Source organism: Clostridium beijerinckii HUN142 (assembly GCF_000621745.1).
In the GTDB taxonomy this organism is placed as follows: domain Bacteria; phylum Bacillota; class Clostridia; order Clostridiales; family Clostridiaceae; genus Clostridium; species Clostridium beijerinckii_A.
The window spans coordinates 1-97,763 of record NZ_KK211339.1; the positions used below are offsets into that span (position 1 = coordinate 1).

The following is a 97,763-nucleotide window of genomic DNA, read 5'->3' on the forward strand; positions in this document are numbered from 1 at the left end:
TCAAGTTGTAATACATTAAAGAAACTGTGTGCAATTTTCAAAGAATAAGATTTCTTTGAAAATCGATTAAGTTTGATTAGCAAAATCTTAAGTTTTGAATCTTACTTAAAATAGCGTTCCGCGATAGCTCAATGGTGGAGCACTCGGCTGTTAACCGATAGGTTGGAGGTTCGAGTCCTCTTCGCGGAGCCAAGATCTCGTGATGATGGCATAGAGGTAACACTCCTTCCCATTCCGAACAGGAAAGTTAAGGTCTATAGCGCCAATGGTACTGCATGGGAGACTGTGTGGCAGAGTAGGACGTTGCGAGGTAAGCTTAAAAGATAGTTATTATGACTATCTTTTTTTATTTTCTCAAATTTTGACTGAGTAATATATAAGCAATTAAGTTTGGTCTAAACTGACTAATTTAATTGGTTAGATTCATCAATATAAATTTATTATTCTATATGTGTATTGAAGATCTTGAATATTAATTAAGTTTATAGATTATCGGCAAAAAGAAAAATAAAAACTGTTTATTTTGAATCTATGAAGTTAACTAATTACTAAAGTAAGACTGCAATATACTGATGCCTGTGTGCTATAATAAATGCGTATTAATAACGATTTACAAGAAATATTATATTTATGATAAAAAGGAGTGCTTTAATTGTATATAAGTGAAACAAAGATTGTGGTAAGATATGCAGAAACAGATAAAATGGGCATTGTTCATCATTCTAACTACTTTATTTGGTTTGAGGCAGGAAGAACTGATTTCATAAAAGGAAGTCATATAAGCTATAGTGAAATGGAGGAAAATGGTATACTAATACCTTTGGCTGAAAGTAATTGCAAATATATCATAGGAGCAAAATATGAAGATGAATTGATAATAAAAACATGGGTTAAACAGCTAACACCGGTTAAGGTAGAGTTTAATTACTCTGTTATCAGAGAAAATGATCAAAGAGAAATTGCTAAAGGAAGTACATTACATATTTTTCTTAACAATGACTTTAGGATAATTAACTTAAAGAAGGTTAAGAAAGAAATATTTGATAAGTTAGAATCTTTAATATAAAACATCTCTGGCAAATATAGAAGATCATATATTAAATTAAGCATTTAATATATGATCTTTGTTTTGGGAAAGGATTATTCATTAACCAACACTTTTACTATTTCTCCAATATAGATAGTGTGATAATCTTTTTCAGGATATATTTTTTCATCGAAAGAAGAATTGTCAAAGTTTTCAGGTTTAATTTCTGTATGATACATTTTTTTGCATACAACCACCATTTTAGCTTCTTCAAAGTAAGTATTATTCTCATCAAAAATAGGAGTTAGATTTGCTTTTTCAATCTTGTTAGTATCTCTTCCAGAAAGACTTCCACAAATATTTAAAGATTTTCTATAATCTTCACTAAAGAATGATAATGTAAATGTATCATTTGAATCTACGAATTGTTTTGTGTAACGTCCAGGTCTAATGTATATAGTAGCTGAGTTTTTACCCCAAAATACACCTAGCCCACCCCAACTTGCAGTCATAGTATTAAACTTATTTTCAGTACCAGCTGTGATTAATAACCATTCATGTCCGATGAGAGTGAATGGATTTATATTTAGATTTTTAATTTCAATTTCTTTAAACGACATATGTTTGCCTCCCATAAATTTTTTATTTAATAATTTATATTTATTTTAAAGCTATTAAGATAAAAGTTCAATTACATAATTTTCAGGTTTATATAATTTATTAAATCATTTTTTTAAGAAATCAATAAGTGTCTTAGCCGCTATTGAAAGATTAGTTGAATTTTTATATATCACCCCTATATACCTTGGGGGAATTTTATCTTTTAGAGGAATTTCTAAAAGAATTTTATTTTCAAGTTCATCGTTTAAAAACTCTTTTATAACGGAAGTAATACCAAGACCTATTTTTGCACATTCAATTAAAAAATCCATATTGCTGGCCTCAATATCTGGAATAATCTTTATATCATGTCTATTAAAATATGTTTCTATATGCTCTCGTGTAGCATTAGGATTTTCAAGAAGCATAAAAGATCCATTGGCTAATGTATCATCAGCAGAATTCAAATTTAGTTTTTCTAAATAAGTACTACTTGCTACTAGGATATCTTGAATTTTACAAAGTCTTATAAAATCAAGATCAGCTTGGGTAGAAGTGGTACCAATAATGCCTAAATCTAATTTTTCTTCTTGAACTAATTTTATTGTATCTAATGTAGGTTTATTTATTATTTTAGTCTTAAAATAAGGATATTCTTTTATAAATTCACGAAACCTAGGTAAAAAATAGTTTTTTCCGATGGTTGTACTTACACCTAAATTAATTGTACCAGCTTCTTTATTTTTTAGCTTTTCCAAAATATTTTCGCCAAGCCTAAGATCTTCAAAAGCATCTTTTATGTGATCAAATAATATTTTTCCTTCTGGTGTTAATGCTACACCTTTTGAACTCCTTGAAAATAAGGTTACATTAAAAGAATTCTCTAATGTTTTAATTGATTTACTTACTGCAGGCTGTGAAACAAAAAGAATTTCAGCGGCACGAGATATATTATTACATTTAGCAACTGTAAAAAAGACTTTATAGAGATTTAAATCAAAAATCATAGTATAACTCCTAATTATAGTATTCATAACTAATATATATTTTTATTATACATTAAGACAAGCTAAAATAGTAATAAGCTAAGTAAAATATTTAATTTTATATTAAAAATATAAAAGGAAGGAAGAATAGATTATGAAGATTGGAATAATTGGAATGGGAGCGATAGGTGGATATATTGCTGCTATGCTTTGTAGAAGTAAGGAAAATGTTTATGTTGTAGCATATGGAAAAACATTAAGCAAAATAAAGACTGATGGAATATCACTAGAAAGTGAAATAAATGGGAAGTTTACTGTTTTTCCTACTCTTGTAACAGATAATTCAGAGGAAATTGGCATTGTGGACATTATCTTTGTTTGCGTAAAAGGATATTCTTTAAAGGCAGCTGCAAAAGCAATTTCACCTATGATTGATGAACATACTTTAATTATTCCTATAATTAATGGAGTGGATGCAGGAGGCAAGTTATATTCTTATCTAAGAAAAGGAAAAGTAACAGATGCTATTATGTCAATTAATTCTAAAATTGAAACTAATGGAGTTATTAAGCATACTAGTCAAAATACTAGAATATTTATATCATCTAATAAAAAACGTCCTATTTATAAGAGGCATTTGGAACGGATTTATAATGTTTTAACTAAATCAAACATTTTATGTGAAGTGAGAAAAGATGCAGAAATTTTTGCATGGAATAATTACGTATTTAATTGTGCGTTTAATGTAACTGATTCATATTATGATGTGAAAGTAAAGGGAATACTGGAAGATAAAATGAAGTTTGAAACTTTTTGTAATGTGGCAAAGGAATGTGAAGAAGTTGCTAGAACTAAGGGAATCAATCTTCCTCCTAATATTTATGATAATGCAATTAATACACTAAAAAGTTTATCCCAAAAAAGTATAAGTTCTATGCATAGAGACGTTGTGTCAGGGAAAAGATTTGAGCTTGAATTATTTTGCGGTGATTTATGTCGTATGGGAAAAGATCTAGGAGTTCCAACTCCTTATACTAAAAAGGCTTATGAAAAGCTAAGAATTTTACAACCTATGTAATAAGATATTTAGAGTAATATATAATTCCCATGCAGGCACGTTCTTAAATAATTCATTTATGAATTATAAAATATGATTATTTAGTAGCAAATAATATTGATCTTTAAATACTCACTAGTATGTTATAATATTAGCAGCTATAATATTATATTATTTTGAATTGTTTATGGAGGTGAATTTTTAGTGCAATTTAATTCTTGCACTAAGATGTATTATGGATTATAAAAATAAAGTATGCATAATTACTGGAGGAGCTTTAGGGATAGGAAGATGTTTGACAAGAGAATTTTCCAATGTTGGTGCGAAAGTTATGTTCATAGATAAAGATAAAGAGGCAGGGAACGAGAACTTAGAATATATAAAAAGTAAAGGTGGAGAAGTTGACTTTTTTCTAGGCGATATTGCAGAAGAGGATACTTTATATAAATTTGCAGACTTTATAATAAAAAAATATACACATATAGATTATCTCATTAATAATGCTTGTATTAATAAAAAAGGAATTATTTCTAAATGTTCGTATAAAGATTTTAATTATGTGCTTAAAGTTGGTGTAACTGCACCATATATATTAACACAATTACTTATGAATAATTTTAACAAAAATGGAGCAATTGTAAATATTTCATCTACTAGAGCTTATATGTCACAATCTGATACAGAGAGTTATACAGCAGCCAAAGGAGGGATTTTGGCATTAACCCATGGACTTTCAGTTAGTCTTTCTAATAAGATCAGAGTAAATTCAATTAGCCCAGGTTGGATTGATACAGGTGCTTATTATGATGAGGACTATATACCAAAGTATAGTGAAAATGACTTATTGCAACATCCATCAGGTAGAATAGGGAATCCCAAAGATATTGCGAGAGCAGCTATGTTTTTATGTAATGAGAATAACAGCTTTATTAATGGAGAAAATATTAATGTAGATGGTGGAATGACGAAACTTATGATATATAACGATGATAATGGGTGGAGATATGATAACACTAACTATTAATTAATATGTTATAAAAATATTTTAAATCTTATGTATATAGAGATTATTTCCTATATTCATAAGATTTTTTTTTCGGATTTACATATTTATAATTAGGTGCTGGAATAAACTTCAAATATAAAACATAGTATAAAGTAGAGTAACTAAAGGAGGAATAAGAGATGAATTTTTTACTTACTAAGCTAAATGATACTTTTAGGGATAAGAAAGCCTATTTTTTCATTGTACTGATAATGTTTTGTTTAGGAATATCTTTTGGGCTTTATACTGTTAAATATATGGGGGAATCAGATAAAACGGATTTAACAAATTATTTTTTTAGTTTTACTAATTCTATAGGTAGTCACCCTATTAATTATGGAAATTTATTATTCGAGGTTATAAAGAAAAATATACTAATTATTATACCTATATTTATATTAGGTTTAACTTTTTTTGGCGCTCCTGTAATATTAATTTTGGACTTGTTAAAAGGTTTTACATTAGGGTATACTTTTTCTTTTATGATAACTACTTTTCAAGGAAAAGGGATTGGACTAGCCTTAATATCTATTGTTCCTCAGAATTTAATATATATTCCATGTTTCATAGCATTAAGTGTTATTAGTTTATCTATGTCTACAGAAAGGTTTAAGGGAAGATTTTTCAAACATGGAAAGATAAAAGATCCTTTTTTAGATGGTGTATTAAATAAATTAATTGTCATCCTAATATTATTTACAATAGGTATATTAATTGAAACTTATATATCACCATCTTTGATAAGATTTGTGGCTAATAAATTCTATTTATAAAACAAAAGATGATTTTAGATAAGGAAAGAAAAATGACGATTTGGTCGAATGCTAATCATAATCAATGGTATAGGAGTTAATAATGATAAATAGTATAAATAATTATAAAAATTATTTGTTTGAGAGTGGTAAAAGTGAGAATACTATATATGCATATGTAACAGATGTTAGTCTCTATTTAAAATTCTTAAATAGAAAAAAGATAGACTTATATGAAAGTGATAAATCAACGGTTATGTCATATATACAAAATCTCACTAATCAAGGAAAATCAGAAAGATCTATAAATAGAATAGTTATAAGTCTAAGGAATTTCTATTCATATTTGAAAAGTGAAACTTTAATTAAGGAAGTTCCTAAAATTGAATATAAGAGTTCAAAAAATAATAGAAAATTGCCACAAATTTTGACCATTGAAGAAGTAGATAAGATAATTAGAATAGTGGAAAAAGACTGCTCAAAAGGAATTCGTGATAATGCATTGTTAGAGTTAATGTACGCTACTGGAATGAAAGTTTCAGAACTTATTGGATTAAATGTAGATGATATTAATCTTGATTTAAATTTTGTAAAATGTACAGATAACAAGCATTATGAAAGGCTTATTCCTATAGGAAGAAGCGCTTGTAAAGCATTAACAGAATATTTAAGCATAAGATATAAGATTGCACAATGTGGTGTGACTAATCTTTTTGTAAATCTAAATGGGAATAAGCTCACAAGACAGGGTATCTGGAGAATTGTTAAAGAATACTCTAGAAAAGCTGGTATAGATAAAGACGTTAATTTAAACACTTTCAGACATTCATTTGCTGTTCATCTTCTTCAAAATGGGGCGAATGTTAGGGCTGTTCAGAAGTTACTCGGTAATCAGGTATTAACATATATGGATACGTATTATGAGATAATCAATAATGACAAAATAAACTATATATACATGCATACTCATCCAAGAGCTTGATGAGAATAGTTATTTGTATAAGAAATTAATTAAAAATATTACGGGAGTTTCTACCCGTTTGCCACCACTTATCAAATTGGTGGCAAGTTTTATTTAAGACTGAATTTTTATATTTATAGATTAATACGTATTTATTAAAATTTTCAGGAGGAATATTCCAACTTTTGTATAATTAACTATATAAGAGGAGGCGATATTTATGGTCAAAAAGGAAAGGTGCATATGGATAGCGTAGCCTTTATAGACAATTAGCTGTATAAGAGGAGAAAGCTTTATATACAATTAGTTATATAAGAGGAGGAAGGGTAATGTTATTAAGTTCAATACAGAAATGCTCTAAGTGTGATATAAGTTTTGCGTGGGAATACACAACTCCAGAAACAGAAAGAGTATTGAATTTTGAAGGAGAGACTACATCAATAGCTAGCGCTAAACTGGTAAGTGCTGAAGAGGGAAAATATGATATTAAAGTGAAATGTCCTAAATGTAAAGCTTTAAATAAGTTTTATATTATTGTGCCAAGGTATAATGATAAGAAATGATATATAGATTATACTTAACTAAGAACTCTAGAAATAGGGTTCTTTTTGGTGTGATAAAAGTTGATAGCAAACTTAGAGTGATATAAGGAAATTATAAAAGGAACTTAATAATTAATATTATAGATCATTGTGATTATATGTAATTAGTGGTATAATCTCAAAAGTAATTCCAATTAATAAGAGATTGAGGTACTTTTCTGAAATTTAATTAAATTCACAATATATTAAGAAGCATGCACAATTACAAGCATAGCAATAGTTATTTCAAAATATATTTAGAGAAAGTATGAATTTTATTGTGAATATATATAAGCAGGTGGGATGATGGATGATAAAGAAATTGATGATATGTTTTTTCGAATTTACGATTACGAATGGCTGAATAATGAATATAAAGAAGCAGCTAGAAAGTCATCAGCGTATATTGGGTTTAGACTATATATAAAGCTTAAAACGTTTATTAATGCAGCATTAAATATAAAAAGATAGTATTTATTATATTTAAAGTTAAATTGGAATAATGTTAGAGAATTATTATCTAAAACTATAAAAAACAAAGAGCAACATACATAGGGGTAATATGAATGTTGCTCTTTGTTTTTATATTATAGGGTAAATATTTATGAAAAAAAGATTTTATTAACTTTATGTACTTATTTTAATATATCATTGTGTCAGTATGATGACAGACTTAATAAATTATTTTTGGTTATTTTAAAGTAATATGGAATTAAAATACTGATTGATAATTGTATGGTACATGCTAAATTAGTAGATACTATTAGTAACATATATTAAAGCTTGTAAATAGCTAAGTCAGTATAAGGAATGTCGTATATTGTAGTAAATTAGTTTTTGTAGAAAGACATACAATAAAACGACAAATAATGTATAGATTATTACAAAAAAATTACATATTTTTATTTAAGTCGAACTTCTATACAATAAGCAAAATAAATGTGATATACTGATACATGATATAAATTAATCTAGCTATAGGGGGAAATAAATATATGAGAAAAAATTATAGGTATAATAAAAGTAAAGATAATAATGTAAAAAAAGCTAGAATAATTATTTTATTTATTACTATAATTCTTTTAATAATTGGGGGTAGTTCTCTTATTACAGCAAAGCTTTCTGGAAATAGACAAGAAGTACAAGCACTTGATGATACTAAGCAAAGTGGAGATTCAAATTCAAACGACAAAAAAGATAACAACGATTCTTTAAATGTAGAGAGTAATTCAGAAGTAGAGGATTCGTCATTTATTGAAAAGTATTTGGATCAACAAATGAAGGGACAAAAGCCAGATGGAGCAGATGGTAAGAAAGTAGTATACTTAACTTTTGATGATGGTCCATCAGAAACAGTTACACCTCAAATACTAGATATTTTGAAGTCGGAGAATGTGCATGCAACATTTTTTGTTGTGGGAAAAGCACTAGATAAAGATGAGAATACTAAAAATATAGTTAAACGAGAATTATCTGAAGGAAATTCTATAGGTAATCATACTTATTCACATAATTATAATTATTTATATCCAAATGGAAAGATAAATTTATCGAATTGTATGTCTGATATTGAGAAAACAAACGAGTCTCTAAAAAAGGTTTTAGGAGAAGATTTTTCAACTAGAGCTATTAGATTTCCAGGTGGTCATATGACTTGGAAGAATAAAGATTCAGTTGGTATGGATGCTATGGACAAGGCTTTACATGAAAAAGATTATCACCAAATAGATTGGAATTCATTATCTCAGGATGCAGAAGGTGCACCTAAAAATGCGGAGCAACTAAAACAAGAAGTTATAAAAACTACAGCAGGTAGGGAAAAGGCAATAATTTTGATGCATGATACTTATGGCAAAGAAGAAACAGCAAAAGCATTACCAGGAATTATAGAATATTTAAAACAACAAGGCTATGAGTTCAAGGTTATTAAATAGTATTTATTAAGAAAAAAGATGAATTTAGAAATTATAATAAATTCATCTTTTTTCTATTTTTATAAGAACGATTGTTGCAGTATAGACTTGGAGTTTTATACAAATGTATAAAAGAGTCAACTTAAAGGTTTCTGACGCTTTCATTATATTGACATAAATTTTAAATTTGACTTTTTAATTATATATCATAGCAAATAGATTAATTCTAAAAATAAAATAGATGGTCATTTGGAAATGTGAGATATACATTAGTGTTTAGAGAGAAATTCATATTCTTTTTTTCTACTTTAAATTCAATCAATTTTGCATCCTTTTTAGTATTATTTTTCATATATATAGTGAATTCAAAGGGATTTTCTATAATAGTATCAATAGTATAAGGAAAAGTATTAATATTTTCATTATTGTTTATACATATTTCGATATCATGAGCTCTTATGCAGATATATTGGATATTGTCTGGAATCTCGTCATTAATAACATATTCATGCCCCCAATTTTCAGCATAAATGGTATTTTTCCCAGTCTTTTTAGCTTTAGATATGTTTTTACATCCTGTTAATGTAGCTTCTGTAAGATTTTTAGGATGTTTAAATAAGTCTTTCTTTTCTCGATTTTCTAAAGAAACTCCATTTTCATAAACAATTATATTGTCACAAACTCTATAAGCTTCAGCTATATCATGAGTAACAAAGATAACATTACCACTATAATCTTTTACTATAGACATTAGTTCTTTTTCTAAATCGTTTCTTAAATGTTGATCTAAAGCAGAGAAAGGCTCATCTAAAAGTAAAATATCAGGGGACGTTATAAGTGCTCTAGCTAAAGCTACTCTTTGCTGCTGCCCACCAGATAACTGCCAAGGATAGTGTTTTTCGAGTCCACCAAGATGCAATCTTTCTATATATTCTTTGATTAAGGATTCCTTTTGATCTTTTTTCATCTTAGAAACGCCTATTTCAATATTATCAATTATATTCATATTAGGAAACAAAGCATAATTTTGAAATAGATATCCGATTTTTCTTTTCTGTGGAGTTAAATTAATTTTATTTTCTGAATCAAAAAAAATCTTATCATTTACAATTATTTTTCCTCTAGAAGGAGTAACTAATCCAGATATGCATTTTAAACTCATACTTTTTCCAGATCCTGATGCACCTAAAAAACCTAGAACACCGCTTTTATGTTCAAAATTCACATTTAAATTAAAGGAGGAAAGATGTTTTTCTATATTAACATATAATGACATTATCTGGCACTCCTTCCCATAAGCTTTAACTGAACTTCTGACCAATAGTTTAATATTAGAATTAGAAATAATGATAAAGTAACAATGATAACAACCCAAAGAATTGCCTTGTGCATATCTCCACCTTCGGCTGCAAAGAATATTGCAAGTGGCATAGTTTGAGTTTTTCCAGGGATATTACCTGCTAGCATAAGTGTTGCGCCAAATTCGCCCATAGCTCTTGCAAAAGATAAAACTAGTCCACCTATAATACCTGGCATGGCTAATGGAATGGCGATTTTATAAAATATTTTAAATTCACTAAGGCCAAGAGTCCTGGCAGCAGAAAGAATATTAATATCTATTTGCTCAAAAGCAGAACGTGTAGTTCTATACATCATAGGAAATGAAACCACTATAGCCGCAATGACCGTAGCACTCCAGCTGAAAATTAAAGAAGTATTAAAAAGATCTAGTAGCTTTCCTATAGGTCCATTTTTACCACAAATAAGCAATAAAAAGAAGCCGACAACAGTGGGAGGAAGAATTAAAGGTAAGGTAAATAGTCCATCAATTATTCCTTTAGATTTTCCTTTAAAGTTTGACATCCAATAAGAAACTATAATTCCTAAAAAGAATGTTATTACTGTTGATAATGTAGCGGTTTTTATAGAAATCCATAAAGGTGAAAAATCCATATTAATTCCTCCTTCAAAGTTAGACAAACTAAAAAGTTGTCAAAAAATATAACATAATTCTGTTGCAGACAATCTAAAAAAATTAAATTATAGCATATTACTACTGTTAAAAATCAATGCAAAATAGAATAAATATATAATGCAATATTTAAATATGTTTTATATAGTCATGTTTGATAATGTTTAGTTTGGTTTTATTATGATTTTTATAATATTAGCATTAATTCTATAAAAATACAATAGTGTATTACATATGCTTAATTTTGTTTTCTGATAGTAAAAAAATAGTAGAAATATTATTAAAAAAGACAACTTGAAAATATTTACAATTTAATTAAGAAGATGTATGATATTACCATAAAAATAAATTTGGTATAAAAAATTTTTTTTAGGTAAAGAAATGGTTTGTAGAATATATAAGAGATTAATTTAATAATAATATTTTAGAAGTAGATTTTATAGGCTACTAAATATCATTACAAATAAAGTAGACAAGCATTTGTTTCCATTATAAATATGATTCCAAATAAAATATTAATTAAGATAGGGGAAGAGAATATGAATTTTGATCAAATTAAATCAAAGTCTGAAAACTATAAGGAGGATATGACAAAATTTCTTCGTGATTTAGTTGCAATACCTGGTGAAAGTGCAGAAGAAGAAGGGGTTATAAAAAGAATAGAACAAGAAATGAAAAGCGTTGGATTTGATAAAGTTGAAATAGATCCAATGGGTAATATTTTAGGATATATGGGTACAGGAGAAACTTTAATAGGCTTTGATGCTCATATTGACACAGTTGGTATAGGAAACATAGATAATTGGAACTTTGATCCATACGAAGGATATGAAACAGAAACTGAAATAGGCGGACGTGGTACTTCTGATCAATTAGGCGGAATCGTTTCATCTGTTTATGGTGCAAAAATAATGAAAGACTTAGGGCTTTTAAATGAAAAATACACAGTATTAGTTGTTGGTTCAGTTCAAGAAGAAGATTGTGATGGACTTTGTTGGGAATATATAATCAAAGAAAGTAAAATCAGACCTGAATTTGTAGTTTCTACAGAACCAACAGATGGTGGTATCTACAGAGGACAAAGAGGCCGTATGGAAATCCGTGTTGATGTTCAAGGTATTTCATGTCACGGTTCAGCTCCAGAAAGAGGAGACAATGCAATTTACAAAATGGCTGAAATATTAATGAACATTCGTGACCTTAACGAAAATGATGAGGCTGATAATAAAGAAATCAAAGGATTAGTAAAAATGTTAGATGAAAAATACAACCCAGAATTTAAAGAGGCTAACTTCTTAGGAAGAGGTACTGTTACAACTTCTCAAGTATTTTATACTTCACCAAGCCGTTGCGCAGTTGCTGACTCATGCTCAATTTCATTAGACCGTCGTATGACAGCAGGTGAAACTTGGGAAAGCTGTTTAGAAGAAATTCGTCAACTTCCAGCTGTTAAAAAATACAATGCAGCAGTAAGTATGTATAACTATGATAGACCAAGCTACACTGGTTTAGTATACCCAATTGAATGCTACTTCCCAACTTGGGTAATTCCAGAAGATCATATTGTAACAAAAGCATTAGAAGAGGCATATAAAGGTCTTTACGGCACAACAAGAATCGGTGCTGGTGAAAATGAAGCAATGAGAAAAGCTCGTCCACTTACTGACAAATGGACATTCTCTACAAACGGTGTTTCAATTATGGGACGTAACGGAATTCCTGTAATAGGATTTGGGCCTGGAGCAGAAGCTCAAGCACATGCTCCTAATGAAAAGACATGGAAAGAAGATTTAGTAAAATGTGCTGCAGTTTATGCTGCTGTTCCAACTATATATACTTCAAATAAATAAATATTGTTAGCGAAAATTAAGGGGGATATTAAAATTATGAGTATTGTAGATAAATATGTTAATGAATTAAAAAGCTTAAAAATTGATGAAATGTATAAAAATGACTTTTTTCTTACATGGGAAAAAACTACAGATGAGTTAAAGGCAGTTTATGAAGTGGCAGATGCATTAAGAGATTTACGTAAGAATAATAAATCAACAAGATTGTTTGATAGTGGACTTGGAATTTCATTATTCCGTGATAATTCAACACGTACTCGTTTTTCATATGCTAGTGCATGTAATCTTTTAGGCCTTGAAGTACAAGACCTAGATGAAGGAAAAAGTCAAGTCGCTCATGGTGAAACTGTAAGGGAAACAGCCAACATGATTTCATTTATGGCTGATGTCATCGGAATTCGTGATGATATGTATATTGGAAAAGGAAATAAATATATGCATACAGTTGCTGATGCAGTAAAGGAAGGTTATGAAGATGGAGTTCTTGAACAAAAACCAACATTAGTAAATCTACAATGTGATATTGATCATCCAACTCAAGTTATGGCAGATATGCTACATATCATACATGAGTTTGGTGGCATTGAAAATTTAAAGGGTAAAAAAATAGCTATGTCTTGGGCTTATTCACCATCTTACGGTAAACCATTATCGGTACCACAAGGGGTTATAGGATTAATGACACGTTTTGGTATGGACGTTTGCTTAGCACATCCAGAAGGCTATGAAGTAATGGAAGAAGTTGAAAATATAGCTCGTAATAATGCTAAGGAATCAGGTGGAACATTCACAAAAACTAATGATATGGCAGAAGCATTTAAAGATGCAGATATAGTATATCCAAAGAGCTGGGCTCCTTTTGCGGCAATGAAAGAACGTACTGATCTTTATTCAGAAGGCGATTCTGAAGGCATTAAAGAATTAGAGAAAAAACTTCTTTCTCAAAATGCAGAACATAAAGATTGGGAATGTACAGAGGAATTAATGAAAACAACCAAAGATGGAAAGGCACTTTATTTACATTGCTTACCAGCTGATATTAGTAATTTGTCATGTGAGAAAGGTGAAGTTGAAGATTCTGTATTTGATCGTTACAGAGTTCCACTTTATAAAGAAGCAAGCTATAAGCCATATATTATAGCAGCAATGATTCTTCTAGCAAAGGTAAAGAATCCTGCAGAGGTTTTAGAAAAAATGGCTCAAAGTGAGGATATAAGATTCAAGGGTTAGGAACTAATAAAAAAATATACACATTTAAAAAGAACAGCTATGCTGCATATAAGAACATTTCATGGAAATTTTAGACTTGTTATTTATTTTCATGTGCCTTAAATATTTAAAAAGAGAATTGGAGGGATATATGGTGAGTAAGATTGTAATAGCGTTGGGAGGAAATGCACTGGGAGATACGCTAGAGGAACAAATGAAATCAGTAAAATTAACGGCTGAAAGTATTGTAGATTTAATCGAAGGTGGAAATCAGGTAGTTATTACTCATGGAAATGGACCACAAGTGGGAATGATAAACTCAGCAATGGAGCTTGTTAAAAAATCTCAAATACCATTAACAATGTGTGTTGCAATGAGTCAAGGATATATTGGATACGATTTGCAAAATGCAATTAGGGAAGAACTTTTATCACGTAATTTAAATAATCCTGTTACAACTCTCATTACTCAAACTCTTGTGGATCCGAATGATAACGCATTTTTAACCCCTACAAAGCCAATTGGAGTTTTTTATTCAAAAGAGGATGCTGAAAAATTAGAGAAGACTGGGATAGTGATGAAAGAAGATTCTGGTAGGGGATATAGGCAAGTTGTTTGTTCTCCAAAACCTATTGATATAATTGAAAAGGAAACGATTTTAGAACTAGTATCGGCTGGAGAAATAGTCATTGCATGTGGTGGTGGTGGAATTCCAGTTATTCAAACAGAAAACAACCATTTAAAAGGTGTACCAGCAGTAATTGATAAAGATTTTGTAGCAGCTCTATTAGCTAAAGAGATAGATGCAGATTGCCTTATTATACTAACCGCAGTAGAAAAGGTTGCTATAAACTTTGGAAGGACAGATGTTAAATGGTTGGATTCACTAACGGTAGAAGAAGCAAAAAGATATATTAATGAAGGCCAATTTGCACCAGGGTCTATGTTGCCAAAAGTGGAGGCAGCCTTAGAATTTGTTTCTTCAGGAAAAGGAAGGACTGCAATTATTACGCTTTTAAGCAAAGTACATGATGGGATTTTAGGTAAAACAGGAACTCACTTTAAAATGTAAAGTTAAATTTATGCATTATGCTATAGATATCCAAAACAAAACTTAAACTTATGCAATAACTTACCGAAAGGACAGGTACTCTGTTGTTTCGGTTACTTAGAATAAGTTGAGGCTTTCTAACATCATAAGTTGCACCATTTCAGCATGCTCCCGAGACAAGCTCGTGACAAGCAAAAATGGAACAACTTCTGATGAAGAAATGCCTGCAACATATTCTCTAATGTAACACTGCACAAAAGAGTACCTGTCCTTTCTGATATAGCAGATTTTTCAAGCTATAAGTATAATTCTCAAATTGGATATCTATAGATATCAAAATCGTAACCTAGACTTATGCAGTAACTCACTGAAATCATAAATATTTTGCTCCACAGCTAGCTGTTGGACATTGTACTCGTTGAGGATATAAGTTTAACTAGAGATTTAGGAGGAGAGGAATACAACTACATATAAGGAATAATCACAAAAACATAAAATGAAAGAAGTGCTTATGAATGATTATTATTAAAAATGGAACTATTGTGACTGAATCAGAAAGTTATTGTTCAGATATTATGATAGAAAATAATAAAATATCTTGTATTGGAGCGAATTTGTTCAATGATAATGCAAAAATCATTGATGCTTTGGGAATGTATATAATTCCTGGAGCAGTGGATGTGCATACTCATATGGATTTGCAATCTGGAAATAGCCGTTCAATAGACGACTTTTATACTGGAACTGTTGCAGCTGTTTGCGGTGGAACTACAAGTATTGTTGATCATGTAGCCTTTGGTCCTAAAAATTGTGCTCTTCGCCATCAAATTGACGAATATCATAAATTGGCTAATGGAAAAGCAGTAATTGATTATGGATTCCATGGAGTAATACAGCATGTAAATGATGAGGTTTTATCTGGAATGGAGTCTTTGGCTAAAGAAGGAATTTCTAGCTTTAAGATTTATATGACATATGATTTTAAACTGGATGACGTCTCAATTTTAAAAGTATTAAAAAAAGCAAAAGAATTGGGAGTAATTATTGCTGTACATGCTGAAAATAATGATGTTATAAATTACCTTAGAGAAAATTATGTTTCAAATGGCTGCTTAGAAACAATATACCATGCAAAATCACGACCAGACCATTGTGAAGCAGAGGCAATTAGCAGAGTGCTACATCTTGCAGCACTGGCAGGAGATGCCCCGATTTATATTGTCCATATTTCTACTGAAAAGGGATTGGATGAGATAAGAAAAGCAAGAGCGCAGGGGCAAAAGAATATTTTTTCTGAAACTTGCACTCAATACTTAACAATGACAGAGAAAAAATATCTTGAGCCAGACAATAATGGACTAAAATATGTAATGTCTCCACCTTTGCGTCAAAGTAATGATATTGATGCTCTATGGAAAGGCGTACAAGATGGTGCAATTAATATAATTGCTACTGATCACTGTTCATTCAATCTAAGAGGGGACAAACAAAAGGGTATTAACGATTTTACAAAATGCCCTAATGGAGCTCCTGGCGTTGCTGAACGAGTAAGGGTAATTTTCTCTGAAGGCGTTATGAAAAAGAAAATTTCAATTAATCGTTTTGTAGAACTTTTATGTACAAATCCTGCAAAGATTTATGGACTTTATCCTAAAAAGGGTTCTTTGATTCCAGGTGGGGATGCTGATATTACTATAATTAACCCAAATTCTGAGTATACTCTTACAAGAAGTATGCTTCATGGAGCTGTAGATTACACATGCTTTGAAGGAATGACATTAAAGGGAGATATTTATATTGTAATACAGAGTGGTAAAGTAGCTTATAAAAATAATAAGTTTTTAGGGAAAAAAGGTGATGGAAAATTTATTAAGAGAAAAGTAATTGGATAATAGTATATTGTTTATTTAATATATTAAGCACAGTGGCCACAATAGTTGGTTGTATGCTTTGAATTATAACAAAACATATTTATATTGTAATGTAAATATAAGATGATAAAGGAGATTTAAGCATGAATGTATATGATGATTTGGATTTTTTTAAAAGGCTTATTAAAGGGATTGCGGAAGAGTTTGGTCCAAACTGCGAAGTCGCGATTCATGATCTAAAAGCAGGATATGAACATAGCATTATAGCGATTGAAAATGGTCATGTTACAGGACGTAAAGTTGGGGATGTCGCATCGCGAATTGCAATGGAAACAATTCACTCAAATCTTCAGCATAAAGACCATTATAGTTATAGTACCCGTACAAATGACGGACGTATTTTGAAATCTACTACTATATGTATTCCAGATGAAAATGGTAAAGCGAAAGCACTTCTTTGTATTAATTATGATATCACTCAGCTAATGGTATCTAATAAGATTATAGAAGATTTTGTTTCAATAAAGGAAGTAGAACGCAGTGATGAAGGTGATGTTACAATTCCAACTGATGTTAATCAACTTCTCAAAGATTTAATTGAGGAATCGTATCAATTAATTGGAAAACCTGTTGCGGTTATGACTAAAGAAGATAAAATGAAAGCCATTAAATATTTAGAGAGTAAAGGTGCGCTTTTAATTAAAAGATCGGGAGATAAAATTTCAAAGTTCTATGATATTTCAAAATATTCACTTTACAGCTATTTAAATAATAATGAGGATTAAATATATTACTGTAAAATATTTGAAAGGATGAATAAAAAATTGAACAATTAGTCTTTCATTCTGTAGATTATTAATTTAATAAGTAATAATTTTGTGTAAATCAGATATATATAATAATGGAACTCATATGTAAAATAAATAAGCTTAGAAAAAATGTATTAATAACATATATAAACTTATTGAAATATACCAATATATGGAATATAATTGGAATTGATTAACTAGTCAGTTAGCTGATAATAAAATAAGAAATGACTAGTTCGTCATATTGACAATATAGTAAACGTTTCCTTTATGTTTTATATTTAATGCATAAAAGTGAACCCTTGATCATTAGTAATGTGTATTTTATTAGGAGGTCTTGTGATGCAAGATGAGTATATTGTTAAAGGTAATATTATTTTTACTAAAGAATTAGGTAAATATGAAATATTTGAAAATGGATATATTGTTATTGCTGGCAAATTTGTTAAAGGTGTTTATAAAGAGCTGACTGAAAATTTCAGTAAATTAAAGATTTTAAATTATGGACAGGCACTTATAATACCAGGATTTATTGACATTCATTCACATGCACCACAGTTTCCTAATTTAGGCTTGGGACTGGATAAGGAGCTTATGCCATGGTTAGATTCATATACCTTCCCAGAAGAAAAAAAATATTCAGATATAGACTATGCAAAAAAAGTGTATTCTGCTTTTGTAAAAAGTTTATGGAAATATGGCACTACTAGATCTTGCGTTTTTGCTACCATTCATAAGAATTCAACAAAGTTATTAATGGATTTGTTTGCGGAAGCGGGATTAGGTGCATATGTAGGAAAGGTTAATATGAATAGAAATGCACCAGAATATTTATTAGAAAGTACGGATGAATCTATTCGTAATACTCAAGAACTATTAGATGAATATGGAAAAAAATATGAATTAGTAAAGCCTATCATTACACCAAGATTTGTTCCAACATGCAGCTTCGAGCTTTTAAAAAGTCTTGGGGAATTATCAAAAAAATATAATGTTCCAGTGCAATCTCATTTGAGTGAAAATTTGAGCGAAATCAGTTTTGTGAAAAAACTACATCCCAAATTAAAAAACTATGCAAGTGTCTATAATGAAGCGGGATTGCTTGGTGATCTTCCTACTATAATGGCCCATTGTATTTGGTTAGAAGAAGATGAAATCGAACTAATGGTCAAAAAAGAAGCTTTCATTGCCCACTGTCCTAATTCAAATAACAATTTATCAAGTGGTATTGCTCCTATCCGAAAATTGATAAAAAAAGGCTTAAACATAGGACTTGGAACAGATATATCAGGTGGACACAGTGTATCGATGACTAATGTAATTGCTAGTTGTGCTCAGGTGTCAAAGTTAAAATGGCTAGAAAGTAATAAAGCAGACAGGCCTTTAACCACAGCAGAATTATTATACTTGGCAACAAAGGGCGGAGGAAAGTTTTTTGGTAAAGTGGGAAGTTTTGAAGAAGGATATGAATTTGATGCCTTAATTATTGACGATAGCAGTCTATCCATCTTCAAGCCATTGTCAGTAGAAGAAAGACTAGAAAAATTTATTTACACTGGTGATGACAGAAATATTAAGGAAAGATATGTAGCAGGTAAAAAGATAGAAGAACCGAAACAATATTGAATATTTTTACGCTAAAATTTGATTAACTAGTCAATAAGTACTAGCTTGTATTTATTTTAGGTACATGAAAATAGGTTAGCAAATGGATTGGTTATTTTTTGAAAGTGCCTTAGTCATAATTTAAACAGAATAAAATAGAAAATAGGGGGATTATTTATGAGTGATAAAATGCAACGCATTCCTTTTGAAAAAATGTTAACTTGGATTACTAGAGAGTTAAAAGAAAAAGAATCTATTTTTGGCGTGCATAAAGATAAATTTTATTATAATGAAACTGGAAAATCAATTACTTTATTTAATGAGAAACTTTCATCACCACTTGGACCGGCAGCGGGCCCAAATTCCCAATTAGCACAAAATATTGTTTGTGCATATTTAACTGGAAGTCGTTTTATTGAATTAAAAACAGTACAAGTTATTGATGGAGAAGATATTACAGTGTCTAAACCTTGCATCAATGCACAAGATGAGGGGTACAACGTAGAGTGGTCTACAGAATTAAAAGTGTCAGAAGCCTTTGATGAATATGTAAAAGCCTGGTTTTTACTTCATGTCTTAATGAAAGAGCTTAAATTTGCAAAGGAAAGAGATTTTATGTTCAATATGAGCGTAGGATATGACTTAAAAGGCATAAAATCTCCTAAAATTGATACCTATATTAAAGGGTTGCAAGACGCATCATCTACAAAAATTTGGACAGAATGTGAAGAAATACTTCTTTCTCATATGGATATGTTTTCTGAATTTACAAAGGAAGATTTGGAGAAAATTTCACCAACTATTTGCTCATCTATTACAATATCAACACTTCATGGTTGTCCAGCTAATGAAATTGAAAGCATTGCCAGTTATTTTCTTGAAGAAAAGAAATTAAATACTTATATTAAAATGAATCCTACATTACTAGGAGAAAAGTTTGTTAAAGAAACTTTAACAGCTATGGGTTATGACTATATAGTTCTTAATGGGCATCATTTTACAAATGATTTGCAGTACTCAGATGGAGTTGCAATGCTAAGACGTTTGAAGGCGGTCGCTAATAACTTAAATTTAGAAATAGGAGTTAAACTAACTAATACACTGCCAGCTAAAATTACTAATAATGAATTACCAGGAGAAGAAATGTATATGTCTGGACGTGCATTATTTCCACTATCTATATCTTTAGCAAGTAAATTAGCTAAAGAATTTAGTGGCGATTTGCAAATTTCTTATTCAGGTGGAGCTGATTTCTTTAATATTGATAAGATATTATCTACAGGAATTAGTCCAATAACATTTGCTACATCTATCTTAAAGCCAGGTGGTTACGAAAGAATAACTCAAATGGCTAAAAAAGTTGAGAAACAGCTTAATGGTAAAATTTCTGGAATTAATGTAGAAATTCTGGAGGACATAGTCAAGGAAACTATTAATGATAAACATTATCGAAAAGAGATACGACTTGTTAATAGCAGAAAACTTAATTCTAACCTTCAGTTTTATAATTGTGCAGTTGCACCTTGCTCTGTAGGATGTCCAATTAATCAGCAAATCCCACAATATACAGCTTTAGTGGGACAAAAAAAATATGATGAGGCTTTTTCAATAATTACGATAGATAACGCGTTACCGGCGATCACATCAACTATTTGTAATCATAAATGCCAGACTAAATGTACTAGACTTGATTATGATGAATCTGTTTCAATCAGAGATTTGAAACAAATTGCAGTTTTAAATGCACAGGATAAATTCATTGAGTCTATTCAACCAACAGATATTAGAACTGGTAAAAAAGTTATTATTATTGGAGCTGGTCCTGCAGGTCTTTCATTAGCTCTTTTCTTAAGAAGAAATGGTGTAGATGTTACCGTAAGGGATAAAAAGGAGAGTGCATTGGGTGTTGTAGAGCATGTTATACCTGAGTTTAGAATTTCTTCTGAAATGATTAAAAAAGACTTGGAAATGGTTAAAAGGCAAGGAGTAAAATTTCAATTTTGTATAGATGAAAATATTAACTTAAAGGAATTAAAAAAAGAATATGATTATGTAGTGTTAGCTATAGGAGCATGGAAGCCTGGAAAAATTTCACTAAGCGATTGCGATAATAAAGCAATTAATGCTATTTCATTTTTAGAAAAATATAAGAAACAAGAAGAAAATATTGCTTTAGGTAAAAAAGTTTGCGTTATTGGGGGAGGAGATGTTGCCATGGATGCAGCACGCTCAGCTAAAAGAGTGAGTGGCGTTGAAGAGGTTTCTATTATATATAGAAGAACTAAAAAATATATGCCAGCGGATAATGAAGAAATAGAACTTGCTATTTCTGAAGGTATTTTACTTAAAGAACTCCTTACCCCAATTTCTATTGATGATGGAAAACTTACTTGTGAAAGAATGATTTTAGGTGATAGAGATGCATCCTTAAGAAGAAGTTCTGTAGGTACTGGAGAAATAATAACATTAGATGCAGATACAGTCATTATAGCAGCAGGTGAAAAAATTGATAGTAATTTATTAAGACAAAATGAAATAAATTTGGATTCTAATGAATTTCCTATTGTTAACGAAAAATTAGAAACAAATATTGCAAATGTATATATAATTGGTGATTTAAAAAAAGGTCCATCTACAATTGTTAATGCAATAGCGGATGCAAAAATAGTTACAAAAGATATTCTAGCAAAAGAAGGGTTAAGTTCTGATTTTAAGCAAAAAGATTATTGTACTGATGAAAAGATATTATATGGAAGGAAGGGAATATTAGGAGATTCAAAGTCTTGTGAAGAAGAAGCTGATAGATGTTTAGGGTGCAAGAACATTTGTGAATTATGCGTTGATGTTTGTCCTAATAGAGCAAACGTAATGATTAATGTAAACAGTGATTTTGTTTCTAATCATCAGATTGTACATTTAGATGGTATGTGCAATGAGTGCGGTAACTGTGGTATTTTCTGTCCTCATAAAGGAAATCCATATAAGGATAAAATAACAGTTTTTTGGAGTAAAGAAGATTTTGAAAATAGTGATAACAAAGGATTCTTTATTGAAAATTTAGAAAAAGGCATTTGTCTAGTAAGAACTGAAGAAAACGATATTATAAGTTATACTGTTGGGCAGCAATCAGCAGTTTCAAAAGAAATGGCTAGTCTAATTCAAACGTGCATAGATAAGTATGATTATATGCTTTAGGCATGTGAACATAAATAACAAGTCCAAAGTTGCCATGGATATTTTTCATCAGGCAAGGAGGCAAATTGCCCTCATAGTGGGCCTATTAGGTCAATTTGCCGAAGCAGCATGATGGAAAATAGGCTAGTAAATGGACTTGTCATTTTTTGAATGTGCCTTAGTATTAAGAATTAAATAGATAGCAAGCGAAGAGGTTATGTACCATTGCAAGAGGGGGAGTGTATGGCAAGGATTTAGAAAATTGAAACAACAATAAGGCACATGAATTTGTTATTTATTTGATTGTGCCTAACACTAGCTATAATTTTAAGGAGGACATTTCATGAAAAAAGATGTAACCAAACAAAAACCATCATTTTTGGAGAGTTATTTTCACTTGGAAGAAAATAACTCAAATGTAAAGACAGAAATACTTGCTGGAATTACTACTTTTGTTACAATGGCATACATTATATTTGTTAATCCTAATATATTAAAAATAGCTGGTATGAATTCTGCAAATGCAGTAGGAGATGCAGCAGCACAGTTTAGTGTAGGCTCTGATCCAATAGTATCATCAGTTTTCGTAGCTACTTGTCTCGCAGCTGCCATTGGCACATTAATAATGGGGCTGTATGCAAATCTTCCTTTTGCTCAGGCTCCTGGTATGGGTCTTAATGCATTTTTTACGTATACTGTATGTCTAACCTTAGGTTTTACATGGCATCAGGCTTTATCATGCGTATTCATGTCAGGTGTATTATTTATACTTATTACAGTAACATCCATACGAGAAAAGATAGTTGATGCAATACCTCAAAATCTAAAATATGCAATTTCTGGAGGTATTGGACTCTATATAGCTCTTATTGGATTGAAATCTGGTGGTGTAGTAGTGTCAAATCCAGCAACACTAGTTGGATTCGGAAACTTTGCAAATCCAGGAACACTTCTTACTATAATAGGAATCATAATAACTGCTGTTCTAATGGCCAGGGGGATTAAGGGTTCAATTTTAATTGGAATAATTTCAACTACAATAATGGGAATTCCATTCAAAATCACATCACTTGAAAATTTACATGTTTTCAGTGCACCACCATCACTTGCTCCTACGTTTGCAGCATTTGATTTTGCAGGACTTTTTTCAAAAGGCGGCACATCAATAGGAGGCGCATTTCTTAGCGTTATAATGGTTGTTATAACTATTTGTTTAGTTGATCTTTTTGATACTATCGGAACTCTTGTAGGTACAGCTACAAAAGCAGGAATGGTTGACGAAAACGGTAAGGTTTTAAGAATGAAAAAAGCATTGATTTGTGATGCAGTAGCAACGACTGCAGGTTCAGTTTTAGGTACAAGTACTATTTCAACATATATTGAATCTACAGCTGGTGTTTCAGAAGGAGGAAGAACTGGACTTACTTCGACAGTAGTGGGAATATTATTTATTTTATCATTATTTTTCTCAGGCCTTGTTGGTATAGTTCCTGGACAAGCAACAGCTCCAGCTCTTGTAATAGTGGGTGTTTTGATGATGTCAGCAATTGTTAATATAGATTTCAGCGATTTTACAGAAGCCGTTCCAGCATTTTTTGCTATATCGTTAATGGCTTTTTCTTATAGTATAGCTAATGGAATTGCAGCTGCTATGATTTTTTATCCAATAACAAAAATAGCTACAGGCAGACAAAAAGAAATCCATCCAATAGTGTATATACTTGCAGTATTATTCATTCTTAGATATATTTTACTTCCCTTTGAATAAAACCATGGAATAGTAACTTATATACCAGTTAATGATTATTAGGAAGTATATTATGAGTAAAACATTAGTAATCACAAAACTTGCGAGATAAGTTAAAATGTCTATGCCAAATAAGGTAACTAGGTGTTTAGATTTAATAAGTCACATTCAAAAAATAATCATGGCAACTTTGGATTTGTTATTTATTTTCATGTGCCTAAAACAAGCTATATCACCTAGTTCAGCCAATATGATATTTTCTATTAAAGATAGAACAAGTATCTGTAAGTTTGAAATATTAACTACTGGGAGAGTTTACGGATGCCAGATATCGGATAAAAGGAAAATCAATTGGATAAATATAAATTTCTACATAATAATATAACTGGATTATATAATGGGGGAATTAATAAATGGAGAAAATCAAAAATAATATTAATACTGCTATGGCAAAGAAAAATGCAGATCTTGTATTAAAAAATGCTTCAATAATAAATGTATTTACTCAAAAAATTGAAATAAACGATATTGCAATAAACAATGATACGATTATAGGTATTGGTAATTATGATGGCATTTGTGAAATTGATTGTAGTGGATTGTTTGTTGCTCCAGGCTTTATAGATGCACATGTGCATATTGAATCCTCTATGGTTACACCAGAAATTTTCTCTAATTTAGTTATTAAAAGAGGTGTCACAAGTATTATTGCAGATCCTCATGAAATTGCAAATGTTTTAGGCGAAGAGGGGATAGAATTTATGCTTCAAAACAGTACAAAAGGAGCTATAGACACTTTTTTCATGCTTCCTTCGTGTGTTCCAGCATTGGAGTTTGAGGATAATGGTGCAGTTCTTAAAGCTGATGATTTAAATAGATTTATGGATAATCCCAAAATACTAGGCCTTGGAGAAGTAATGGATGTTAATGCAGTTATCTCATGTAATGAAAGTATGCTGCAAAAAATTATAATGGTATGTAAACATCATAAAAACATTGATGGACATTGTCCTAAAGTTAGTACTGCGGAGCTTAATGCATATTTATGCTCAGGAATTAGTACAGATCATGAATGCTCAAATGTAGATGAGGCTTTGGAGAAACTAAGACTTGGTATGTATGTGATGCTTAGGGAGGGATCAGCTGCAAGAAATCTCATGGATCTTTTGCCAGCCGTAAATAGTAAAAATTATCATAGATTTTTATTTTGCACCGATGATAGACATATTGAAGATATTATGAAAGATGGAAGTATTGACAACTGTATAAGAATTGCAATCAGGGAAGGTCTTGAGCCAATAAAAGCATATACAATAGCTTCTTTCAATACAGCAAATTGCTATAATTTAAGAGATAGAGGAGCGATTGCACCAGGATTTAAAGCTGATCTTGTGATATTTGAAGATATAAAGAAATTAAAGATAAAAGATGTAATTAAAAATGGGAAAATATATTCTAACAAAGAAACATATTCAAAAGTTATAAATAAAAAATCTGTACAGCTTGATTTTATAAAAGATGATTTATTTCATATTAAGGCAATTGGTGAGAAAGTTAATGTCATAAAGGTGAAACCTGGTTCTTTAGAAACTACGAAAGAGAAAAGAAAAATTAGTATTGAAAATGGATTAATAAAAAAGGTTGAAGAAGAAGGGGAAGTTATTAATAAAATAGCAGTGATAGAAAGACATAAAAATAGCGGAAAACACTGTGTAGGATTTATTGAAGGTTTAGGACTAAAAGGAGCCTCAATCGCACAAACAATAGCTCATGACTCACATAATATCATCGTGGTAGGTGATAATGATAAAGATATGGAGATTGCTGTAAATAGTATTATTAATAAAGATGGAGGTATTGTCATTGTATCAAATGGTAAGTTGCTGAATTTTTTAAGGTTACCAATAGGTGGACTTATGACAGGTGAACGTCCGGAAATTGTGATTGATAAGATTAGGAATTTAAGTTTGCTAGCAAGAAAGCATGGAATTAAAAAGGAAATAGATCCATTTTTAACATTGGCTTTTATGGCATTGCCAGTAATACCATATTTCAAAATAACTGCAAGAGGCCTATTTGACTTTAGTAGTTTTAGATTTATAGATTTATTTGCTATTTAAAATGTTACAAGAAAGATGGGATTAATTATGTCTGATGACGTTAAAGAAAAAATACTAAAGGCTACAATGAAAGTAGTTTCAAAAGAGAAAATTAGTGGCACTCGTATGCATATGATTGCCAATGAAGCGCATATGAGTCAAGCAAATTTACATTACCATTTCTCATCTAAAAATGATATATTGATTTCTCTTTTAGATAAAATGCAAGAAGAATTTTCTAATGATCGAAAGAATTATATTAACTTAGAAGATAAAAGTGTAGTTGAAAACATCAAAGGTTTTTTTGATCAAAAAAAGAATGATATTCTCAACAAAAAGGAATTTGATTATACCCAAATAGATTACTGGGTGCAAGGAACAGTAAATGAAGAGATAAAACTAAAATTTAAGAATACATTTGAAATTTGGCGTGGTAGTATTCGTGAAGTTTTATATAAAGATGATCAAATCGAAGATAAAGATACGAATCATTTAGACATGTTACCGTACTTAGCAGTATCTTTAATGCTAGGTGCTTCACTGCAATACTTAATTGATGAGGGGAAATTTGATCTAGATCAATATTTTGATTTAGCAGAAGAAGTGATATTTGGACAAATTCAAAAAAATAACAAGCCAATTTGCCCTAGTATAAAGTAATTAAATTTTTAGTAAGATAAGAATTAATTTAATAGGAGGAATTATAATGGAAAAAATATTATGGAAAGAAAATACCTTGCCTAAAATTGATAAAGAAGAAAGTGTAAAATTTCTTAATAAAGAACAAGTATCAAAGGCAAAGAAATTTCATGAAAGTTTTTTAGAATATGATGAAACACCATTAATAGATTTAAAAGAGTTAGCTGAAAAGATTGGATTGGGAGGAATATATTTAAAGGATGAATCTTATAGATTTGGATTAAATGCATTTAAAGTGTTAGGCGGATCATTTGCAATGGGGAAATATTTATCAGAAAAGTTGGGTGAGGATATAGACGATTTACCATATGAAAAAATGACTTGTAAGGAAGTTAAAGATAAGCTTGGAGATATAACTTTTGTAACAGCAACAGATGGTAATCATGGAAGAGGAGTTGCATGGACAGCTAATAGATTGAAACAAAAATCAGTAGTTTTCATGCCAAAGGGTTCCTCAATTAAAAGATTGAATAACATAAAGGCAGAAGGCGCAGAAGCTAGTATTACAGAACTAAACTATGATGATGCCGTAAGACTTGCAAATAAATATGCAGAAGAACATAATGGCGTAATTATTCAAGATACTGCATGGAAAGGCTATGAGAAAATACCTGCATGGATAATGCAAGGGTATGGAACAATGGCTTTAGAAGCAAGTGAACAATTAAAAGCACTTAATGTTTTAAAGCCTACTCACATTTTCGTACAAGCTGGTGTTGGATCACTCGCAGGAGCTGTTCAAGGTTTCTTTGCTTCGCAATATGGAGACGACTGCCCAAAGACTGTAGTAGTAGAATCAAATCTTGCTGATTGTTACTATAAATCAGCAATAGCAAATGATGGGGAAGCAAGATCAGTTGGTGGAGATATGCAAACAATTATGGCTGGACTTGCTTGTGGAGAAGTTAACACAATTGGTTTTACCATATTAAAGAATTATTCAAAGGCATTTATTTCATGCCCTGATTGGGTAGCTGCTAAAGGAATGAGGATTCTTGGAAATCCATTAAAGGGAGATACAGGTGTAATTTCAGGTGAATCAGGAGCAGTAACGACTGGTGCTTTATATGAAATTATGACTAATGATGAATATAAAGATTTAAAAGAAGCTTTAGAGTTAGATGAAAATTCTAAAGTGCTTTTATTTAGTACAGAAGGAGATACAGATCCAGAGAAATATAGAGAAATAGTTTGGGATGGTAAATATTAATAATTAGGTCACAATGAATGTTTTATCAAGTGAATCTTAGTTGAACTTATACCCTCAAGGGGTACTTCGTCTAGGGTCGTGCCGCTGTTATACAATCACTAATGTGATTTGCATAAGTTCGAGTAACCAAATACAAGATGCTCACAGAGAAAGTTCTGCTGACCAAATACAAGATTTGGAGCATCACTTTTGGACGCTCACTTATCTCCCACTTATAGAAAAGCAGATATGCTAAATTTGCAATTTGGCATAGTCGCTTTCACAAAGTGCGTGGGAATGTTACAGCGACTAGACATCAGATAAATAACCAAGTAGAAGTTCAAAATTTAAAAAGGCGAAAGCTGGTATAAAAAGGTATGGAGGAGTTTTTATGAAAATTGTAGGTAATGGAAGACTAATAACTCAAAACAAGGAAAATCCATTTTTTGAAAATGGTGCGTTAGTTATAAATGATGGTAAGATAATTGATTATGGAAACACTGGTGATATCTTAGATAAATATAATGAGGCAGAATATATAGATGCAAAAGGAAAAGTTATTATGCCAGGTCTTATAAATACTCACGGACATATATATAGCGCCTTTGCAAGAGGTATGAATTTAGATGGTCCAACATCTAAAAACTTCTTAGATATATTAAATAATTTATGGTGGAGATTAGATAAAACTTTATCTCTAGAAGATATAAAGTATAGTGCTTACACAACATTAATGGATAGTTTAAAGTTTGGAGTAACAACATTTTTTGATCATCATGCAAGTCCAAATGCTGTTAAAGACAGCCTTTTTACAATTGGAAATGTAGCAGAAGAACTTGGGATAAGAACTTCGCTTTGTTACGAAGTATCTGATAGAGATGGAGAAGAAATTTTAGAAAAGGGAATTAAAGAAAATGTAGATTATATAAATTATTGCAATGAAAAGCATGATAATATGAAGTCTGCAATGTTTGGAATGCACGCAAGCTTTACCTTATCTGATGAATCCTTAAAAAAATGTGTAAAGGAAGCTGAAAAGTTAAATTGCGGATATCATATTCATGTAGCTGAAGGATTGGCAGATGAAGAACAATGTGTGGAAAAGCATAGCAAGAGAATAGTAGAGAGACTAAATGATTTTAATATATTAGGAGAAAAAACAATTGCAGTACATTGTGTACATGCAAATGAAAATGAGCAAGAATTACTTTTAAATACAAATACGTCTGTAGTGCATAATCCTGAATCAAATATGGGCAATGCAGTAGGTGTATCACCAGCACTTAACCTTATAAAGAAAGGTGTAACTGTGGGACTTGGAACAGATGGTTATACTCAAGATATGTTTGAATCTATGAAGGTCGCAAATATAATTCATAAGCACAATTTAAAAGATCCATCAGTAGCTTGGGGTGAAGTACCTTTAATGCTATTTGAAAATAATAGAAGCATTGCAGAAAGGCATTTTGCAGGAAAATTTGGGATTATTGAAAGAGGAGCTAATGGAGATGTGATAATAGTAGATTACAATCCATTAACGCCAATGAATGAAAGTAATTACAATTCACATATCTTATTTGGAATGATGGGAAAATCTGTGGATACAACTATAGTAAATGGAAATGTTTTAGTTAGCAATGGTAAGCTTCTTAGTGTTAATGAAGATGAAATATTAAATGAAGCTAGAAAAGTAAGTCAAAAGCTATGGGATAGAATTTAATCAAAAAATATTTTGGGAATGAACATCTTTGTTAAAAGTAAGTGTAATAAAAAATAAAATATAACAAGATTAGGAGAATTAAAAATGAAAAAAATAATTAATACTCAAAAGGCACCAGCAGCAATAGGACCATACTCCCAAGGAGTGGTAGTTCAAGGATTAGTATATACTTCAGGTCAACTACCATTAAATCCGGAAACAAAAGTTTTAGAAACTGAAATAAAAACAGCGACTAAACAAAGTTTAGAAAATTGTAAAGCCATATTAGAAGAAGCAGGAACAAGTATGGATAAAGTATTTAAAACAACTGTATTTGTAAAAGATTTAAATGATTTTGTAGCAGTAAATGAAGTTTATGGAACATATTTCAAAGAAAATCCACCAGCAAGAAGTTGCGTTCAAATTGCTAAATTACCAATGGACGCAGTTATTGAAATAGAAGTCATTGCAACAATGGAATAATATTACGATAGATTTATAAAAAGTGATAAGAGAATGGTGAGAATATTATTAGGAGAATATTTACGGTGGAAGGTGAAAAAATGTTTGAAGACATATACAAGCAAATATTAATTGAAGTTAACAACCGTAATCAGTGCGTAATGTTAACTTATCTTGATTTGCATAGTGCAAGACAAGGTTCCATTGTCAGAAAAGTTATTTTAACAAAGGAAGATATAGAAAAAAAGTCTCTTTCACTTAATGACTATATTTACGAAAAAATATGTAGTTGTTTAGAAAGTGGGAAACTTGAATCTTTTAATATAGAAGAAAATGAGACTATTTTAATTGAACCATTCATCCCTAAACCACGTTTAATTGTTTTTGGTGGCGGTCACATAGCAAAACCTTTATCAGAATTTGCATCAAGAGCAGGTTTCTCTATTACTGTTATAGATGATAGACCTTCCTTTGCTAATACAGTGCGATTTCCTGAAGCAGAAAAAGTTATTTGTGAAAGTTTCGAGAAATCCTTTGATTTAATTAACTTAAAGAAGTCCGATTATGTAGTTATTATAACAAGAGGGCATAGATATGATGGAGTTGTTTTGCGTAAAGTCTTAAATCATGACCTTAGTTATGTTGGAATGATAGGCTCAAGGCGCAGAGTAAATGCTATGAGAAGCGAGCTATTAGAGGAGGGCTTTTCTAAAGAAAAGCTTGAATTGGTTAATGCTCCAATAGGTATAGATATATATGCTATCACTCCAGATGAAATAGCTATTTCTATAGTAGCACAGCTTATAAGCTTTAAAAATAAGGGTTCTATGAGTAAGTTTGGTAAAAATTTCGCCATTCCAGAGTTTGATGCAGAAATATTAGAAAATATATCTAAAAAATCATCAGAACCTAAAGCACTTATAACTATACTGTCTTCTAAAGGATCAGTTCCGAGAAAAGCAGGAGCTAAAATGTTGGCTTATCCTGATGGCAGAACTATCGGAAGTATAGGCGGAGGATGCAGTGAATCTGGTGTATTGCAAAAGGCAAGAGAAATTATGCGAGAAAAAGGTTTTTATATAGAGCAAGTTGACATGACCGGTGATGTGGTTGAATCTGAAGGTATGGCATGTGGTGGAACTATGGAAGTGCTAATTGAAGTAATTTAAGCACATGAAAATAAATAACAAGTCCAAATGCTATGATTATTTTTCATCAGGCAAGGAGGCAAATTGCCCCCATGGCAGGCTTATTAGGTCAATTTGGTGATAAGCAGTGAACCAAAAGTGAGAATCAAAGAGTGAGAGTCCAAATTTTATATTTGGTTTCTCGAACTTTCCCTGTGGGCATTTTATATTTCGTTCTTCGAACTTTCACACAGTGCAATCTATGATTTTGTGTAAATCCGCTTAAGCAGACATCCCAAATCTACGATTTGATGATGGTCGCTTACTCTGTGAGTACTCAGGGAGCTTATGCGAGTCGAGCTTCCTCTGATGGAAAATAGGCTAGCAAATGGAATTGTTATTTTTTTGACTGTGCCTTAGGAAGAATTAATTCCATAACATTAATTATTACTAAATTTTATTGAGGAGGTTTATTATGTCACAAAATAATATTAAAAAAGATGACAAAGTAAATGAAATGCTACCAGTAAGTCAGCTTGCTATTTTAGGATTACAACATGTACTAGCAATGTATGCAGGTGCAGTTGCAGTACCATTAATAATTGGCGGTGCTGTAGGTCTAACACCTGAGCAATTAGCATTTTTGGTGGCTGCAGATTTATTTACTTGTGGTATTGCAACTTTAATACAGGCAATTGGGATAGGTCCATATGTTGGTATTAAGCTGCCAGCAATTTTAGGTTGTACATTTGCTGCAGTTGGTCCACTAATTATTATTGGTAAAAGTTTAGGAATGCAAACAGCGTATGGTTCTATAATAGTAGCCGCAATTATTGTTGTATTAGTGGCGCCATTGTATGGAAAGATATTAAAGTTTTTCCCTACTGTTGTAACAGGGACAGTAGTTACAATGATAGGTCTTTCTTTAGTAAATGTAGGGGTCACTAGTATTGGTGGCGGTTCAGGAGCTAAAGATTTTGGAAGTGTAGACAACCTTATACTAGGATCATTTGTAATGATCATTGTTTTAATATCTAATAAATTTCTAAGGGGATTTTTTCAAGCAATTTCTGTTTTAAATGGTATTATTTTAGGAACAATAGTTGCTGCATTTATGGGAAAAGTAGATTTTTCAGTAGTAACAAATGCAAAATGGATAAGTATTGTTCATCCTTTTAATTTTGGATTACCTCAATTTGATATTGGTTCAATAATTATGATGACATTCGTTATGTTAACAGTAATGATTGAATCAACAGGTACATTTCTTGGAATTGGCAAAGTCTGTGAAAAGGTTATCACTGAAAAAGATATTGTACGTGGACTTAGAGCAGAAGCAATTTCAACATTTTTAGGAGGTATATTTAATTCATTCCCATATACAACATTTAATCAGAACCTAGGACTTTTAGCTTTAAGTAAAGTAAAAAGCCGTTTTGTTGTTATAGCATCTGGAATCATTCTTATTTCACTAGGATTGATTCCTAAATTTGCAGCCTTAGCTACTATTATTCCTCAGCCTGTTATAGGCGGAGCTACAACAATAATGTTTGCAATGGTTGCAGTCGCAGGTTTTCAAATGCTTCAAAGTGTAGATTTTAATAATAATGCAAATATGATGATAGTTGCTTGCTCTATTGGTATAGGACTTGGAATTACTGCTGTACCTACGTTACTTGACCAAACACCAACATTTTTCAAGTCCATTTTTAGTAGTGGTATAGTTTCGGCATCAGTAACTGCCGTAATTCTAAATGCATTTTTGAACCATGGTAATAGGAATATTGAAAGCAATATAAAGCAAAATTCGGTTTCAGAATGAATTTTACAAATATCTAGCATAAAACTTAGAGTTATTTGATAGCTTACCAAAATCAAATATATTTTTGTTTCTCAGGACTATGAAAATTTAAATGGAAGCTTACACCAACATTAGCTTGCTCCCAATTTCATTGTGAAAAGCTATAATGTATGCAAGCTTCCATTAAGTACTTTTTAGCAGCTTATTTTCAAATGCCTGCTCCACAAAAATGTACTTGATTTCTAGTAAAGATATGAACTTAAAGTTTTAGCAAATTTGTAAATATGTTCATCTAATAAGTCTAATTCTTAAGTTGTTTATCTATAAATTAAAATGTTAGAAGCTATATTTAGCAAGTTCTTTTGAGAAATAATTTGCTAGAAATTATTTACAGATTTATACTATTTATAGTAAATACTGTTAAAAGATATGAAATGGGAGGTTATTTATGTTTAGATTAAATATAAATGGTAAAGATGAAGTATCTGAAATTGATAAATCTTTAATGTCTTTTTTAAGAGATGATTTGAGAATCACTTCTGTAAAAGATGGTTGCAGCGAAGGGGCGTGTGGAGCATGTACCGTTTTAGTAGATGGGAAAAAAGTAAAGGCTTGCCTCCAAAAGATATCAAAATTTGAAGGAAAAAAGATTTTAACTGTTGAAGGATTAAGCTCTAGAGAAAAGGAAGTTTATGAACATTGTTTTGCAGAAGCAGGCGCAGTTCAATGTGGCTTTTGTATTCCTGGAATGGTAATCTCCGCAAAATCCTTATTAGATATTAATCTTAAACCAACAAGAATAGATGTGAAAAAAGCAATTAATGGAAACCTTTGTAGATGTACAGGCTATAAGAAAATTGAAGAAGCTATATTAATGGCGGCAGAATATTTTAGGGACAATCTTAAAATCCCAACTGCTCCTACTGAATTGAAAATGGCACAGAAATTTAAACGTGTTGATGCAGCTGAAAAAATAAATGGGACAGGTATTTTCGTAGATGATATTGAAATACCTGGAATGTTATATGTAAAAGCAGTACGTACAAAATATCCAAGAGCTATTATAAATAAAATTGATATAAAGAAAGCAGAGGCACATCCTGACTGCGCAAAAGTCTTACTTGCAAAAGATGTTCCAAACAATAAAATTGGACATATAAAGCAGGATTGGGATGTAATGATTGCTGAAGGAGATACAACTAGATATGTAGGTGATGCATTGGCATTAGTAGCAACTTACCATAAAGACAAACTTGATGAAGTATGTCAATTAGTTGAAATTGGTTATACTGAATTGGAACCCATTACTTGTCCGACGGATGCTTTAAAGGCAGATGCACCTCTAATCCATTCTGATGGAAATATTATGAGCCGTGATATTCTAAAACGGGGTAATGCTAATGAAGCAATTAAAAATTCTAAATATGTTGTAACAAGAAAATATAAGACACCATTTCAGGAACATGGATTTATGGAACCAGAATGTGCAATTGCTATGCCTGAAGGGGATGATGGTATTTTACTTTATTCTGGTTCGCAATCTGTTTATGATGAGCAACGTGAGATTTCAAATATGCTTAAAATTCCAATAGAAAAGATACATTGTCATGCACAACTTGTTGGAGGCGGATTTGGCGGCAAAGAAGATATGAGCGTTCAGCATCATGCAGCGCTAATGGCATGGTATACGAAAAAACCATGTAAAGTAAAATTCTCGAGACAGGAAAGTCTGGATTATCATACTAAACGTCATCCAATGGAAATGGAGTTTACAACAGCTTGCGATGAAAATGGTTATTTGACAGCTATGAAAGGTGTTATTATTGCCGATACAGGTGCGTATGCATCTCTTGGTGGGCCTGTATTACAAAGAGCATGTACTCACGCACCTGGACCATATAATTATCAGAATATTGATATCTTGGGAATGTCAGTTTACACAAACAATGTTGTATCAGGCGCATTTAGAGGCTTTGGTGTAATACAAAGTTGCTTTGCTACTGAAAATAACATTAATTTACTTGCTGAAATGGTTGGAATTTCACCATGGGAAATTCGTTATCGTAATGCAATTCGTCCTGGGGAGGTTCTGACAAATGGTCAGATAGCAGATGAAAGTGTTGCTATGGCAGAGTGTTTGGAAGCTGTTAAGGATGTATATGAATCAAATCCATATGCAGGTATTGCTATTGGATTCAAAAATAGCGGAACTGGTGTAGGAAATAAAGACATTGGGCGTTGTATTTTATCAATTGAAGATGGAAAAGTTCATATTCGAACTTCTGCAGCATGCATGGGGCAAGGGATTGCAACAATGTGCACTACTGTATTATGTGAGACAACTGGGTTAGATCCGGTTCTTATTATACACGAAAGACCAGATACTATTCGTACACCTAACTCAGGAACTAGTACAGCTTCTAGACAAACTGTAGTAACTGGAGAAGCTGTAAGACGAGCATCTGAAAAATTGAAAGTAGGATTAGATAAAGGCTTAGGGCTTGATGATTTAGAAGGCAGAGAATTTTATGGAGAGTATTCTGCAAAGACAGATCCGATGGGATCTATAAAAGAAAATCCGATTAGTCATGTAAGCTATAGTTATGGAGCTCAAGTTGTTATTTTAAATGAAGAAGGAAAAGTTGAAAAAGTAGTTGCAGCATATGATGTTGGAACACCTGTTAATATTCAATCTGTTGAAGGGCAGATTGAAGGGGGTATGGTTATGGGATTAGGTTATGCTTTGACAGAAGAATTTAAAATTGAAGGAAGTTATCCTAAAACAAAACTAGGCACACTAGGACTTATGAGAGCGACTGAGGCTCCTGAGCTTGAAGTTATTCTTGTACAGAGCAAAAATAAAATTCCAGAGACTTATGGTGCCAAAGGTTGCGGAGAATTATGCTTGATTCCAACAGCTCCAGCTTGTTCTCTTGCTTATTACAGATTAGACGGAAAATTCCGCGCTCAGTTGCCACTAAAAGATACATTTTATAAAAAACAAAAGAATAAATAATATATAAGATGAAGCATTTATTCTTTTGCTGTTAAGAAAGGAAGATTCTTAGATGAAAACTAATGGCATTATAGTGGCTGCTGGTTTATCTAGCCGTATGAAGGCATTTAAACCACTCCTGAAATTGAAAGAAAAAACTATAATTGAATACAGTATTGATAGTATGCTTAATGCTGGAGTGAATCAGATTATTATAGTTTTGGGATTTAATGCTGAAGAAGTTGAGACTTTACTACGTAATAAATATGATTGCTCACAATTAACATTTATATACAATGAAAAATATGCTGAAACGGATATGCTTGCATCTGTTAAGCTTGGAGTATTAGCATTGGATAACTGTGATGCCTTTTATCTTCTTCCGGGAGATATGCCAGCAATTGAAACAAAAACTTTCCTTATGGTGAAAGATTTAATAAGCAGAACAGGTGCTATGGTGGCTTTTCCTACTATTAATGGACAACGAAAACATCCACCTTTGATTTCTTGGAAATGCATAGATTTTATTATTAATTTTCATGGAGATGGGGGTCTTAGAGAATTATGGAATCAGCTTGAAGACCAAATAGTAACAGTTCCTGTTGAGGATTTTGGGTGTACGATAGATGCAGATACAAAGGAAGATTACAATAGGTTGGTACATTATATGGATGAAAAGAATTGAGATTTTAATATATTAAAATTGGATTTTAAGTAAGGAAATACATTGCAAATATTTTTGTAAGATAACATAAAGTTAAAGAATTTGAAATTTTGCAAAAAATAATTAGTAGATATATGGGAGGCGCTATGCATGGAAAAAATAAGTGAATCTGTAAAGAAAAAGGATCATGAATCTAAAATAAGGGGTAGTGCTCTTTTCGTGGATGATCGTGTGATGGATGGTATGCTTTATGGTAAACTACTGCATTCAGCAAAGGCAAAAGCACGAATCACCAATATTTCGATTCCTAAATTACCGGAAGGTTATTTTGTTGTTGATAAGAAAGATGTAACAGGTGTAAACCGTGTCCATATTGTTGAGGATGATACTCCGGTTTATGCTGAAGATACTGTAGAGTATGTTGGAGAACCGATTTTAATGGTTGTTGGACCTGAGATTAAAGAAGTTGAAAAAATTTTAAATGAGATTATTGTAGGATACGAAGAAGAAGTTCCTATTTTGGATATGCGTAAGTCTGATACAGTTTTTTTCCATTACAACTATGCAAAAGGGGATATAGATAAGACGTTAAAAGAAGCTGATCGTGTTTTCATAGAAACATTTCAGACTGGATATCAAGAACAAGCTTACCTTGAAACTCAGGGGATGATTGCCTATCCACATGATGGAAGAATGACTGTACGAGGTTCTATGCAATGTCCATATTATGTTTATGGAGCAGTTTCAAAAGCATTGGGTTATGAAGCAAAGGATATACAAATAATTCAAGATGTTACTGGTGGAGGATTTGGAGGAAAAGAAGCATTTCCTTCAATACTTGCCTGCCAGGTTGCAGTTGCTGCTAAAAAGACCAATAGACCTGTTAAGGTTATATTTGATAGAAGAGAAGACATGGAGTTTACTTCAAAACGTCATCCATCTATATCTACCTATAAGGTAGCTATTAAGAATGGAAAGATTACGGGCATGGACATTGATGTTTTATTTAATAGTGGTGCATACACTACACTTTCTCCAGTTGTTTTACAGCGTGGCTTAATTTGTGCAAACGGCGTATACCGTGTAGATAATCTCCGCGTTGTGGGACGTGCTGTTAAGACCAATACTGTACCTTGTGGCGCATATCGTGGATTTGGTGCACCACAGACGTTCTTTGCAGTAGAAATGATTATGGATCATATTGCAAAAGAAATGGGTGCTGATTCCCTTAAGCTTAAGGAAGAATATATTGTTAAACAAGGTGATTCTACGTCTACTAGTGGCAAATATCATTTCCATGTACCTCTACCTGAAATGATTGAACAGATTGATAAACTTTGCGATTACCGTGCAAAACGAGACCAGTACAAGATTCAAAATGGCAGATATCGTAAAGGTATTGGAATGTCTTTATTTTTCCATGGATGCGGTTTTACTGGCAGTGGAGAACGTGATTTTATTAAGGCAGTTGCTAAAATAAGGAAAAATTCAGATGATACTGTAGATATTCTTGCAAGTAATTCAGATATAGGTCAAGGTCTTAAAACAACTTTCTCTAAAATTGTTGCGGATACTCTTGGTATTTCCTACGAACAAGTATTTATCAATAATCCAGACACAGATCTTGTCCCTGATTCAGGCCCAACTGTTGCAAGTCGTTCGCTTATGACAGTTGGAGAATTACTAAGGCGTGCAGCAGAGAGACTTAAGAAAGAATGGAAAGCAGGAGAAGTTCAGGTTATAGAAGAACATTTCGTTGAACCTGATTTTGTAATTCCATTCAGTCTTGATGAATTTAAGGGAGATGCATATCCAACCTATTCTTGGGGAGTAAATGCTATTGAAGTGGAAGTAGATACACTTACTGCCACTACAAAGATACTTGGAGCATGGGGAAGCTTTGATGTTGGTGTTCCTATTGATATGAATATTATACAAGGACAGATGCAGGGCGGATTCCTTCAAGGGATTGGATATGCATCTATGGAACAGATGGATTACAACGATAAAGGTGTGATTCGAAATAATAGTTTTAGTGATTACATTATTCCTACAGCAGTAGATGTACCAAATCTAGTTACTGAAATCATCAATAATCCATATACACATGGTCCATATGGAGCAAAGGGTGCAGGTGAGTTACCTCTCGTAGGTGCAGCCCCAGCTTATGTTGAAGCTATGGAAAATGCCATTGGTGGAAATCTAAATAAGGTTCCATTCACAACAGAAGATACAATGATCGTTTTACAGGAGGTGCATAAATAATGATAAAATTTATTCTTAATAGCAAAGAGGTCGCATCAAATTCCAAAGCAAATGAGCGTTTACTAGATGTACTTAGAAATGAATTTCGTATTACTGGCGTAAAGTGCGGTTGTAAAGAAGGTGAATGCGGAGCTTGTTCTATAATTCTTGATGGTAGGTTAGTTAATTCTTGTATGGTGGCTATGGGTAGCATTGAAGGCAGTACTGTTGTCACTATTGAAGGTTATAGAGAAACTGAACGTTTTGCAGTTATTGATAAAGCATATGCATCAGTCAGTGCTGTACAGTGTGGTTTTTGTATTCCAGGCATGATCCTTGCAACTGAATGTATCCTTAATAAGAATCCAAATCCTACAGAAGCAGAGATTCGCGAAGGCATTTCGGGAAATCTTTGTAGATGTACTGGTTATAATGCCATAGTTAAGGCTATTGGCATTGCAGCAAAGGAGGGAAAAGGATTATGGTAGATTGTTATAAACCAACATCTTTAAAAGAAGCATTAGACATCCTAGTAAAGGAAAGTGTTACGCCTTATGCTGGAGGTACTGATTTGATGATTAAACCAGATGAAAATGCCACATATTTATTCCTTGATAAAGTAGCAGAAATGAAAAATATTGTAGAAGATAAAGAATATATTCGTATTGGTGCAGCATGTACTTATACTGATATTATTGAAAATAAACTTATTCCAGCAGTACTGAAAGAAGCAGTTTCACAGATTGCAGCACCAGCAATTAGAAACATTGGTACTGTTGGTGGAAATATATGCAATGGTTCTCCAAAGGCTGATAGTGCACTGATCTTTTTTGCCACTGACTCTAAACTGCGTCTTGCAAACAACAGAGGGGAACGAGTAATTCCTATTTCTGACTTTTACATTGGAAGAAAGAATACTGCGATTGAGAAAGATGAACTCCTTGTTGAGATTCTAATGAATAAAAATAATTTAAATAATTACTATTACAAGAAGGTTGGCGAAAGAAATGCTTTGGCAATTTCAAGGGTTTCTTTCGTTGGCATCATTAATATAGTTGATGATAAGGTTTTTAACTGTAGAACAGCATTTGGCGCAGTAAGTGATGTTGTTATAAGTCGTCCAGATATTGATGCAATGCTTATAGGAAAGACTGTTGAAGAAGCTAAGGCTCTCAAGGATAAGTATCTAGCAGCATACGAAAAGGAAATTGTTCCAATAAGGGGTAGAGTATCTGCAAAATACAGAAAAACTGTGTGTATGAATTTACTACGTGATTTTCTTGAAAGTAATGGAATTTAACTCATATAAAATTCGGGCATCAAATGAAATTTTATTTAGGCGGGATTTGATTCCCGTCTGAATCTTAGTGGCTAGATATAAGGTAAAGTCAAATAGAATATAAGCATTTAATCTCAAAAGGATTGAATGCTTTTTAGGCATATGAAAGAAAATAACAAGTCCAAAATGTCATGAATATTTTTCATCAAGCAAGGAAGGAGATTGGTCTCATAGCGTGCCTATTAGGGCAATCTGCTGACGCGGGATGATGGAAAATAGGCGTAGCAGATGGACTCGTTATTTTTTGAATATGCCTCATTATTAAAATTGTTGATAAATAGGGATATATTTTAAACTGATATAATAATAATCCATAATATGTATTTTTAGGGTTTAATTATTTTATAAAAACGTGTAGAATAATATTGTATGAAAAGTAAAATATAACCAATTAGTCTACGAGATCAAATTGGAATCTAATAACCAAAATATAAGACACTAATCAATTTGTTAAAGTTTGAATGATATGTACAAGCCTGTTTGAGTTTTGTGGAAGAATAAGATAATACTACTTAAGCAGAGCAAGAGGTATAGATATGAAGAGTAAAGGGAAGAGAACAACAGGCGGTATAATTGTTGCCGCAGGAAAAACATCAGAAAGAAATGGATTAAATCCATTATTGAAAATTGGTTCAATTACTGTAGTAAAAAGAATTGTTTTAACTTTTCAAAAAGCTGGAATTTCACCAATTGTAGTGATTACTGGATATAAAGCTGAAGAAATAGAACATCATTTAGCTGATTATGGAGTTGTATTTTTGCGAAATGATCAATATGAAAACTCGCGAAAGTTCGATTCTGCAAAGATAGGACTAGATTTTTTACAGAATAAATGCGACCAGGTATTATTCACTCCAGTTAATATTCCTATGTTTACACCAGAGACGCTTCAAATGATGATAGAATATGATGAAAAATTACTTTCACCAGCATATCGCGGAAAATCTGGGCATCCCCTTTTGATATCGTCTGAATTGATTCCTAAAATTCTAAAATATAATGGGAATATGGGATTACGAGGAGCCATTGAAAATATTGGAGTTAAAAGACAATGGATAGATGTAGAAGATGAAGGTATTCTATATGATACTGATTATATTGACCAATTAGATCAACTTTTAATAAAACATAATAAACATATACTTCATCCCTTTGTTAAAATCAGCATTGAAAAAGAATCCTTGTTTTTTGATTCAAGAACAAAATTGCTTCTAATTCTGATTCAGGATACCCATTCTGTACGAAGTGCATGCAAACATATGGCATTATCTTATAGTAAAGCATGGAGTATGTTAAATCAGTTGGAACAAGAACTAGATTATGCAGTAGTTGAAAGAAAGCATGGTGGGAGCAATGGTGGGAAAACTTATCTTACAAAAGAAGGTACTGAATTTTTGGAAAAATATCAGCAATTTGAACAGAATGTACACCAGTATGCAAAGAATGAATTTGAAAGGTTATTTTAGAAGTTTCACTTGATATTTAACAAAATTTTGAAAAAAATTCTATTTATAATTCGTTATACTTATACAAAATTACCTAATAATGATGGAGGAACAAAGATGAAAAAGATTAAAACTACAGAAGCTGTAGGTAATGTAATTTGTCATGATATTACACAAATTATCAAAGGAGAAAAAAAAGATGTTGCGTTTAAAAAAGGACACATTGTTACTGAGGAAGATATTCCAGTTTTATTATCAATAGGTAAAGATAATCTTTATGTATGGGAAAAAAAGGAGGGGATGCTTCATGAAAATGAAGCAGCGGAAATTCTCTGTAAAATATGTAAAAGTGACTATATGAGTTCAACTAAGGTGAAGGAAGGCAAAATTGAACTAATTGCGGCAGAAGATGGTCTGTTTAAAATTGATATTGAAAAGCTTCGTAAAATAAATTCTCTTGGCGAAATGATGATTGCAACACGCCACAGTAATTTTCCTGTAAAAAAAGGTGATAAATTAGCAGGCACACGTATTATTCCTCTTGTAATTGAACAAAAGAAAATGGACGAGGCAGTTAAATTGACAGGTGATAAACCATTAATGGAGATTCTTCCATTTATCCACAAAAAAGCAGGGATTGTAACTACGGGTAATGAGGTTTTCTATGGAAGAATTAAAGATACATTTGGGCCTGTTATTAGAGAAAAGCTTGCAGAATATAATGTTGAAGTTTTAGGGCAGAAGATTTTGAGCGATGACCCTAAATTAATTACAGAAGCTATAAAGGATTTTATTAAAGAAGGTGCAGAATTAATAATATGTACAGGTGGAATGAGTGTAGACCCTGACGATACAACTCCAACTGCAATTCAAAATACGGGCGCAAAGATTGTTTCATATGGTGCTCCTGTGCTTCCAGGTGCAATGTTTTTACTAGCATATTACAATGATACACTTCCAGTTATTGGACTTCCAGGCTGCGTAATGTATGCCAAGCGTACTATTTTTGATTTGGTTCTTCCAAGAGTTATGGTAAATGACAAAATAACTTTAGAGGATATTGCAAACCTTGGGCATGGTGGATTGTGTCTTTCATGCGATATTTGTACATTCCCTAATTGTGGTTTTGGGAAATAAGACTGACAAAGGTTAATAAATATTGTAAGGTCACCCTGAAAGTGTTCTTATGGATCAATATCTTGGATAAGTATTTAAAAATTATCTGTGATAAACTTGGTTGATATGAGGTGAATAAAATGGTAGATAGTAGTGGTAGAAATATTGAATACCTTAGAATTTCTGTTACAGATAGATGTAATCTTAGATGTGTATATTGTATGCCGGAATGTGGAATTGAAAACTTAGAACATGACGAAATACTTACTTTTAAAGAGATTATGTTAATAGTTAAAACTGTTTCTCAACTTGGTATTCACAAGATCAAAATTACAGGAGGAGAACCCTTAGTACGAAAGGGGATTGTAAATTTAGTTAGGAGAATCAAAGATATTGATGGCATTGAAGAGATAACAATGACCACAAATGGTGTACTTTTTGGTGACATGGCGGATAGTTTAGCTGAAGCTGGTCTTGATAGTGTAAATATCAGTCTTGATACATTAAATAGTACAAACTTTAATAAAATTACTCGTAGAGACTGCTTAGATAAAGTGAAGTTTGGATTGAAAAAAGCAGTGGAGCTTGGGTTGAAAACAAAAATAAATTGTGTCCCAATAGCTCAGTTAAATGGTAATGATTTAATAGATATATTGAAAATTGCTAAGGAAAATCCAATCGATGTGCGTTTTATAGAACTTATGCCTATTGGTTTTGGAAAAAGTTATTCACCTGTTTGTAATGAACAAATATTTGAGAAGATAGAACAAAAGTTTGGAATCCTTCAACGCTCAAAAATTAAACATGGTAATGGACCAGCTGTGTATTATAATTTATCAGATTTTAAAGGAAGTATTGGCTTTATAAGTGCAATTTCAAATGAATTTTGCGATACTTGTAATCGTATTCGATTGGCGGCTGATGGAAATTTGAAATTATGTCTTCACTATGATAAAGGAGTTGCACTAAAGCCTCTTCTACGTAGTGGAATAAGTAAAGAACAATTAAAGAGAGTTATTGAAAATGCAATATATAATAAACCAAGTCACCATGGTTTTAATAGCAGTGACACGGAAAATATAGAATTAAAAAACATGGTTCAAATAGGAGGATAAATACTGTTGGAAAAGTTATAGCAGTATGCATCAATAGAATGTAAAAACTTAGGAAGTATAAGATAGGAGAATAAGAAAAATGGAACTAACTCATATAAATGAAGAAGGAAGAGCAAGAATGGTTGATGTATCTGAAAAACTTGATACTGTACGAGAAGCAGTAGCAATTGGAACAGTTTCAATGAAAAGAGAAACCATTGAAAGAATAAAAAAAGGTACAATTTCAAAAGGCGATGTATTATCAGTAGCACAAGTAGGAGGCATAATGGGTGCTAAAAATACGCCGCAAATAATACCAATGTGCCATCCTATAATGATATCGGGCTGTGATATAAGTTTTCGAATTGACGTTGAAAACAATAAAATTGAAATAACTGCAACCACGAAGACTGTAGGAAAGACAGGCATTGAGATGGAGGCCCTTACTGCAGTATCCACTGCAGCATTAACTATTTATGATATGTGTAAGGCTATTGATAGAGAAATGGTTATAAACAATATTATGCTTGTAAAAAAAAGTGGAGGGAAATCAGGCATATTTGAAAGGAAGGGATTATGATGAGTAAGGTTATTGCAGTGAATATAAGTGAGAAAAAAGGTGTTATAAAACATCCTATAGAAAAAGGTTTTTTTAGAGTTAATCATGGTCTCGATGGGGATGCTCATGCAGGAGAGTGGCATAGGCAGGTAAGTTTGCTTGGAACTGAGAGTATTGATAAAATGAAATCATCAGGAGTCGAAGGACTTACTCCAGGAAAGTTTGCTGAAAACATTACTACTGAGGGAATAGTTTTATATGAACTTCCTATAGGAACAAAGCTTAAAATTGGGGATGTTACGCTAGAAGTTACTCAGATAGGAAAGGAATGTCATTTGGGCTGCGAAATTAGAAAATTGGTAGGAGATTGTGTAATGCCTAGAGAAGGAATATTTACTAAAGTACTAGATGAGGGGTATATTAAAGCTGGAGATAATATTATAATAGTTTAAAATAAGAAAAATAACAATTCAAGTGATATTTTTGAATTGTTATTTTTTCACTATATTAAGCTATTCCATAACCATATTTTTCAAAGATATTTTTACAAGTATCAGTGAATAAGAAATCTTCAAATGCTTTTGCAACATCTGGATTTTTACTAGCTTTAATTACCCCTATAGGATATGTTATAGGTGAGTGCTTGTCATCAGCTATTGTTTCAATAATCTTAACATCACTGCTGCTTAAAGCATCACTTTTATAAACAAATCCAACTTCAGCATTCCCAGAAGCTGACCAGGCAAGTACTTCTTTTACATCTTTTGCAAAAACAAGTTTCGATGCTACAGTATCTTTTATACCAAGTTTTGTGAAAGTTTCATCAGCATATTGTCCAGCTGGTACACTTTTTGGTTCTCCAACTGCTATCTTTTTAACCTTATCACTTGTTAAATCAGAAAGGCCAGTGATAGTAGTGTCTTTAGGTCCAACTAAAACCAAATCATTTTTAACTAAATCTTTTTGCGTATCTTCAAGTAATAAAGATTTGCTTTCCAATGCTTTCATTTGACTTTGCCCAGCTGAAATAAATATATCGCAAGGAGCTCCTTGTTCTATTTGTTGTTGAAGAGACCCTGATGCACCAAAATTTACAGTTAAGGTTACATTTGGCTTAACTTTTTTGAATTCAGTTTCTATATCGCCCATTGCCTCTTTTAAACTAGCAGCAGCAGAAATATTTAGTTCCACTGAAGGTTCTGCGGCAGTAGTAATTTCTTTTGCTGAAGATGATAACTCTTTCTCAGCGCCACATCCCATAATTAATACGGATAATAGTAAAGTTATTAAAGTAAAAAATGTAAATTTCTTTTTCATAAATAAACCCCCTTAGTTGATGTTTAAGTTATATTTAGTTATGTTTGAATATGTTTTAACACGTTTGGACTATTTTTATCATTTTAGCATCAATGTAAAAATAATACAATAGCATGTTTTAAAATAAATAACTTAATTGCTAGAAATTCTTACTTCTAGATGTTAGAATTAATTAAGGTTAAAAAGGAGGGGAAGTTCTATGGAGATTGAAGAATCCCTAACGGCAGTTGAGGTTGCTGAATTATTAAAGATAACTAAAAATACTGTGTATGAGTTAGTAAAAAGAGGTGAATTGCCATCATATAAAGTAGGTAAAAAATTAAGGATAGATAAAAGTGATGTTAACAATTATATAAATAATCAGAAGAAACCAAGGCAAAATAGCGTTGATGATATAGAAAAAATTGAAAGCAAAAATATTACTAAAGCTAATATAGAGTTGAATTTAGAAAAAAATATTATAATTTCAGGGCAAGATGTGTTATTAGATGTCTTAGCACAACATATAGAAAGAAGTTTAGAAGATATAAGAGTACTACGTTCCAATATGGGTAGTTATACAAGTTTACATGATTTATATACAGAGAAAGTGTCAGTATCTTCTGTACATCTCTGGGATGGAGATACTAATGAATATAATACAGCCTTTGTAAGAAAGCTGCTTCCAGGTATTCCATGCATTTTAATTAATTTAGCATATAGAACACAAGGATTTTATGTTGCAAAAGGTAATCCGTATAATATAAAAGATTGGAAAGACTTAAGCAATAAAAAAATATCAATTATAAATAGAGAAAAAGGATCTGGAACTAGAGTCCTATTGGATGAAAAGTTGAGACTGTACAATATCGATTCAGAATTTATTAAAGGGTACAATACGGAAAAATCTTCTCATCTCTCTGTTGCAAGTAGTATTGCCATGGGAGAAGGAGATTTAGGAATAGGAACTGAAAAAGTAGCACTTCAAGTAAGTGGGATTGATTTTATACCAATACAACAAGAGAGATATGATTTAGTTGTAAAGAAGTCTAGTTTAAAAAACCCTATTTATAAATTAATTATTGAAATAGTACAATCAGAAATTTTCAAAAAAGAACTTGAGGGTTTAGGTGGATATGATCTAAAGGATATAGGAAAAATACTTGCAAAAACATGATAAGTAATATAATATATAAAATTAATAGAATATTTTATAAGTGCAAAGGTGCAGTGAGTTAACTGCACCTTTTTTGCGTGGGATCAATTTCAATATAATAAATATTCAAATTTAAATTAAAGGGAGGGCATTATGGAAAAAATAGCAGTATTTTTAAAGGAAAATGATGAAATAGGATCTTTTACAGAATCAAAATGCGTAAATATATTTGTAAATGAATATGGAGGTTGGCTAATAAAAAAGAAATTAAATGTAGATTTGAGTAATGTCAACAACATGAAGGCTATTAGAGAGACATTTTTAAAATTGATTTCAGAAATGGAGGATTGCAGAATAGTTGTAGTAAATAAAGCATTCGGAATTCCATATAGTGTTTTTTATGCAGAAGATTTTAGTGTTTGGGAATTGGAAGGAAACCCATTTGATTATTTTGACGAAATTATTAAAAATGAAATGGTCCAAGAGGAGAATGAAAATAAAGAAGTTGAAATTGCTAAGAAACTTGGCGATGGATATTTCATGATAGATCTACAGGAATTAGAGCTGATAAATCCTGAAATAACTTCTAAAAAGGCAATAATTCCTTATTTAGAAAAAGAGGATGTAAAAAAAATAAAAGTACACTGTTGTCATGTACCACCTTGGCTGGTTGCAAAAATGGACAAGGGTGAAATATTGTTATCCATTAATGAGATAAAAAGAAATGATTATATGGTAACTGTACAGAAAAATGTTTCAGGCAAATGAAAGAAATAATAGACTAGGGGGCAAATTTATGAAGAAAATAATAACTAAGTATGGTATTTTAAATGATGCTATTATTGCCGATTATTATTCCACTGGGGAACCAGAAGAGTATAAGTTGGATGAATACAGTGAATTAAAAGTTTTAGACTATAATTTAGTACCGTTGTATGGATTTGTAGATGAAAGAAGAAAAGAATTTCCACCAGTAAAGGTATTTAAGAATGGCAATATTAAGAGTATTTCATTAAATGATTTGACAGTAATAAATACTAGTATAGGTGTATTTGAAGTTGAAAAAATAACATTCTATGAAGATGGTGAAATAAATAGATTGTTTCCTTTGGAGGGAAGATTGTCAGGGTATTGGACTGAAGATGATGAATATAAATTGGCAAAAACTTATAAATTTAGTTTTGATTTTTCGTCATTTGAAGCTAAGATTATGTCTCTTCATTTTTATGAAACACGAGAACTTAAAAGTATCACATTGTGGCCAAAAGAAAAAATTAAAATAACTGTTGGAGAATATAATTTTGCAGGCAGAATAGGAGTCTCCTTATATAAAAGTGGAAAAATAAAATCCTGTGAGCCAATAAGGGCAACAAATATAAAAACACCTATTGGAAAAATCGAAGCTTATGACGTTAATGCAATGGGAATTCATGGGGATAGTAATTCTTTAGAATTTTATGAGGATGGAAGTATAAAATCTCTTATTACATCTACTAATACAATTACAATTAAAACATCGGAAGGTGACACGATTTTTCATTCTCCAAAAAAAATTAGATTGTATTCTAACAGTGAAGTTCTGGATACGATAACTTTAAAGGTGGAATTTATTGATGATAAGGTAATAATAGATAAACAATATGAATATGAGATTAAAGAAAATACATTTGAGATAAAAGCATTTGGAGAAAGACATTTTACTCTTAATGGAGATAGAAATAAATAATTCTCATTAAATTTAACAAAACACGAATGATTTTGATAAATTGATAAAAAAATATCGTTATCATTAAAAAAGTTATAGAAAATAAAAAAATAGTTTGCAATATTGATTTTTTGTGATATTATAGTTTCAATAAGTAAAACAAGCAAATGAAAAACAGAAATTAATAAAAAAGTAATTTATACACAAGTTTTTTTGAAATAATATAACTTGAATTAAATAATAAATATTAACCTGTCATTAAGGCAATGGAGTCTAAGTGTTTAACTCAATGAGGAAGTTAACATCTTAGATTTTTTTTTACAATGAAAGGACAAAGAAGTCTATTTTATTATAACTATTAATAGTTAAATAAATTAGGCTTATTTTTTTAAACTAATTTACTGTTATATTAATACAAATAAGTTATAACGACCCATTTGGGCTTATATAATCTATTTAATTAAGAGGAGGAAACTAATATGAGACAAGTAGCTATTTATGGAAAAGGTGGTATAGGAAAATCTACAACTACACAAAATTTAACTTCAGCTTTAGCTGAAATGGGAAAGAATATAATGATCGTAGGATGTGATCCTAAAGCAGATTCTACAAGATTAGTTCTTGGAGGTTTAGCACAAAAAACAGTTTTAGATACTTTAAGAGAAGAAGGAGACGACATTGAATTAGATGCAATCTTAAAAACAGGATATGGAAATATAAGATGCGTTGAATCAGGCGGACCAGAACCAGGAGTTGGATGTGCAGGTAGAGGTATTATTACTTCAATAGGAATGCTTGAACAATTAGGAGCATATACACCTGATTTAGATTATGTATTCTATGATGTACTCGGAGACGTTGTATGTGGTGGTTTTGCAATGCCAATCAGAGAAGGTAAGGCACAGGAAATATACATCGTTGCATCTGGAGAAATGATGGCATTATATGCAGCTAACAACATTTCAAAAGGTATTCAAAAATATGCTAAAACTGGTGGAGTTAGATTAGGTGGAATCATCTGTAATAGTAGAAAAGTTGATAAAGAATTAGACCTTTTAGAAGCTTTTGCAAAAGAACTTGGAAGTCAACTTATCCATTTCGTACCAAGAGATAACATGGTTCAAAGAGCTGAGATACACAAACAAACAGTTATAGAATTTGATCCCAAAGCTGATCAAGCAGATGAATACAGAACATTAGCTAAGAATATAAACGAAAATAAAATGTTTGTTATTCCAAAACCAATGAAGCAAGAAAGATTAGAAGAAATCTTAATGGAATATGGTTTAATGGATATCTAAGATAAAAAGCAAAATATTATATAAAAGCAAATAATTTTTTATATATGTTAAGACTTATATCTAAAACAAAATATAGAATAAAAGGAGATAGAGAGATATGTATATGATTCGCGCAATAATAAGACCAGAAAGGGTTAGTACTGTGCTTTCAGAATTATTGGATGCTGGATTCCCAGAAGTAACGAAGATGGCGGTTTATGGTAGAGGTAAACAAAAAGGAATCAAAGTTGGAGAAATATATTATGATGAACTTCCCAAAGAAATGCTTCTAATTGCTGTTAAAGATGAAGATAAAGATGATGTTATAAAGGTAATAATTAGAAATTCTAGAACAGGAGAAAAGGGCGCATTTGGAGATGGAAAAATATTCGTTGCACCAATTGAGGAAGTATACACTGTAAGTAGTGGAAAATCAGGATTATAAAAAGAATTAGGAGGAATAGCTTTATGAAAGAAGTTATGTGTATTATTCGTTTGAATAAAGTTAATAGAACCAAAGAAGCACTCGCACAAGCTGGCTTTCCATCGATTACTTGCAGAAAAGTACTTGGAAGAGGTAAGAAATCAATTGATATAGCTTTAGTTGAAGCTTATATGGAAACTGGTGAAGTACCGCCAACATCGTATGGTGAGAATTTATCGGAAAGAGGCAGATTAATACCTAAAAGATTTATAACTTTAGTAGTAAAAGATGATGAAGTGAAAACAGTAGTGGATACCGTGGTAAGTGTAAATTCAACTGGGACTCCAGGAGATGGAAAGATATTTGTATTACCAGTTGAAGAAGTATACAGAGTCAGAGATGGACAAATAGGTGAAGAGGCAATTTAAAGTGTGGAGGTGAAGTTAATGAGTAAAGTTGATAGTGTTTTGGACAAGTATAGTGCCAAAGTATACAAAAATAGAAAAAAACATATGCTTGAACTTGAGCAGGAAACTCAAGAGATAGATGCAAATAGAAGAACTATACCAGGGGTTATGACACATAGAGGATGTTGTTATGCTGGATGTAAAGGTGTTGTTCTTGGACCATTAAAAGATATAGTACTTTTAACTCATGGACCGATAGGATGTGGATATTATTCATGGGGTACTAGAAGAAATAAAGCAGTACCACAGAAAGGTGACGGAAACTTTATACAATATTGTTTTTCTACAAATTTAGGTGAAAGTGATATCGTATTTGGTGGAGAAAAGAAATTAAAGGCTGCTATAAAAGAAATTGTAGATATATTTAATCCAAAAGCAATATTTATCTGTGCGACATGTCCAGTTGGACTTATAGGTGATGACTTACCAGCGGTTGCAAATGAATCTAAAGAATTGTATGGAATTGATGTTATATCATTCCCTTGTGAAGGATATAAAGGTGTATCTCAATCAGCCGGACATCATATTGCAAATAACAAGCTGATAAAATCTGTAATAGGAACTATGGATTACACACCGAAAACTCATTCAGTTAATATCCTTGGTGAATATAACATAGGTGGTGACGCTTGGGAAATAGAAAGAATTCTAAAGAAAATAGGCTATGAAGTTATATCAGTCATGACAGGTGATGCTAGCATTGACGATATAAGAAAAGCCCATACTGCAGATTTAAATCTAGTCCAATGTCACCGTTCCATTAATTATATCGCAGAAATGATGAAAATTCAATATGGTACTGCGTGGATAAAAGTTGATTTTATCGGGGTTGATTGTACTGTTAGAACTTTAAGAGACATTGCTAAATTCTTTAATGATCCAGAGTTCACAGAAAGAACTGAAGCAGTTATAGCTGAAGAACTTGAAGATATTAAAGATGATATGGATTATTATAGAAGCAAGTTAACTGGTAAAAAAGCAGGTTTATATGTTGGAGGTTCAAGATCTCACCATTATCAAATGCTATTAAATGATTTAGGTGTAGAAACATTAGTTGCAGGATTTGAATTCGCACATAGAGACGATTATGAAGGTAGAGAAGTAATACCAACTATAATTGAAGATGCGGATTTGAAAAATATCGAAGTATTAGAAGTAGAAAAAATTGAAGGTAAATATAAACCAGTGAAAACAGATGAAGAATTAGAAGAATTAAAGAAAGAAATTGTCAATTTAGAATACTATCCAGGTATGATGCGTGACATGAAAAAAGGTTCAATTGTAGTTGATGATTTAAATGAATTTGAAACAGAAGAATTTATTAAAAAGTTAAAACTTGATATGTTTTTCTCAGGCATTAAGGATAAATATATAATACAAAAAGGTGGAGTATTATCAAGACAATTGCACTCTTATGATTATAGTGGACCTTATGCAGGATTTAAGGGCGCTGCAAATTTTGGTAGAGATGTAACAATGAGTTTATATACTCCAGCATGGAAATACACTGTAGCTCCATGGAAAACAGAATCAATATTAGAAGGAACATTTGGAGGTGAGGTATAATGTTAGATTTAACTCCTAAAGAAATGAAAGAAAGAAAAGCGATTACTATTAATCCTAGTAAAACATGTCAACCTGTGGGCGCTATGTATGCAGCTCTTGGAGTTCATGGATGTATGCCGCACAGTCATGGTTCACAAGGTTGCTGTTCATATCATAGAACAGTTTTATCTAGACACTTTAAAGAACCTGCGATAGCAACAAGTTCATCATTTAGTGAAGGTGCTTGCGTATTTGGTGGAGGCAGTAATATTAAAACTGCTGTTAAAAATATCTTTGATATGTATAATCCGGAAATAATTGCAGTTCATACTACATGTTTATCAGAAACAATTGGTGATGACTTAAAGGGTTTTATTGATGCTATAGATATTCCAGAAGGAAAATATGTGTTGCATGCAAATACTCCAAGTTATGTTGGATCACATATTACTGGATTCTCTAATATGGTTTCAGGTTTTATTAAAGGTTTATCCAAAACAACTGGAGTAAAGAACGGAAAAATGTGTGTAATCCCTGGATTCGTTAATCCTGGTGACATGCGTGAAGTAAAGAGATTATTAAAGCTTATGGGTGTAGATTTTACAATGTTACCAGATACAACTGGAGTTTTAGATGCTCCAATGACTGGGAAATATGAAATGTATCCAAAGGGTGGTACAAAGATTCAAGATATTATTGAATTAGGTGACTGCGAAAAAACATTAGCACTAGGAAGCTTTGCTTCAGAAGGAGGAGCATCTACTCTTGAAAAATTATATAAAGTTCCATATTCTACATTAAAGATGCCAATAGGTATTGGTTCTACAGATGATTTAATCATGGAATTAAGTAAATTCAGTAAGCAACAAGTTCCTTATGAACTTGAAGAAGAAAGAGGACAATTAGTTGATATAATGATTGACTCTCATCCATATTATGATGGAAAGAAAGTAGCTTTATATGGAGATCCAGATGTGCTAATTGCTTTATCTAAATTCTTATTAGAACTTGGAATGATTCCTAAGTATGTAATTACAGGAACTCCATCCAATGTATTTGAAAAACAAATGAAAGCATTATTTGATGAATTTGGTGTTGAAGGCTGCATAGCTAAACAAGATTCAGATCTTTTTGAATTGCATCAATTAATTAAGAATGAACCTGTTGATTTACTAATGGGTGGTACTCATGGTAAATACATAGCAAGAGCTGAAGATATTCCACTAGTTAGAATTGGATTCCCAGTATTAGATAGATATGTTCATTCATATATGCCTAATGTTGGATATAGAGGTGCTATGAGATTATTAGAATTAATGCTTGGTGCATTAATGGATAGACAAGATAGAGACGTAAAAGATGAAGATTTTGAATTAGTAATGTAGATAAATATGTATAATTACCGAAATCATAAATATTTTGATTCCGAAAAACTATGAAAATATCGCTGAAGGTTCTAAGCAGCAGGTTGTATCCAATTTAGCATGCTCCAACTTTCAGTTTGACAAGCTAAATTGGAACAACCTACAGCTAAGAACCTTTAACAGCTCATTTTCAAATGTTTTCTCCACAAATATATTTATGATTTCTAGTGAAAATATGAACTTAAAGTTTTGGTAATTTCTAATGAGGAAATCCTACATTAGTATTCTAAATGCAACACTGCATATTATGACTCTTGTGGTTACAAAATAGTACCTACTATTTCTGGTGTAGTGTATATTTCAAAACTTAAATTTATTTTTGAAATTATTTATCTAAAAATAGTGTGTGAAGTAAGTGTTTAATAAGTATTTAGTGGAAAGATGTGTATTTGGGATAGAGTCTTCACTGCAAGTTAAGTTTAAATGTTGATTTATTTATTTAAAAGAGTATCAACCATTTCTGGTGTAGTGTATATCTAAAATTTAAATTTGTTTTTTAAATTTATTTATTTGGAAAGAGTGTGTGAAAATAGTATAAACCAAATCATATGTATATGTTGCAATTCACAATTGAGTCTAAAATTCTTGCAATATTTTTAGAATTATGATGACGAATTAGTTTTGCAACATATATAGAACAATATAAAAAATATACCCCTATAAAAAAAGCAGCTATGCTGCAATTAAGATCTTGAATAAAAAAAGCAACTATGATGCAATTAAGATTTTAGAAGATATGTTAAATTCAAAAAAGTTAATAATTTCAATGATTGAGCAATTGAACATGGATAAAACATGTCAATTGCTCTATTTATTAATAAGGCTTTTAATGCTTATTAATATTGAAAATTGAGAATGTAGAATGAGTAATAAATTTAGTTATAAGGAATTTGTAAAAAATGTATTATGTGCATTATTTAAAGTAAAGTTAACTTTCATCCTTTATTCTCAATTCTCAATCTATAATTATAAATTCAAAAGGTGGTGTGGCATTATGGAAAAGAAAATAAGTAATTCACTTCTTGAAGAAAGAGAAGATTTTGTATGTTTTAAAGAAGGTCATAATAAAAAATCTATGAAGTGCGATGGTGATAGTGTATCAGGATCAGTTAGTCAAAGAGCGTGTGTATATTGTGGAGCAAGAGTTGTATTAAATCCAATAACAGATGCATACCACATAGTTCATGGACCTATTGGATGTGCTAGCTACACTTGGGATATAAGAGGAAGTCTTTCGAGTGGTGAAAATTTATATAGAAATAGTTTTTCAACAGATTTAAGTGAACAAGATGTTATTTTTGGTGGTGAAAAAAAATTAATTGCTGCCATAGAAGGAATAATGGAAAATCATAATCCTAAGTTAATTTTTGTTTATGCAACTTGTATTGTAGGTGTAATAGGAGATGATGTTAAGGCCGTATGTAAGATAGCTGAGGAAAAATATAATGTACCAGTTATTCCAGTTATGTCTCCAGGTTTTTCTGGAAATAAATCTAAAGGATATAAACTAGCTTGTAATGCACTAATGAATTTATTTTCTAGAAATATTCTGCCTAAGAGAAAAGGAATTAATATGTTAGGTGATTTCAATTTGGCTGGTGAAATATGGATTGTTAAAGAGTATCTAAAGAAAATTGGAATAGATGTAATATCAACTATTACTGGAGACTCCAGCTATGACAAATTACTAAAGTCTAGCAGCGCAAGTTTTAATGTTGTTCAATGTGCTGGCTCCATGACATATTTAGCAAAGAGAATGGAAGCAGAAATGGATATTCCTTTCGTTAAAATAAGTTTTGTGGGACTTGAAGATACAAAAAATTCATTACTCAGAATAGCAAGCTTATTTGGAGATGAAGAAATGTTAGCAAAGGCTAAGGCTTTTGTTAAAGAAGAGGAACAAAAAATATTGCCTGTATTAGAGAAATATAAGGAAAATCTTAAGGGGAAAAAAGCTGCAATATATGTAGGCGGAGGATTTAAAGCAATCTCCTTAATCAAACAGTTTAATGAACTTGGAATAGATACAGTGATGGTTGGAACACAAACTGGAAAGAAAGATGATTATGAAGTTATAAATAGTTTAGTTAAAGATGGGACAGTAGTTTTGGACGATGCAAATCCTTCGGAATTAGAAAAATTTATGATTGAGCAGGATGTAGATATTTTAGTTGGAGGAGTTAAGGAAAGACCACTTGCTTATAAATTGGGAGTTGCCTTTTGTGACCATAATCATGAAAGAAAGCATCCACTTGGAGGTTTTGTGGGAGCTGTTAATTTCGCAAAGGAAATTAATCTTTCAATTAATAGTCCTGTATGGAAGTATGTAAAGGAGAGTGAAGAGAATGAAGGAATCTAAAAGTTATGTAAATCTAACCGTAAATCCATGCAAAATGTGTATGCCTATGGGAGTTAGCAATGCTTTATATGGAATTAAGAATTGTATGACTATATTACATGGATCACAAGGTTGTAGTACATATATTAGAAGACATATGGCAACACACTATAATGAGCCGGTAGATATTGCTTCATCTTCACTAACTGAAGAAGGAACTGTTTATGGTGGTGAAAATAATTTGATTAAAGGATTAGAAAATTTAATTAAATTATATAACCCAGAAGTTATAGGTATTGCAACAACTTGCCTTGCAGAAACCATAGGAGAGGATGTAGTAAGGCTTTCAAAGATATTTTATGAAAAACATCCAGATAGTAAAGTTAAGTTAATACCAATACAATCGCCGGGATATGGTGGAACTCAATATGGCGGATATTTTACAGCTTTAAGGGCAGTTGTAGAAAATGTAGAAATGTATCCAGATAAAAATGAAAAGGTAAATGTTATTGCCGGGCCAATGAGTAGTGCAGATATGAGGGAGATAAAAGAGATATTGGAGGAGTTTAAAATTGATTATATATTGCTGCCTGACTTATCTGAGAATTTAGATGGAGTTCATAGCAAAAAATACAACAGACTTCCAAGTAATGGTACAAGTATAGAAGAAATTAAATTTATGGGTGGAGCAAAAGCTACTATTGAATTAACTACCTTTATTAAAGAAGAATATTCTGTAGGAAGTTATTTAGAGGAGAATTTTGGAGTTAAGAATTTTAGAATTAATGTTCCAAGAGGTCTTAGAGATACTGATAATTTTTTAAAAGTGCTAGCTAAAATATCAGGAAATCCAATTCCAGAAAAATATAAAAAACAAAGAGGAAGATATTTAGATGCTATGATTGATTCTCATAAATATAATGCAGAAGCTAGAATTGCTATATTTGGAGAACCTGATTTTGTATACTCTACTGCAAGATTAGCTGTAGAAAACGGAGCTGTACCAGTACTTATTGCAAGTGGAGATGTATGTAAAAAACTTGAACCAAGCTTAAGGGAAGAAGTTAACGAACTTTCAAATCAGTTATTTGCAGGTGAATGCAAAATCATAGATGAGGCAGACTTTAAGGAAATAGAAAAATTCGCCTTAGATTTAAAGGTAAATGTAATGATTGGAAGCTCGGATGGAAGAAGAATAGAGGAAAAACATAAGATTCCATTAATTCGAATGGCATTTCCTATTCACGATAGGATCGGTGGACAAAGAATATTGTCTATAGGCTATGAAGGATCTTTAAATTTAGGTGATCAAATTACTAATGTTATGCTCGCTAAAACTGAAATGACTTTTAGAGAGAATTTATACAATGAATATTATAAGGAAGAAGTTGAAATAAGTAATAAAGATATAGCAATTGAGGGGGAGAAAAAGATGGAAGCAAGGATTATCAGCAGAGAAGAAGTAGAAGAAAAAACAAAAACTCATCCATGTTTTAGCTGTTCATCAGCTCACAAGTATGCAAGAATGCATATTCCTATAGCACCAAAGTGTAATATTAGCTGCAATTATTGTTTAAGAAAATTTGATTGTGTTAATGAGAGCAGACCTGGGGTAACAACTGAAGTATTATCTCCAGAAGAAGCTTTTGCTAAATACAAACTAGTAAAATCAAAAATGGACAACTTAAAAGTTGTTGGAATAGCTGGACCTGGCGATGCTCTTGCTAACTTTGATAATGTTAGGGAAACTTTGAAGCTTATAAGAGAACATGATCCAGAAGTTACATTTTGTCTATCAACAAACGGATTAATGCTTCCATTTTATGCTCAAGAGCTGATTAATTTAGGAGTAAGTCATGTAACTGTAACAATGAATGCTATTGATCCTAAAATAACTGCTAAAGTATATAAATTCGTAGATTACTTAGGGGTTACTTATACTGGTGAAGAGGCAGCTCAAATTCTCTTAAATAACCAATTATCAGGTATAAAGTATTTAGCTGATAGAGGAATTATGGTTAAGGTCAATATAGTAATGCTTAAGGGAATTAATGATCATCATATAGAGGAAGTAACAAAAAAAGCAAAGGAACTTGGAGCAGGAATAACAAATATAATGCAAATGATTCCTGTAAAAGGAAGCGTCTTTGAAAATATGCCACTTACAAGTAATAAAGAAATAATGGATTTAAGAAAAAAATGTGGAGAGCATATTGAACAGATGTATCATTGTAAGCAATGCAGAGCAGATGCTATTGGTTTACTTGGAGATGATCAATCTCAAAAATTTAATAAGCCGTCAAATATAAAGGAAGTTACAGAAGAAAAACCACTAAAGTTTGCGATTGCATCAAAAAGTGGAATAGGCGTGGATATGCATTTTGGACATGCATCTGAATTTTATATCTATGAATATAAAAATGGAGAGCCAAGATATTTGGAAAAAAGAAATGTTGAAAAATATTGTAATGGAAAAGAAGTTTGTGAAGAAGAGGAAGATAAGTTTGTTAAGCTTTCAAAAGTTGTTTCAGACTGTAATGGAGTACTTTGTCTTAGAATTGGTGATGAACCAAAAAGAAAATTTAAAAGTATGAATATAGAAATTTTTATGACATGTGAAACTATTGAAACAGCTGTTGAAAAAGCAGCAGAAGCTATATTAAAAGGAACTGAAGTTAAAGAAATGCTAAGAGCTTAAACCTGAATAATTAGTATATACACAGAAATAATGTGGTATGCGTTTGCTACAATTGACCTGAGATTTATATGGATGATTCTAAGGCAACATTTCGCAAAGGCATCCTCCATTATTTCTGATATATTATAGATATTCAATATACATGTTTAAATTAAAGTTTAATAAAAAAGAGGAGGCAAATAAAATGATCGATATAAAACATCATATTTTCGTTTGTGCAAGTTGTAGAGTTAATGGAATGCAAAAAGGAATGTGTTATTCTAAAGATTCAGTAAATGTTGTACAAAAGTTTATGGAGGAAGTTGAAGATAGGGATTTAATAAATGAAGTAATGGTAACTAATACAGGGTGTTTAGGCGTATGTAATAAAGGTCCTATTGTAGTTGTTTATCCTGAAGGAACTTGGTATGGAAATGTAAAGGTTGAAGATGTAGAAAGAATTGTAGAAGAACATATTGAAGGTGGAAAAGTAGTTGAAGAATTAGTTATCTAAAAATTATAGACAACATATGTGGTAGCTTACCGAAATCATAAATATTTTGATCCGAAAAGCTATGAAAATATCGCTGAACATTCTAAGTTGCAGGTTTCACCACTTTAGCATGCTCCCACTTTCAGTGTGACAAGCTAAAGAGGAACAACCTACAGCTAAGAATCTTAACAGCTCATTTTCAAATGTTTTCTCCACAAATATATTTATGATTTCTAGCTAAGATAACCATTTATATATAGTAAATATGTTCACATAATAAGTCTATTTAATAATTTGGACATCTATATAGATAAACAACTTAAGAATTAGATTTATACTTTGCAATAAATACCATACTAGAAAGCAGAAACATTTTTATGAAGCAGGCATTGAAAATTAGCTGGTAAAAGCTCTTAATTGTAGGTTGTTCAACTAATGCTTGTCACAATGAAATTGGAAGCAAGCATTAGTGGTGCAACCTGCAATTTAGTGCTTTCAGCAAAGTTTTCATGGTCCTGTGAAATAACAATGTTTCTCCTTTCGGGGGATTATTGCATAAGTCTAAGTTATGTATTGTTTATCTATATAGATATAAGGGTGGATTGAGTAATGGAGGAAAGAAAAATTAAAATTATAGATAGGACAATAATTGTTTTGAGGGAAATATTCGGAGATAAGTTAAAAGAAAAAATCCCTAAAATAAGAGAATTGATAAAGTTGTTAAATATGATAGGTAGTGATTATATAGAAATTACTCAAGAACTCTATGAAGAATTGTCACCATTGCCTCAAAATATAAAATTTATAGTATCTAGTAATAATATTATTAAATTAGAGAGTGCCAATGAGTTGAGTAGTTTTTTAATCAGCGAATCGAGTATATATAAGAAGGGAAACATTAGAATAATTGGATTAGATGATGGAATTTTTTATGATTATGAAAAAATTTTTGCAGCAGTTATAGATACCGTTGGAAAGAATATAGAAATGTGTATAAGAAATAAATATAAATCATCTACAGCTTTGACATTAGAGTGGATTAAAGCTGGTGGTGAAAAAGTAGTAACGACTTTTGCAGGAATTGGTGGCTTTACGCCTCTTCAGGAAATATTAGGAGGCATTTCTTTTTTAGAGAAAATCAAAAGTCGGGGTGACTATAGATTATTTCCAGAAGTATTGAATATATTTGAAGATATTACTGAAAGCAAAATTCGAGGGAATGCACCTTTTATAGGAAAAGATATTTTTAATGTAGAATCAGGAATCCATGTAAATGGAATAGCTAAAGATTCAAGAACTTTTGAACCATATGATCCTAGTGAAATTGGAAGAAAAAGAAATATTATTATAGGTAAGCATTCAAGCATAAATGCATTAGAAATAAAATTGGAAGAACTAAACATAAAATATGAGTATGATAATCTAATAATTATGTTGGAAGATGTAAGGAAATTGAGCACACAAAAGCGTGGTGGATTAAGTGATGATGACATAAAAAGATTATATAAGAAACTGTGCATTTAAATTTATAAGGTGGTGATATATTGGTTTATAATGAAATATATATTGTAGATACAACTTTAAGAGACGGGGAGCAATGTGCAGGAAAAGCTTTTTCAATTGATGAAAAAATTGAAATTGCAAAATATATGGATAAAATGAAGATTTTTCAGATAGAGGCAGGAATACCTGCAATGGGAGATTTGGAAAAAGAATGCATCAAGCGAATATTAGAAATAAGAAAAAATTCATTGATTTCCACTTGGAATAGAATGAATAAAAATGATATATTTCATTCCATGGAGTGTAAGCCAGATATTATTCATATTAGTGTTCCCACATCGGATATACAAATATATTTGAATTTAGGAAAGGATAAAAAGTGGGTTGAAGAAAATCTCAAGGAATGTGTATTTTTGGCAAGGGATAAAGGATATGAAGTCACTATTGGTTTTGAAGATGCTTCTAGAGCAGACATTAGCTATCTTATAAATTTATGTGAAATAATTATGCCTATGGGTGTAAAACGGGCGAGATATGCAGATACAGTAGGAATATCTATGCCTTCACTTATAAAAAATTCAGTTAAAACTTTAATAAACAATACCGGAATAGAAATAGAAATTCATGCTCATAATGATTTCGGAATGGCAATTCCTATTTCATTAGAAGCCGTTAAAAGTGGGGCTAAATATGTGGATTGCACATTGGATGGAATAGGTGAAAGAACAGGAAATTGTAATTTGCAGGAATTTTTGAAAATATCAAATGTGTTTTCAAAAAGGAATGAAAAAGTTGAGGGATTAATTTAGAGATATATGTTGCAATTCACAATTACGGCTAAAATTTTTGCAATATTTTTAGAATTATCATGAACAATTATTTTTGCCATATATTATTGTAATAATAAATTTGTAAGTAGAACTCTAGTGAGGTAATTGCATTAAATGAGAATAAAATGTAGAAACTCAATTACAACATATATAATATAAAACAGTTCTAAGGATAATTAGTGAATTTATATAGTAAATAAAAAGGTGAGCTTGAAAACGTAGATGCTATTTCAAGCTTATTTTATTGTATAGAAGATTATAGATTGAATGTCTTATTCTATTAGGATCTAGATGTGTCGCTGTATGTATACTGGAGAATATTAGAATAATTTATTATAGATACCAAATATAAGATTTTATATATTTAATAAAAAAGTTTATAAGTTTTCTAAAACTTTAAGTTCATATATTCACAAGAAATCATAAATATATTTGTGAAGAAAACATTTGAAAATGAGCTGTTAAAGGTTCTTAGTTGTAGGTTGTTCAACTAATGCTTGTCACAATGAAATTGGGAGCAAGCATTAGTGGTGCAACCTGCAATTTAGAACTTTCAGCGAAGTTTTCATAGTCCTGTGAAATAACAATGTTTCTTCTTTCGGTGGTTCAGTGCATAAGTTTAAGTTATATATTGTTTATCTATATTGAAAAAATATAAGTTGAATAGTATTATTTATAAAGTCCAAAATAATAAATGTGTTTAAATAAAATTGTGTTATAATTTATTACATAAATTATTGTTAATTGGCGGGTGAACAAGATGAAGTTGGCAGATGAAAAAAAACAAATTATGAGCAAACTAAAAAGTGAGGAAGTAAATAATCTTCTAGAAAGATATAGCATTTCAAGTATGCTCACTTTTGGAAGCTTTAACAACGATGATTTCACTCAAGAGTCAGACATAGATATAGCAGTAGTAGGTAAAGAAAATATATCTTTAGATAAAATATTAGAACTTGAATTATTTTTGGAAAGAGCTTTGGGTAAAGAAATTGATGTTATAGATTTAAGAAGTAGAGAATTGACTATATTTTTAAAAATAAATGTATTAAATGAAGGTAAAATTATATATTCTAATGATAATAACATTATCTTAGAAAAGTATAAAGAAGATGTTGATATACTATATAAAGAAAATGAGAATTTCTTTTGGTTTAGAAGAAAGGATGTGTTGTCGTGAATCAAGAAAGACTTATAAAGATAATTGAAGACTTTCAAGAGTGTATAAGTGATATTGAGGAATGCATTGAAATATTAGAAAACAATAGTGATAATAAATTAATGATTAAGCTTGCAAAATCTAGTCTAAGGCAGTTATTTGTAGGATTCCATACAATACTAGAAGACTTTACATCAGTAACTCTTAAGTCATTAAAAAAATATAAAATAGGTATGACTTTAAATGACAGTTTGGAAATTTTGAAAGAAGAAAAAGTACTAGATGCTGAATTATTTGATTTCTTAGAAAAATCAAGATTACTTAGAAATAGAATTTCACATAGATATAAAGAACCAGCGCATGCAGAATTATTTGAGCATGTTGTAAAGTATAAAGATGATTTTAAGAAAATTTTAAATATTGCAAAGCAGCATTTAAAAGAGTAAGTAGGGGAAGAGATGCTAGAAGATTTAATAAGTGTGTTAGATAATGTAGTATATTTAGATATTGAAACGACTGGACTTGATGAAACATGCTCAGAGATTATAGAAATTGGAGCTGTTAAGGTTAAGAATGGAGTTATAACTACTTATAATACGTTAATAAAACCAAGAGGGCGCGTGCCAATAAGTATTTACAGTCTTTGTAGTGGCCTAAAGGAGGCAGATTTGCTAAGTGCTAGAAGTTTGAATTCTATAAAGCAAGAAGTACTAGAGTTTTTAGAAGATTTGCCTCTAATATGCCATAATGGAAATTTTGAAAGAAAATTTTTATCTTTTTATATTCCTGAAATAAAAAATACAATAATGGATTCCATGGAGCTTGCAATAATTCTAGAACCATGGAGAAAGGAATATAATCTGGATTCTTTAATTAAAGAAATTACTAATTTAAATAAAGATGAACTACATAGAGGATTATCAGATTCAATAGATACATTAAAAGTAGTGAATTCGCTCATTTTAAGGCAATGGAATAGAGAAGAGCATAGCAGAAAAAAGAATAAATCCTTATATAATCTTATCATTAATGAATATCAGTATTTGAAAAAATGGCCATGGACTAAGCACTTATTAAAGCCTCCTTTTTTCATTGATGAAGATTATACATATGTAAATTACCTAGAAAGCAAAGAAGAAGAACTTAATTTAAAGAAAATTCCTATAGATTATTTGAAATATGAAGATTTACTTGAAAATGAAGAGATATGGAATAATGGTGGAGATTTTGGATACCAATATAGAAAAGATCAAAAGGAATTTGCAAAGAAGATAAGAGAAAATTTTGAAAAAGGTGAGAGAATATTTATAGAGGCACCAACTGGAAGCGGGAAGACTTTTGCGTATGTAATAATAGCTGCCATTGAAACGTATTTAAATAAGCAGAAAAATAGAAAAGATGATGCTAGTTTTATTATATCTACCAATACAAAGGAATTGCAAAATCAACTCATTGAGAGAGATATTCCGACCATACTTAAAAAATTAAGATTAGATGATAAATTAAATTATGGCGCTATGAAAGGGAAGGGAAATTATCTTTGCATAGAACGAATAAATAAATGTGAAGAATTGCTGCTGGATGAAAAAGGGAACTTAGCATTACTTTTTCTTAGGAGACTTTGTGAAAATGGTAATTATGGAGATATAGAAAATATAAATTACCTAGTGCAAAAACATTTAGAATTGGATAAGTATATTAGGGAAGTTAATTGTGATAGTGAACAGTGTAAGCTGGATAAATGTGCAAAAGCCTGCTTTTTGAGAAAAAGATATAATGAGCTGCCTGAGGAAAATATCACAGTTATTAATCATTCTCTTTTAGCGTGCTGGCCATATACTGAAAAGAAAAAAATTAACCACATAATTATTGATGAGGGTCATAACTTAATGGAAAAGTGTTATGATTTTTTTGCTGAGGAATTTTCAACAGCTGAATTTATAGAATTACTAGACCTCATAGATAAAGGTCATCCAAGTATTATAGCTATGCTTTTAACTTTAAATGCTGGCTTTGGTTATAGAGAAACTATAGAAAAAGATAAAATTATGTATTTAACAAATGATATTATAGTGAATATAAACATACTATTAAATGATTTTAGAAGCTTAAGACTTATAAGTGGAGAATATAATTTTACTACTGAATTTTTTATTCCAAGGGAAGATTTAAAAGGAATAACTAATGCAGTAGGGTCTGAAATATCAGTTTTGAAAGAAAGTATATATCCATTATATAAGATCTTAAATGATTATGTTTCTAATATAACTTTAGATGATGAAATAGATGGAGACAGCGATCATAAAAATTTATCAGATTATATAGCAAAGCTTAAAAATGCATTTGATATTTTAGATAAGTTTTTAGAAAGTTCGGTATTCTATGCCAAAATATTAGAAGTAGACTCAGAGTATAAATCATTCACACTTAAAAATGTTCCTTTAAATGTTGGAGAAATGGTTAATGAACATATGTTAAAGGATATTAAAAGTACAACGTTTTTATCAGCAACATTAAGAATAGAAAATTCTTTTAATAAAATAAAAAAACATTTAGGACAGGAAAAAGCAAATGAGTTTATAATTCCACCAACTTTTGATTTAAAGAAAAGGACTAAAATATTTGCTTTAAAGGATGTTGGAAGATATGATGAACCATCATACATTAAAAATGTTTCAAAATTTATTTATAATGCTGCATTAAAAATAAACGGTCATATTCTTGTTTTATTCAATAATAATGCAAGGAGAACTGCTGTGAGCGAAGAGCTTGAACTGCTTACTAGAGGAACAAAAATAGAAGTACATATGAGTAAAAAATCAGTAAGAGCTTTAAATGATAAAAATAGGCAGGTTATAATACTTGGGAGTAAGGGTTTTTTTGAGGGAATAGATGTACCTGGAGATGCATTAAGTTGTGTTATGTTAGATAAAATTCCTAATTATAGTCCAGAATATCCTATTTTAAGAGCAGTTACTACATACCAAAAGAAGGGGTATCAGGATGTGAATTATCCGCAGGTATGTATTAAAGCTAAGCAAATATATGGTAGACTTATTAGAAGTACTTTTGATTATGGATACTTTATAATTTTAGACCCAGGACAAAACTCATATACTATAAGAAATCTTGAAAGAGATCTAAATGGGCCAAGTATAGAATTTTCATCGACTACTAAAGTGCTTTCAGAGATGGAGTTTGATTATAATAATTGGAGAAGAAACAATATTAATACGATCATAAACAACATTAAGAAAAATAATAAAAGTATTGAAGATGAATTTAACAATGAATCAAAGAAGCATAAATTATTTTGGGAATTACTAAAAGTAGAAAATGGTATGTATTATTTTGAAAATGTTAATTTTAAATTAAATGGTAAAATTTAAAGCATGCTTAAGTGGCTAGATTTATATTATTGTATATGTTGCAATAATAGATTTAAATTTAAGATGCTAGTGAACTATATAAACTTTAATGAAAAATTGCTTTTATATGCAGCTAATAAATAAAGACTCGCAACTAGAATTATCAAATTCACATATAGGGCATTATCAAGCTAAGTAGAAAACCAGGAGTAAAATGCAGAAGGTTAATTAAAATATATACATAGAACGTATATATTAACAATTATAGGGTGATTTTTGGTAAATTATTTTGATAATAGTAAAATTTTCGGAAAATATATAAGTCATAAATGTAATATATGCTATAATAAATGTATATAAATATAAAGTTGAAAATTTATGATATTTTCATATGGAGGTGGTAATAATATAAATAAAGTAATTTATTTTACAAAATAAGCAAATTATAATTTAGAGATTGAATAAAGAGAGGTATGTGAAGGGTATGGTAGAAAATATAACACAATTATTACAAGAATATAAGAGTACAAAGGAATGCTTAGAATCTGGGTTGAAATGGATGCCTAAGAATGAGTACGCTAAGTCTAAAATCGAAGTTATAAATATGGTCATAAATGATTTAGAGCAATTAGAACAGCAACTTAGTTAATAAATTGAAAATATGAGAGTGAAAATTATAACTTAAAGTATAAAAAAAGTTATTAACATATAATAAAACTGTCTCAAAACTGTATTTTGAGGCAGTTTTATTTATATATGTTGCAATTCACAATTCGCAATTATGGCTAAAATTCTTGGAATATTTTTAGAATTATGATAAAGAACTATTTATGCAATATATATAAATTATACTATCTTATTTTTAATCATGCCCATATTTCATAAATAGCTTCTGCTTCTTTTATGCCTTGATTAAATCCAGCCTTTGCAGATGCTGCAGTATGAGTTGGATCATAAGGATTTTTTCCTATTGCTAAAATGCTATCTTTATTAGGTACAATAAGGGAAACAGATGAGCTTTTTTGCATTTCAGCAACATCTTCTTCAACGCTTGGAACTAGACCATATTTTTGGGGCATAGGCGATAAAATTACAACTTTATCATATGAATCTGCCAAATGTGCATTTGTACTCGAAACCATTCCCCCATCAATCCAGTCTATTCCATTAAAGTTTACTAATGGCCAGAGTCCTGAAACTGCACCACTTGCGTTTACTGCATTTATTAGCGTTGTTCCTGAATTTTTATCGAGTACATGGAGATTACCGGTTTTTGCATCTATTGCAGTGACCTTTAACGTTGAAGGCCAGATAGTTGTGATGAGCCTTGATTCAACAACTAATTTACGTTCTTCTATTGATACTTTTGTAGGATATTTTTTTGCAATATCTCCAAACATCTTTCCAATTTCTTTTTTATTATCTTTACCATATTGAAAGGCTTGGGTCCATAACATCATAAGTTCAGAACTAACAGATACATTTACTTCAGATGCATTTTGGATGAGTTGAGACTCATAAAGTTTTCTCATATTGTAGCTACTTGCTAATGAGGATCCAACAAATGAGCCAGCGGATGTTCCGATTATAACATCTGCGTCTGCTAAATTAATTCTCTCTTGTAACAATGCCGCAATTATTCCGATCTCCCAAGCAATTCCAGTTACTCCGCCACCACCTAATACAACAGCTCGTGTTTTTTTATTAATATTTTGCATGATAATATTCCCCATTTCTTTATTATATTAACTAGTAAAGTGTTTAAATATAGTATAAACTATGAAGTAATGTTTATAGTCAAGGGAAATTAGTGAGGTATTTTATGAAAATAAATGAAGTGTCAAAAAAAACTGGGTTGTCCATATCGACTATTAGATTTTATGAAAAGGAAGGATTGATTCCTGAAAAATATGTTAGCAGGGACACAAATAACTATAGGAGTTATTCTGTAAATATAATTGAGTATTTATTAATGATAAAAACAGTTCATTCTGTGGGTTTTTCTTTAAGAGAGATCAAAGAGATACAAAAAAGTAATGATAATATAATTTCAATTGATACAAAGATCGAACTCTTGCAAGAAAAGATAAAGGAAGTAGAAGAGCAAAAAGAAAATTTAAATAAAACTGAGATCATATTAAAAAAGATGTTGAAAAATAAATTGAATTCAAAACTCATATTAACTGAAGTACCTATCAATAAAGATAAAAATTAGTTTTAATAGTTTTTCGAAAAACTAATAACACTGTAGATTTGCTGAAAGGAGCCTTTTTTTCTTGGTTTCTATCTTAAATATTATGGTAAGAAGTATTTCTTAGGTACGTTTTATTTTAAATAAGATAATTTGTTATAATATTAAGTGAAAAAAGGGTTATCACTTACTACTGATACAGTAAATTGTATCGCAAATAAATAATAATAAGTAAAATTTAGGTAAAATAAATATAAAACACGATTATAATATAATTAAATAACAGTAGTGAAAACATACTGCAATATGTTTTTCACTATAGTATATAATTCTAGTTGCTTAGGGAATTAATATCACTAATTTTTTTATTAAAAAAATTAGTGATATTAATTTGACCTAGGCTACTATTTTTTTAGGTTTTTTCTATAAGAATCACTACTAATGTTAACAATGATATTAAGAACAATCCACTTTGAAATAATAATATTAAAGTATCGCTAATCATATATATCGCATCACTTCTTAGAAAGAGTTAAGTGATATCTGTACTCACTATATGATAGGGACATTTGAATTTATAAGTAAGGTAATAATAATGTTAATTGTATCTGCGACTAATATTGTTTGGCGCAATTAGCAAGTAACTTGTCGTATTATGCTAGTTACATAGTCATATTTAATAGGTATAATGTAATAAATGTTGAACTAGCAAGGCAAAATGTAATTATAACTAAATCAGTGAATATGTAAGCATTTAAAGGAGGTTTATATACATGACATCTCATGCCCGTATTAAAATCACTGCAGGATTTTGGGAAAGTTTATATCAATTAGGGATTGATGCTAAGCATGTAGTTAGAAAAGCACGACTACCGCTTACAATTATTACTGACCCTTTTGTAACAACCACTCAATATTTTGCAATCTGGAAAGCTTATTCAGATATCATTGATGATACTGCTAAAGGAATTATTAAGCTTGCGACCGTATTTGAAACAACCCATTATCCGCCCACAGTCTTAGCGACTTATCACGCTCGCGATTATCGTGATGCGTTAAAGCGAATGGCTCGATATAAACAAATGTGCCCTCCTGAAGGTTTACGCATTACCGAGAAAGGTGATGAGTGTACAATAGAATTGGAATGGTTGTATGTTGAACAGCCTGGTCCACCGATTTTGGTTGGTATTACTTTGGCATTTCTTCTGGAGCTAGGTCGCAGAGGGACAGCTCAACCTTTAAGGGCTAAATTGGTAGAATTCTCTGATTCTATGGGTAATGTACAAGTGCTTGAAGCTTACTTTGGCTGCCGAGTTCAGATCGGTGCAAATTGTAATCGCTTGACGTTACATCGAGGAGATTTGGACCGCCCATTTGTTTCATACAATGCAGAGTTGCTAGAGATTCTGACTCCAGTACTTGAACAATCACTGGATGAGCGACAACGAAGCTATTCAATTACTGAGATGGTCAAGTGGATTGTAAAACGTAGCCTAATAGGAGGATGTCCCGATATTCAGGCCGTCGCGAGTGAGTTGGGGATGAGCAATCGTACATTGCAGCGCCGTCTTATTGACGAAGGTACGAGCTTTAAGAATGTATTAACACAAGTCAGGCATGAGCAGGCAATAGAGTATTTGACAGACTTATCTCTCGACATTAAAGAAGTAGCCTTTATGATTGGATATGAAGACAAAAATTCATTCTACCGCGCTTTTCGACTTTGGGAAAGTAATACTCCTTCAAATTGGCGTGCTGAGCATGTAGGTAAAAATTAGATAAATTCACTTTGTCTGAAAAGTAAAATGTCTAACACTATATTATAAAAAAGTTAATCTAATAAAAATTACAAAAGAACAAGAGTATTTATTTGCATTAACTTTTTAAAATCTTAATAAATAATTTAAAAGGAGAAATGTATCATGGATATGGGATTAAGCAATAAAACGGCTTTAGTTACGGGATCAACAAAAGGTATAGGTAAAGCAATTGCTATGGAACTTGCTAAGGAAGGTGTTAATGTACTAATTAATGGACGAAATTATGAAGAAGTTGAACAGATTGTAAATGAAATTAAATCAAAATTTCCAACTACTTCTCCTCAAAATGCTACAGCAGATATTGTAAATGTTAAACAAAGAGAAGCTTTATTTGAGAAATATTCTAGCATTGATATTTTAGTTAATAATATGGGTATCTATGAAATTATGGAATACAATGATGTTGAAGATGAAATATGGGAAAAATACTTTAAAACTAATGTTCTTGCTGCAAATGGATTATGTAAATTTTATTTACCTAAAATGTTAAAAAATAATTATGGTCGTATTATTTTTATTGCAAGTGAAGAAGCAATTATGCCTTCTGGACAAATGCCACAATATTGCATGACAAAATCAATGTTATTATCACTATCAAAGAGTTTATCTAAATTAACTATAGGAAAAGAAGTTACAGTTAATACAATTATGCCAGGGCCAACACTTTCTGAAAATGTATATGAAATAGTTGATGGTGTATATTCTGAAACAAATATGACTTTTGAAGAAAAGGAGAAAAAATTTATGGCTGCAAATTTACCTCAATCTGAAATACAGCGTTTTATTAGACCAAGTGAAATAGGTAGATTAACTACATTTGTATGCAGTCCTTATGCAGGAGCATTTAAAGGTTCTCCAATTCGCATGGATGGAGGAATGGTACCGACTATTTATTAAATGTATCTATATTATTCATGCATAAAGGATTGATATAATCAAAGAAAATTGTACATAAAGCAAGCAATTCTTATGTGTTTAATAAATCTGTTCTTAATTATTTTTTCTATTTTAGTACCTTGTAATTTATATAAATCTTAATAATTAAACTTTACACTATTCATATTCTCATTAGGTTAATAATACGAATTTGAGACATTAGACATATTAAAATATCCTAGTAAAGCTTATTTATGCCTTACTAGGATATTTTACTGCTACCTTTAAAAATATTACAGGTGCTAAAATTTTTATGATTACCATAGAAAAGCACTATCACCCTTTTTGTATTATTATAATTAGCGTATCTTTAGTTTATAATAATTAAATTCGTTGATTATTTATTTTAACAGGTCCAATATTTCGTTTTCTGTAATTGAAGAATCGCAACGAACTTCTATTTCTCTATTTTTACTAACAATAAATCCTGGTACAGTTACAATATTATATTTTTCTCTAAATGAGTCAATTAAATTATCTGAAAAATCAGCACTATCCACGTAGTAAATTGTTGTGCTGATTTTATTAGTCAAGCCACTTAATTTTTTAGCAAATCTGCGGCAGAATGGGCATGTTGCACGACCAATATAGATAACAGCTAAGTCTTCATTAGATAATAATTCTTCTGCTTGTGTAGAAATCACTTTTTCAAATAACTTTACATTCTCTTCATAGTTATCTTCTTCAAACATATATATCCTCCTAGTTTTTTATAATAGTATATCAAAGGCAAATTATTAAATCAATTTAGTTAGCTTTTCTGGTAGTTATTTTGTGAAATTATAGAAAGTATTATAAAAGAAAATTCTAGGTTAAGAGATGTAAAAAGGGTTTAAAAAGTTTTATAATTCACTCAATCAAATGTTTCTGTAAGAATTATTGTATTAAGTAAAGCGGGTGACGTATAATAAGCCAATTTACAAAATAATTATGGTATTTAAGTGGAAATAATAAGATAAGTAATATAGTAAATTAAAATTGACAATAATTGAATTTAGTAATGGTATATTTGCTATAATAAAGAGGTTAGGAATTGATTATGAACAAAAATATTGCTGAAGAGTACATTACTTGTCGCTCTATTCATATTTTTCGGTAGTAATAGAAACATAAATAGGCTTGATATTTGTTCGTTAGATTAATACAAAAAGCATAATTATAAAACTAAGCATATTAAATACTTAAAAAAAGGGAGGAAAATAACATGAAACTAACAATGTATGGGGCAGCAATTTGTCCAGATTGTGTTGAAGCAAAAGTTATTTTAGAAAAACATAAAGATATAGAATTAGATTATAAAAATATTACTGAGAGTACTAAAATATTAAAGGAATTTTTATCTTATCGTGATAATGATAAAATGTTTACTAATGTTGTTAAAGAGGGGAAAATAGGTATCCCATTTTTTATTTTAGAAGATGGAACAAAAACGTTAGACATATTTGATTATTTGGATATAGAAAAGCCTAAGAAGGTTGTAAATAGTTGCTCTATAGATGGTAGTGGTAAATGTTAATAGATGTTAACTTATAGTGAATTTTAAAGGTCAGGCTTCGCCTTCACCAAGTTAAGACGGTAGCAAAGATAGCCTAAATGAGAAATACTATACCCTCTCTCGGTTTTTTATCGGAGGAGGGTAATTTTTTATCTTATGTCCATTCGATAGAGTATCAAAATCCGAATAAATGAATTGTGGTAAGTGTTCTCAAAAAGGTATAGATAAATAATTATCGAAAAATATTAAAACGTGATTTAAATCAAAGATGTATTTTCTTATTAATAATATAATTAATTCATAAGATAGAACTTGAGGAGGAATAAGAATGAATACATTTAATAGTAATCAAAAAATTGGAGAGATAGTAACTAAGTTTCCAAATGCTGCAGATATATTTAAAGAATATAAAATTGACTTTTGTTGTGGTGGAGATAGACCGTTAATTACAGCAATTAATGAGCAAGGAGTTAATGAAGCAGAAATACTAGAAAAAATAAATGCTTCATATGAAAAATTACAAAATAAGCTTTACACAAATAATAAAAATTGGGTAGAAGCACCTTTTGATGAATTAGTTGATCATATTGTAAATGTCCATCATGGATATCTTTATGAGAATCTTCCTAAAATAAGTGAATTAACAACTAAAATATTGAGAGTACATGGAGGAAATCATCCTGAACTTTCAAAAGTACACAAGTTATTTCATACTGTAAAAATGGAATTGGAAGCTCATTTAATAGAAGAAGAAACAATTCAATATCCAGCAATTAAGGAGTATTTAAGAAGCAACAGTGAAGTGGAGTTAGATAAGGCAATAAATATAATCAATCAATTGCAAGACGAGCATACTGGAGCAGGTGATATACTTAAAGAATTAAGAAAAGTGACTAATGATTATAAAGCCCCATCAGATGGATGCAATACTTATAAATTAACTTATGCTAAACTTGAAGAAATGGAATCAGATATATTTCAGCATATACATTTAGAAAATAATATACTTTTTCCAAGACTTTATGAATTGAAGAAATAGGGTATCTATTACGTTTATATTTAATAAGGTAGAAAAACTTATTAATTAGAAATATTAACTGCTTAAGTTACAAAATTGAGCAGTTAATATTTTTTGACGAGTATAATTACATCAATTAAAGTGATTTTATGATACTATACATGATAAATATAAAAATTTGTAAGCTTTTAATTGGACCGGAGATAGATAATTAAATGAAGACTTCAGAAGCATTGCATAGTAGGTGAGCTGCTTAGTGGCTTTATGCCTATCTAATCAAGTTATTTAATCCAAAATTCAAAAATTCTACAATTTATTTATATAAAGTTTAATGATAAATTGCTATTACAATTTAAATACATAAGTAAATACTTATAATCTGAATTAACAATATAATAATAAAATTATTTAAACATTAATCTCAATTTTAATAATTCTATAGGTACATTAAGCTGTGCTGCTATTTGTTCAACAGTCATACTTTCTAAACTATCACTTTTTAAATCGTTATCATCAATAGCTAAATTAGCTGAAAAGTAATCGGCTTCATTTTCAAGTTTACTTTTAATAACAAAAGTATTTTTCTCTAAAAACAATATGTTAAGTTTATTATGAAAGAGAGCATGTCCTAACTCGTGTGAACATGTGAAATATCTTGAATATTCATCTAAATTGATATTAATGTGAATTATTTTATTACGTGGAGCAGCCTGAAAAAATCCATTTATATTTTTACCAAGATTCTCATATAAAATTTTTATTCCAAGATATTCACAAAGCTCAAATGGATCTTTCGTATGATATTTTTTCTTTAGTTGAGAGACTTTTTTATCTATAATTTTATTCAAATAAATACCCCCAATTATTGACCATTATCATCATTAAGTAAAACTTGATTCAGTTGGAGTTTGATCTTCATCTGAACCTTAGTTGAAATTATAAGTGGATAGACATCAGATGATCTTATTTTTTGAATTTATTAGGCGTAAATTTCTTTTTGTTTACCTTCTTTGCATATTCAAGTCCATTTTGAATAGCAGCTTTAATTAATTCAAAATCATCTTCGTCTATAAGTTCTCCAGAGAGCATTAGACCCTCTTGCTTTTCTAACATTTCAAGAGTTTTATTTAAAGTTTTTTCTATATCTTTCTCATCTTTTTTGGTTAATCCTGGCTCCAATCCATCAACAGAAGGGGGAGTTGCAATATCTGTTTTTCCTAAAAGAAAGTCAACAGATACTGAAAACAAATCACTTAGCTTAGATAATGTTTCAGCATCAGGGGTTCTATTTCCATTTTCCCAGTTAGAAACGGTTTGTTTGCTAACATTCATTATCGCAGCTAATTCTGGTTGATTATATCCTAATAATAATCTTCTTTCTTTAATTCTTTCACTAAGAGTACTATTCATATTTCTCACTCCTATCTTTTATTTTGTAAAAATAATTCCACATTATAAATTTAAGAAAACCTGCAGGGAAAAGAGATGCTCAAAAGCTATAGTCAAAAATGTGAGAATCAAAATTTTATATTTTGTTATTCGAACTTTCTATTTAGAGCTTTTACATTTGGTAAGCAGAACTTTCTCTATGATCATTTTATATTTGTCTATAAGTGAAAAGTTCTTAATTGCAGCATAGCTGCTTAATTTATAGGTGCAGAACTTTCTCTATGAGCTTCAACAACAATTGTGGATTTTGAATCGTGAATTGAAGCATATATATTTAATTATAAACATTTAGTTGACTTTGTTAAACGAAAGTAAACTAAATGAATATGATTTTAATGATTTTATAAAAAAGGTGTTGACAGTAAACATAAAGTTTACTATTATTTAAGTATAAATAGTAAACGAAAAGTTTACTCAAGGAGGTGTAGATAGAATGGCAAATAAAACATTAAAGGCTTATAGAATGTTGAAAGGTGTTAAGCAAGAGGATATTGCAGAAATACTAGGAATTACATTAACAACCTATAGCAAAAAAGAAACTGGGAAAACTCAATTTTCTCTTCATGAAGCAAAAAAGATATCTGACTACCTAAATGTGCCAATAGAACAACTTTTTTTTGCTAAACAAGTAAACTTATTGAATACTACACAAAGTTAGTTTAGCCAATAATAAAGAAAATATTCTAGAGAACAGGGTGAGTAAAAGTGAAGAACTTACAGGTTATTAAACAGCAGTATATTTTAGGAAAGGATTTTAAAATTTATGGCACAGCAGAAAATCAATTATTTTTAGCTAAAGATGTAGCAAAGTGGATTGATTACTCAAAAACAAGCGAAGGTTATTACAATGTTTCAAAAATGTTAATGCACATTGATGAAGATGAAAAAGTAACTATTACAAATAGTAATAGTGGTGGAAACAAACTTTATTTAACAGAAGATGGTTTATATGAAGTCTTAATGCAAAGTAGAAAAGTAATAGCTAAGAAATTTAAAAAGGAAGTTAAGGCAGTCCTTAGGCAAATAAGAATAACAGGAGGATACATTAAAGCAAATGAGAATATGAGCGATTTTGAGATAATGGCAAGAGCACTACAGATATCTCAAAACACTATAGCAAAGAAGGATGAAATTTTAAAATCAAAAGATAGTGAGTTAGAGGATAAAATCAAATTTATTAATCAAATTTCCATTTCTGAAAATAGTTTATTGGTTAGGGAAGTTGCAAAGATAGCATGTAAGCAAGGAATAATTATTGGAGAAAAAAGATTATGGCAAAAGCTTAGAGATTGGAAAATTATCCTTAAAAATACAACAGAACCTAAGCAGGAATTTATTGATAGAGGATACTTTGAAGTTGTTGAAGGTTTTAAAAATTCCAAAGAAAAGACGTTTACTTATCATACTACAAAAGTAACTGGAAAAGGACAAGTATACATTATTAAGAAGCTAATAGAAGAGAGTTTATTATAGATATCAAACTTGGAACTCAAACTTATGTGTTAATGAAGAGTTGAAACACTAAGAGAAATTTGAAAGGGGAATGAGATTATGAAGAAAGCTGGAGTGACAATACCAATTGATGCATTAGGAAGGGTGGTTATACCAAAAGAATTAAGAAGGCAGCTTAACTGGAATGAAGAAGATAGAGTTGAATTTTTTGTGGAGAACAATTCAGTAACAATTAAGAAATTTTCTTATGGGTGCAGTTGCTGCAAAAAGGTAATAAGTGATCTAAAGGAAGTCGATGGAGTTAGACTTTGCAGGAGCTGCATAGAAAAAATTAAAAGTAGTTAAATAGGGGGTGCATTTATGTCTATGTCAATTAAAACTGTACAACAAGATATTGTAGATGTTCAAGGTCATTTAAATGATGGTGATTTAGAAGGAGCTATAGATGTATTTTATAAACTTAAAGATGATGTTAATGAAATTCTAGAAATTTTAGATGATTTTATGTGTGACATTAAAAGAGATTAAAAAGAAGCCGTTAAGCAAAGGAAGTGAAATTATGGCAGATAAACGTATGTTTTCGAAAACAATAATTGATAGTGATGCATTTTTAGATATGCCTTTATCAACGCAGACTTTATATTTTCATTTATCAATGAGAGCAGACGATGATGGTTTTATAAATAATCCAAGGAAAATACAACGAATGATAGGATGCGGTGAGGATGATTTGAAGCTATTAATAGCTAAAAAGTTTGTAATTATTTTTGAGAGTGGTGTAATTGTTATAAAGCATTGGAAAATTCACAATTATATTCAAAAAGATAGATATAAGGAAACTGTTTATAGGGAAGAAAAATCTATGCTGTCATTAAAGGAAAATAAAGCTTATACACTAGGGAAAATTAACAGTGATAATAGTATGCAAATTGTAAATAATTCAGACACAATCTTCACAGAAGAAAGGACAAGCTGCAAAAGTGGAAATGAATACAATGTTAATAAAATTAAGGGCTTGGAGAATCGTATTCAATCTGTATACAAAACGGATACTCAGATAAGATTAGATGAGATTAGTATAGATAAGAATAGTTTAGGCATAGGGAAGAGTAGTGTAGAGGTAGATAAGAATATTAGAGATTCGGAGAAGAATAGTTTAGACTTAGATGAGAATATTACAGATAAGGATAATATAAAACTCATGTCAGTAGTCATTAGTTCTAATAATGAAGTTTTTAAGCATTTTGAAAAATGTGGATTTATAATGTCACCTAAGTTTATGGAATTAATAGCAGCAGATATTGAAGTGTATTCAGCTAAGTGGCTCATAGATGCAGCAACAGAATCTATGAAAAGAGGAAAGATAAATTATAAATATTTATTGGCTATATTGCAAAACTGGAAAGCAGATGGAAGAGATAGGAAAGCGGTAGTGCAAAGAGCAAATGCTGGTGCTTATAAAGATTTTGGAGAAAGCGTCCTAGATAATTAAGATGATTAGAAATTAATTGAGGCACATAAAAAATAACAAGTATTTGACTAAAAGCTGACTAACCAAATCATACGAGATAGGAGGGGGAGCATGAACTTAGAATATATACAGACACCTCCAAATGATGTAAGGTGTGAACAGGAGATATTGAGTGGGATATTCTATAACAATAGAATATTGGTGGAAATAATTAATGAAGTTAAAGTAGAGGATTTTTATAAAACATCCCATCAAATTATCTATGCTGGTATATGCAAGCTGTTTGCTGAAGGGAAAGATATTGATATAACACTTTTAATAAATGAGATAGGTAAAGAAAATCTTGAAAAGGCTGGAGGAATAACATATATAACTGATATAGCTATAGGTGGGCTTCCAATAAGAGCAAAAGAATATATAAAAATTTTAAAGGACAAGTCCTACAGAAGAAAAGCTATTAAAGAACTATATAAAGCTACACAGTGTATGTATGATGAAAATTCAGCGCCTCAAGATGCTATAAGCAAAATGTCAGAAAATCTAGCAAATGATATGAGAAATAAAAGTTCAATATTTAGTGATAGTGATCTTATGGTTAAGACATTAACTGAAATAGAAAATAGGTATCAAAAGGGTGGAGAAATACCTGGAATGCAAACCGGATTTACTACTTTTGATAAGAGAACTGGAGGCTTACAAAAAGGAGAATTAGTCATAATAGCTGGCAGGCCATCTATGGGAAAAACATTAACTGCATTAAATATAATGGATGGACTAGGCAAAAATGGTTATACTGTGTATTTATCAGAATTAGAAATGACATACGAATCCCTTGGAATAAGAAGGCTGTCTTACAATGCAAATATAGAGGCAGAGAAATTAAGATTTGGGAAATTGAGTAATGATGATTTTATAAAAATTACAATGATGTCTAATGAATTAGCTAAGAGAAATAAAGTATTCACAGATTGCAGTTCAAATCAGGGATTACTTCAAATAAAGGCAAAAGCAAAAGCTATAAAGCAAGCTCATGGATTAGATGTAATCATAATAGACCACTTAACTTTAATGAACATCCCAGAAAGAGGGACTAGAGATTTAGCGATAGGAGAAGTTACAAAGGGGCTTAAAGGTTTAGCAAAAGAATTAGAAGTGAATGTAATCCTCCTATGTCAATTATCAAGAGCTGTGGAGCAAAGAGCAGATAAAAGACCTATGCTTTCAGACTTAAGAGAATCAGGAAATATTGAACAGGATGCAGATTTAGTGATGTTTATGTATAGAGATGATTATTATCATCCAGAGTCAGAAGATAAAGGAATAATTGAATGGATCATAAGCAAGCAGCGTAATGGAAGAACTGGAACTTTAAAATTTGTATATGTAGATAGGTTTCAGAAGATAGGGGATTTAGCTTATTTATAATTTAGTAATAAACATAAGATAATTGTTGTTTAATGGCATAATAATAAGCAAATATCTGGATATTATAAAGAAATGCGTGTCAAAAATTATTACGACATGCATTTTTTACTTGAAATAAGTAATTAGTCACTTTTGGCGTAAATACAATAGTATATAAAGGAGGCGAAATACTATGAATAATATGTTCTTAAAAGGGGTTATAGCACTAACATTTGCAGGTATAAGTATATTCTTATCACCAGCAGAAGTACATGCAGAATGGAAACAAAATAGCACGGGATGGTGGTATACAGAAAGTAATTCATATGCTACAGGGTGGAGATTAATTGGCGGAAATTGGTATTATTTCTATTCTAACGGGTATATGGCTAGTAATACTTCAATTGATGGGTACTATTTAAACTCAAGTGGGGCTTGGGTTCCAAATGCATTCATTGATACTAGCAAAGGAAAAACATTATTTTATATAAATAGGGGATATGAAAAGAATGATAAAAGATATATATAGGGATATTTTGATAAGTTTGTTACTGATTTAGATGAAGCTAGGGACTATGAAAGAAGAACAGGAGATAAAGTAATTGCTCATGATGATACTGGAGATTATATTCCAGATGATGGATTTGATATGCCTAGTAGTGATAATACAACACTGGAAGTAGCTGATAATGTGAATATCAGTGAAATAGATTTTAATAGTAAAGGACAAGTTTTAGTCGTTAATAAAGATTTTAACAGCATAATCACTGGTAAATATAAAGATCGTCCAATCTTTGAAATAACTCTTAAAAATGGAGTTGTAACAGAACTACATCAAGAATATAGACCTTAGAGCTTTAGGATATAAGGCTTTGATATTTTAACTATGACAGTCTTAAAACTAAATAGAATAAAAAATAGAAGCTCGTCTATTGATAAGCCTCTATTTTTTTGTCTTAATTTGACCTAAGCTACTTCATATTTAGTAACTTGTCTTTGAGTTAATTGAGCACCGGATTTCTTAACTAAATCGCCAGAATCAGTTTTAAAAATATTCTTGGCAATTACAACATCCATAAGTGTATTTACTTCGGCTTTAGTAAGCGTAGATTTAACACCAGAAATGCTTAAAGTACTCTTTTCGCCAGCTTCAGTTAAAAAAGTCATAGATAAAGTATATTCCATATAATTCACCCCTTTCATTAAGTTTAGAGTTTAGGAAACTCCTACTCCCAGTGTCGTAGGAGTGCTCACAGAGTAAGCGATTTGAACTTATCTGCTTAAGCATTTACTAAACTAGAAGATTCATTGATAAAGCAATCTCTAGTTTGAGCGTCTAAAACACCTTTGATTGCTTCAGCAACATCGTAGACGTTTTGAGCAGCGGCATCTGTTTTGACATTAGAAAAAGTCTTTTTGGCATAAATTGGATCGCCGGCCTGATCAACATCTTTTTGCACTTCAATACTAAGTGAAGCAGAGTTAGGAACTTTATTTACAGCCATAGTTTTTACCTCCTTTATTTTGTTTTCATAGAGGATATATGTACAAAATTGATGGATTACCTATTTTCATAAAAAACATGATAAAAATAAAGAAATTAAAGTGTAATTAATGAAAATTGAATTATTTATCATTGGCAAAATATGTTATAATTAATCAATGAATAAATTATAAATTGTAATTTTTAGATTGATGATGTTGATAATTGTATACTTAATTTTAAATCAATCAATTACATTGTGGAGGGGAAATATATGAATATTACTGGGAAAATTCTTAAGAATCTTAGATTAAATAAGAATCTTACATTAAATCAATTAGCAACTGAAATGAATGAAATGTTTAGCATTAATATTACCGACAGTATGCTTTCTAAATGGGAAATTGGTAAAGCAACTCCTATATATGATCACTTAAAAAGATTAGCTTCATATCATAATGTTACTACAGATTTCCTCTTAGGTTTTAATCAAGATGAAAACTTAGAGCTGGTCAATCATAATGACAATTTGGGTAAAAATGGAAGAATTATTTATTCTAAAAAAGATAACAATATTAAACTTTTAGTAGAATTGTTGGAAAATGATAAAATTACCAATAAGGATGTGTTAATTATAAAAGATTTTGTTCAGGTTTTTCTATCCAGAAAACATACGAATCTCTATAGATAAACAATATGTAATTTAAATTCATGGGATAACTTACCAAAATCATAAATATTTTGTTCAGCTCATTTTCAAATGTTTTCTCCATATTATGACCCTTGTGGTTACAAATATATTTATGATTTCTAGTGAAAATACGAACTTAAAGTTTTAGCAACTTTGTTAATATGTTCATCTAATAAGCTTAATTATTAAGTTGTTTTTCTATAGAAGGGGGATTCGATTGTTTAATACTGAATTACTTAGCTATTTAATAAGAAAGGCACAAGGAGATATTTCATTAAATAATTTTGCTAGGCAATGTAAAATTAGTTCCAGCACTTTATCAAGAATTATTAATATGATGAATTCTTGTGCACCAGCACCAAGTACATTACAAAAAATTGCAGCTTGTGCGCGTAATGGAGTTACATATGATGAACTTATGAAAGCAGCAGGATATATAGCTTCAAATGAAAATATAAAGGCTACAGCGGAAAAAGAGGATCGCATTTCATCAGTAGTGGGTCAGAAAGAGATCGTTAAAATATTTGATGATTTAAAAAAATATCTATTAACTACTGATGGACTTAGGCTCTATGGTGATCCACTCTCTGAGGAAGCAATTGAAAGTCTGATTGAAACTTTATTATATGGTATTAAAGTAGCGAAAATTATAAATGGAAAGTAATTAATAGAAGAGGATATATATCACATGATAAAATATATTGATGGGTAATTCTCATCAGTATTATTTTTTTACTCATAATATGACATTGAGTGATGTAGCAAAAATGATAAAAGTGTATAAACTATAAATTTGTATTTGTTTCACTAAAATGGTATAAATTTATAAAAAAAGAAAGAGGGCATTATAATGTTAAGTTTAGTTGACAAAATTCCAATTTTAATTGGTAGAAAACAATTGTTATTTTAAGTATACTGTATCTACAGGTTAACTTGGAATAATTGAAAGGCTGGTGATTATTATGCCATTATGTGATAAATTACTAGATTTACGTAAAAAGGCTGGATTATCGCAAGAAGATGTTGCTGATAAATTAGGTGTATCCAGGCAAACAGTGAGCAAGTGGGAAACTGATCAAACAGTTCATGAGTTAATTAAAGTGAAATTGTTAAGCCAACTATATAATGTGAGTTATGACTATCTTATTAGCGAAAGTAATCTTAGCGGTGATATTACAAGCATCGAAATGATAGTTGATGAAATTGACTGGACTAGTGCATGGAGTAAAAAATACCCGATTTTAGCATCATATCAAGGTGTGCAAGGAATAAATACTTATTGTGAAAAGTTATCGAAGTTATATGATGACTGCAAAAACGAATTTAATTTTAATGACGAGGATACTGTTTTAGTTTTAAAAGATATTCTCTATAAAAAATTTAAATCAGAAAAAAATAAAACCAAGTAAAATTTTGCTAATACAGTTTAATTATTTAACAAAGAGCCGATAACCACATGATATATTCTCGTAGGTTATCGGCTCTGTGTTTTTATACTGTTATCTTATACTAATCTTCATAATTCCCCTTGAGCAAAAGTAAGATATAAATTTGTTTTTATCTCTTCTTAACAGGAATCCAAACTTCACTATAAGCGTAATCTTTTTTGTCTTTATCCATTTTAGTAAAAGAAAAAGTAGGTGCATTGATTATTTCATAATTGGAAGAAGGAAGCCATTCTGAATATATTCTTGCCATTGTTTCTTGTAATGTTGAAGGAAATGATCCTTCATTTGGGAATATTGCCCAAGTACAAGCTTCAACTGGTACCTTTTCTAATAGATCACTTATTTGATTTTCAGTCGTTAAAATGCCTATAAGATGAGTTAAATCTCCTTCTTCTTTTAAGAAATTAGCGTCAGCCTCATAAGATGCATTGATAATTTCATGAGGTTCTATATTTTGAAGAGAATGCATTTCTTCCTTTTGTTCGCTAGTTATGCTTTGTGCGAGCTTTATAATCTCATTATTAACTCCTTCAAATTGCATAGGGACACGTTTACTTACACCAACTAAATTAAACGCTGGTTTATCTTCAATTCTAAATTCCATATTAATTCCTCCCTTGATAGTTATTGTGAATGAAAGTTTGGGAAACGATTTACTTATGCCTTTTTTTGCTACATCTGAGGGTAAAAAACCACTCCATTTTTTAAATGCTCTAGTAAAGCCGTCCATAGACTGATAACCATATTTCAAAGCGACATCAGTTACTTTTTCTCCATGTAATAAATCCTTATTTGCTTCCGACAATTTTCTGTTCTTGATATATTCACTAAGCATCATCCCTGAAAGATAAAAAAATATCTTTCTAAAGTGATAGTCAGAAACCCCAGCATATTCAGAAATTATTTCAAGAGATAAATCGTCATCGGTTAAATGATCTTCAATATAGTCAATCACATGATTCAATTCGTTTATCATTGTCTTCCTCCTTTTCATATCTACATAATACCAGAGGTATTTTATCGATGCTCGACTTTTTTAATACAAAAAATATCGAATTGTTATATAATATTATTATTTATTCTAAATTGAATTTTATTATAGATGGTGCAACATTTGGAGAATCATTTAGATTCAAGAAGATTTAAATCAAACTATTTAGTTTTAGAGACTACATATAAATTGTAAAGGCGATAAACATCTTATTTTAAGTGTTTATCGCCTTTATTCAAGCTACGTTATTAGAATCATTATTATCTATAACAACTCCAAGCTTGGTTGATATTATGGTGTTAAGTCTATTAATTGAACTAGATAAGTTGTTAATTTGTTTTTCTAAGCGAATTAGTAAATATGCAGCAACAGCTATAGCAAATCCATTATTAACAATAATATTAATTAATTCAGTTATATCCATAGTTTCATCACCTCCCATAAGGGATATATGATACAAAGCGTATTATTTCACGTTAGAAAACAAATAGTACCTAGAACTAAAATAGATACATTGCATAAATAATTCTTCATCATAATTCTAAAAATATTGTAAGAATGTTAGCAGTAATTATGGATAGTGAATTGAGAATTTAGAATCGTGCATTGTGAATTGAAGATATATAGATGAAGTAAATTATTGAGTGCCGCCTTCATTTACAATGTGGTTATGATAATAATCTATGGCAATATCAACTATGGTGCTGACACATACATTAAGATCTGTATGTATGTTTTTTAATTCATTTATTTTTCTTATAGTAGAGCTTCTAAGGGTGTAGCTTCTTTTAATAGTTGGGGTCTCACCATCAATAGCAGGAACAGCACCATTAGGAAAGGGCGTTCTTCTATTAGCGAATATGTCTTTTGTAGAGCTTAGAGTATTTTTTATTTCCATAGATTTAGGTATATTATTTTGAATAGTGCTGTTACTAGGTGGAGCAGTATTAACTTGAATATTAGTTTTAGTATCTTCATAAGAAGCAGTATGATTAATGGATTTGCATTCAGAATTAGTTTGAATATTATAAATATCAGAATCATCATCAAAAGAGAAGGAAGAAATGCAGTCACCAGTTAAAGGAGCTTCACTAGAAAAACCACACACTTCACCTTCATCATATTCAAAATCATTTTTAGGAACCTTTGCAGCTCTTTTTCCAGCCATAAATTATAAATCCTCCTTTGGCAGTTTATTAGAAGTATTTTTATGTTTACTCTTAAAAGATATATGGACATTTATTAGAGATTCTAAAATTCTTAAGAATTTTGGAATATATATTCTTAAGAATTTTAGAATATATATTTTTTAGAAAAAATGATCTGATTGTAGTATAGAGCTGATTTTATGATCATAGTTGCAGCATAGCTGCTTTTTTCAAATGTGTATATTCTTAAGAATTTTAGAATTTTACAATATAAGAATTTATATTCTTTAGAACTTAGGAACTTAAGAATTTTAGAATATAAAAGGAAATCCGACTCACATGAGTTCGCTAGATATTCACAGAGTAAGCGACCATCATCAAATATTAGATAGATGCCTACAAGGAAAGTTCGAAGAACGAAATATAAAATTTTTGAATAGTATAAGCACAATCAAAAAATAACAAGTTCATCTGAAAGTATATTTGAATTTAATAATGCCACTACAAAAATAAGAGCTCCAAGGATAGCCTTGGAGCTTTAAGCTTGATAATTTAGGGAAATATAATTGGAAATTTTATTTAAAGCAACTTTCTTTTTTCGAGTAGCAGTAGAATAACACATCTTTTTAAAGAAAATAAAATCTATAAGTTCTTTTTCATCATCGTTTAAATTATTTAGAGCTAGTCTTAAATCAGTACAATCACATTCCTTACAAAATAAATCTTCTAAAATGAAATCAAATAAGCGCAGATTGAATTTAGAGTGAAAGTCCACATATCAAAGTGTAATTGAATTGAAATCTTTATAAGACTTAATTAAACTACAATCACTATATATGTAAAAGTAATTTGTGGATTATGGAAAAATAAGGGGAAAGTTGTAAGAAGTATTATATAATAAAGGTGGGATGTTTAGAAATAAATGTTCTGTCTTTTTTGTGATTTGTTTTAGAGGGAATATTATGTCTATAACGGGAATTTGGAATATTTAGAGTACAATATACTATTAAATTACATTAAGGAGGAAAAGTAGATGCCATATAATTTAAAGGACAAATTAGTCATAGCAATATCGTCACGAGCAATTTTTGATTTGGAGAAGGAAAATGAAATGTATGAGAAAGAAGGACTTGAAAAATACTCAAAATTTCAAGTAGAAAATGAAGAAAAGATATTAGAAAAAGGGACAGCTTTCCACTTATACAAGCACTTGTTAATTTGAATAATAAGTTTGAAGATCCAATAGTAGAAGTAATTGTAATGTCAAGAAATAGTCCTGAAACAGGTTTAAGAGTATTTAACAGTATTAAACATTATAATCTAAATATAATTAGAGCTGCATTCACCTATAGCAACTTCAACACTTCGTTATTTAGAAGCGCCCAAGGGTATTTGGAATTAGGACATCTGAAGTAATAGTCGTGAGTTTAGGAACGACTTGCTCTACGTCTTGACGTTGGTGGACTAATTTTAACATGAGATGCATTCAAAAGGAGAGCAATTTTAAAGTGAATTTTAAATTTAGAATAGCTCTATATGTTTATTAAAAATATGTTATAGGATATAATATTAGCAATGGTTAATAAAGGATGAAATAAATCATTTATATAGAATGGAAGTGATGGGATGGAGTTTAAGCCACTACCAATAGGAATAGATAATTTTGAAATGTTGATAACTAGAGGATATTATTTTGTAGATAAAACCTTGCTTATAAAAGATTTATTAGACAATAAGGCAGCTGTTAATTTATTTACAAGACCGCGAAGGTTTGGAAAGACCTTAAACATGAGTATGCTTCAATATTTTTTTGAAAATAGCAGCAAGGATAATTCTTACCTTTTTGAAAACTTAAATATAATGAAAGCCGAGCAGAAGTATACATCACATATGGGGCAGTATCCTGTGATTAATTTATCTTTAAAATCTGCTAAGCAGCCTAATTTTGAGTTGGCTTATATTTCTATTAGGAGACGGATTGCGGAAGAATACAAAAGGCATGAATATTTATTAGAAAATGAACAATTGCAGTATGAAAGGGAACGATATTTAAAAATATTAATGGAGCAAGGTGAAGAAGGTGATTATATTGATGCTTTATATTTCTTATGTGAATGTTTAGAAAAGCATCATAATAAGAAGGTTATAATACTTATTGATGAATATGATGTTCCTCTTGAAAATGCTTTCTTTGAAGGGTTTTATGACAGGATGATTGCTTTTATAAGATCGCTTTTTGAATCAGCATTGAAGACTAATAGTTCCTTAGAATTTGCAGTTATAACTGGATGCCTTAGAATTTCACGTGAAAGTATATTTACAGGTTTAAATAATTTAGATATTATATCAATCTTAAATGAACATTATGATGAATATTTTGGATTCACTCAAAATGAAGTCAGCATAATGCTTAATGATTATGGTCTTATTGAAAAAGAGGAATTGACTAAAAGCTGGTATAATGGATATATTTTCGGACAGGCACAAGTATATAATCCATGGAGTGTTGTGAAGTTTGTTAAAGATTTATATAAGAATAAGAATGCTTTTCCAACATCTTATTGGGCTAATACAAGTTCAAATAGTATAGTTAAAAGCTTAATTGAAAGAGCTGATAATGCTACTAAAAAGGAGATAGAATTATTAATAGAAGGAAAAACAATTGAAAAGCCAGTTCATGAAGATATAACTTATGATGAAATTTATGACTCTATGGATAGCTTATGGAACTTCATGTTTTTTACTGGATACTTTAAAAAAGTTAATGAAAGAATGGATAGTGAAGATAATCACTATTTAGAACTCAGTATACCAAATAGAGAGGTAAAATATATTTTTAAATCAAAAATATTAAAATGGTTTCAAGATAAGGTTAAAGCAAGAGATTTAACTAGAATGTATACTGCAATAATAAATGGAGAGCATCAAATATTTGAAGATGAGTTAAGTAGACTTCTTATAGAAACCATAAGCTTCAATGATGCCTATGAAAATTTTTATCATGGTTTTGTAACAGGTGCATTAGCTAATATGCATGACTATATAATAAAATCTAATAGAGAAGGTGGAACTGGAAGAAGTGATTTATTCATAAAATCTGTATCTCTTCGTGGAATTGCAATAGTCATTGAATTTAAAGTTGCAAAGAATATAGATGATTTAGAGAAAAAAGCAGAAGAAGCTATAAAGCAGATAGAAACTAAAGGATATGATTTAGAACTTAGATGTGAAGGATATAAAAATATTTTAAAGTATGGAATAAGCTTCTATCAAAAAGATTGCTTTATTATTAAGAAGGAAAATTAAATAGTTAATAGAAAATAATAGGTTGCTTGTTATAGTGGCTTATTATTATGGAAAAATTAAATGGGAAAAAGTGTTTTGAAAGTCCAGTAGTAATGAATTTGAATTTGTTACTGCTGGATTTTTTAAATTTAATATTATTTTTAATCTAATGAATATAAAACTTTTGTGAGGCAATAATGACTAATAAATACAATATACTTATTAATATAAATGAGAATATTGATGGGAGGTATGAGATGTGAAAAAGATAAGAAAAACCAAAATAAAATTAATTATGCAATCAACAGAAGATATAAGAAGTATAAAATTAGATTTAGCCAAAAGATGATTTTATAGATTTGGTCAAAAAGATAGAAGTATAAATTAACCATAACATAATGAATGTATTTAAATTTTATTTTAATTAGTATTGAGATTAATTACAACATGTTAATGGAGTATATTGTATTTATTTACATATAAGTACATAAGAGGTAAAATTATAATTGGAGGTGAGAGAATGAATGTTTTTCAAGTAAAGTTAAAAATCTTTATTTTAAAAGATATGCCTATAGAAGATTCTCAGGTGATAATAAGTGGGTTTATTGATAGTGGGTTAAGTAAAGACAGCAAATTGTTAGAATTACATGAAAGCAATAAGTTTAAAGGCTATTGTTTTGATGCTCCATATCCGCTAGAAAAGGATAAGGTTTATAAAAAGGATAAAATCTATACTGTGACCATTAGGACTATTAGCAAAGGCTTGGCAGAATTTTTTGCTAATGAGTTAGTAAACGATTTTAATTCTAATATAAAAGGCTTAACATCAGAAATAAGAATATTACCTAAGAAACATATTGAAAAGCTATATTCAATAACGCCAGCAGTTATAAAAAATGATGACGGCTATTGGAAAAATAAGCTCAAGTTAAATGAATATGAACGAAGATTAAAAGAAAATCTTATAAAGAAATATAACAGCATAATGGAAATTAAAATTGATGAAAATTTTCAATTTTACACAACCATTGAATTTAAAAATAATAAACCAATTGCAACTAATTATAAAAGTATAAAATTGCTGGGAGATAAGATATCTTTGAATATTGCAGAGAATGAAACAGCTCAGAAATTAGCATACCTGAGTCTTGGGACAGGTATCTTTGAAATGAATGCAAGGGGTTATGGATTTATGAATTATAGGTGGCTATAAGGAGGTGAATTTAAGTGGTTGAGAGTAATGCTGTAATAAAAGAATTTATAACAAGGGATGTTTTTTATAATAATGGACTAGTAAATTTAAAAATATATCTAGATGAAAATTATATTTCAGGAGTTAAGTATGAATTAACAACTAATAAATTAACTCTAGAAATTCAGAATGGAAAAGAAGATGAATATTATAATGATATATTGGAAGGTTTTTTAATTAATAATAATATAGTCTTCAATACAGATAATGATAGATTATATTGGAACATAGAAAATAATAACTTTGTTTATCAGAAGAAATATGACATTCAAGGAAAATCTTCAGGAAATGATGTTAAATATCTATATAAATATATTATGCCAAATGAATTGGGAAAAACAACAGAAGAATTATTTGATATGTATATAGATTTTGCTAAAAAAAGTGGTTTAAAAGAATCAAGCATAAAGACAGATACAGAAATTTTCAAAAAGGGATCTGAGTTTAAAAAGTCTAACCAATGTGATATACCAATATTTATGACTAAAAGTGAAGCTATAAAAAGCTATATTGAATATTCAGTAAAGGGAGATTTAATAAATTTTGATTCTAAAATACATCAATTTGAAGATGGTGGATTTTGCTTTAGGGATATGCTGTCTAATAAAGATAATTATATAGATAAATGGGATGCGCTTATTTATTGGTTTGGAGTTAAGGTTAAAAGATTCTATAACCTAACCTATTTTATCTATTTAAATTCTTTTGATTTACTATCCCTATATGAAATGAAAATATCTTTTCCACATAAAATAAGCGATGAATCTATTAGAATAAAGGATGAGAAAAAAAATGAAATAAGAGCTATTTATACTAATGTTAATTTAATGCAGCAACTTGAATTTGATGGTGTAGAAAATAGAAATTTCTATATATCAAGTGATATAAAAGAATTCCAAGTTAAATTTTTAATGTACTTAGTGTCCTATATTTATCACATTGAAAGTATGTATGAAAATATAGATAAAGAAAAGATCAGAAAAAGAAAAGAAAAATTATATAATGGTTTATCAAAAATTAGCTATGTAAATTATACTGAAGACGGAAATATGAAATCAACACTTGAAGAATACTCAAAAGCATATAGATTAATTATATTTTTCAAAAAATTAATGGAAACAGGAACTAAGGATTCTACTCTATTTAAATACTTTGCTGATCTGATTACAACGATAAATATGTCAAAAAGTTCAAAAGAAAAAATCAACTTAGAGATTAAAAGATTTTGTGAAAATATCCTTAAATTTGCGGATTTAAGAAAAGTATATTATGACGTTGCATTCAAAAGTTTAAGAAATAATTCAAGAAATTTAGGAAGTTATTTATATTACTTTGAGGATATGTATTTAAAAGAAACTAAGAGGGAGGAATATATAATGAAATTACACAGTAAATCAAAAAAGTTAGGTGAAGAAATTGGTGTTTTTTCAGCAAATATAGATGATAAAGATTTATTGTTCAAATTACGAAATATTAAAAATCATAAACAAATGATTAGTTATTTTAAAGATTTTAAATTTAGTATTTTAAGAAAGCAGGATGATGCGAGATTTTCTGCTGAATTTAATGAAATAATGGAAGAAATATTTATGGAACTCGAGGAAAAGCCACAAAATTGGGAAATAGTAAGAGACTATATTGCTATATATGCAGTAGATAAATATAAATCTGTGTCATATGCAAAAAAATTAAATAAGGGAGGTAAATAGGATGTTTTACAATATATCATATATTTCAAAGGTTAACTTAGGATCATTAAATGGAAGTGAAGGAATGGGGGGGAATATCACTCCTATAAAAAAGATTTCTGATAATCAGGGAGAAGAGTATGCTTATATATCGGGCCAAGCACAAAGAAGATATTTAAAAGAAACATTATTACAGCTTGGAGAGAGGATATCTGCAGTTAGTGAAAATGGAAATCCTAATTTTATGGAGTTTAATGATAAAATTTATGATAAAAAGAAAGAAAAGTTTCAAAATAAAGAGTTAATGTATAAGGAATTTTGTGATCTTGATTTATTTGGCTATATGCTGCCTAAAGGAGGCAGAAGGTGGTCTCCAGTTAAAGTGGCTCCAATGGTTTCCCTCCATCCATATAAAGGAGAATATGATTATCTAACTAGAAAGAAATATGTAGAGAGTGAATCGGAAAAGAGTGGAAATATAGTTCAAGTAGAAATTGACACATTAAATTATATGAGAGGTAACATTGTAATTGATGTAGAAAAGATAGGGAATGAAATTAATGAGTATACTTATGAAGCTACTCCTATGATTTCTAAAGAAGAAAAAATTAATAGAATTAATAAATTGATTGACTCTATAAGATTTTTTAATGGTGGAGCAAAGCAATCTAGAAATTTAGAAGATATTTCACCTAAATTTGTTGCTATTACAAAACAGAAAACAGGTAACCCATTTTTATTAAACAGTATTTATGTTGATAGATATAATAATTTGGATTGTCAAGCTATTATTGATGAGATAAATGATAACAAGACTGTTATTGAAAAAGTCAAAATTGGTATTTCTAGAAATATATTTAAAAATGAAAATGACATTAGAAAATTGCTTTCTGATTCTGGTATTGAAGTTACTACTATAACAGAGGCTTTTGATTCTATAAAGGATAAGCAGTGATTGTAATGAGAGTAATAAGATTTAGAGTAGAAGGAATTTTTAATTCTTTTAGAATACCATTTTTTAGAACATACCAAAAAAGCTTTTTAGCACCACCTAAAACAACAATAATAGGAATGCTAACTAACATAATGGGCAAATCTGAACAATTTTATTATACCTTGTTAGAAGAGGATATGATTAAGGTTTCTGTAGTTATAAACTCTATAAAAGGAAAAGCAAAGGATTTATGGTCATATAAATCTTTTGAAAGTAAAAGCGATATGCATGGGAGAAGCATCATAAGAAGAGACAAATTATATAATGCAAAGTATACAATATACTTAATGATAGAAAATGAGGAATTAAGTAAAGAGATTTATGATTCTTTAATTTGTCCAAAATCAATTCCTGCTCTTGGGTTGGATGATGAAATAATAAAGATATTTGATGTAGACGATAGCTTAACAATAGATATAAACAAATTTCACATAATTAATTCTGTATTCATGGATAAAGGGTACAATTACGAAGTGAAAATATCTGACTCGGATAATTATATAGAATTACCAACTTCAAATATTACTCCGTTAAAATATAAGATAATTATAGATAAAGATTTTAGACTAGCAAGAAAAAATATGGATGAATATAAGCAAGTAGAATATTTAAATTGTTGTATTGAATTAAAGGATGTAGAAAGTTATAAGTGTGAAAATAACAATGTAGTGTTCTATTAGAGAGGATAAGATTTAATGTGAGTGAAATAGTTGCAAAAGTAAGAAAAGATGGAAAAACACAAAATTTAAATGAACATACATTTATGGTGGTAGAAGAAGCGCTAAAACTTATTAATGAAGATGATTTAAATTTTATTTCACAAAAGACAAATTGGAATAATGAAAAAATTAGAGATTTAATATTTTTAATTTCATACTTCCATGATATAGGCAAGTCAACAGAAGAATTTCAAAGTACTATAGCTGATAATAAAAAAAGCTATCATTCACTTTATTCAGCAAGTTTATTTTCTGATATAACAGAGTTTCATTTTGATAAGGATAATGAAATAAATATGTTAATGCTATGCATATTAACACATCACTCTATTTTTAATGATGCAAGTTCATTTAAGGCTGTTGGTAATAATAAAAAATTTAACTTTAAGTTTCTGCCTTATGCAGAAACATTTTTTTATAACTATAAAGAGCTCTATAAGGAGTATATGGGCACAGAATGTCATTATAAATTCACATATAAAAATATTAGATTAAAAGACTTAGGAGAAGAAATTGAGATTATGTATGTGGATATTCATGATATTAATAATAAGAAAAAATATGAAAAATTAAGAGTTCTGTATTCATATGTACTAGGTATTATAAATTTAGCAGATTGGATAGCATCAGCAAAATTCAATGAAAGTATGACTAGTATAGAGTTTAAAGATTTAATAAGTAAAGAAGAGATGTTCACTAAACTTGCAAAATACATTAAAATAGAAAAATTCATTCCTAAAGCATTTCAGCAGCAACTTTCAGTTCATAAAGGAAGTATTTTAGTTGAAATACCAACTGGAGAGGGAAAAACGGAAGGGGCATTTTTATGGGCTATAAATAATTTGAAAAATTCATGTAGCAAAATAATATATACACTACCAACACAGACAACATCTAATAAACTATATGAAAGAGCTTCTAATATATTTGGAGATAATACAGGTCTTATGCATAGCACATCAAAGATCTATCTTGAAAAAAAGTATGAAATAGAAAATGCATTAGTAGATGATAAATTTAAAAATGACATTTTATTTTGTGCAACATTTAGTAAAGGGATGACAGTTTCTACTATAGATAGTTTGTTTAAATATTTTTTAAATATAGGCAGATATAATGTTGCTATGTTTAATTTTCTTAGATCAATTATTATTATAGATGAAGTTCATTCATATGATTTTAAACTAATGGGTTTTATAAAAAGATTCTTAGAAATTTGTAATAGTTATGAAGTTCCAGTTTGCTTAATGAGTGCATCTTTACCAAATAAAATGAAGAAACTTTTGGATATTGATAAATTTCCTATCATTAAAGAAGAAAGTCTATTTGATAAAAAGGCTAATCATATATATAAAGTTGAAGATTCACTAGATAATAACCTTAGCAGTATTATTGATAAATTTTATGAGGGAAAAAACGTATTAGTTGTTAGAAATAATGTAAAAAAATCAGTAGAAACTTTTAAAAATCTAACTAAAGATAAGAAGATTAATGTGGTTTTATATAATTCACAATTTAAAAAGAAAGATAGAATTAAAAAGGAAGATGAAATATACGACAAACTAAAAAATAAAGAAGCCTTTATTTTAGTTGCCACTCAAGTAGTGGAAATTTCCTTAGATATAGATTTTGAAGTTATGTATACAGATAATGCCCCTATAGATTCATTGATACAAAGATTTGGAAGGGTAAATAGAAAAAAAAGAACAGATAGTCTAGGTGAGATATTTATATTTAAAAATGCAGATATTAGACCTTACTATTCACGTATGTTAGAAATCACTTATGAAATTATAGAAGAAGGTGTGTTTCCATTAAGCAAATATACTGAATGGTTAAATTCTGTATATGATAAGCTATTTAATGATAAGATTGTTATCAATGAATTAGAAATTAAGTTTAAGGAAGGTTATGATAAGTTTGATAAAACAATAGATCAACTTTTTGGAATCTCAAAAAGTGAGGACTTATATGATTTAAGGGATATTAAATATTATAAAAAGGACTATATATTGGTGGAAGATTATAATGAAAACGACTTCAAGCATGAAAATACAATTTCTCTTCCAACATATTTAGAAAGAGGGGAGTATTTTTTAAAAGAAAAAGATTATTCAAATGAACTTTACTATGATGTATTAAATTTAGATTATACATATGATTTAGGTGTAATCCTTACGGATGATAGGCTTATTTATTAAATATAGAATAGGCAAAATTGATTGATTATTTCATGGAGGTTTATAGATTGAGAGTAAATGGGACTTTAATTAATTATTATTTTCATTGCAAAAGACAATGTTATCTTCATGGTAATAGACTCAACTTAGAAGACAACAGTGAGATAGTGAAGATTGGGAAGGCTATTCATGAAGAGAAAGCTTCAAGATCAGAAAATGCTGAAATTTCAATTGATAATATTAAATTAGATAAACTCACCTCTGAATATTTAACAGAAATAAAGAAGTCAGATGCAGATGTTGAAGCAGGCAAGTGGCAGCTTATTTATTATCTGAAGGTGCTTAAAAGTAAAGGGATAATAAGAAAAGGTAAGCTTGAATGCATTGAAAAGAACAAGTCTGATAAAAAGATTATGTATTTTGAATTAACTGAAGATCTTGAAAAGGAAATTGATAAATATATTGAAGAAATAGAAAGTTTGATTTCAAGTGAGGAAATACCAGAGGCATTGAATGAACCTAAATGTAAGAAGTGCGCTTATTATGAATATTGCTATATATAGAAATGATATAGCAATAAAGAAAAAATACAAGAGGTGATAATTTTATGGGAAGTACAAGATATATATCATCCATGGGAGAGCTTATTAGAAAAGATAACTCCTTATGCTTTAGAAAAGATGGAAAGAATGTTTATATTCCAATTGAAAACACAAAAGAGATTTATTGTTTAAATGAAGTAAGTATAAACACAAAACTATTAGATTTTTTATCACAAAACAACATAGTAGTACATTTCTTTAATTATTATGAAGGTTATAGTGGGACTTTTTATCCAAAAGCACAATATAATAGCGGAAGGCTTTTAGTGAAACAGGTTGAAAAATACAGTGATTCAAGAATGACAATTGCAAAAGCTATTGTAAAGGGAATAGGCATTAATATAAGAGAAGTAATTTATCATTATTATAAACACGGTAAAAAAGAAGTAAAGGGGACTTTAGATTGGATTAAAGGAGAATTTTTTGAAAGAGTTGAAAATTCCAAAGATATTAAAGTGCTTATGTCTGTGGAGGGAGAAGTCTGGCAAAGATTTTATAGTGAATTTAAGAACTTTTTACCAGAGGATTTTATTATGAATAAGAGGGTGAAAAGACCTCCAGATAATCCTATAAATGCACTTATATCTTTCGGAAATACTCTTCTATATACAAAAACAATATCTGCAATTTATAGAACACATCTTGATCAAAGAATAAGCTATTTACATGAACCTTCAGAAGGCAGATTTTCATTAAGTCTAGATGTAAGTGAAGTTTTTAAGCCTGTAATTGTATATAAAACAATTTTTGATTTAGTGAATAATAAGAGGCTTCAAGTCAGTAAACATTTTGATAAGAAGGTAAATTACTGTTTGTTAAATGAAGAGGGGAGAAATATATTTATTACAGCATTTGAAGAAAGGCTTGAATCAGTTTTTTTACATCCAAAATTAAAAAGAAAAGTAAGCTATAGGACAGCTATAAAACTAGATTGCTATAAATTGATAAAACATATAATGGAAGACAAAGAATTTGTTCCTTTCAGTTTGAAGGAGGGGATGTAATGAGTAGAATAAGTAATTATAATTATGCATTTGTATTTTATGATGTAAATGAAAAGCGAGTACAAAAAGTTTTTAAAGTATGTAAAAAATACTTATCTCACTTTCAAAAGTCAGTTTTTAGAGGAGAGATGTCACCATCAAAATTAATAAAATTCAAAACGGATTTAAATAAAGTCATCGATAAAAATGAGGATTTTATCTGTATAATCAAACTGATGAATGATAATGTTTTTGGAGAGGAAGTTTTAGGGGTAACTTCAGGAGCAACTGGAGAAGACTTGATAATATAAAGTAGTTAACCTAAAAATTTCTTTGATATATCTTGAAATCACTACTTCTATACTAGACATAATAAATGAAATTTTCCCAGCCATAAAATAAAGAAAATTTCTTGTAAGCTAATAAACATGAAATTTTGAGGGTAATGTTGCAGTATTTTTTGAGATTTATAAAACGGCTGGGAAATTTTTATGCGAAAGTTGATTTTTAGGGCTTTTGATGATATTATTGATTTTAAGAAATGGCTATTTGCTTTGGATTAACTTCAACATGAGATGTATTTAAATTTATCTTCATCCAGTACGTGATAAGATTGGCATACGGATTAACTTCAACATGAGATGTATTTAAATTAA

General features: G+C 30.2%; 90 protein-coding genes, 1 tRNA gene, 1 rRNA gene and 1 pseudogene. 79 read left to right on the top strand and 14 right to left on the bottom strand.

Annotation, left to right across the window (positions count from 1 at the left end; translation table 11 throughout):
• The first annotated feature begins 117 nt into the window (after nt 1-117).
• From T483_RS0126205 to T483_RS0126215, 3 genes are all read left to right on the top strand, one after another.
• Nucleotides 118-192 (top strand) — tRNA-Asn (locus T483_RS0126205).
• 3 nt (nt 193-195) lie between these two features.
• A 5S ribosomal RNA gene (gene rrf / locus T483_RS0126210) occupies nt 196-312 on the top strand.
• 340 nt (nt 313-652) lie between these two features.
• Nucleotides 653-1,066 (top strand): acyl-CoA thioesterase, encoded by a 414-nt coding sequence (locus tag T483_RS0126215; protein WP_026889504.1) that lies wholly within the window; start codon nt 653-655, stop codon nt 1,064-1,066.
• Between the two features lie 74 nt (nt 1,067-1,140).
• Here the strand turns inward: T483_RS0126215 and T483_RS0126220 are convergent, their stop codons facing one another.
• Together T483_RS0126220 and T483_RS0126225 are read right to left on the bottom strand one after the other, a co-directional pair.
• Nucleotides 1,141-1,647, bottom strand: coding sequence for a flavin reductase family protein (locus tag T483_RS0126220; protein ID WP_026889505.1), 507 nt, complete (start codon nt 1,645-1,647; stop codon nt 1,141-1,143).
• Between the two features lie 105 nt (nt 1,648-1,752).
• The gene (locus tag T483_RS0126225) at nt 1,753-2,634 is read right to left on the bottom strand and encodes a LysR family transcriptional regulator (RefSeq protein ID WP_026889506.1); all 882 of its coding nucleotides are present in this window, start codon (nt 2,632-2,634) and stop codon (nt 1,753-1,755) included.
• Nucleotides 2,635-2,767: 133 nt separating this feature from the next.
• Here T483_RS0126225 and T483_RS0126230 point away from each other — a divergent pair, with 133 nt between their 5' ends.
• The 7 genes from T483_RS0126230 (at nt 2,768) to T483_RS0126260 (ending at nt 8,943) form a co-directional block, all read left to right on the top strand.
• On the top strand, nt 2,768-3,691 hold the full coding sequence (locus T483_RS0126230; RefSeq protein ID WP_026889507.1) for a ketopantoate reductase family protein: 924 nt from the start codon (nt 2,768-2,770) through the stop codon (nt 3,689-3,691).
• Nucleotides 3,692-3,905: 214 nt separating this feature from the next.
• Nucleotides 3,906-4,694: an SDR family oxidoreductase gene (locus T483_RS0126235; RefSeq protein ID WP_026889508.1), complete on the top strand. Its 789-nt coding sequence runs from the start codon at nt 3,906-3,908 to the stop codon at nt 4,692-4,694.
• Between the two features lie 161 nt (nt 4,695-4,855).
• A complete protein-coding gene (spoIIM, locus tag T483_RS0126240) occupies nt 4,856-5,488 on the top strand; it encodes a stage II sporulation protein M (protein ID WP_012058193.1) in 633 nt (210 codons plus the stop codon).
• A gap of 82 nt (nt 5,489-5,570) precedes the next feature.
• Complete coding sequence (locus T483_RS0126245) at nt 5,571-6,449, top strand: tyrosine-type recombinase/integrase (protein ID WP_026889509.1); 879 nt, start codon at nt 5,571-5,573, stop codon at nt 6,447-6,449.
• A gap of 308 nt (nt 6,450-6,757) precedes the next feature.
• Nucleotides 6,758-6,991, top strand: coding sequence for a hypothetical protein (locus T483_RS0126250; protein ID WP_026889510.1), 234 nt, complete (start codon nt 6,758-6,760; stop codon nt 6,989-6,991).
• 324 nt (nt 6,992-7,315) lie between these two features.
• Nucleotides 7,316-7,480 (top strand): hypothetical protein, encoded by a 165-nt coding sequence (locus tag T483_RS31820; RefSeq protein ID WP_196244927.1) that lies wholly within the window; start codon nt 7,316-7,318, stop codon nt 7,478-7,480.
• A 524-nt stretch (nt 7,481-8,004) separates the two neighbouring features.
• Nucleotides 8,005-8,943, top strand: coding sequence for a polysaccharide deacetylase family protein (locus T483_RS0126260; RefSeq protein ID WP_026889511.1), 939 nt, complete (start codon nt 8,005-8,007; stop codon nt 8,941-8,943).
• Between the two features lie 205 nt (nt 8,944-9,148).
• On the opposite strand, the gene T483_RS0126265 is transcribed toward T483_RS0126260, so the two are convergent.
• Entirely contained in the window at nt 9,149-10,198 is a 1,050-nt protein-coding gene (locus T483_RS0126265) for a sulfate/molybdate ABC transporter ATP-binding protein (protein WP_026889512.1), read from the bottom strand.
• The gene (gene modB / locus T483_RS0126270; protein WP_026889513.1) at nt 10,198-10,875 is read right to left on the bottom strand and encodes a molybdate ABC transporter permease subunit; all 678 of its coding nucleotides are present in this window, start codon (nt 10,873-10,875) and stop codon (nt 10,198-10,200) included. The genes T483_RS0126265 and modB overlap by 1 nt, the downstream gene beginning before the upstream one ends.
• Nucleotides 10,876-11,433: 558 nt before the next feature.
• Here modB and T483_RS0126275 point away from each other — a divergent pair.
• The 26 genes from T483_RS0126275 (at nt 11,434) to T483_RS0126395 (ending at nt 45,194) form a co-directional block, all read left to right on the top strand.
• Nucleotides 11,434-12,744: a YgeY family selenium metabolism-linked hydrolase gene (locus tag T483_RS0126275; protein ID WP_026889514.1), complete on the top strand. Its 1,311-nt coding sequence runs from the start codon at nt 11,434-11,436 to the stop codon at nt 12,742-12,744.
• Between the two features lie 36 nt (nt 12,745-12,780).
• The gene (gene ygeW, locus T483_RS0126280) at nt 12,781-13,974 is read left to right on the top strand and encodes a knotted carbamoyltransferase YgeW (RefSeq protein ID WP_026889515.1); all 1,194 of its coding nucleotides are present in this window, start codon (nt 12,781-12,783) and stop codon (nt 13,972-13,974) included.
• 130 nt (nt 13,975-14,104) lie between these two features.
• Entirely contained in the window at nt 14,105-15,025 is a 921-nt protein-coding gene (gene arcC, locus T483_RS0126285) for a carbamate kinase (protein WP_026889516.1), read from the top strand.
• Between the two features lie 494 nt (nt 15,026-15,519).
• Nucleotides 15,520-16,896 (top strand): dihydropyrimidinase, encoded by a 1,377-nt coding sequence (gene hydA / locus T483_RS0126290; protein ID WP_026889517.1) that lies wholly within the window; start codon nt 15,520-15,522, stop codon nt 16,894-16,896.
• A 122-nt stretch (nt 16,897-17,018) separates the two neighbouring features.
• The gene (locus T483_RS0126295; RefSeq protein WP_012058202.1) at nt 17,019-17,660 is read left to right on the top strand and encodes a helix-turn-helix transcriptional regulator; all 642 of its coding nucleotides are present in this window, start codon (nt 17,019-17,021) and stop codon (nt 17,658-17,660) included.
• A gap of 366 nt (nt 17,661-18,026) precedes the next feature.
• Nucleotides 18,027-19,310 (top strand): guanine deaminase, encoded by a 1,284-nt coding sequence (gene guaD / locus T483_RS0126300; protein WP_026889518.1) that lies wholly within the window; start codon nt 18,027-18,029, stop codon nt 19,308-19,310.
• Nucleotides 19,311-19,466: 156 nt separating this feature from the next.
• Entirely contained in the window at nt 19,467-22,484 is a 3,018-nt protein-coding gene (gene ygfK / locus T483_RS0126305; RefSeq protein ID WP_026889519.1) for a putative selenate reductase subunit YgfK, read from the top strand.
• Between the two features lie 322 nt (nt 22,485-22,806).
• The gene (locus T483_RS0126310; protein ID WP_026889520.1) at nt 22,807-24,231 is read left to right on the top strand and encodes an NCS2 family permease; all 1,425 of its coding nucleotides are present in this window, start codon (nt 22,807-22,809) and stop codon (nt 24,229-24,231) included.
• Nucleotides 24,232-24,334: 103 nt separating this feature from the next.
• Nucleotides 24,335-24,595, top strand: coding sequence for a hypothetical protein (locus T483_RS31955; RefSeq protein WP_207641445.1), 261 nt, complete (start codon nt 24,335-24,337; stop codon nt 24,593-24,595).
• A gap of 28 nt (nt 24,596-24,623) precedes the next feature.
• Nucleotides 24,624-26,330 carry an adenine deaminase gene (gene ade, locus T483_RS0126315; protein WP_026889521.1) on the top strand — a complete coding sequence of 569 codons (1,707 nt, stop codon included), beginning with the start codon at nt 24,624-24,626 and terminating at the stop codon, nt 26,328-26,330.
• Nucleotides 26,331-26,357: 27 nt separating this feature from the next.
• On the top strand, nt 26,358-26,969 hold the full coding sequence (locus T483_RS0126320) for a TetR/AcrR family transcriptional regulator (protein ID WP_026889522.1): 612 nt from the start codon (nt 26,358-26,360) through the stop codon (nt 26,967-26,969).
• A gap of 46 nt (nt 26,970-27,015) precedes the next feature.
• On the top strand, nt 27,016-28,218 hold the full coding sequence (gene dpaL, locus T483_RS0126325; RefSeq protein WP_026889523.1) for a diaminopropionate ammonia-lyase: 1,203 nt from the start codon (nt 27,016-27,018) through the stop codon (nt 28,216-28,218).
• A 370-nt stretch (nt 28,219-28,588) separates the two neighbouring features.
• Nucleotides 28,589-29,917, top strand: a complete 1,329-nt coding sequence (ssnA, locus tag T483_RS0126330; RefSeq protein ID WP_026889524.1) for a putative aminohydrolase SsnA — start codon at nt 28,589-28,591, stop codon at nt 29,915-29,917.
• Between the two features lie 84 nt (nt 29,918-30,001).
• A complete protein-coding gene (locus tag T483_RS0126335; protein WP_026889525.1) occupies nt 30,002-30,379 on the top strand; it encodes a RidA family protein in 378 nt (125 codons plus the stop codon).
• A gap of 80 nt (nt 30,380-30,459) precedes the next feature.
• Entirely contained in the window at nt 30,460-31,527 is a 1,068-nt protein-coding gene (locus T483_RS0126340; protein ID WP_026889526.1) for an XdhC family protein, read from the top strand.
• Between the two features lie 433 nt (nt 31,528-31,960).
• Nucleotides 31,961-33,307, top strand: coding sequence for a nucleobase:cation symporter-2 family protein (locus tag T483_RS0126345; protein WP_017212888.1), 1,347 nt, complete (start codon nt 31,961-31,963; stop codon nt 33,305-33,307).
• A 427-nt stretch (nt 33,308-33,734) separates the two neighbouring features.
• Nucleotides 33,735-36,302, top strand: a complete 2,568-nt coding sequence (gene xdh / locus T483_RS0126350; RefSeq protein WP_026889527.1) for a selenium-dependent xanthine dehydrogenase — start codon at nt 33,735-33,737, stop codon at nt 36,300-36,302.
• A 52-nt stretch (nt 36,303-36,354) separates the two neighbouring features.
• The gene (locus tag T483_RS0126355; RefSeq protein ID WP_026889528.1) at nt 36,355-36,966 is read left to right on the top strand and encodes a nucleotidyltransferase family protein; all 612 of its coding nucleotides are present in this window, start codon (nt 36,355-36,357) and stop codon (nt 36,964-36,966) included.
• Between the two features lie 129 nt (nt 36,967-37,095).
• Nucleotides 37,096-39,210, top strand: coding sequence for a xanthine dehydrogenase family protein molybdopterin-binding subunit (locus T483_RS0126360; protein ID WP_026889529.1), 2,115 nt, complete (start codon nt 37,096-37,098; stop codon nt 39,208-39,210).
• Nucleotides 39,210-39,677, top strand: coding sequence for a (2Fe-2S)-binding protein (locus T483_RS0126365; RefSeq protein WP_026889530.1), 468 nt, complete (start codon nt 39,210-39,212; stop codon nt 39,675-39,677). The genes T483_RS0126360 and T483_RS0126365 overlap by 1 nt, the downstream gene beginning before the upstream one ends.
• Nucleotides 39,671-40,489, top strand: coding sequence for an FAD binding domain-containing protein (locus T483_RS0126370; protein WP_026889531.1), 819 nt, complete (start codon nt 39,671-39,673; stop codon nt 40,487-40,489). Before T483_RS0126365 ends, T483_RS0126370 begins: the two co-directional genes overlap by 7 nt.
• Before the next feature lie 575 nt (nt 40,490-41,064).
• Nucleotides 41,065-41,994 (top strand): NTP transferase domain-containing protein, encoded by a 930-nt coding sequence (locus tag T483_RS0126375; RefSeq protein WP_026889532.1) that lies wholly within the window; start codon nt 41,065-41,067, stop codon nt 41,992-41,994.
• Nucleotides 41,995-42,090: 96 nt separating this feature from the next.
• Nucleotides 42,091-43,110, top strand: coding sequence for a molybdopterin-binding protein (locus T483_RS0126380; protein ID WP_026889533.1), 1,020 nt, complete (start codon nt 42,091-42,093; stop codon nt 43,108-43,110).
• A gap of 119 nt (nt 43,111-43,229) precedes the next feature.
• Nucleotides 43,230-44,204, top strand: coding sequence for a GTP 3',8-cyclase MoaA (gene moaA, locus T483_RS0126385; RefSeq protein WP_026889534.1), 975 nt, complete (start codon nt 43,230-43,232; stop codon nt 44,202-44,204).
• A gap of 79 nt (nt 44,205-44,283) precedes the next feature.
• Nucleotides 44,284-44,763: a cyclic pyranopterin monophosphate synthase MoaC gene (gene moaC, locus T483_RS0126390; protein ID WP_026889535.1), complete on the top strand. Its 480-nt coding sequence runs from the start codon at nt 44,284-44,286 to the stop codon at nt 44,761-44,763.
• Nucleotides 44,763-45,194: an MOSC domain-containing protein gene (locus tag T483_RS0126395; protein ID WP_026889536.1), complete on the top strand. Its 432-nt coding sequence runs from the start codon at nt 44,763-44,765 to the stop codon at nt 45,192-45,194. Before moaC ends, T483_RS0126395 begins: the two co-directional genes overlap by 1 nt.
• 55 nt (nt 45,195-45,249) lie before the next feature.
• Here the strand turns inward: T483_RS0126395 and modA are convergent, their stop codons facing one another.
• Nucleotides 45,250-46,059 (bottom strand): molybdate ABC transporter substrate-binding protein, encoded by an 810-nt coding sequence (modA, locus tag T483_RS0126400; RefSeq protein ID WP_026889537.1) that lies wholly within the window; start codon nt 46,057-46,059, stop codon nt 45,250-45,252.
• A gap of 199 nt (nt 46,060-46,258) precedes the next feature.
• On the opposite strand from modA, the gene T483_RS0126405 reads away from it, so the two are divergent.
• The 17 genes from T483_RS0126405 to T483_RS31825 all read left to right on the top strand — a co-directional run bounded on the left by T483_RS0126405 (nt 46,259) and on the right by T483_RS31825 (nt 67,056).
• A complete protein-coding gene (locus T483_RS0126405) occupies nt 46,259-47,215 on the top strand; it encodes a substrate-binding domain-containing protein (RefSeq protein WP_026889538.1) in 957 nt (318 codons plus the stop codon).
• A gap of 132 nt (nt 47,216-47,347) precedes the next feature.
• Nucleotides 47,348-47,962, top strand: coding sequence for a Fe-only nitrogenase accessory AnfO family protein (locus T483_RS0126410; RefSeq protein WP_026889539.1), 615 nt, complete (start codon nt 47,348-47,350; stop codon nt 47,960-47,962).
• 28 nt (nt 47,963-47,990) lie between these two features.
• Nucleotides 47,991-48,920 carry a hypothetical protein gene (locus tag T483_RS0126415; RefSeq protein WP_026889540.1) on the top strand — a complete coding sequence of 310 codons (930 nt, stop codon included), beginning with the start codon at nt 47,991-47,993 and terminating at the stop codon, nt 48,918-48,920.
• Between the two features lie 458 nt (nt 48,921-49,378).
• Nucleotides 49,379-50,200: a nitrogenase iron protein gene (gene nifH / locus T483_RS0126420; protein ID WP_012058230.1), complete on the top strand. Its 822-nt coding sequence runs from the start codon at nt 49,379-49,381 to the stop codon at nt 50,198-50,200.
• Between the two features lie 97 nt (nt 50,201-50,297).
• Nucleotides 50,298-50,624 carry a P-II family nitrogen regulator gene (locus T483_RS0126425; RefSeq protein ID WP_023976171.1) on the top strand — a complete coding sequence of 109 codons (327 nt, stop codon included), beginning with the start codon at nt 50,298-50,300 and terminating at the stop codon, nt 50,622-50,624.
• Between the two features lie 23 nt (nt 50,625-50,647).
• The gene (locus tag T483_RS0126430) at nt 50,648-51,031 is read left to right on the top strand and encodes a P-II family nitrogen regulator (protein ID WP_026889541.1); all 384 of its coding nucleotides are present in this window, start codon (nt 50,648-50,650) and stop codon (nt 51,029-51,031) included.
• Nucleotides 51,032-51,049: 18 nt separating this feature from the next.
• Complete coding sequence (locus T483_RS0126435) at nt 51,050-52,636, top strand: nitrogenase component I subunit alpha (protein ID WP_026889542.1); 1,587 nt, start codon at nt 51,050-51,052, stop codon at nt 52,634-52,636.
• Nucleotides 52,636-54,000, top strand: coding sequence for a nitrogenase molybdenum-iron protein subunit beta (gene nifK, locus T483_RS0126440; RefSeq protein ID WP_026889543.1), 1,365 nt, complete (start codon nt 52,636-52,638; stop codon nt 53,998-54,000). Before T483_RS0126435 ends, nifK begins: the two co-directional genes overlap by 1 nt.
• Before the next feature lie 1,033 nt (nt 54,001-55,033).
• On the top strand, nt 55,034-56,398 hold the full coding sequence (gene nifE / locus T483_RS0126445; protein ID WP_026889544.1) for a nitrogenase iron-molybdenum cofactor biosynthesis protein NifE: 1,365 nt from the start codon (nt 55,034-55,036) through the stop codon (nt 56,396-56,398).
• Nucleotides 56,385-59,075, top strand: a complete 2,691-nt coding sequence (nifB, locus tag T483_RS0126450; RefSeq protein ID WP_026889545.1) for a nitrogenase cofactor biosynthesis protein NifB — start codon at nt 56,385-56,387, stop codon at nt 59,073-59,075. The genes nifE and nifB overlap by 14 nt, the downstream gene beginning before the upstream one ends.
• Nucleotides 59,076-59,259: 184 nt before the next feature.
• Nucleotides 59,260-59,568 carry a 2Fe-2S ferredoxin gene (locus tag T483_RS0126455; protein ID WP_026889546.1) on the top strand — a complete coding sequence of 103 codons (309 nt, stop codon included), beginning with the start codon at nt 59,260-59,262 and terminating at the stop codon, nt 59,566-59,568.
• A gap of 588 nt (nt 59,569-60,156) precedes the next feature.
• Nucleotides 60,157-61,071, top strand: coding sequence for a homocitrate synthase/isopropylmalate synthase family protein (locus T483_RS0126460; protein ID WP_026889547.1), 915 nt, complete (start codon nt 60,157-60,159; stop codon nt 61,069-61,071).
• 20 nt (nt 61,072-61,091) lie between these two features.
• Nucleotides 61,092-61,859, top strand: a complete 768-nt coding sequence (locus tag T483_RS0126465; RefSeq protein ID WP_035790629.1) for a homocitrate synthase — start codon at nt 61,092-61,094, stop codon at nt 61,857-61,859.
• 781 nt (nt 61,860-62,640) lie between these two features.
• Entirely contained in the window at nt 62,641-63,060 is a 420-nt protein-coding gene (mntA, locus tag T483_RS0126470; protein WP_026889549.1) for a type VII toxin-antitoxin system MntA family adenylyltransferase antitoxin, read from the top strand.
• Nucleotides 63,057-63,485, top strand: coding sequence for a HepT-like ribonuclease domain-containing protein (locus tag T483_RS0126475; RefSeq protein ID WP_026889550.1), 429 nt, complete (start codon nt 63,057-63,059; stop codon nt 63,483-63,485). The genes mntA and T483_RS0126475 overlap by 4 nt, the downstream gene beginning before the upstream one ends.
• 12 nt (nt 63,486-63,497) lie before the next feature.
• The gene (locus T483_RS0126480) at nt 63,498-66,428 is read left to right on the top strand and encodes a helicase C-terminal domain-containing protein (protein ID WP_026889551.1); all 2,931 of its coding nucleotides are present in this window, start codon (nt 63,498-63,500) and stop codon (nt 66,426-66,428) included.
• Between the two features lie 463 nt (nt 66,429-66,891).
• Nucleotides 66,892-67,056, top strand: a complete 165-nt coding sequence (locus tag T483_RS31825) for a hypothetical protein (protein ID WP_196244928.1) — start codon at nt 66,892-66,894, stop codon at nt 67,054-67,056.
• A gap of 217 nt (nt 67,057-67,273) precedes the next feature.
• Here the strand turns inward: T483_RS31825 and T483_RS0126490 are convergent, their stop codons facing one another.
• The gene (locus T483_RS0126490) at nt 67,274-68,125 is read right to left on the bottom strand and encodes a patatin-like phospholipase family protein (RefSeq protein WP_026889552.1); all 852 of its coding nucleotides are present in this window, start codon (nt 68,123-68,125) and stop codon (nt 67,274-67,276) included.
• A 104-nt stretch (nt 68,126-68,229) separates the two neighbouring features.
• Here T483_RS0126490 and T483_RS0126495 point away from each other — a divergent pair, with 104 nt between their 5' ends.
• The 3 genes from T483_RS0126495 to T483_RS0126505 all read left to right on the top strand — a co-directional run bounded on the left by T483_RS0126495 (nt 68,230) and on the right by T483_RS0126505 (nt 71,315).
• Nucleotides 68,230-68,622: a MerR family transcriptional regulator gene (locus tag T483_RS0126495; protein WP_026889553.1), complete on the top strand. Its 393-nt coding sequence runs from the start codon at nt 68,230-68,232 to the stop codon at nt 68,620-68,622.
• Between the two features lie 749 nt (nt 68,623-69,371).
• Nucleotides 69,372-70,376, top strand: a complete 1,005-nt coding sequence (locus T483_RS0126500) for an AraC family transcriptional regulator (protein ID WP_026889554.1) — start codon at nt 69,372-69,374, stop codon at nt 70,374-70,376.
• A gap of 144 nt (nt 70,377-70,520) precedes the next feature.
• A complete protein-coding gene (locus tag T483_RS0126505) occupies nt 70,521-71,315 on the top strand; it encodes an SDR family NAD(P)-dependent oxidoreductase (RefSeq protein WP_026889555.1) in 795 nt (264 codons plus the stop codon).
• 380 nt (nt 71,316-71,695) lie between these two features.
• Here T483_RS0126505 and T483_RS0126510 read toward each other — a convergent pair whose 3' ends face one another.
• On the bottom strand, nt 71,696-72,046 hold the full coding sequence (locus tag T483_RS0126510; RefSeq protein ID WP_026889556.1) for a thiol reductase thioredoxin: 351 nt from the start codon (nt 72,044-72,046) through the stop codon (nt 71,696-71,698).
• A gap of 512 nt (nt 72,047-72,558) precedes the next feature.
• On the opposite strand from T483_RS0126510, the gene T483_RS0126515 reads away from it, so the two are divergent.
• On the top strand, nt 72,559-72,870 hold the full coding sequence (locus tag T483_RS0126515; protein WP_026889557.1) for a glutaredoxin: 312 nt from the start codon (nt 72,559-72,561) through the stop codon (nt 72,868-72,870).
• Nucleotides 72,871-73,177: 307 nt separating this feature from the next.
• A complete protein-coding gene (ric, locus tag T483_RS0126520) occupies nt 73,178-73,888 on the top strand; it encodes an iron-sulfur cluster repair di-iron protein (RefSeq protein ID WP_026889558.1) in 711 nt (236 codons plus the stop codon).
• 383 nt (nt 73,889-74,271) lie between these two features.
• Here the strand turns inward: ric and T483_RS0126525 are convergent, their stop codons facing one another.
• Together T483_RS0126525 and T483_RS0126530 are read right to left on the bottom strand one after the other, a co-directional pair.
• The gene (locus tag T483_RS0126525) at nt 74,272-74,715 is read right to left on the bottom strand and encodes an ImmA/IrrE family metallo-endopeptidase (protein ID WP_026889559.1); all 444 of its coding nucleotides are present in this window, start codon (nt 74,713-74,715) and stop codon (nt 74,272-74,274) included.
• Between the two features lie 115 nt (nt 74,716-74,830).
• Nucleotides 74,831-75,277, bottom strand: a complete 447-nt coding sequence (locus T483_RS0126530) for a helix-turn-helix domain-containing protein (protein ID WP_026889560.1) — start codon at nt 75,275-75,277, stop codon at nt 74,831-74,833.
• 472 nt (nt 75,278-75,749) lie between these two features.
• On the opposite strand from T483_RS0126530, the gene T483_RS0126535 reads away from it, so the two are divergent.
• The 8 genes from T483_RS0126535 (at nt 75,750) to T483_RS0126570 (ending at nt 80,496) form a co-directional block, all read left to right on the top strand.
• Nucleotides 75,750-75,974 (top strand): helix-turn-helix transcriptional regulator, encoded by a 225-nt coding sequence (locus T483_RS0126535; protein ID WP_026889561.1) that lies wholly within the window; start codon nt 75,750-75,752, stop codon nt 75,972-75,974.
• Between the two features lie 47 nt (nt 75,975-76,021).
• Nucleotides 76,022-76,789, top strand: coding sequence for a phage antirepressor KilAC domain-containing protein (locus T483_RS0126540; RefSeq protein ID WP_026889562.1), 768 nt, complete (start codon nt 76,022-76,024; stop codon nt 76,787-76,789).
• Between the two features lie 78 nt (nt 76,790-76,867).
• Complete coding sequence (locus T483_RS0126545; RefSeq protein WP_026889563.1) at nt 76,868-77,113, top strand: AbrB/MazE/SpoVT family DNA-binding domain-containing protein; 246 nt, start codon at nt 76,868-76,870, stop codon at nt 77,111-77,113.
• 15 nt (nt 77,114-77,128) lie between these two features.
• Nucleotides 77,129-77,296, top strand: a complete 168-nt coding sequence (locus tag T483_RS31345; RefSeq protein WP_155268546.1) for a hypothetical protein — start codon at nt 77,129-77,131, stop codon at nt 77,294-77,296.
• Nucleotides 77,265-78,260, top strand: a complete 996-nt coding sequence (locus T483_RS31350; RefSeq protein ID WP_207641446.1) for a DnaD domain protein — start codon at nt 77,265-77,267, stop codon at nt 78,258-78,260. The genes T483_RS31345 and T483_RS31350 overlap by 32 nt, the downstream gene beginning before the upstream one ends.
• A 90-nt stretch (nt 78,261-78,350) precedes the next feature.
• The gene (dnaB, locus tag T483_RS0126560) at nt 78,351-79,664 is read left to right on the top strand and encodes a replicative DNA helicase (RefSeq protein WP_026889565.1); all 1,314 of its coding nucleotides are present in this window, start codon (nt 78,351-78,353) and stop codon (nt 79,662-79,664) included.
• Nucleotides 79,665-79,836: 172 nt separating this feature from the next.
• Entirely contained in the window at nt 79,837-80,172 is a 336-nt protein-coding gene (locus T483_RS29855; RefSeq protein WP_051560576.1) for a hypothetical protein, read from the top strand.
• Between the two features lie 120 nt (nt 80,173-80,292).
• The gene (locus T483_RS0126570) at nt 80,293-80,496 is read left to right on the top strand and encodes a hypothetical protein (protein ID WP_026889566.1); all 204 of its coding nucleotides are present in this window, start codon (nt 80,293-80,295) and stop codon (nt 80,494-80,496) included.
• A gap of 113 nt (nt 80,497-80,609) precedes the next feature.
• Here the strand turns inward: T483_RS0126570 and T483_RS0126575 are convergent, their stop codons facing one another.
• Both T483_RS0126575 and T483_RS0126580 read right to left on the bottom strand, forming a co-directional pair.
• Complete coding sequence (locus tag T483_RS0126575) at nt 80,610-80,828, bottom strand: DUF2922 domain-containing protein (RefSeq protein WP_026889567.1); 219 nt, start codon at nt 80,826-80,828, stop codon at nt 80,610-80,612.
• Nucleotides 80,829-80,923: 95 nt separating this feature from the next.
• Nucleotides 80,924-81,148 carry a DUF1659 domain-containing protein gene (locus tag T483_RS0126580; protein WP_026889568.1) on the bottom strand — a complete coding sequence of 75 codons (225 nt, stop codon included), beginning with the start codon at nt 81,146-81,148 and terminating at the stop codon, nt 80,924-80,926.
• 252 nt (nt 81,149-81,400) lie between these two features.
• Here T483_RS0126580 and T483_RS0126585 point away from each other — a divergent pair, with 252 nt between their 5' ends.
• The 3 genes from T483_RS0126585 to T483_RS0126600 all read left to right on the top strand — a co-directional run bounded on the left by T483_RS0126585 (nt 81,401) and on the right by T483_RS0126600 (nt 83,226).
• Nucleotides 81,401-81,817, top strand: a complete 417-nt coding sequence (locus T483_RS0126585) for a helix-turn-helix domain-containing protein (protein WP_026889569.1) — start codon at nt 81,401-81,403, stop codon at nt 81,815-81,817.
• Between the two features lie 217 nt (nt 81,818-82,034).
• Nucleotides 82,035-82,481: a helix-turn-helix domain-containing protein gene (locus T483_RS30310; protein WP_051560578.1), complete on the top strand. Its 447-nt coding sequence runs from the start codon at nt 82,035-82,037 to the stop codon at nt 82,479-82,481.
• A gap of 298 nt (nt 82,482-82,779) precedes the next feature.
• Nucleotides 82,780-83,226: a helix-turn-helix domain-containing protein gene (locus tag T483_RS0126600; RefSeq protein WP_026889570.1), complete on the top strand. Its 447-nt coding sequence runs from the start codon at nt 82,780-82,782 to the stop codon at nt 83,224-83,226.
• Between the two features lie 148 nt (nt 83,227-83,374).
• Here the strand turns inward: T483_RS0126600 and T483_RS0126605 are convergent, their stop codons facing one another.
• From T483_RS0126605 to T483_RS0126615, 3 genes are all read right to left on the bottom strand, one after another.
• Entirely contained in the window at nt 83,375-84,241 is an 867-nt protein-coding gene (locus T483_RS0126605) for an AraC family transcriptional regulator (RefSeq protein WP_026889571.1), read from the bottom strand.
• Nucleotides 84,242-84,491: 250 nt separating this feature from the next.
• Nucleotides 84,492-84,680, bottom strand: coding sequence for a YvrJ family protein (locus T483_RS0126610; protein WP_026889572.1), 189 nt, complete (start codon nt 84,678-84,680; stop codon nt 84,492-84,494).
• A 213-nt stretch (nt 84,681-84,893) separates the two neighbouring features.
• Nucleotides 84,894-85,424: a hypothetical protein gene (locus T483_RS0126615; protein ID WP_026889573.1), complete on the bottom strand. Its 531-nt coding sequence runs from the start codon at nt 85,422-85,424 to the stop codon at nt 84,894-84,896.
• A 1,013-nt stretch (nt 85,425-86,437) separates the two neighbouring features.
• Between T483_RS0126615 and T483_RS32625 the strand changes: the two are divergent.
• The 10 genes and pseudogenes from T483_RS32625 to cas2 all read left to right on the top strand — a co-directional run bounded on the left by T483_RS32625 (nt 86,438) and on the right by cas2 (nt 97,418).
• Nucleotides 86,438-86,820 (top strand): annotated as a pseudogene (locus T483_RS32625) (5'-nucleotidase).
• Between the two features lie 210 nt (nt 86,821-87,030).
• The gene (locus tag T483_RS0126625) at nt 87,031-88,710 is read left to right on the top strand and encodes an AAA family ATPase (RefSeq protein WP_026889575.1); all 1,680 of its coding nucleotides are present in this window, start codon (nt 87,031-87,033) and stop codon (nt 88,708-88,710) included.
• A 499-nt stretch (nt 88,711-89,209) separates the two neighbouring features.
• Nucleotides 89,210-89,902 (top strand): CRISPR-associated endoribonuclease Cas6, encoded by a 693-nt coding sequence (cas6, locus tag T483_RS0126635; RefSeq protein WP_026889576.1) that lies wholly within the window; start codon nt 89,210-89,212, stop codon nt 89,900-89,902.
• 14 nt (nt 89,903-89,916) lie between these two features.
• Nucleotides 89,917-91,650 carry a hypothetical protein gene (locus T483_RS0126640; RefSeq protein ID WP_026889577.1) on the top strand — a complete coding sequence of 578 codons (1,734 nt, stop codon included), beginning with the start codon at nt 89,917-89,919 and terminating at the stop codon, nt 91,648-91,650.
• A 1-nt stretch (nt 91,651) separates the two neighbouring features.
• Complete coding sequence (gene cas7i, locus T483_RS0126645) at nt 91,652-92,584, top strand: type I-B CRISPR-associated protein Cas7/Cst2/DevR (protein ID WP_026889578.1); 933 nt, start codon at nt 91,652-91,654, stop codon at nt 92,582-92,584.
• A 5-nt stretch (nt 92,585-92,589) separates the two neighbouring features.
• Nucleotides 92,590-93,303: a CRISPR-associated protein Cas5 gene (cas5, locus tag T483_RS0126650; RefSeq protein WP_026889579.1), complete on the top strand. Its 714-nt coding sequence runs from the start codon at nt 92,590-92,592 to the stop codon at nt 93,301-93,303.
• A 17-nt stretch (nt 93,304-93,320) separates the two neighbouring features.
• Nucleotides 93,321-95,543: a CRISPR-associated helicase/endonuclease Cas3 gene (locus T483_RS0126655; protein WP_035790630.1), complete on the top strand. Its 2,223-nt coding sequence runs from the start codon at nt 93,321-93,323 to the stop codon at nt 95,541-95,543.
• 47 nt (nt 95,544-95,590) lie between these two features.
• Complete coding sequence (gene cas4, locus T483_RS0126660) at nt 95,591-96,085, top strand: CRISPR-associated protein Cas4 (RefSeq protein ID WP_026889581.1); 495 nt, start codon at nt 95,591-95,593, stop codon at nt 96,083-96,085.
• Between the two features lie 44 nt (nt 96,086-96,129).
• Complete coding sequence (cas1b, locus tag T483_RS0126665; RefSeq protein ID WP_026889582.1) at nt 96,130-97,128, top strand: type I-B CRISPR-associated endonuclease Cas1b; 999 nt, start codon at nt 96,130-96,132, stop codon at nt 97,126-97,128.
• The gene (gene cas2 / locus T483_RS0126670) at nt 97,128-97,418 is read left to right on the top strand and encodes a CRISPR-associated endonuclease Cas2 (protein ID WP_026889583.1); all 291 of its coding nucleotides are present in this window, start codon (nt 97,128-97,130) and stop codon (nt 97,416-97,418) included. The genes cas1b and cas2 overlap by 1 nt, the downstream gene beginning before the upstream one ends.
• Nucleotides 97,419-97,763: the final 345 nt, after the last annotated feature.

Excerpts from the sequence above, each read along its gene's own strand:
- T483_RS0126220 (WP_026889505.1), bottom strand. The coding sequence starts at position 1,647 with ATGTCGTTTAAAGAAATTGAAATTAAAAATCTAAATATAAATCCATTC.
- T483_RS0126225 (WP_026889506.1), bottom strand. The coding sequence starts at position 2,634 with ATGATTTTTGATTTAAATCTCTATAAAGTCTTTTTTACAGTTGCTAAA.
- T483_RS0126230 (WP_026889507.1), top strand. The coding sequence starts at position 2,768 with ATGAAGATTGGAATAATTGGAATGGGAGCGATAGGTGGATATATTGCT.
- T483_RS0126235 (WP_026889508.1), top strand. The coding sequence starts at position 3,906 with ATGGATTATAAAAATAAAGTATGCATAATTACTGGAGGAGCTTTAGGG.
- spoIIM (WP_012058193.1), top strand. The coding sequence starts at position 4,856 with ATGAATTTTTTACTTACTAAGCTAAATGATACTTTTAGGGATAAGAAA.
- T483_RS0126245 (WP_026889509.1), top strand. The coding sequence starts at position 5,571 with ATGATAAATAGTATAAATAATTATAAAAATTATTTGTTTGAGAGTGGT.
- T483_RS0126250 (WP_026889510.1), top strand. The coding sequence starts at position 6,758 with ATGTTATTAAGTTCAATACAGAAATGCTCTAAGTGTGATATAAGTTTT.
- T483_RS31820 (WP_196244927.1), top strand. The coding sequence starts at position 7,316 with ATGGATGATAAAGAAATTGATGATATGTTTTTTCGAATTTACGATTAC.
- T483_RS0126260 (WP_026889511.1), top strand. The coding sequence starts at position 8,005 with ATGAGAAAAAATTATAGGTATAATAAAAGTAAAGATAATAATGTAAAA.
- T483_RS0126265 (WP_026889512.1), bottom strand. The coding sequence starts at position 10,198 with ATGTCATTATATGTTAATATAGAAAAACATCTTTCCTCCTTTAATTTA.
- modB (WP_026889513.1), bottom strand. The coding sequence starts at position 10,875 with ATGGATTTTTCACCTTTATGGATTTCTATAAAAACCGCTACATTATCA.
- T483_RS0126275 (WP_026889514.1), top strand. The coding sequence starts at position 11,434 with ATGAATTTTGATCAAATTAAATCAAAGTCTGAAAACTATAAGGAGGAT.
- ygeW (WP_026889515.1), top strand. The coding sequence starts at position 12,781 with ATGAGTATTGTAGATAAATATGTTAATGAATTAAAAAGCTTAAAAATT.
- arcC (WP_026889516.1), top strand. The coding sequence starts at position 14,105 with ATGGTGAGTAAGATTGTAATAGCGTTGGGAGGAAATGCACTGGGAGAT.
- hydA (WP_026889517.1), top strand. The coding sequence starts at position 15,520 with ATGATTATTATTAAAAATGGAACTATTGTGACTGAATCAGAAAGTTAT.
- T483_RS0126295 (WP_012058202.1), top strand. The coding sequence starts at position 17,019 with ATGAATGTATATGATGATTTGGATTTTTTTAAAAGGCTTATTAAAGGG.
- guaD (WP_026889518.1), top strand. The coding sequence starts at position 18,027 with ATGCAAGATGAGTATATTGTTAAAGGTAATATTATTTTTACTAAAGAA.
- ygfK (WP_026889519.1), top strand. The coding sequence starts at position 19,467 with ATGAGTGATAAAATGCAACGCATTCCTTTTGAAAAAATGTTAACTTGG.
- T483_RS0126310 (WP_026889520.1), top strand. The coding sequence starts at position 22,807 with ATGAAAAAAGATGTAACCAAACAAAAACCATCATTTTTGGAGAGTTAT.
- T483_RS31955 (WP_207641445.1), top strand. The coding sequence starts at position 24,335 with ATGCCAAATAAGGTAACTAGGTGTTTAGATTTAATAAGTCACATTCAA.
- ade (WP_026889521.1), top strand. The coding sequence starts at position 24,624 with ATGGAGAAAATCAAAAATAATATTAATACTGCTATGGCAAAGAAAAAT.
- T483_RS0126320 (WP_026889522.1), top strand. The coding sequence starts at position 26,358 with ATGTCTGATGACGTTAAAGAAAAAATACTAAAGGCTACAATGAAAGTA.
- dpaL (WP_026889523.1), top strand. The coding sequence starts at position 27,016 with ATGGAAAAAATATTATGGAAAGAAAATACCTTGCCTAAAATTGATAAA.
- ssnA (WP_026889524.1), top strand. The coding sequence starts at position 28,589 with ATGAAAATTGTAGGTAATGGAAGACTAATAACTCAAAACAAGGAAAAT.
- T483_RS0126335 (WP_026889525.1), top strand. The coding sequence starts at position 30,002 with ATGAAAAAAATAATTAATACTCAAAAGGCACCAGCAGCAATAGGACCA.
- T483_RS0126340 (WP_026889526.1), top strand. The coding sequence starts at position 30,460 with ATGTTTGAAGACATATACAAGCAAATATTAATTGAAGTTAACAACCGT.
- T483_RS0126345 (WP_017212888.1), top strand. The coding sequence starts at position 31,961 with ATGTCACAAAATAATATTAAAAAAGATGACAAAGTAAATGAAATGCTA.
- xdh (WP_026889527.1), top strand. The coding sequence starts at position 33,735 with ATGTTTAGATTAAATATAAATGGTAAAGATGAAGTATCTGAAATTGAT.
- T483_RS0126355 (WP_026889528.1), top strand. The coding sequence starts at position 36,355 with ATGAAAACTAATGGCATTATAGTGGCTGCTGGTTTATCTAGCCGTATG.
- T483_RS0126360 (WP_026889529.1), top strand. The coding sequence starts at position 37,096 with ATGGAAAAAATAAGTGAATCTGTAAAGAAAAAGGATCATGAATCTAAA.
- T483_RS0126365 (WP_026889530.1), top strand. The coding sequence starts at position 39,210 with ATGATAAAATTTATTCTTAATAGCAAAGAGGTCGCATCAAATTCCAAA.
- T483_RS0126370 (WP_026889531.1), top strand. The coding sequence starts at position 39,671 with ATGGTAGATTGTTATAAACCAACATCTTTAAAAGAAGCATTAGACATC.
- T483_RS0126375 (WP_026889532.1), top strand. The coding sequence starts at position 41,065 with ATGAAGAGTAAAGGGAAGAGAACAACAGGCGGTATAATTGTTGCCGCA.
- T483_RS0126380 (WP_026889533.1), top strand. The coding sequence starts at position 42,091 with ATGAAAAAGATTAAAACTACAGAAGCTGTAGGTAATGTAATTTGTCAT.
- moaA (WP_026889534.1), top strand. The coding sequence starts at position 43,230 with ATGGTAGATAGTAGTGGTAGAAATATTGAATACCTTAGAATTTCTGTT.
- moaC (WP_026889535.1), top strand. The coding sequence starts at position 44,284 with ATGGAACTAACTCATATAAATGAAGAAGGAAGAGCAAGAATGGTTGAT.
- T483_RS0126395 (WP_026889536.1), top strand. The coding sequence starts at position 44,763 with ATGAGTAAGGTTATTGCAGTGAATATAAGTGAGAAAAAAGGTGTTATA.
- modA (WP_026889537.1), bottom strand. The coding sequence starts at position 46,059 with ATGAAAAAGAAATTTACATTTTTTACTTTAATAACTTTACTATTATCC.
- T483_RS0126405 (WP_026889538.1), top strand. The coding sequence starts at position 46,259 with ATGGAGATTGAAGAATCCCTAACGGCAGTTGAGGTTGCTGAATTATTA.
- T483_RS0126410 (WP_026889539.1), top strand. The coding sequence starts at position 47,348 with ATGGAAAAAATAGCAGTATTTTTAAAGGAAAATGATGAAATAGGATCT.
- T483_RS0126415 (WP_026889540.1), top strand. The coding sequence starts at position 47,991 with ATGAAGAAAATAATAACTAAGTATGGTATTTTAAATGATGCTATTATT.
- nifH (WP_012058230.1), top strand. The coding sequence starts at position 49,379 with ATGAGACAAGTAGCTATTTATGGAAAAGGTGGTATAGGAAAATCTACA.
- T483_RS0126425 (WP_023976171.1), top strand. The coding sequence starts at position 50,298 with ATGTATATGATTCGCGCAATAATAAGACCAGAAAGGGTTAGTACTGTG.
- T483_RS0126430 (WP_026889541.1), top strand. The coding sequence starts at position 50,648 with ATGAAAGAAGTTATGTGTATTATTCGTTTGAATAAAGTTAATAGAACC.
- T483_RS0126435 (WP_026889542.1), top strand. The coding sequence starts at position 51,050 with ATGAGTAAAGTTGATAGTGTTTTGGACAAGTATAGTGCCAAAGTATAC.
- nifK (WP_026889543.1), top strand. The coding sequence starts at position 52,636 with ATGTTAGATTTAACTCCTAAAGAAATGAAAGAAAGAAAAGCGATTACT.
- nifE (WP_026889544.1), top strand. The coding sequence starts at position 55,034 with ATGGAAAAGAAAATAAGTAATTCACTTCTTGAAGAAAGAGAAGATTTT.
- nifB (WP_026889545.1), top strand. The coding sequence starts at position 56,385 with ATGAAGGAATCTAAAAGTTATGTAAATCTAACCGTAAATCCATGCAAA.
- T483_RS0126455 (WP_026889546.1), top strand. The coding sequence starts at position 59,260 with ATGATCGATATAAAACATCATATTTTCGTTTGTGCAAGTTGTAGAGTT.
- T483_RS0126460 (WP_026889547.1), top strand. The coding sequence starts at position 60,157 with ATGGAGGAAAGAAAAATTAAAATTATAGATAGGACAATAATTGTTTTG.
- mntA (WP_026889549.1), top strand. The coding sequence starts at position 62,641 with ATGAAGTTGGCAGATGAAAAAAAACAAATTATGAGCAAACTAAAAAGT.
- T483_RS0126480 (WP_026889551.1), top strand. The coding sequence starts at position 63,498 with ATGCTAGAAGATTTAATAAGTGTGTTAGATAATGTAGTATATTTAGAT.
- T483_RS31825 (WP_196244928.1), top strand. The coding sequence starts at position 66,892 with ATGGTAGAAAATATAACACAATTATTACAAGAATATAAGAGTACAAAG.
- T483_RS0126490 (WP_026889552.1), bottom strand. The coding sequence starts at position 68,125 with ATGCAAAATATTAATAAAAAAACACGAGCTGTTGTATTAGGTGGTGGC.
- T483_RS0126495 (WP_026889553.1), top strand. The coding sequence starts at position 68,230 with ATGAAAATAAATGAAGTGTCAAAAAAAACTGGGTTGTCCATATCGACT.
- T483_RS0126500 (WP_026889554.1), top strand. The coding sequence starts at position 69,372 with ATGACATCTCATGCCCGTATTAAAATCACTGCAGGATTTTGGGAAAGT.
- T483_RS0126505 (WP_026889555.1), top strand. The coding sequence starts at position 70,521 with ATGGATATGGGATTAAGCAATAAAACGGCTTTAGTTACGGGATCAACA.
- T483_RS0126510 (WP_026889556.1), bottom strand. The coding sequence starts at position 72,046 with ATGTTTGAAGAAGATAACTATGAAGAGAATGTAAAGTTATTTGAAAAA.
- T483_RS0126515 (WP_026889557.1), top strand. The coding sequence starts at position 72,559 with ATGAAACTAACAATGTATGGGGCAGCAATTTGTCCAGATTGTGTTGAA.
- ric (WP_026889558.1), top strand. The coding sequence starts at position 73,178 with ATGAATACATTTAATAGTAATCAAAAAATTGGAGAGATAGTAACTAAG.
- T483_RS0126530 (WP_026889560.1), bottom strand. The coding sequence starts at position 75,277 with ATGAATAGTACTCTTAGTGAAAGAATTAAAGAAAGAAGATTATTATTA.
- T483_RS0126535 (WP_026889561.1), top strand. The coding sequence starts at position 75,750 with ATGGCAAATAAAACATTAAAGGCTTATAGAATGTTGAAAGGTGTTAAG.
- T483_RS0126545 (WP_026889563.1), top strand. The coding sequence starts at position 76,868 with ATGAAGAAAGCTGGAGTGACAATACCAATTGATGCATTAGGAAGGGTG.
- T483_RS31345 (WP_155268546.1), top strand. The coding sequence starts at position 77,129 with ATGTCTATGTCAATTAAAACTGTACAACAAGATATTGTAGATGTTCAA.
- T483_RS31350 (WP_207641446.1), top strand. The coding sequence starts at position 77,265 with ATGATTTTATGTGTGACATTAAAAGAGATTAAAAAGAAGCCGTTAAGC.
- dnaB (WP_026889565.1), top strand. The coding sequence starts at position 78,351 with ATGAACTTAGAATATATACAGACACCTCCAAATGATGTAAGGTGTGAA.
- T483_RS29855 (WP_051560576.1), top strand. The coding sequence starts at position 79,837 with ATGAATAATATGTTCTTAAAAGGGGTTATAGCACTAACATTTGCAGGT.
- T483_RS0126570 (WP_026889566.1), top strand. The coding sequence starts at position 80,293 with ATGCCTAGTAGTGATAATACAACACTGGAAGTAGCTGATAATGTGAAT.
- T483_RS0126575 (WP_026889567.1), bottom strand. The coding sequence starts at position 80,828 with ATGGAATATACTTTATCTATGACTTTTTTAACTGAAGCTGGCGAAAAG.
- T483_RS0126580 (WP_026889568.1), bottom strand. The coding sequence starts at position 81,148 with ATGGCTGTAAATAAAGTTCCTAACTCTGCTTCACTTAGTATTGAAGTG.
- T483_RS0126585 (WP_026889569.1), top strand. The coding sequence starts at position 81,401 with ATGAATATTACTGGGAAAATTCTTAAGAATCTTAGATTAAATAAGAAT.
- T483_RS0126600 (WP_026889570.1), top strand. The coding sequence starts at position 82,780 with ATGCCATTATGTGATAAATTACTAGATTTACGTAAAAAGGCTGGATTA.
- T483_RS0126605 (WP_026889571.1), bottom strand. The coding sequence starts at position 84,241 with ATGATAAACGAATTGAATCATGTGATTGACTATATTGAAGATCATTTA.
- T483_RS0126610 (WP_026889572.1), bottom strand. The coding sequence starts at position 84,680 with ATGGATATAACTGAATTAATTAATATTATTGTTAATAATGGATTTGCT.
- T483_RS0126615 (WP_026889573.1), bottom strand. The coding sequence starts at position 85,424 with ATGGCTGGAAAAAGAGCTGCAAAGGTTCCTAAAAATGATTTTGAATAT.
- T483_RS0126625 (WP_026889575.1), top strand. The coding sequence starts at position 87,031 with ATGGAGTTTAAGCCACTACCAATAGGAATAGATAATTTTGAAATGTTG.
- cas6 (WP_026889576.1), top strand. The coding sequence starts at position 89,210 with ATGAATGTTTTTCAAGTAAAGTTAAAAATCTTTATTTTAAAAGATATG.
- cas7i (WP_026889578.1), top strand. The coding sequence starts at position 91,652 with ATGTTTTACAATATATCATATATTTCAAAGGTTAACTTAGGATCATTA.
- cas5 (WP_026889579.1), top strand. The coding sequence starts at position 92,590 with ATGAGAGTAATAAGATTTAGAGTAGAAGGAATTTTTAATTCTTTTAGA.
- cas1b (WP_026889582.1), top strand. The coding sequence starts at position 96,130 with ATGGGAAGTACAAGATATATATCATCCATGGGAGAGCTTATTAGAAAA.
- cas2 (WP_026889583.1), top strand. The coding sequence starts at position 97,128 with ATGAGTAGAATAAGTAATTATAATTATGCATTTGTATTTTATGATGTA.